The organism is Methylobacillus glycogenes JCM 2850 (assembly GCF_000617925.1).
Classification (GTDB): domain Bacteria; phylum Pseudomonadota; class Gammaproteobacteria; order Burkholderiales; family Methylophilaceae; genus Methylobacillus; species Methylobacillus glycogenes.
Genome location: NZ_BAMT01000008.1, coordinates 1 through 115343 on the forward strand (window position 1 = coordinate 1; position 115343 = coordinate 115343).

Genomic DNA, 115343 nt, shown 5'->3' on the forward strand with positions numbered 1-115343 from the left:
GGCTGCTGTAGAAGCTGCCTGCAATGGAGTGGCAATGGGTTTGGCCTGGTCTCCCTGCGGTTCCGCAGCCCAGGCTGCAGTCACCACCAACATCGGCCACGTGTACTTGAACACGAAGTATTTATGCTTGCTCAACACGCTCAACCTTTACGATTTATTATTATCTTGGATGAAAAAATCGGAATAAATACTGACTTGTCGCTATTTGAAAACGCCAGTACTTGTTCATTCTTATCGTTAAATATATATCGTGCTTGCAGTGTTCCCCGGTAGCCTGGCTAGCAGCATATTTCGAGCCAAAGCCGACATTGCGCGACTCAGTCTAATGACAAGAAATCAAAATGTCATTGTTTCCACTGTCAATTCTTCCTTTTTTAGTCCTATCGGACTAAAACTCAGCAGTAAAACTGTGGGTTTTTTGATAAAAATTGCAGGCAAAACTCAAGCGCGGCCATGCCGAAAAACTGACAAAGCTGTCAATTTCTCGACAAGTTTTACGGTCAGCGTTTAGTCGAAGATCACTGTTTTGTTGGCATAAAGCAGGATGCGGCTTTCTATATGCCAGCGCACCGCACGTGACAGCACCACGCGCTCAAGATCACGGCCCTTCTGGATCAGGTCTTCTACTTGGTCACGGTGCGAGATGCGCGCAATGTCCTGCTCAATGATAGGGCCTTCATCCAGCACTTCAGTGACGTAATGACTGGTTGCGCCTATCAGCTTGACGCCACGCTCGAAGGCGCGGTGGTAAGGACGAGCGCCTATAAAGGCAGGCAGGAAGGAGTGGTGAATATTGATGACACGATGCGGATAACGCTTGACGAACTCCGGCGAGAGAATCTGCATGTAACGCGCCAGCACAATCAGGTCAACCTGGTGCTCTTCAAACAGGGCAAACTGGCGCGCCTCGGCCTCGGCCTTGTTATCCTTGGTCACCGGGATATGGTGGAAAGGAATGCCATGGAAGTTAGCCAGGCTTTCGGTATCTCTGTGATTGCTGATAATCAGCGGAATATCGCATTCCAGCTCACCGCTCTTGTGCCTGTGCAAGAGATCCACCAGACAGTGATCGTACTGTGACACCATGATGGCCATGCGTGGGCGACGCTGCGCACCCTTCAGCTGCCAGTCCATCGCAAACTGCTGGGCAATCGGGCCAAAGTGTTCAGCAAAGTTATCAAGATTGATCTTGGAACCGGTCAAGTCCCACTCCACGCGCATCAGGAAGAGATTATTCTCGGCATCCTGATGTTGATCAGCATGCAGAATATTGGCGTCGTGGCGGTAGAGAAAATCGGCAATTGACGCGACTATGCCCTTGCGATCAGGGCAAGTGACGAGCAGGGTTGCGGTATTTTTCATGGTAGGCCTGGGGCTGGTAAACGCAAAAGCGCCATTATACTGATGATTTGACGCTGCTGAGCTTTAGGCTGCAGCCAGTGACAAAGTACTGTAAAGCCTGGTGCGGTCTGTGGTATCTTTTGGCCGTAACCTTGCAGCCCCGTCATTCTGCCGAATGGCAGCTTAGAATCGTGAAAAAACAACTACCTTATTTCCTGCTGATCTTTCTGATTCCCGTCACCCTGGTACTCTGGTGGTGGGGCCTGTTTTCCTCTGCCGATGTTGCCATAGAAGAGCGTGGCAATTACCGCTACGCCTATCTTGAAGCCGAAGGGCCTTATTCCAAGCTATCGTCCAAGCAGGAAGAAGTGCTGCATGAACTGGTGGAACAAAAGATCAAGCCCGGTGCTGAAATCACACTGATCTTCAGCGACCCGCGCACTACCTCTTATAAAGAATTGCACGCACGCGCTGGCTTCCTGATTGGCCCGGACGACCAGCCCAAAGCGCCTATACAGGTAGACACCGTGCCCAAACGCAAGGTCATGGTCGCCAGCATCAAGGCGCACCCATTACTGGCCTACGGCAAAACCTACTCCAAGATACTTGAATATGTAAAATCCAAGGACACCAGCCTCAACCTGCCCACCGTGGAAATCGTCAAGGATAGTGTACTATCCGTGGAAATGCCGCTGGAAAGCAGCCCGCAACCTGAAAAGAATGCAGGAGTCTTGCCTTGAATTTCATTGCCCTGATCGGTGCCCTAGCACTCACCTATTATCAACCTCACCGCAAACTGGATTGGTTGCAGGAAATTGTCGCCCCCTTCGTGCAGATGCTGGAGCGCAATTTCAATGGGGGCAATCGTTTGCAGGGCATTACCGCTTGGGTACTGACCGTGGTCGTGCCCAGTTTACTGGTGGGCATCGTGTATTACGTGCTGCTGGAAATCAACGCCATACTCGGCATTTTGTTTGGTGTGGCCATACTTTACTTCACCCTGCGCCTGAGCCAGTTTGGCCCGCGTGCCGAACAAATCATTGCTGCCCTGCGCACGCGCAATATTGATGAGGCAAGATTGTTATTGGCGCAATGGGAAAAGGTTGATAGTGATAGCTTCACCACGACGCAGGTAGCACAGTTCAGCATAGAAACCGTACTGTCGCGCTCGCATTTTGGCTTGTTTGCCCTATCTTCTGGTTTGTGATCTTTGGCCCCGCAGGCGCAGTGTTCTATCGCCTGTCGCATATCGTCACCATGGAATGGCAGCCGCAGGAAGTCACACCCTTCAATCAGTTGGCGCGCAAAGTGTTCACCTGGCTGAACTGGCCACCTGCCTTTGTCACCGCAGGCAGCTTTGCCATCGTTGGCGATTTTGAAGATGCCATTTATTGCTGGCGCTCACAGGCGGAATCCTGGTCGGACAAAGCCATGGGCATGATACTGGCGAGCGGTGCAGGCGCGCTGGGTGTACGCATAGGTGAGCCGCTACCCATGAATGGCATACTGGTTTACCGCCCTGAAATCGGGCTGGGAGATGAGGCCGATGCCGACTACCTGCGTAGCGCAGTCGGCCTGGTCTGGCGCGTACTGGTATTATTAATTGGTTTATTGCTGTTGCTGACTTTTGCCCACTGGCTTGGCCATTAGCAAAGCTGGGCCAGCTAGCCCAAGCAACAGCGCATATTGCAGAGAGAGTCATGGATATAGTTTTAGCCAATCCACGTGGTTTTTGTGCCGGCGTGGACCGGGCCATCATCATTGTTGAGCAGGCGCTGGAGAAATTTGGCGCGCCCATCTATGTGCGACATGAAGTCGTGCATAACAAGTTTGTGGTTGATGACCTGAAACGCAAAGGCGCGATTTTTGTTGAAGAGCTTGAGGATGTACCCGCAGGCAATACCGTCATCTTCAGTGCTCATGGCGTTTCCAAGGATGTACGTGCCGAGGCAGAATCGCGCGGCCTGCGTGTATTCGACGCCACCTGCCCGCTGGTAACCAAGGTGCACATAGAAGTGGAAAAGATGCGCGCCGCCGGCAAGGAAATCATCATGATAGGCCACAAAGGCCATCCCGAGGTTGAAGGCACCATGGGGCAGTCCAAGGGCGGCATGTATCTGGTGGAGTCACCCGATGATGTAGCCACCCTGCAAGTGGCCGACCCGGCCCAACTGGCCTATGTGACGCAGACTACGCTCTCGATTGATGATGCAGCTTCCATCGTCACTGCGCTCAAGAACCGCTTTCCCGATATCACACCGCCACGCAGTGATTCCATCTGCTATGCCACCCAAAACCGCCAGGATGCAGTCAAGATCATGGCACGTGATTGCGATTTGGTGATTGTGATGGGTTCACCCAATAGCTCCAACTCCAACCGCCTGCGTGAAGTGGCGCAAAACCAGGGCATAGAATCCTATATGGTAGATAACGCCTCCTATCTGGACCCAGCCTGGGTGGTGGGCAAAAAGCGCATAGGCGTATCCGCAGGTGCTTCCGCCCCCGAAGTGCTGGTACAAGAAGTGATTGCCAAGCTGCATGAACTGGGCGCTGCCGATGTGCAGGAGCTTAGCGGTGTGGTGGAGAACGTGGTATTCAAGATACCGCGCAATCTGGCTGAAGCTTGAGATAGCGCATGCAGCCTATGCCGCTAGGCGAAATATAAACGCTAGGCACAATAAACTAAGCACAATAAAAAAGGGCGGTCATACCGCCCTTTTTGCATACTGCTGCCAGCAACTTACTTCTTGCGCAGGTTATCCAGGCTCCAGGCCGTAGGGGCATGCAGTGCCAGAGTGATATAACCACCTGCCAAGGCAATGTATTGCATAAAGCCCAGCAAGCCGCTGCCTGGGGTAGGGTCAGGCAGCTTGAGGAATACGGCAATAAACACGGAATAAACGGCGAGTACATAAGCCGACAATTTGGTCTTGAAACCCAGCAGCAGGCTCAAGCCAAACAGCAGTTGCACCAAGATCATGAGGGGCGCAAACACACCTGGCAAGCCGAAGTGGCCAAGATAAACCTGATAGTTTTCATAGCCACTTGGACTATTAAAGATGATCGCCAATTGGAACAGGATGGCCACAAGAAAAATCTGCGCCAACAGAACGCGGCCTAGAAAGCTGAGAAACTTCGTCATCGTTTTACCTTCTCTTCAAGGAGCACGGGGTGCTCTGCTTTGTGATTATTGATGATTGCAGGTAGCGCTCTAGCACGCTGGCGCCCGCAACAAAGGCTAGATGATGCCCGTAAGCGCCAGCTGCCGCAATACCGCACGGTCTATAGGCAGCATCAAACACTAGGCAATGAACAAAACTGATCAGCTTCTGGTCTATGCGAAAAGCCGCTCATACACAGCCAGAACTTGTGCTTAAAATTAAGTCCTAGCCCTACACACAAGATATGGCATCCCAGCTTAACTCAGCTTAACCATGCGTAACCGCGCTCAACCATTGCAGAGAACGTCATGAATTATTTCATCAAAGAAGTTGATTGGCCCAGTTATCAGGCGCAGATATCTGCTGTGCGCCAGCAAGTGTTTATTGTGGAACAGCAAGTCCCCGCCGCGCTTGAGTGGGACGGCCTCGATGAAACCGCACAACACTTGTTGGCACTGACCGAGGACGGTAAGGCCATAGGCTGTGCCCGCGTGCTCAGCGATGCCAGCATAGGGCGCATGGCCGTGCTGGCAGACTGGCGCAGCCAGGGCGTAGGCCAGGCCTTGTTGAAATCGGCCATACAGCTGTGCCGCGAGAATGGCTGGCTGGATATCCAGCTTTCGGCGCAGACTCACGCCATTGCCTTCTATGAACGCGCTGGCTTCAAGGTCAGCAGCGATGAATACATGGATGCAGGCATACCTCACAAGGCCATGAAGTTACGTCTGGATAGCAGAACATCCTGAAGCCTGCCTCTCCGCGTTTGCCCCACCCCTGAGGCTTGGGTAAAATACGGCGTTTCGTTCGTTTACCTCTCCTTAAGGAAGCCAGATGTCTAAAATTATTTTCAAGGCTGGTGAAGCCACCATCTTCAGCGAAGGCAAAGATGTCACCGCTGCCATGCCAGAAATCCTGATCGGTGCTGTTGATGGCCCGGTTGGTACCGCTTTTGCCAACATGATGGCGCAAAGCAAGGGCCACACTGCCATGTTCGCAGTGCGTGACATCAACCAACTGGTGCGCCCAGCCACCATGATGGTGCCTAAGGTCACCCTCAAGGATTCCATCAACATCGAACTGTTCGGTGGCGTGGTACAAGCTGCAACTGCTGATGCGATTCTGGACTGTGTGATCGAAGGCATCATCCCCAAGGATCAAGTGAATGATCTGTGCATCGTCAGCCTGGTATGGATTGATCCAGGTTGTGCTGCACTGGCCAAGGAAGGCAAGCTGGACAAGGCCGACATGTACAAGAACAACTACGATGCCACCAAGCTGGCCATCAAGCGCGCTCTGAACGACGAGCCAACCATTGATGAACTGATCGCTAATCGCCACAAGATCAAGCACTGCATGTGGGACGAAAGCTGGGGCGAAATCTAAGCCTGACGCTTAGTCGCACTCACAGAAAAAGCCCGCATCTGCGGGCTTTTTTATGCTCACTCAAAATACGGTTGGCAAATACTCACATAGCCCTGAGCTCAAGCCCTACCAGTAGTAAGTGGCACTGGCAATCACCTGACGCTTGGCCCCCAGCCAGCAATCTCCACGCGCAATGCAAGTGGATACATACTCTTTATCAAACAGATTGCTGGCATTTACCGCATAACGCCATGAGCCATAATCCAGACCTAGCATTGCATCCACCAAGGTCACGCTGGGCGCTTTGATCTGATCAAAGTTATCACCCGAGCTACCGATGTAACGCACGCCCAACCCTGCGCGCCAGCCGTGGATATCACCGATGGCAAAGCGCTGTACCGCCCAGGCTGAGGCCAGGTGTTTAGGAATGGTTTCCACCTGATTGCCCTGCTCTTCCGGGTTGGTGCTCTTGCTGTAGCGCGCATCGGTATAGCTATAGCTGGCAATCAGATTGAGATGACTGGTCAGCGAACTGGTCGCCTCCAGCTCCAGCCCGCGGGTATGCACCTCACCCTTTTGGATGGCGTTCATAGGACTGGCAGGGTCAGCCGTGGTGCGGTTCTGGTCATGGATATCAAAAATCGCTGCTGTTAAACGCGTGCGTGAACCTACAGGCTCGTATTTAATGCCCAATTCCCACTGCTTGCCACGCTGTGGCTTGAACAAGCTACCGCCTGCATCCGTCCCTGCCACGGGCAGAAAAGATTCTGCATAACTGATGTAGGGCGCCAAGCCATTTTCAGCGACATAAGTCAGACCGTAGCGCTCTGTCGTGGCCTGATCGCGCTTGGTATCCTGACCTTCAGCCTCGTTCTTGACTTCATCTCTACGCACCCCGGCCGTGAATATCCACTGCTTGTAACGCACTTGGTCTTGCAGATAAACCCCGGTATTGATGAGGCGTGAGAATGAAGAGTTGAGTTGCAAACCACTGGTATCTACCGGGGTGTACACCGGGTCGTAGACATCAATCGGGTTAAGCGCCCCCAGGTCAGAGCCTGCCAGCTTGGCCTGGCGGAAACGGCCAACATCCAGGCCCAGCAACAAGGTATGCGAAAACTCACCCGTATTGAAATTGGCCTGCAGATGATTGTCGAGATTGACGGTTTTGCTATTGGTCTTGGAGACATCCACATAGCGATCCAGCACGCGCTGGTTGGCGTCTATATAGGGGTTGGCGCTGAAGCTGTTGGGATAGAGGCTGCTGTAGTTATTGGTGCTGCTGGTATAACGCGCGTTCTGGCGGAATTTCAAATGCTCGTTGAATGCATGCTCCAGCGACCAGCCCAGATGGGTGGACTCTGAAACATACTTATCAAAGCTTGGGTCACCAATATAGGTGTTGTAGGGAATCTTGCCATTGGGGTTGGGGCGCAGCACGCCAGACCAGGGCAGAAACTGTGGCGTAGGTCTGCCATCATTGCGCTGGTATTGCGTCAGCAAAGTCAGGCTGGTGCGGTCATTAGGCTTCCAGGTCAAGGAAGGAGCAATCAGCGTGCGCTCGTCATTGGCATATTTAACCTGGCTTTCACTGTCGCGACCCAGTAACACCAGGCGGTAGAACAAGGTATCACTATCAGCCACTGGCCCGGTGAAATCTGCCTGCAATTGCTTGCGCTGGTAATTGCCCAGCATGACGCTCATTTCGCGCTTGGTTTCAGTCTGCGGCCGCTTGGACACCAGATTGACAATACCACCTACCCCACCAGAGCCATAAAGCATGGAGGATGGGCCGCGCAACACCTCAACCCGCTCCATGGCATAAGGGTCTGGGCGTATGGTTTCGGAATAGAAGGTATTAACCTGCCTAAGGCCATTCAGGTACTGCGTGGCATCCATGCCGCGTATGGCGTAGGCATCTGAACGTGAATCCAGGCCGTATTGATCAGCCACCACACCTGCGCTATAGCGCAACACCTCCTGTATCGATTGCGCGCGTTGATCTTCAATCTGGTCAGCGGTAATCACCGAGATGGACTGCGGCGTCTCCAAGATACTGGTATCGGTTTTGGTGGCGGTGGCGCTGCGCTTGGCGGTGTAGCCACGCACGGCACTGGTTGGCGTTTCCTTCTCAGCCTCACCACTCACCTGCACTTCAGGCAATACTGCCTCTGCGGCCAGCACAGCTTGCATGCTGCCCAGACTCAAGAGGCCAGTAAGCGGAAGGTTGATCATCAAATTACGTCTGGCCAGGAACAGCCTGGATATAGGCTTGAGCTTAGAAAAAACGGCTTTATTCAACAATTCGTTCATCACGGGTTGAAGCATCATGAGTATTCAAATCCTGCTGGTGTTTGGCCTGGGCATAGGGCCAGACCTGGAATCATGCACATTTAAACCATATGCACACACGGAATCGCTAGAGCCAATGCGCTAGCGCAACACTGTTTGAAACACCCCTGGATTAGACGCTGGCTTAGCAGCGCCCTGAGTGGCCCGCCGCAGAATAGGACAGACCTGATTATTCTAATAATGATGATAATTATTCCCGATAAGACCAGATCTAGCAAGCGCTACCGCCTGCCTGGTTTCTGCGCCGCGAGTTAATACATGCGCTGGATTTGCCGTTGTATCAGGTAGTTTATGTAACGATGACAAGCTAAATGCATTTCATTCTTGTATCGATCTCGGCTTATAATCGCCATTCACAACACTGCATTCCACCGCCTGACTCTGTCCCGCAATGCGTAAATACCTGGTACTGCTACACCGCTGGTTTGGCCTGTTCGTGGCCGTTTTCCTGTTTATCTCCGGCCTGACTGGCGCCGTGATCTCCTGGGATCACGAGCTGGATGAATGGTTGAACCCACACTTATTCCATGCCAAGACTTCAGGCCAGCCACAAGATAGCCTGGCGCTGGCGCGAGCTTTGGAACAACAGGAACCCAGGCTGATCATCAGCTTTTTGCCCTTGAGCATAGAACCAGGGCATGCACTGGGTGTTGGCGTGGCAGCCAAGCAGGACCCTGCCACCAGCAAGGCTTACCCTCTGGGCTATAACCAGGTTTCGCTAGACCCGGTCAGCGCAGAGATGCAAGGCCATAGGCAATGGGGAGCCATTTCACTCAGTAGTGAAAACCTGCTGCCCTTTCTCTATAAACTGCATTACACCATGCATATTCCGGATGGCTGGGGCATAGAGCTGGGTATGTTATTCATGGGCATAGTGGCCATAGTATGGGTGCTGGATAACCTGATTGCGCTGTGGATTTCCTTCCCCAACCTGGCTTCCTGGCGCAAGTCTTTTGCCTTCCGCTGGTCACAGGGCGGGCATAAGCTTACTTTTGATCTACATCGCTCAGGCGGGGTTTGGGTCTGGCTGCTATTGCTATTACTGGCGGTGACTTCGGTGTCCATGAACCTGAATTTCCAGGTCGTGCGTCCTTTGGTAGAAACCGTTTCTACCTTGAGCCCCAGCCCATTTGCCTCGCGCGTACCGCATGCGGAAGATGACCCCATACTGCCTGGCATAAGCCGCGAGCGCATTCTGGAAATTGCCAGGGCTGATGCCCAGCAACGTGGCTGGAGCAAGCCCGCAGGCGCGGTTTTCTATTCTCCGGCATTCGGGCTTTATGGCGTGGGTTTCTTCGAGCCTGGTCATGACCATGGCGATGGCGGCCTGGGCAACCCCTGCTGTATTACGACGCCAAGGATGGCAAACCCGCCGGGGCTGATATCCCCGGCACTGGCAGCGCGGGCGATATCTTTATGCAGGCGCAGTTTCCGCTGCACTCGGGCCGTATACTGGGATTGCCTGGCCGCATCATGATCTCCATCATGGGCGCTATTGTTGCCATGCTCAGCATCACTGGCATCCTGATCTGGGCGCGCAAGCGCAAGTCACGCGTGCAATCTCGCATGCCCTCTCGCGAACAACAACTGCGCAAAATCGCTCAGTAAGTCAGTACTTGCAGCGGTAACAGCCGCGCTCAGACCAGAGCCAGTTGCCGCTGAGACTGAAGTTGGCTTTGCATCTGCAAGGCCTGCAATATCTTGCGCACAGGCACTGGCAAACCCGCATCGATTGCCGCTGCCAGTTCCCACCATTGCCAGCGTGGCTCGTGCGCCTGTAGCGGCAATGCCTCTACCTGCACGGTGGCCGCAGCAATATGCAACTTGAAGTGAGTAAAGGTATGACTGATATGCACCAGCGGCTTGGGACTTTGCATATCTTGAAGGTCTAGCGTTTTTGCACACCAGGCCAGGGAGTCAGCTTGCAAATCCAGCTCCGGCAAACCCCACAGCCCGCCCCAGATGCCATGATCCGGGCGCTTTTCCAGCAGCACTCTGCCCTGGTGGCATAGCACCAGCATCTGTACGGATTTTTCCGGAATAGCCTTGCGTGGTTTGGATGCAGGCAGCTCCTTGACGCGGCCGCTGATCAGCGCGCCGCAATCCAGCCGCAAGGGGCAGATATCACAGCGCGGACGGCTGCGTGTGCAAAGTGTGGCACCCAAATCCATTAGCCCCTGGGCATAAGGCCCCATCTCGCTGCTGGGCTGCATGGCCTCTGCCAGTTGCCATAGCGATTTTTCCACGCGTGGCAGACCGGGCCAGCCTTCAATCAGGAAATAGCGTGCAAAAACGCGTTTGACGTTGCCATCCAGTATCGGCTGCGCAGAACCAAAGGCAAAAGAGGCAATAGCAGCAGCGGTGGAGCGGCCTATGCCGGGCAAGGCTTGTATGGCCTCGAAATCCTCAGGGAATATGCCGCCATGTTGCTGCACAATGATCTGTGCCGCCTTGTGCAGATTGCGCGCACGTGAGTAATAACCCAGGCCGCTCCAGTGCTGCATCACATCATCTTGGCTGGCCGCGGCCAGGTCGGCAATGCGCGGAAAGCGCTGCATAAACTTCTGGTAATAGCCTATTACCGCCGCCACCTGGGTTTGCTGCAGCATAATCTCAGACACCCAGATGGCATACGGGTCATGCGTGTTTTGCCAGGGCAGGTCATGCCTGCCATGCTGCTTCTGCCAGGCAATTAGGCGCTCGGCAATGGCGGGACGTAATGGCGTGATAGCGGCTTGTTCCTGCACTACTTAAAGCCCCAGCAACTTGTTGAGTTTTTTCTTGGCTTTTTCTTCCGGCGTGGCGGCTGGCGGGGGTGTTGCACCTTGCTCAACAGGCTGGGCAGGTGTGGCCTGCTCTTGCTGCGGTGCAGCCTTGCCATCCTGGCGCTTGTTGAGCAAAGACTTCAGTGCATCTTCACGATTGCCTTCCAGCAGATTCTTCACCGCTTCACCCTTGCTGCCACCCACACCATCAAGCAGTTTCTTTTGCGCAAGTGCTGTGGCTAGGCCAGCAAAGTCTATGGCATAGGCAGGCTTGGCAAAGCTGCCTGTCAGTTTGACCGGAATGGTCAGGCCGTTGAGTTCCTGCAAGTCTGCCCCACCCTGACCCTTGAGAGAAGCCACCACAGTGGGCTTGGCCAGGTAATCCAGGGTTTCGTTGGCAATATCAATATCACCGCTGCCAGTGATGCGGAACAAGGGGGCTTTCATACTGAGGTCGTCGTTATGCGCAACGCCGTTCTTGAGATTAAAGCTGGCCTGCATTTCGCTAAAGTCAGTCTGCTTGCTCTTGTCGCCCGCCACTGCGCTTTTGCCCTTGAGTGCATTGAGCTTGTCCTTGGCACCACGCAGGGTGCCCGCAATGTCTATGCCCTTGACCGCGCCATCCTGTAACTTGAGCGCAGCCTTGCCATTCAGGCCGCGCTTGAGTGCAGCCACGGTGTTGCCGCTGGTGCTGATATCCAGATTGAGATTACCCTTGCCGCTGAGCATATCGTTATTGATGGCATCCACCAGCAAAGGGCCGATATCAATGCCGGACAAGTCCTGGCGCAAGGCAATGCTGGGGGTGCTGCGCGCGTCCACGGTCAGGGCGCCATTCATGGCACCCTGGTAAAGCCTAGCGGAAAAAGGGGATAGTTCGGCCACCCCCGAGTCCGCTTTCAGCTTGATGCGCACCTGAGCGCTCTTGACGTTGGCAACCTTGAGTGCGCCTATGCGCAGTTCGCCATCGGCATTGAGCTGACGTAGTGCACTGAGGTCTATGGGGGCATCAGCGGCTTTAGCCTGTGTAGTGGCTGGCTGAGCAGGTTTTGCAGGCTTGGCTTCTGAATCAGTGATGTAGCGATCCGCATCCAGGGTATCGATATCCACATCAAAGTGATAAATAGGCTGGGCAAAGCGGCTAATGCCAAACTTGCCCTTGATGCTGGTTTCATCAAGCTTGACGTTGAAGGGGTTGATATTCAGCGTGCTGCCATCAGCCTTGATACCCAGCTTGAGGCCGCTCAAACGGTACTTCTCATAGATGATGCTGCCCAGATTGACATTGCCCTGCAGCAGCAAATCCTTGAGCGCGGAAAGGTCAGGGCCTGAGCCAGATTTAGCCGCAGCCTGCTCAGGCTTGGGCGCAGGCTGAGCAGCAGGTTTTTGCTGAGTTGGTTTTGCACCCAGCAATTTGTTCAGGTCCAGCTTGTCGCCATTGAGGTTAAAGCGGATATCTGGCTTGGCAAAGCCAGCCACTTTTACATCACCCTTGAGCTTGGTGTCTTCTACATCCAGGCTGAAATCGCTATCTACCTTTTCCTGCTTCACATCCGCCAGCAGCTTGAAATCAAAACTACCCTGGGCACCGCCTTTGGGCAGGGCAGGGTCTTTGATATCTATCTTGCCCGCCAGCTTGGGCAGCTCGAATATCAGGTCTTGCAGATTGCCCTTGAACGGTGAAGAAAACTTGCTTTCCACACTGCGGCTAGCCTGTTTAAGGCTGACTTCACCATTAATGCCTGAGCTTTGCACAGATTTTTGTGAGCCCTTGATATCCGCCAGCACCAGCTTGGCCTTGAGCGTATCACTGCCCTGCTCCTGACTTAGTGCCAACTCAACTTGCTCACCTGATACTTCGTTTTGCTGCACGGTGAGCTTAGGCGCGATCAAATCCACGGCCAGCTTGGCTTCAGCCAGGCGGCCAGTGGCAGCCAGCTTGAGACTATTCACCAACAGTTCCATCTGCTCGGTCTTGGCATCCACATCGCCGCTGAGGCGTATATCCGCTTGTTGCAACGTGGCTACATCTCCGGTCACGGCAGCATCGAGCTTGCGCACGGCAAAATGTTTGTTGTCGAGATCGGCCATGAAATTGCCCTGCAGCTTGACCTTGGCCTCTATCTTGGGCGTGTTTTCATTGGGTAGCCTGGCGCTCAACTCAAAATCACTGCTGAGATCAAACGGCGTGGCAGGCGCCACACGGCCAGTTTCCAGATTGAAATTCTTTACGCTGTATTGGCTGTTGACGCCTTCATCCGTGAAGTTAAGCGCAGACTTGCTGATATTGATACCGGAAATATCGAATTTCACCGCCTGTGATGGCTCATCGTCATCCGGGCTTAACAGGTCATCAAAATTGGTGCTGCCATCGGCATGGCGCACGATATTAGCGCGGGCACCATCCACATAAACGTTATCCACCACCAGGTCTTTTTTCAGCAAGGGCAGCAGAGCCAGCGAAACCTTAAGGCCATCAACCGCAGCAAATTCCTGGTCGCCATTGTGCTCGGAGAGTGTAACCTTGCCGAGATTGGCACCCAGCTTGGGCCAGAATGCCAGTTTGATATCACCTTCAATATTCAGCGTACGCTGTTTCTTGTCCTTGACCAGCTTCACTATCATGGGCTTGTAGTCATTGGGGTTGAAGGTCGCGGCAAAGATGGCGACGATGATGACAAGTACCAGTACAAAACCAGCCAGGCCAAACAAGGAATACTTAAGGATTTTATTCATTAATCTTTCCTGTTTTGATTGAGCGTAAAGGCTGCGTCAGCAGAATGCCTAGCATTCACATATATTTCGCAGCAGCAGCAAGTATTGAAAGTGTAGCACTGCCGGTGTAGTCCCGGCAGTGCGGCCAGCCAGTCAGGGGCTGGCGGAGGGATGCCATGCGCAGTAATTACCAGAAGTAACTACCAGTAATAAGCCAGGACAATGATACCCAGCACAATACGGTAATAGGCAAAGCCCTTGAAGTCATGGTTGGCCACATAGCGGATCAAGGTTTTGATCGCGATCAATGCAGAGAGGAAGGCGGTAATAAAGCCAATCGCAAACATGGCCAGGTCATCCGCCACAAACAGCTCACGATTTTTGTAAACATCCAGTGTGGTCGCCGCCAACATTACTGGAATGGCGAGGAAGAAGGAAAACTCGGTTGCTGTCTTGCGGTTTAGGCCAAATATCATGCCGCCCAATATGGTGGCACCGGAGCGGGAAACGCCAGGCATGATGGCCAGCGCCTGGGCGCAACCCACCTTCAGCGCCTGCAAGGGGCTGATCTCGTTGAGATTGGCCGCCTTGGCAACAGGTGCCTTGTCATGCGCATAGAGATTCTCCACCAGTAAAATCACAAAACCACCAACTATCAATGCGCAAGCCACGGTAATCGAGGAGAACAAATGCTCCTTGATAAAGCTATGCAACGTCAGCCCGGCAACCGCGGCTGGCAGAAAGGCGATAAACAGGTTGAGGATAAAGCGCTGTGAAACATTGGTATTGAGGGTGGTCGCCACATTGGTCAGGCGGCTGCGATATTCCCAGCACACGGCGAGGATGGCACCTAGCTGGATGACAATCTCGAACACCTTGCCTTTTTCGTCATTGAAATCCAGCAAATCGCCGATGATGATGAGGTGGCCAGTACTGCTGATGGGGAGAAATTCGGTAGCGCCTTCAATAACGCCTAAGATAAATGCCTTGAAGAGTAGTAAGAGATCCATGTCCTGCCATCTTTATTGTTGATATGGGCGACGCTATGCTGCCGCATGCTTGTGAACCTGCTATGAAACGCCCCCCCGCGCTTCATAGCCATGTCCGATTTTAAAAAAGTGCCAAATACTGCCTAGTGCTATTTAAGCAATGAAAATGCCCGCGCCATCAGTTCAGCCTGACTGGAGGGCAATTTGCCATCCGGGCTGAGCCTGTCTATGGCTTTTGGCAGGTATTGCGCCAGCTTGCTGTTGAATTCTTCAGCGCCGAAATCAAACTGCCTGGCCATCTCGGCCAATTCCTGGGCACCAAATACGTGCACCACCTGCTGCACAGTGAGCGGCAGATTGCTGCCACTGCCCAGCCATGATTCCACTTCGGCGTTAAGCCCCTGCTCGCGCATCAGCTTGAGCACACCCTGCGGCCCGCCATAGTGTTTCATGATATCCAGGCCAGCCTGCAGCATGGGGTTAGACCCAGCAGCCAGCTTGCCCATCACAGACCCTGCAATACTATCGAATAATCCATATTGTCCCTGACTGCCAACTGACTAGAAGCGTTCACCAGGGCGCAGATAGCGCCAGCTGCCTACTGGCAACTTGCCCAGGCTGATGCTGCCTATGCGTACCCGCTTGAGCCCCACCACGGTCAGGCCCACCATCTCGCACATACGGCGAATCTGGCGCTTGCGACCTTCACGCAGCACAAAGCGCAGCTGGTCTTCATTCTGCCAGGAAACCCGTGCAGGCTTGAGCTTGACGCCATCCAGGGTCAAGCCGTGGTTCAGCTTGCGCAAGCCATCTTCACTCAACTCGCCTTCTACCCGTACCAGATATTCCTTCTCGACTTCAGAGTCTTCACCTATCAACTGTCTGGCAACACGGCCATCCTGGGTGAGTACCAGCAAACCTGTGGAATCGATATCCAGACGCCCCGCTGGAGCGAGTCCGCGCAGATGGCCACGCTGGAAAATGTTCTGGCTGGGGTCTTCTGTCCATTGATTGTCCGGATGAACCAGGACGATGGCAGGTTGATAGCCATCCTCAGCCTGACCGGAAACATAACCCACGGGCTTGTGTAGCAAAATGGTGACTATGCCGGACTGATGCTTTTGCGCTTCCTTGCTGACCTGAATTTCAGCGGTCAAGGGTACGCGTGAGCCCAGCACATCCACCACTACGCCATCGACCGTGACCCAGCCATTGACTATGAATTCATCGGCTTCACGGCGTGAGCACAAGCCCAGTTCAGCCATGCGCTTGGACAGTCTGGGTAGGCTGTCATCACCAGTGGCGGCAGGCTTGGCTGGAGCAGGTTTGGCAGCAAAATCCTTGCGTGGCGCAGAGCGTGCTGACCTGTCATCGCGGCTATTAGCGTCACGGCTTCTAGTATCACGGCGGTTGTCTTCACGATTACTAGCATCTCGGCTGCGGTTAGCACCCCTGGTTGCGGCAGCATCGCGCGGCGCTGGTCTGCTGCGCTCGCCGTCAGGGCTGCGCGCAGGCCTGTTGTCATCTCGGCTAGCGCGGTTTTCAGTTCTCCGGTTATCGTTGTGCTGACTTGAACGGCTATCTCCGCTGTGGTCTCTCCGGCTGCCGCCTTTGTCGTCTTCCCGGCTGACTCTCGCCCCAGTCCGGCTTGGCCCTGCCTCGCCGCGACGTACAGTACGCTCGCGACCATCAGGCTGAGCGGGTCTGCCACGTGCAGGCCTGTCATCAGTGCGTGCGGCACGGGGTTCACGTGCCGGTTCAGCTTTGGATTGCTCTTTAGGCTTTGCCGGGGATTGCTCTTGCCCTGCAGCCGGATGCGTCTTGAATACTGGCGCCTGACTGCGATCTCGCTTGCTGGGATCGGCACGACGTACAGGCGCTTTATCAGCGCTGGTTTTCTTGACGGTATTGCTTGGTAATTTCAGTGTAGCCATGGCGCAAGTCTAACATACCACCTCATATACCATCCCATTACTGGCTGCGCTGCACCGAGGGAAAACCGCCTGTAGCTGGCGTTCAAGCAGCCATACAGCCAGGCTTGCGGCAATAAAAAATCCGCCCGTGCAGGCACGGAGCGGATTTATATACATCTAGCAATAATGAGGCTTAGACCTTTTGGTAAACCTCGGCACCACGCTTGATGAACTCTATGGATTTCTCCTGCATGCCCTTGGTCAAGGCTGCCTGCTCGTCCACGCCCATTTTGTCGGCATAGTCACGCACATCCTGTGTGATTTTCATAGAGCAGAAGTGCGGGCCACACATGGAGCAGAAATGCGCCTGCTTGGCCCCTTCCTGCGGCAGGGTTTCATCGTGAAATTCCTTGGCTTTTTCCGGGTCCAGACCGAGATTGAACTGGTCTTCCCAGCGGAACTCAAACCTGGCCTTGGACAAGGCATTGTCACGAATCTGCACGCCGGGATGGCCTTTGGCCAGATCGGCCGCGTGTGCCGCAATTTTGTAGGTAACGATACCCACGCGCACATCTTCCTTGTCCGGCAGGCCCAGATGCTCCTTGGGTGTGACGTAACACAGCATGGCGCAACCGTACCAGCTATCATCGCCGCACCTATGCCCGAGGTGATGTGGTCATAGCCGGGGGCGATATCGGTGGTCAATGGGCCCAGGGTATAGAACGGGGCTTCACCACAATGCTCCAGTTGCAGGTCCATGTTTTCCTTGATCATGTGCATGGGCACATGGCCTGGGCCTTCAATCATGCACTGCACATCATGCTTCCAGGCAATCTGCGTCAACTCACCCAAGGTCTTGAGTTCGGCAAACTGCGCGGCATCGTTGGCGTCGTAGATGGAACCAGGACGCAGACCATCGCCCAGGCTGAAGGACACATCGTAGGCCTTCATGATTTCGCAGATATCCTCGAAATGCTCGTAAAGGAAGGATTCCTTGTGGTGGGCCAGACACCACTTGGCCATGATAGAACCACCGCGCGAGACTATGCCTGTCATGCGCTTGGCGGTCATGGGGATATACGCCAGGCGTACACCCGCATGGATAGTGAAGTAATCCACGCCTTGCTCGGCCTGCTCAATCAGCGTGTCGCGGAAAATCTCCCAGGTCAGGTCTTCGGCCTTGCCGTTAACCTTTTCCAGCGCCTGGTAGATAGGCACAGTGCCTATGGGGACTGGGCTGTTGCGTATGATCCACTCGCGGGTTTCATGAATGTTCTTGCCAGTGGACAAGTCCATCACCGTATCACCGCCCCAGCGCGTACCCCAGACCATCTTCTCCACTTCTTCATTAATGCTGGATGAGATCGCCGAGTTACCGATATTGGCGTTGATCTTCACGAGGAAATTACGGCCTATGATCATGGGCTCGATTTCGGGGTGATTAATATTAGCGGGGATAATGGCACGACCACGTGCCACTTCATCGCGCACGAACTCAGGCGTAATCACCTTGGGGATGGAAGCACCAAAATCCTGACCCGCATGCTGGGTTTGCAGCAACTCGCTCATATTCTCGCGGCGCTGGTTTTCGCGGATGGCGATAAATTCCATTTCCGGCGTAATGATGCCCTGGCGTGCATAGTGCATCTGCGAAACATTTTTGCCAGCCTTGGCGCGCAAGGGCTTGCGTGTCAGGTTAAAGCGCATCTCGGCCAGCTTGGGGTCATCCTTGCGTTCCTGACCGTACTTGGAGGTCGGGCCGTCCAGCTGCTCGGTGTCATTACGCTCGGCAATCCAGCCTGCGCGTAGTGCTGGCAAGCCGTTGCGGATATCAATATTGATTGCGGGGTCGGTATAGGGGCCGGAAGTATCATAGACCACCACAGGCGGGTTCTTTTCCGCGCCAAAGGCGGAAGGGGTGTCCGACAGGCTGATCTCGCGGAACGGCACGCGTATATCAGGGCGCGAGCCTGTTACATAAATCTTGCGGGAATTGGCAAACGGTTGGGTGGCACCAGGGTCCACCTCGGCGGTGGCGTTTAGAAATTTCTCATGCAGGTTTTTGTCGGTGGCGTTCATGCTTAGCTCCAAAAAAATGCAGGGAGCGGGAGACAGTCAGCCGGGTAAAAACATGAACGCCAGGAGAGCGCCTAAGAATAGTTACCATGAAAACCAGCACGCGTTCCCTACGGCGGGATGATCCGCGTCAGGTTCAAAGGGTAACTCTCACTGCTCAATGCCTATCAATGAGTGATAAAGACAAGTAAGCAGACCCCCAGCGAAAGGCGAATGTACGTTAAAACCCTGTTGGAATCAAGTTTATGCTGGCGAGAAACATCCGTGCTGCCATGTGATCTTGCTGGAATTTAGGGGCAATTGATGCTGGGCGCGGCAAACTCTATGCTGCCGTCCTCGGCTATCCATGCCACTGCTTTCACGCGCGCATCCAGCACGCAGGCATTGACATAGCCTATGGCTCCTGGTGTTTCGGCGATGTAGCGCAGCATGGCTTCTTGCGAGCGCACCACATAGGGTGGCGAGGTGCCGTGGAAGTAGAGGGCATTCCAGTATTCCAGCTGGTCTTCGGGCAGGCTTTCCAGTACTTGTTGTGAAAAACGACGGCGCAGGCTGTTTTCCGGCCCGAGGTTTACTGGTTGTATGCGCTTGCCATTGCCCCAGTAGAGTTTCTTGCGCCAGAAAATCAGCGCCAGCTCGGGTTTGCTGATGGTGCGCACATGCTCGCCTTTGGGGATGACAATGGCCAGCACTTCACTCTCAGCCATGCCAGCACGTGGCAGGGCCAAAGTCAGCGCGGTTAGCAGGATAAGAACTAAGCGCATCAGAATAGAATGGCAAACGAAGCCATGACGCCTTTGGGCGATTCCAGTCTTTCCTGATCGCCCCCCACGTATTCAAGCTTGAGCACATGCGCAGGCGTGGGACGCCAGGCGGCACCGAGCACCCAGCGCTCACTGGAGCCTTCGGCCGGGCGCTGGAAGTTTTCCAGGCGGCCTATGGCAAACCACTGATTGCCCAGCGGAGCTACCGCCTGCACATAGGCACCGCTGCCGCCATCGCGGCCGTCGGTGTAATAGCGTTGCAGGGATTCGCCGCTGAATTCCCAGCCTTTGTGCTGCACCATGAAATCCACGCCTACCATGCGGTAGCGCCAGCTACCCTCAGGCAAATCTTCTTCGGTATCCAGCAGTGACAAACCCCAGTTAAATTTACCCGTGATCTCAAAGCGCATGCCCTTGGTATCGTTGAAGGGAATGGCGCCGCTGCGGTCACGGTTACGTTCCTGCAAGGCTTCTATAAAGAATTTGTATTCAAACGCCTTATCGGAAAAAGGCGCAGCTCCATAGAACATGACGCCATTGATGGCTTCGGGGAACATACGGCTGGTGACCAATGGGCGCGACCAGGTCCAGACCAGTGGGGCGGCATGCATGACGTTCCAACGTCCGGTGGGCGTGAGAAAGCGCCCGGTGCGTAGATTGAGTTTTTCCGAGATGTTGTAATCGAGATAGAAGCGCTCTACGTCGAGATAAGAGTCTTTGCCAGTAATGCCCTCACCACTGCGCCAGGTGAGTGGTCGCTCAATCTCAATCTCGGAAAAGAAGCGCAAGCGCCCACCCTGATCCCAGGTGATAAATAGGCTAGCCTCGTTCCACCGGGCATCGGTCTTGCCGCCAGGGTGAAAGTTGATGCCAGCGCTGGTGTAGCCGCCCAGCTTGAAACCCTGCACAAAATCATCAAAGCTGCTGTTTTGTTGTGCCGCATCATGCGCGAGTGGCGCCGTGGGCATCGTTGCCTTGTTGCTCAGCGAAAGCGGCATGGCCTCCCCGGCATGGGCAATATTGCAGGCCATTAACACCAAAGCTACACTGGCTGCTTCCAGCAACTGCATAATGCGCATCTCGTTCTCCGGACAAACCATACGTGACCCTGAACAGGCCCCACCCCCAACTGGATCACCAGAGATTCTGTCACTGGATATTCCTTGATAGCGCGCATTCTCGCACTGATTGATATGGCGCGAAAAGCACTGATCTCCAAAGCATCGTTGTCCAAAGCTTGGCCGTTCAAGTCATGGACTATAGGCCAACTCTTGCTGTGCGGCTTTCTGCTGGCCGTCATGCTGCCCACCACCCTGATTACCGGGCTGGCGTTTTACGAGGCACGTAGCGCACTCAAGTCAGAAATTCAGAACGCCATGCAGACTCGGGTGGCTGCCACCAGCATGGAAATTGACCGCATGATGTTTGAGCGCCTGCAAAATCTGGCCTCATGGAGCGCGCTCGATGTAATGCAGGATGCCCGTATTGGCGATATCGACAAGCGTCTTTCCAGCTTTCTCACTGAACTCAAGTTAAGTTACGCAGATATCTACACCGAACTGTATGTGACCAATACGCAGGGCATCATTATTGCCTCCAGCAACCCAGCCAGGCTGGGCAAGCTGGCACCCAGGCAACAGCCCTGGCTGACTCAGTTGCTGAGCCACGGCACGGTGCACCTGGGTCGTTTACAGCATCAGCAACTGCCGCTTTATACCGCAATCAACGATGATTTTCGTGAAGATCGCAGTTTGGGCACCCTGGTGGCGGTGTTTAACTGGCAACAGATAGAACGCATACTCGAAAGCAGCATTTCAGGCCGCAGTGCCGCCGCCCTGTTTACGCGCCAGGGTGAAATGCTGGCGGCCACGCCACGCTGGGAGAAAACCCAGGCCTCGCGCAAACTGATGGCCTCCACCCAGACCCAGGGTTATGAAGGTTATCGAGGTTTTGACTGGCAGGTAAAAACTGCGATTAATCGCTCGCAGGCGCTGACCCCAGTGCGCAAGATGGCGAATATTTTTGCCGTCCTGCTGCTGAGCACCATGCTACTTGCGGCATTGATTGCCATTCCACTCAGCCGCACCATCACCAGACCACTGGCTAGACTGACCAGCTTTGCCAGCCAGTTTTTGCGCAATCCCAGCGCCAGTTTGCCACCAGGTGGCGGCCCCAGGGAAATAGACGCCATGTCGGCCGCATTTACCAAGATGATGCAGGATCTGGATCACTCCAAGCAAAGCCTGACGCGCGCTGCGAAGCTGGCGGTGGCAGGGGAAATGGCGGCCGCCATGAGCCACGAAGTGCGTACACCACTGGGCATTTTGCGGTCTTCAGCGCAGATTTTGCTGCGTGAGCCTGGGCTAAGTGAAGAAGGCCGCGAAATCTGCGGCTATATCATTACCGAAACCGAGCGCCTGAATAAACTGGTCAGCACTCTGGTTGATTCCGCCAAGCCCAGGCTGCCGGAGCTCAATATCTGCGATATTCGTGAAGTGGTGCGGCTGTGCGCGGCCATGTTGCTGAGCCAAGCCAGTAAAAAAGGCATCAAGATTGAAATCGAGCCTGGCCCTGCAGTGTTTTGTCCATGTGATAATGAACAAATGACGCAGGTATTCCTCAACCTGCTGCTTAATGCGCTGCAGATTTTGCCTGAGCAGGGCCGCATTTATATCACGCTGCAAGAGACAGAGAACGCTGCGGTGATTACCGTCGCCGATGATGGCCCAGGGGTGGCCCCTGAACATCTGGAGCAGATTTTTGACCCTTTCTTTTCCCAGCGCCATGGCGGCATAGGGCTGGGACTGGCCGTGGTAAGGCAGATTGTGCTGGCGCATCACGGTACTATCCATGTCCGGCCTAGTCATTTAAACCCTAGCGCCTATAATGGCGCTGAATTTGTTCTGATGCTTCCTCTTAGCGCCTAAGCCTCTAAGTAAACACTAGCCATGAGTAAACGCCAGCCATGAGCAAAACCAACAACATCCTCGCCGTTGATGACGAACCCAGCATGCTGCGCCTGCTGGAAATCAGCCTTAAGCAGGCAGGCTATCAGCCAGTGCTGGCCTCAGATGGCTACCAAGCGCTGGAGTTGCTGCGCAAGGGCGGTATCGATCTGGTCATCAGCGATCTGCATATGCCCATCAAGGATGGCCTGCAACTGCTCGCCGCCATGCAGCAGGAACATCTGGATGTACCCGCCATTATCGTCACTGCCCAGGGCGAAATCAGCACTGCGGTGGAGGCCATGAAGCTGGGGGCTTCAGACTATATCCTGCGCCCCTTCGACCTCAGCACGCTGGAAATTGCCATCACGCGTGCGCTATCACTCAAGCGCCTCAAGCAGGAAAACACCTATCTGCGCGCAGAAGCCAGCCAGACCACGCGCCTGATAGGTAATAGCCCAGCTATGCAGCAACTGGATGCCGCCATACGCCAGGTGGCCCCAGGCAAGGCCACCACCCTGATTACAGGTGAAACGGGTACAGGCAAGGAGCTGGTAGCCCAGGCCATACATCAGCTGTCACCACGCAAGAATGCGCTGTTTGTTGCGGTGAACTGTGCGGCCATTCCCGCCGATATGCTGGAATCAGAATTATTTGGTCATGAGCGCGGCGCGTTTACCGGAGCCATCAAGGAACGTATAGGCAAATTTGAGCTGGCCGATGGTGGCACGCTGTTTCTCGATGAAGTCACGGAGATGCCTATCACCCTGCAGGCCAAGTTATTGCGCGCCTTGCAGCAAGGCAGCATAGAGCGCCTGGGTGGCAATCGGCAGATTCCTGTTGATATCCGCGTACTGGCCGCCAGCAACCGTGACCCCAAACAGGCCATTGCCGAAGGCAAGCTGCGTGACGATCTGTATTACCGCCTCAATGTGTTCCGCCTGGACCTACCACCCCTGCGCGAGCGGCGTGAAGATATTCCACTGCTTGCCGCGCACTTCCTGCAAGCCCATCACCAGCAACTGGATGAACAAGCCAGCATGGCGCTATCGGCCTATGATTGGCCGGGCAATGTGCGCGAGCTGGAAAACATACTGGAACGTGCCACCATCATCAGCAGTGGCGAGCCCATAGACTTGCGCCATCTGCCTGCTGACATCATAGACGCAGTCAATTTATATGCAGTGAATTCAGACCCTGCAAATACAAACGCGGCCAACAATGCTACGCCCGGCTCAAATGAGAGCGGCAATAGCCCCAGGCCAGGTTCACTACCCCTGGCCACCGAGCAGCTGGAAATCTCCATGATCAAGGCCGCCTTGCAGGCCACGGCGGACAACAAGAGCAAGGCGGCACGCCTGCTGGATATCAGCGAACGATCCCTCTGGTACAAGCTCAGTCGTTACAAGTTATAAATGCAGTGACGGCCAGCACTCAGGCTGTGGATATTGCACATTGATAGGAAACTCTGCCTTGCAGGGCTATAATCGCCAAACCCACACTCATGCGATGGAAATGTGATGCATAACGATGTAGAGCAAGCCCGCTTCAACATGATTGAACAACAGATTCGTCCCTGGGAGGTACTGGACGGCACGGTGCTGGACCTTCTGGGCCAGGTGCCACGCGAGGATTTTGTCCCGCCGCAATATCACGGCCTGGCTTTTGCCGATCTCGAAATTCCCCTGGGCTTTGGTCAGACCATGCTTTCGCCCAAGATGGAAGGCCGCATACTGCAATCCCTGGCGCTACAGCCGGGTGACAAAGTACTGGAAATTGGCACTGGCAGTGGCTACCTGACCGCCCTGCTTGCCAAGCTGGCGCATGAAGTACACAGCGTGGAAATCAATAGCGACCTGAGCAAGATAGCGCGTGCGCGTCTGCAACAGCAGCACATCCACAATGTCAGCCTGATTGTGGGCGATGGTGCCCAGGGCTGGCAGGCACAAGCGCCCTATGATGTGATTGTCTACACAGGTGGCTTGAGCCTACCGCCCTTGCAGGCACAACAGCAACTCAGTATTGGTGGCCGCCTATTTGCGGTGATCGGCCATGCCCCGGTCATGGAAGCCACCATGATCAGGCGCATTGATCAAAACAGTTTCCGTCAGGATGTATTGTTTGAAACCTGTTTGCCTGTGCTGGAAAACGCACCAGAAGCCGAGCGCTTCGCCTTCTAACCCAGCATAATCCCCAATCAGAAAAAGCGGCTCATGGCCGCTTTTTTTACGTTTAATTATCAGCCAATTATCTCGTGTTCACTTTTTACTTTACATCGTTAAGTTAACGGTGTTTAATCTTCAAAAATTAGAACTTGTTACTAACTTACAACCCGAATTCGACCAGGCCGCATGCCACCCAAAACCAAAACCCCAGAACAACGCAGCGCCTTGCAGCAATTGATTCTTGATGCTGCGCGTGAGTTGTTTGTGGCGCGTGGCATAGAGGCCGTCTCCATGCGTGAGATTGCCAAACGCGTGGGCTATTCACCCACCACGCTTTATTTGTATTTCCAGGACAAGCAACACCTGCTGCAAACCCTGTGTGATCACGATTTTCTTACCCTGGCGCATGAGCTGCGCGCGCTGGAGCAGGAAGATAACCCGCTAGCGCAGATTAAAGCCCTGTGCCAAAGCTATAGCCGCTACGCCCAGCTCTACCCCAATCAATACCGCCTGATGTTCATGACGCCCAAGTTCAACATCAGCAAGGACACCACCACGCTAAGACATGGCAACCCAGAGCAGGATGCTTATGCCTACCTGCTGGCCATGGTGGAAAGCGCCCACCAGCAGCAGGTATTCCGCCCAGAGGCTGGCGACAGCAATCTGATTGCCCAAACTCTCTGGGCGGGGATACATGGCGTGTGCTCGCTGCAAATCATCTTTGCCGAGGATGACTGGCTGGACTGGCAAGCTTATGAAGCGCGTGTACACCTGATGCAACAAACCCTGCTGGCCGGACTGTTAAAGCCAGCATGACTCTCAACCCCTACTCCATGACTAGAACCATGCAAAAACTCGCCCTGCCTCTGCTCTTGCTTGCCGGCCTCAGCGCCTGTGAAAAACCTGCCCCGGCCAGCCCGCCACCCCGGCCCGCCATGGTGATGCAGCTGGGTGAGCCTGATGGCCTGGCCCATGGCAATTGGCTGACTGGCGAGGTGAAGGCGCGCTATGAATCGGCACAGGGTTTCCGCATTGCGGGCAAGATATTGCAGCGCTATGTAGAAGTCGGTGAGCAGGTCAAACGCGGCCAGCCACTGGCCAGACTGGACGCAGAAGATACGCGTTTATCGGCAGCCTCAGCACAAGCTGACCTGGCGGCGGCAGAAGCTGAACTCAGCCTGGCCGAAACCGACCAGCGCCGCCAGCACAAGCTTTATGAGCAGCAGTTCATCTCCGCTGCCGCGCTGGACAATGTGCAAACCCGGCTTAAATCCACCCAGGCACGCGTGGCCCAGGCCAGGGCCCAGGCAGGCGTGGCGCGTAACCAGACGCAATACACGCTGCTGACAGCCGAACGTGATGGCGTGGTGACCAGCATCAATGCCGAACCCGGTCAGGTGGTCAGTGCCGGAGAAGTGATTGCCAGAGTGGCCGTGCCCAATACCCTGGAAGTGCAGATTGCCATCCCCGAAGCCGTGCGCACCAGCTTGCAGCCTGGAGACGCCACCAGCATCAGGCTGTGGTCGCATAGAGAGCAGGTATATGAAGGCCGCATACGTGAAATTGCGCCCGCCGCCGATACCTTGACCCGCACCTTCCAGGCCAGGGTCACCATCTTGCAGCCGGACAGCCATATGCAGATAGGCATGACCGCAGGCGTCAGGCTGGCGTCGCAGACGCCGGGCTTTATTGTGCCCAGCACCGCAGTGGCCAGACGTGGCGATCAGGCCGAGGTCTGGGTAGTGGATGCTGAAAAACGTGTACACCCCAAGACCGTCAGCATAGGTGAGTTCAGCGAGCAAGGCGTCAATATCCTTGCTGGCCTGGATGGCAATGAAACCCTGGTAGTGGCCGGGGTGCATACCCTGGTGGATGGGCAGCAGGTCAACCCCACGCCCATGGAAAGACAGCCATGAAGCGCTTCAACCTTTCTGACTGGGCGCTACATCACCGCAACCTGGTGCTGTATTTCATGCTGGTGCTGACCATGGCCGGCATGCTGGCTTATACCAAACTGGGGCAATCCGAAGACCCCCCATTTACCTTCAAGGTGATGGTGGTGCGCACCATGTGGCCGGGAGCAAGTGCTCACGAAGTGGAGTTACAGCTCACCGACAAGCTGGAAAAAAAGCTGCAGGAGTTGCCCTACCTCGACATTCTGCGCAGTTACTCGCGCCCGGGTGAATCGCTGATTTTTATTCTGGCCAAGGATGCTACACCTGCGGCAGCGGTGCCTGATGTCTGGTATCAGGCGCGCAAAAAGCTGGGCGATATACGCAACACCTTGCCGGATGGCATACAAGGGCCGTTTTTCAATGACGAGTTTGGCGATGTCTATGGCAATTTGTACGCCTGAGTGGTGAGGACTACGACTATGCCGCGCTCAAGCAGCAGGCCGAGGCCATACGTGCCGAGCTGCTCAAGATCAAGGATGTGGCCAAGGTGGAGTTCTTTGGCGAGCAGCCGCAGCGCATTTATATAGAGCTGGCCAATGCCAAGCTCGCCACGCTGGGCATCAGCACCGCCACCCTGCTCGATACCCTGCAACAGCAAAACCGCGTCAGCAGCGCCGGGGCATTTGATCAGGGGCAGGAGCATATACGCTTTGCCGTCACTGGCCGCTTTGAGGCCGTAGAGCAATTGCGCCAGCTCAAGCTGCGCGCCAATGGCAATGAGTTCCGCCTGGGTGACATTGCGCGCATTTACCGCGGCTATGAAGACCCGCCGACCTCGCGCGTACGCTACATGGGCAAGGAAACCCTGCTGCTGGGGGTTTCCATGCGCGATGGCGGCGATATTATCCAGCTGGGCAAAGCGCTGGATGCGGTCACTGCCAAGATCAAGCAGCAATTACCACTGGCGCTGGAACTGGACACCGTGTCTTCGCAACCGCGTGCGGTAGTGCATTCGGTGAATGATTTTGTGCATTCCTTGATAGAAGCGCTGGTCATCGTGCTCGGTGTCAGCCTGCTGTCGCTGGGGCTGCGCACCGGCATAGTAGTAGCGGTGGTGATTCCTGTGGTGCTGGCCATCACCTTTTTGTTTATGGAGATTTTTGGCGTAGGTTTGCACAAGATCTCACTGGGGGCGCTGATACTGGCGCTGGGCTTGTTGGTAGATGACGCCATCATCGCCGTGGAGATGATGTCCTCCAAGATGGAGCAAGGCTGGGAACGCATGAAAGCCGCCTCCTTCGCGTTTCAATCCACCGCCATCCCTATGTTGACGGGCACGCTGGTGACGGTGGCAGGTTTTCTGCCTATCGCCACCGCGCAATCCACCACGGGTGAATACACACGTTCCATCTTCCAGGTATCGGCGATTGCCTTGCTGGTGTCCTGGGTGGCGGCCGTAGTATTCGTGCCCTATCTCGGTTATTACCTGCTGCCGGATTACCGCAAGCTGCACGAGCAACCACCTTCACGCTTTGAACGCCTGCTGGCGCGAGTGGCCCCCAGGCTGGCCGCTGCACGTGCACGCCAGCGCGAGCATCATCTGGCGCATATGCAGCAGGGCGCAGACGCCAATATCTATGACTCACGCTTTTACCGCGCCCTGCGCAGCACCGTCACCCAAGCCGTGCGCCATCGCTGGATTGTGATTGCCATTACCGTGGGCCTGATGGCTGCCGCCGTGGTGGGCTTTGGCACGGTGCAACAGCAATTTTTCCCAGATTCCACACGCCCGGAATTGATTGTGGATTTACGTCTGGCGGAAGGTTCTTCTTATGCCGCTACTGATAAAGAGGTCAAGGCGCTGGAAGCCTGGCTGGGCAAGCAGACAGGCATAGAAAACTATGTGGCTTATATAGGCAGCGGCAGCCCGCGCTTTTATCTGCCGCTGGATCAGCAGTTAAGTCAACGCAGCTTCGCGCAGCTGGTCATCCTGACCAAGGGCAACCCTGAGCGGGAGGCCTTGCGCAGCAAATTGCTGACGCTGTTTGATACGCAATTCACCAGCTTGCGCGCCTCGGTGCTGCGTCTGGAGAATGGCCCGCCTGTGGGCTTCCCGGTGCAGTTCCGCCTGTCTGGCCCGGATATAGACAAGCTGCGGCAGTACAGCCATCAGGTGGCCGATCTCATGCGCGCCAACGCCAACCTCGCCAATGTGCAACTGGATTGGGAAGAAGCGGGCAAGACCGTGCGCGTGGAGGTGGATCAATCCAAGGCCAGGTTGCTGGGCATCAGCTCCAGTGAAATTGCCAACCTGCTCAACGGGGCCATGCAGGGCCTGTATGTCACTGAATATCGTGAAGGCATAGAGCGCATGGATGTGATGATACGCGGCGATAGCGCCGAGCGTAGCCATCTCTCGCACCTGGGCCAGCTTATGATCCCGACGCCGAATGGCAGCGTGCCGCTGTCGCAGATTGCCACCCTGCATTCCGAGTTTGAGGACTTTGTGATCTGGCGCCGCAACCGCGTGCCTACCATCACCGTGCGCGCCAACCTGGTGGGGCAGATACAAGCTCCCGTAGTCTCGGCCCAGATTGAAGCCAAGCTGACGCAATTACGCGCCGAGCTGCCCTTGGGTTATTTGCTGGAAACTGGCGGTGCGGTGGAAGAATCCGCCAAAGGTGGTGAATCGGTGGCGGCGGGTGTGCCCTTGTTCCTGTTTGCGGTGTTTACGGTGCTGATGCTGCAATTGCAGAGCTTCTCGCGCACCATGCTGGTGGTGCTGACCGCGCCCCTGGGCCTGATAGGCGTGACCGCTGCGCTGCTGATTTTTGACAAGCCGTTTGGCTTTGTGGCCATGCTGGGCACGATTGCGCTCTCAGGCATGATCATGCGCAATTCGGTGATTCTGGTAGACCAGATTGAGCAGGACAAACTGGCAGGAAAACCGGAATGGCAGGCCATTGTTGAGTCCACGGTCAGGCGTTTCCGCCCCATCATGCTGACCGCTGCCGCGGCGATTCTGGCCATGATCCCGCTGACACGCAATACCTTCTTTGGCCCCATGGCGGTTGCCATTATGGGGGGTCTTACTATTGCCACGGTCTTGACCATACTCTCGCTACCAGCACTCTATGCTGCCTGGTATCGGGTTAGAATGCCGAACACAGAAATAAGCAATCCTTAAAACCTTTAGTTATTACAAGTCTTGATTAACAAGTACTGCTTGAGCCACTTAACCTAGCCACATGAATAGTGATCTAGTCGATTCGAGAATATGAACATGAGAATGACGCACCGCCCCATCCTGGGCTTGCTGCTGATCAGCATGAGCAGCCTGGCCCCGCTCACCAGCCAGGCGGCAGATGAACAAAACCTGCTGGATATCTACCAGATAGCCGTCAACAGTGACCCAACCTGGGCCGCAGCCCGCAGCGGCAACCTCGCGGCGCAGGAAAAGATAGAACAGGGCAAGGCTTTATATAGGCCCACGGTCAATGTCACCAGCGATGCCACCCACTCTGAAACCGATATCCGCTACCTCGGAGGCAATGCCGTTTTCCGCAATGCCGGGCATGAATCGTTTGAGGTGTTTGGCTATGGCGTCAACTTCAACCAGCCCATACTGCGCCGTGAAAACTGGGTGCAATACAAGCAGGCACAGACCCAGGTTTCGCAGGCAGACAAGCAGTTGATCCAGTCGCAGCAGGAGCTCATGCTGCGTACCTCGCAAGCCTATTTCGACGTGTTGCTGGCACAGGATCAGATAGACCTGATCAATAGCCAGAAAGCCGCCATCAGCAAACAGCTGGAACAGGCCAAGGCCAATTTTGATGTGGGCAACGCCACCATCACCGATGTCAACGAAGCGCAGGCACGCTATGACCTGCTGACTGCACAGGAAATCACTGCCATCAATGATGCCGAGGTGCGCAAGCGTGCCGTGCAGGCCATCACAGGCCAATTGCCCAGCCGCCTGGCCACCGTGCGCAACGACTTGCAGACCCGCGCGCCCGAGCCATTGAATATGGATAAATGGGTAGACCTGGCGGCGCAGAATAATCTGGCGCTGAGCATACAGCAGGAAGCCCTGACCCTGGCCACGCAGGAGATAGACCGCATGAACGCGGGCCACTGGCCTACGCTGGACATGGTGGGCAGCTATACCGACACCCGCGCTGGCGGCAGCGCCAACGGCTTTGGTAGCGATTTGCAGAACGCCACCATAGGCCTCAAGCTCAATATCCCGCTGTATCAGGGCGGTGCCGTAAATTCCCGCGTGCGTGAAGCTATCGCCAAACAGCAGCAAGCCCGCGATCAGCTTGAAGCCGCCAGACGTAAATCCGAGCTGGATACACGCCAGGCATATTTGGGCCTGACAGGCAGCGTGGCGCAGGTGCAGGCTTATGAACAGGCCTTGAAATCCAGCCAAAGCCAGCTGGACTCTACCAACCTGGGTTACGAGGTGGGTGTGCGCAACAGCGTGGATGTACTCAACGCCCAGCAGCAACTGTTCACCGCCAAGCGCGACCTTTTGCAATCCCGCTATGCCTACCTTATGAACGTGCTCAAGTTGCGCTCAGCCGTGGGCCTGCTCAATGAAAATGACCTGGCAGAAGTCAACCAGCGCCTGGTCAGCGCGCATAGCGTGGTAGCAGAATAAAGCGCAGCGCCAGAGCAACTTTAAAGAGTCATTGCAACGCTCAGGAATAAGGATATGGCCATGCATCACAGCCTGTTAGCCACGCAGCAAGCCAGCCAGCTCGTCATCATTGATGTGCAGGAAAAACTCGCCGCGGCCATGCAGGCAGAGCCGCTGGCGCAGCTGGTGCGTAATTGCGGCATCTTGTTGCAGGCAGCAGCCCTGCTGGAGATTCCACGACTCTATACCGAGCAATATCCCAAAGGCCTGGGGTCTACCGTGGCCGAGCTTACCCCCTGGCTGCAAGCTGCCCCGCGCATAGAAAAAACCGCTTTCTCCTGTGCCGAAGTGCCTGCCTTTCGCAGCCACCTCACCAGTGACAGGCCACAATTGATACTGGCAGGTATGGAGGCGCATATCTGCGTGCTGCAAACCGCGATAGGCCTGCAACAGCTAGGTCATCAAGTCATCGTTGCTGAGGATGCCGTGCTCTCGCGCAAGCCCAAGCACAAGCGCAATGCCCTGGCCCGGTTGCAACATGCGGGCATTATGGTGAGCAATACTGAATCTATTGTCTTTGAATGGCTGGGCCGCGCCGAAGGTGATGCTTTCAAGGCCATTTCGCGGCTGATACGCTAGGTTTGAGTTAGCCCAAACCGCGCCAGTTTATCGGCTGACATACTCTCCCTCAGTCAGCAAATCCACCAGTGGCTGGTTGATGAAGTAAAGATGTTTGCCCTGGCTTTGCTCTTGCACCAAGCCCACCTCCACCAGTTGCCGCAAATAGCGCACGGCTGTCTGCCGGGTGATATTAAGGTCACGTTGCACGTACTCAATTCTGGTATAGGGGTGGCGGAACAGGTTATTGAGCAAATCCTGCGAATACAGTTTGGGCAAGTCAGCGCGCATACGGCGTTTGGTTTCTGCCATTAGCTCACGCATGCCGCTGACTAGCTGCACTGTTTGTTGCGCAGTATCGGCCACGGCTTTCAGCATAAAAATCACCCAGCGCTGCCATGCGAGATAGTTAGGCTTTTCATCGCGCACGGCCTGCAGCAATTGGTAATAGTCATGCTTGTGCTGATTGATATAGCGTGAGAGATAAAGCACTGGCGTATCCAGCAAGCCCTCCTTGACCAGATAAAGCACGCACAGAATGCGGCCTATACGGCCATTGCCATCGCTGAAGGGATGGATGCTTTCAAATTGATGATGCATCAAGGCCATCTTGATCAAGCCGTCGAGATTGCCTGGCTCCTCGTTGTTGACGAACTGCTCCAGCGCTCGCATATGCCGCACTATGCTGGCGCTGTCCTGAGGTGGCACAAACACCGTGTCTCCCGTCTTCTCATTCTTGAGTACCACACCCTCATGCTGGCGAAAGGCCTCACGACTATTTTTCAGCAACTGAAACAGGGCAACCATGGTGCCATTACTCAAAATACCTTGTTGCTGCTGCATACGTTCAAAGCCATATTTCAGGGCTTCGCGATAGCGCGATACCTCTTTGGCGGCGGGTGATATTGCTTCGGCGATATGCAAATCCGCTTGAAACAGCTCATCCTGTGTGGTGATAAAGCTTTCAACTTCAGAGCTGGCTTTGGCTTCTTGCAGCACCAAGGTATTGATGAGGATATCCTGATTGGGAATGCTGGCTGAGCAGCCTTTTAATTCTGCCAAATGTCGATGCGCGGCTACCAGGGCCAGCAGCAGTTCAGGGGTATGCAAATCCACCTGAGGCGGGGGCAGGTCAGGAATAGCGTAAGTGGCAACCAGAGCCATACATGCTCCTGTTAATTAAATGGCATTTTTCGAACATGATGACATTCTCATGTTAAAAAATACACATTTTTTTAACATGACATTCAACTCATGTTAACTTTTTCGCTATTTTATAACTTGAGGTTAGCGCTCGAGCTATGGGGAAGTTCAGGTTTTTTGGCTAAGGTACAGGCTCACCAAATCCGCAATCCGCTGCGTAGCCCCACCCGCGCTAGTGCTGAACTCCAGCGCTTTCCAGCCCATGGACTGACGCAGTTCCGGGTCGCCAAACAGGCGTTGCAGCGCACGGCCAAGATCGGCGGGGTCGCGCACGCGCCAGGCGGCCTTGGCTTCTAATGCCAGTTCGGTGGCGGCAGCAAAGTTGAAGGTGTGCGGGCCTATCAGCACGGGCTTGCCCATGGCACTGGCTTCTATGAGGTTTTGCCCGCCCAACGGTTGCAGGCTGCCGCCGATAAATGCGGCATCGCAGGCAGCGTAATAGGCAAACATCTCGCCCATGCTATCGCCCAGCACCACTTCTACGCTGGCGGGTACGGCTTCAGATAGTTTGGAACGCCGCAGAAAATGCGTACCGCGCCGATTGAGCAGATTGCCGACTTCTTCAAAACGTTGCGGGTGCCTGGGGACAATCACGGTGAGTAACTGTGGAATTGCTGCCGCCTGCACCGCGTCCAGTATCATGGCTTCTTCACCATCGCGCGTGCTGGCCGCCAGAAATACGGGCCGCCTGCGGCCAAAATAAGCCCGCAGGGTTTCGCCCAATTCTGCCGCCGCTGCTGGCGGGGTAACATCAAACTTGAGGTTCCCCATCACGCTGATATTGAGCGGCTGAGCGGCTGACAAGGCTTGCAGGCGCTCGGCATCCTGCGCTGTCTGCGCGGCTATTGCACTGAGTTGGGCCAATCCATTTTTTACCAGGCCATTGCTGGCCAGGCCACCACCCAAGAGCTTATCCAGCTTGGCATAACCCCTGGCTGATTTTTCCGACAGCCTGGCATTCACCAGCAAGATGGGGATGTTCCTCGCCTTGCAGCCCGCAATCAGGTTAAACCAGAGTTCGGTTTCCATCAGCATGCCCAGCACCGGGCGGTAATGCTTGAGAAAGCGCGCTACCGCCCCCGGTGTGTCATAAGGCAGGTAGCAGCGCAGTACTTGATCGCCAAACAATTGCTCACCCGCCTCACGGCCTGTGGGTGTGGCATGGGTGATAAGGATTTGATATTGCGGATACCTTGATTGCAGCTCCTTGATCAGCGGTGCTGCACCACGGGTTTCACCAACCGAGACACAGTGCATCCAGATCACGGGCCGCGTGACACGCTGATTTGAATTTGCCTGGCTGAAAAAGCCCATGCGTTCTGCCCAGTGGCTGAGATATTCACGCTGGCGCAGGCCGCGCCACAACAGGCGCAAGGGGGCAAAAGGCAACAGCAGGTAGATAAGCAGGGAATAGAGTAGGCGTGGCATGCGGCGATTTTCTCATGACTGCAGGGCTATACGCCATCTAAACACCCGCACTCGGATGGCTAGGCGATGATTAGGGGTAAGCTTTTTGACCAAGAATTTTATTTTTTCAACGCAAAAATCCTAGCTCAGCCTTACGGATTCGCGCTACAGCAAGGCTTGCGAACTAGTCACCAAAATTCATGCGCCAAAAATGAGCGTATGCACTAAAAAATACGCTTGACCGCAACTACAAATTGACATAATTTTTCACAAAATCACAACATCTTGTGGTCTGGATTGAATCAAGCCAAAACCTGCGCATCACAACAAAAACGATGCAGCCCCCGCTAAAAACAGGAAGGAACGTCATGCTCAAGGCCGTGAAATCTGCTCAATCATTGCTTCAGGACCCGGAAGTGCAGGAAGTGACCATGCAATCGGTCTCCCTGGATATCTGGGACAAGAAATACCGCCTGAAAACCAAACAGGGCAGTTTCATCGATCAGGACATAGACGATACCTACAAACGCGTGGCACGCGCACTGGCCGATGTAGAGGCTGAGCCAGCACAACGCGATATCTGGTTTGAAAAATTCCTCTGGGCCTTGCGCCGTGGTGCCATCCCCGCAGGCCGCATTACTTCCAATGCCGGGGCGCTGGAACATAAACCCGCCACCAGCACCATTAACTGCACAGTATCTGGCATCGTTGAAGACAGCATGGATGGCATTTTGCAGAAGGTGCATGAGGCTGGCCTGACGCTCAAGGCAGGCTGTGGCATAGGTTACGAGTTTTCCACCCTGCGCCCCAAGGGTGCTTTTGTTGCCGGAGCAGGCGCTTACACCAGCGGCCCGCTGTCGTTTATGGATATCTACGACAAGATGTGTTTCACGGTATCTTCCGCCGGGGGTCGCCGTGGTGCGCAAATGGCTACCTTTGATATTTCCCACCCCGATATCACCGATTTCATCAAGGCCAAGCGCGAGGCTGGCCGTCTACGCCAATTCAACCTCTCCTGCCTGATTACCAAGGAATTCATGGAGGCGGTGAAGGCTGATGCCGACTGGAAACTGGCTTTCCCGGTGACCGCGAAGGAGGCCGAGCTGGATCAGCTGGACCTGGGCAATGACAGCCAAGTGGTATGGCGTGAGTGGCCAGTGGCGGGGAAATATCTGACGCGTGAATCTGATGGCAAAGTGGCTTGCCGCGTTTACCGCACCATACGCGCCCAGCGCCTGTGGGATGTGATCATGTCCTCGACTTACGATTTCGCTGAGCCCGGTTTTATTCTCATAGACCGCGTCAATGAGATGAACAACAACTGGTATTGCGAAAACATCCGCGCCACCAACCCCTGTGGCGAGCAACCCTTGCCGCCTTATGGTGCCTGCCTGCTGGGTTCGGTCAACCTCACCAAGTTTGTACGCCAGCCCTTCACCGATGCTGCGTATTTTGACTGGGATGAATACCGCGAAGTGGTAGCCATCTTCACGCGCATGCTGGATAACGTGGTGGAAATCAACGGCCTGCCGCTGCAAGAGCAACGTGATGAAATTGCGCGCAAGCGCCGTCATGGCATGGGCTATCTGGGCCTGGGCTCTACCCTCACCATGCTGAAAATGCATTATGGCGCGGCAGATTCGCTGACCTTTACTGAAGAAGTCACGCGCATCATGGCGGAAGTAGGTTGGGAAGTGGGCGTAAGCCTGGCCGAAGAAAAAGGCCCGGCGCCGATTATGGAAGAAGAATTTGAAGTTACGGCCGACATGCTGGCCAAGCGCCCGGAAATGCGTAACGACGGCATCAAGCTGGGTGACAAAATCAAGGGCAAGGTATTGATGGGGCTTTACAGCCGCTATATGCAGCAATTCCCCGAAGCCCTGCGCCAGCAAATCGCCCGCAGCGGTGCGCGCTTCAGCCACCACAGTTCAATTGCGCCCACAGGCACTATTTCCCTCAGCCTGGCCAATAACGCCAGCAACGGCATAGAGCCATCATTTGCCCACCACTACAGCCGCAACGTCATCCGCGAAGGCAAAAAATCCAAGGAAAAAGTCGATGTGTTTTCCTATGAACTGCTGGCCTACCGCGAGCTGGTCAACCCCAGAGCCATGCCCTTCTCTGAGCATGCCGAGGAACAACTGCCGGATTACTTCCTCGATTCATCCAGCATACAAGCCAAGGCCCATGTGGACATTCAGGCCGCAGCGCAAAAGTGGATAGATAGCTCCATCTCCAAAACCATCAACGTGCCCACCGATTACGATTACGAAGATTTCAAGAACATCTATCTCTACGCCTATGAGCGCGGCCTCAAGGGCTGCACCACCTTCCGCTTTAACCCGGAAGCCTTCCAGGGCGTGCTGGTAACCGAGAAAGACCTGGAAAACACCACCTATAAATTCACGCTGGAAGACGGCAGCGTGATTGAGGCCAAGGGCAATGAGGAAATTGAGTACGACGGTGAAATTCACACCGCGGCCAACCTCTACGACGCCATGAAAGAAGGCTATTACGGCAAGTTCTAAACTCAGCAGGCGGCAAGGCGGCTGAAGCCCGCCCAACCTCAACGCCGCGCCCGCATTTAAACCCTGGGTGCATCAGGAGAACAACATGGCGATCAAGATAGAAAAAAAGATTACTGGCTACAACGTCATCACCGAAGAAGACCGCCTCAAGGCAGAGCAAGTGGCCGCCGAACAACAGGCCCACGCGCAGAAAATTGCCGAGATAGTGCAATTGGGCGAGCCGCTGAGCCGCCCGGAAATGCTGGTAGGCAACACCTACAAAATCAAAACCCCAGTCACCGAGCACGCGCTCTACATCACCATCAATGATGTGATCATGAACGAAGGCACGCCGCAGGAGCATAGACGCCCGTTTGAGATCTTCATCAACTCCAAAAACATGGAACACTTTCAGTGGATAGTGGCGCTAACCCGCGTGATGTCTGCCACCTTCCGCAAGGGCGGCGACATCACCTTTTTGGTGGAAGAACTCAAAAGCGTGTTTGAACCCAGCGGCGGCTATTTCAAAAAAGGCGGCAAATACATCCCCAGCCTGGTGGCTGAAATTGGTGAAGTGCTGGAGCAGCATCTGTACCAAATCGGCATGCTGAAAAAAACCGAACCCGATGTGCACCAGCAAAAACTCATCAACGAAAAGCGTAATGAGTATCTGGAAAAACAGGCTCAGGCAGGTGCTGCGGGTAATGCGGAAAACAGCGAAGGTTTTCCACCCGGGGCTCAGTTATGCAATAAGTGCAGCACCAAGGCAGCGATTGTGATGGATGGGTGTTTGACTTGTTTGAATTGTGGGGATAGTAAGTGCGGGTAGGGGAAAAAATATAGCACTAAGGATTTATCTGTGGTTTGCACCATAAGTTGCAAGTTTGACACCATAAAGTGCAAGTTTTTACATCATAAGGTGCAATTACAAAGCCCACTTATTATGGGCTTTGTAATTTATAAAATACTTAGACAGATCACTCTGACGATTTTTGCCAGTTTGGAAATTTCATTTTCAACCGCTCTACAGTGTGTCGCCATTTAGGAGTAGTAGGCCTACATACCGTATTTTGGTTTCCAAATAAACCAACTTCATTTAAAGCTTCATCGCTATCTACTGTTTGTAACCATTCAATCCTAACAAAATATTCAGCTTGATCAGGATCAAATACCGACGAATTGCAAAGCTGATCTTTTGCAGCTCATAGTGTCTGGGAAGTTGAAGCCTAGTGGTAGATGCGAATCTGCACCAAAGAATCTTATCTTTGATCGCCTAGAGGCAGAAACAGCTACATCCAATGTATCTGTTGATGGAGATAGATTCATTTCTAGTGCTGCTGCGAACAGCCAATATTATCTAAATCCTCCTACAGCAAAGCTTCTATGCACGTTAGGCAAAGTTGAATATTACAGATGCCGCAATAATCACTGGATTTTAAGAGAGTCTATTGATGCCTTCATGAAAGGCATCGTATCCTGCGCTTGGATAGCTCAGACATGTAAGATTAAATATTCCGCTTTAGAAAATATATGTGAGGAGATGGGTATTCCCCTTCTTAAACTGTCACCAGAGTTACCAATTGAGCAAAGCTTTATCAATACCTCGTATTTAGCAGCCTTAGGCATTGCACACTCTTTCCAAACTTTGCAGGATGATGACTAGGATCATTTGTGGAAACAACAAAGTTTAGTATATGCGGCATTAAAGAGCTTAATCAGCATACTCACACAGGGGCTACACATGTTCTCTCTTTCGTAGACCCAGAGCTGCAAGTCATTGAAGGCCTTGATCAGATTGATTGTATAGAGAAATCAGTATTTCGCTTTCATGACATTATTGAGCCTAAGCAAGGCTATGTACTTCCTACTAAAAGCGATATGGAAAAGATTATTGCGTTAGGAGAAAAGTACATGCATCTTAAAGCGCATGTACTGCTTCATTGCCATCAAGGGGTATCAAGATCAACAGCAGTCCTTATTGCATTATTTGCTCAATCTCAGCCAGAATTGGCAGAAGATGAATTATTTGCAATACTGCGTTCATATCGCAAACAGGCATGGCCAAACTCTTTGATGATTCAGCACTTTGACGATTTACTAGGGAAAAAGGGAAAGTTAGTTAAATCATTATCTCGTCATTATGCTTTTCAAATCGCATCCAGACCCGCGTACCTTCGATTGATGAGAGTTTTAGGCAGACAAAAAGAATTAGAAATGGGATTAGCAGTAGAAAAATAATTATTTATGCATTATAAAAACTCAATCAATCCCTACTCGACTCTTACCAACTAATATCATCCATACAGCTAACGGATATTCATAAGTTATTAATTTCATGAAAAACAATATAAAATTAAATGATATAGAAGCAGCCATTGCTTTGTATAAGAAAAATAAATTTTCATGGAATATTCGACCTGTTGATTGGCACATAAGCACACCCACTGGTGAGTTATATCCACTTAAATATATTTATGCAATTGCGATAGGTAAAAATCCTCCTCAATTCACAACCAATCAGGCTAAAAATGCAATGCTTCATTTAAATCTTCCTTACGTTAGCTTGAGGTTTGTGAAAGAGAATGAAATAGCTTTACACAATGATGTGGATGCATCACTACAAGACAGGGCATCCCGATTGCATCGATTGGAAACAGCCAGTAAAGTCCCAACAAAACGTTTGGTTATAAGAGAGGAATACGACCGCAACTCTGATGTTATTGCTGAGGTTCTAGATAGAGCCAAGGGTTACTGTGAAAGTTGTAATGAAAAAGCACCATTTAACCGTCTAAGGGACAATAGGCCTTATTTAGAGGTCCATCATATTGTTAGGCTAGCAGACGGTGGAGATGATAGCGTACAAAATGCAGAAGCATTGTGTCCAAATTGTCACAGACAAAAACATTTTTGGCTGACAATTTTTAAATTAATCGAAAAATTTCAGTCAATGCAAATTGAACATAATAAATAAATAATATGAATTTAAATACATTCTCTCGCAGTTCTGATGTTATTTCTTTCGTATCATGGTTCAATGAAAATTATCATTCTTTAATTATAAATTTCCGAATAATAAGAACAAGATTTGTTCCTGAAGGAATCTATATATCAGGCACAGGGTTTTCATCGGCACTCAACCACTATCGTTGGTTAGCTACTGGCATGCACACGGGTGATTGGCAAGAAACAAAAGATAAACTATCAAACTTTAGGACTTCGTTACGTAAATTTACAAAAATTAATGACTCTGAATTCGCTCTACAGACTTGCGCAGAAATTCTGAAATGGGGAGGAGATAGAAATTCAAATTTTGGAGCATATCCATTCCTTTATGGTAAATATAAAAACAAAGAACTAACAACCTATCTTGAAAAATCTTCTGAAACCTTAAAGCTCGAAAAATCAAATTTGGAAGAATTGTCTGGTATTGAAAAAATGAATGCAATGCTGACGAAAGTCCATGCAATTTACTCAGATGATGGCCTACCAATTTATGATTCAAGAGTTGCAGCAGCAATTGCTACATTAATTGAAATGTGGAGACGTGCATCTTCAAAAGAAAAAGAAGCGCTTCCACCAGAACTCACATTTCCCTCCACAACGCGGACTCGCAGGGTTATCAATGCTTATCCAGATGCTATCTACCCGCACACCATAAGTTACAACCAATCTGACTCAGCTATTTTATGGGCAAGCGCAAAAGTAAGATTGGGATGCTAATCAAATTAATACTAAAAGATAATCCAGATTTATTTAGCCATGAATCAACAAGTGAGCGCATGCATGCTTTTGAAGCATGCCTTTTCATGATCGGCTACAATGTAGGATGCTTAACAAGCTATGAAAAAAAGATACCTTCTCGAAATATATCTAATGAATCTCCAATAAAATCCTTCAAAAATGAAACCACAACATTAACTGGCGATACCGTCATTCAATACAATATAGATTTAATATCTTATGGAATTACATGCAAATGGGGTAAAACAAGATTTAACTTTGAAAAAGAGTTAATAGATGACATATTATTATTATGTCCTGAAAGCACATCTTTGCCTCTTGGAGCAAATATGACAGGAAATTCCCCTAATTTATCATTAGGATCTTGCTTCAAAATGCCCATGCAATAAATCCCAGGTGGCTTCCTGTCTTGCTGCTGTGTTAGTTAAAGAGAATCTCGCTGAATGGCATAAGCTAGGTTCATCTATAATTCTCACCTTCAAATAAAACTTTATCAACTCCCAAATAGTCATTAGACCGCCACAAAATTAAGTGATGAAAAGACTAGATAAGAAAACAAAAAGACTACTACATTTTTTAGATCAACAAGGCTTTGATTGGTTAATTCATGAGTTAAAAATTTTGAGAAGTCATAATAATGCATTTCGTAATGACTCAATCGATACATTAGGAGTCATACAAGATAGAAGCATCCAGACATACGATGATCATATAAGTTACTTACTCTTCAGGATCAAACAAATAACCCAAATGATAGATGCAACAAATATGATTGCATCTGAATTAAATATTGAAAGCATTAAACTATCACGCACAAATGCGAGCATGGAAGAATCTTCGGTCTCAAGAATAAGTAACATCGAATACAATGAAATTTCAAATAAATTTCATAGACTTATCAACGAAGTCGAGAGACTATCAAACAATGAACGACGATAAACAGGCTCTTTTAACAATAAAAAATATTTTGTCCGAGATAGTGAGCACTATCCCTACACTACAAGAAGCTAAAGGTGCGGGTCGTATTTTTGAGCTTTATGTACTGATGAAGCTTGCAAGAGCACTGAAAACATTAAAATGGGATATTGAAGTACTTTCCCCAAATGGAACACTTACGGGTACTTTCATACAGCGAGCTGGGGCACCATCTGGTTTCACCCCAACAGACATTAATGGACCTACTTCTTTAAAAATAGTTAAAGGTGCTGCTGAATATGAAATTTGGAATGGGATTCAGTTTGAAGGGCGCAGCAAAACAAGACATGAGATAGACATTTCGGTTATTCCTCATGCGATGGCTCAGGCTATGCGTAAAAAACACATTGACTCATTTCCATTTGGTCGACCACGAGTATGTGTCGAATGCAAAGATGTTATGAGTACTGGTAGCTTGGATGAAATGCGAGCATTCGTTGCTCGGTTATACGATCTAACCATTCTTAATATTCATTCAAGTAAACTTTATCCCCCTCTATCGTTTTACGGGCACATCTACGACTCCAATCCGCCGACTTATGCTCATCCTCCTTCCCCTATAACTTTCCGTGATTCAAATAGAGATTCTTTCAGTGCAATAGCTAGAAGCACGGGGTTTTCAAAAGGGACGGATCCTTTGTCTACTTATTATAATATTCACCGTTTTGAAAACATTGTTGAACCCAGCACTTCCGCCGATAAATTTATTGAAAATCTTGCGAAATGGATTGATCAAAAGTTGCACTAAGGCCAACACCCATGTTCGATTGAACTTGCTGAGACCACAATCATCCCAGGCATGAAATCTACTAGTTGCAACTTATGCGTAATTCAATCGCTAAACTTGCAATTTATGGTGATAATTGATTGCAGCTTATGTTAATCATTTAGTGGGTAGTTTATTGAATTACATATTTATTAAGTGGCAGCTTATAGGTTAATGCACATTATCTCTGTGCAACAGACCATGAGTTGCCATGGATTTTATTTAACAGAATCATTAACTTAAATAGAAAACCCGTAGCAATCGCTACGGGTTTTCTATTTATAGGGTGAAAATCTGCCCAAAATCCCTACATTTTTTTTCGCTAATGACGGTTTCATTGAAATGTCTGATAGTCGAAAATCTTATATTCGGGGCATTGGTGATATTGGATTACCAGAGAGTAGCAGACTGACTAACAGTTCAGATATTAGGACTTCAGTCTCTTTGTTAGACAATTTAGGGGTTCCAACTTTCAAACTCTTGACCGTCCATTGGACGGACTCATTGAGCCTACTTCAATTCGACTCTATAACCTGCTAATTTCCAGGCATCGATACCACCTGCCAAAGGCCTAACATTCAGGTAGCCTTTACTAATAAATGCCTTGGCGATCTTGGCGGCAGTAACTTCGTTAGGGCATGAGCAGTAAAGAATTATTTCCGCATTATCCGCGATCTCAAGTTCAAGCTCATGCAACTTCGCCAGGGGCAAGAATTGTGCGCCTGGGATCCAGCCATCCTCCAGCAGATCTGGAGTTCTGGTGTCGATGATGACAGGCCTCTCGCCGCGCTCCATTAGTTCATTCAGGCTTTCCACGCTGATTCTCGCCATGCGTAGCTCTTTCATAAACCTGTACCGCTCCAGCCATTTATACGCAACAAACGTAATTAGACCACCAATCACCAGCATGGCACCCCAACGTCCCATTTCCACTAGCACCAGCAATAACTGATCAATAACTGAACTGAATGTAATGCCTAACCAGAAGGCTGAACCGGCCCAAATTGCAGCTCCCAAGCCATCCATGATCAAAAATGTTAACAGCTTCGTGCCAGATGATCCGGCAAGCGCACTGGAGATTGAGGCAAAACCTGGGACAAACTTACAGACCAGCAAGGCTGGAGGGCCTATGCGCAAGTACAATGCTTCGGTTTGCTTGATACATGAATCCGGTGAAAGCGATAGTTTGCAAAGCTTGCCCAATACTCGCTTGCCATAGCGCCTGCCAGCGAGATACCAAATGGTGTCAGCAATCAATGCGCCGCTGACAGCAAGAAGTAGCAGCGTGGCAATGGCATGCTCGCCTGAAGTATTCAAAGCAGCAGTCACGATCAGAGTGGGATAAGCTGGGATGGGTAATCCCAGTTGCTCCAGCAGCACGTTCAGGAAAACAATCACCAAACCATATTGCTGCAACAGTTCTACAAAGTATTCCAAAGCCTAACCTTACATCAAGACATATTGACCAGGAGTGACGCCAGTCTTGCGTTTGAAGCTTCTGGTCAGATGACTCTGATCAGAAAATCCACACACTGGTGCGATGTCACCCAGCGAGAAACCAGAGGTAATCATTTTTCTTGCGTGAATCACCCTGATCATTTGTAGATAATCATGCGGTGTAAGGCCCATGGCTCGCCTGAACTGCCTCAGCAGCACAAAAGGATTCATCCCTACAAGATCAGCGATATCCTCCAACTTGATATTCAATTGGAAGTTTTCCCTCAAATATTCAACTACCATCCGCAATTGTGGTTTGCAATTAAATCTGTTGCTGACGGTCTTTACAGCACGCTTCTCGTAAATCAAGCCTTGTAGCAATACAGCCAGGTAGCTGGACTTTTCAAGTTCGCAATCACTGCTCTCCAAAGTGGAGTGTGCCCTGAAGAATAGGCCACGTAACTCAGGGTTCTTGACCATATGATCACTGAAATCGATAGCAGCCAGATCAATCTGATAATTTTCACTGAGGTTCAGGAAGGTGGATGGGGAAAAACGTATTTCCCTGCAAATGGCTCCCCAAGGGGCCACGTATTCAGAATCAAGGGAAAAGATTTGACCCGCATCTCTAAAAACCAGTGCGTCCGGGGTCTCAATGAATGTATTGCCATTCTGGTTACATCGCCATGCACAATCCTTGAAACCAATGATGGCTATTTCATCATGGAAAACCTTATCCATGGATATGACTGAAGCCGGATGAATATCGAAGCGGAACAAATTACACTCAGCCACCTTCCAACTTACTATCCTACTTTTGTTCGCTTTATTCATACCTCCACCCTTACAGCCAATTTTAGCAAGGAGTATAGAAGCAATTTTTATACCCCTCTGTGCGGTAGCCGTTTAACTCTGCACAAATGCCAGAAGATCATCGTTCAAACGGTCTTTGCTGGTATCGCCCAGACTGTGTGAACCACCTTCATATATCTTAAGTACTGAATCTTTCACGAGTTTTGCAGCTAGCAGTGCCGAGGTTGCTATTGGCACAATTTGGTCATCGTCACCGTGAATAATCAAGGTAGGGATATCAAACTTTTTCAGGTCTTCTGTGAAATCCGTTTCTGAGAAAGCTTGGATGCAATCGAATGTGTTTTTGTGTCCGGCCATCAAACCCTGCATCCAGAAAGCATCTATCATCCCTTGTGATTTGGGCGCACCTTCCCGATTGAAGCCAAAGAAAGGGCCGCTAGCCAATTCTTGGTAAAGCTGTGATCTGTCCTTGATGGATGCTGCACGGAGTCCATCAAACACTTCTTTGGGCACACCATTGGATTAGCCTCTGTCTTGAGCATCAAGGGTGTTACCGCCCCCATCAACACTGCCTTGGCCACCCTGGCTGTGCCATGGCGCCCTATATAACGCGCCACCTCACCGCCGCCGGTGGAGTGACCGACTAGAATCGCGTTTTGAACACTTAGGTGATTCAGCAACTCAGCCAAGTCATCCGCATATTGATCCATATGATTGCCAGTCCAAGGCTGACTGGATCGTCCATGACCTCGTCTATCGTGAGCAATGCACCTGAAGCCGTGTTCAGCCAAGTGCAGCATTTGTGACTCCCAGGCATCGGAGCTTAATGGCCAGCCATGGCAAAATACCACTGGAATGGCTGCGCCTGATCCCCAATCCTTGTAATAAAGCTCGGTGCGTCCTGCGTCGTGAATTTGGGCATGTGTCGTTCTTTCGAGAAAGGTGTAAAAAAGTAAACTTGGCTTACCAAAGATAGCTGACCCAGGCTGCGGCATAATCAACGTCGGCACCACCTGCGCTCTCGACATAATCACTGGTATACATGTGCACGTATGAGGCTGTCGCTACCAGATGACGGTTGATTTTCCATTGCGCGGCAGCTTCAATGGTTGAACCTACATAACGACTAGAATTGCTGGTTTGCGCTGGCAGGCTAATAGCGCCATTGGTGGCGTAAACTGCATCATTCCTGCTGAACCGCCATATGATGTCGTGACCCAACGTCACTGTTAGATTTTCGAGCGGCTGTGCCTGCCATGAGAAATGTAAGTCCGTGATATTGGCTGGACGCAGCAAACTGGCATCGTTGAAGTAACCTGCCTTGAAAAACAGCGGATTGAAGGTGCCAACCTTATCATCACCTTGATTTCTATCCCCGCTGGCCACATCAAACTTGACACCTAGGCGCGGCTTCCATGGATGCTGCTTGAATGTATATCCCGCGTCAGCAGCCAGCGTCCAAGCCAGAATATCCTTGTCCGCAATCTTGCCCCATTGGAAGACAGGCTCAAGGTCGTAATCCCAGTTGTCCAGCTTGCCGAAAAAACGCCCACCCACGCTATGGCGAATTTCAGTACCAGAGGCATCTACAAACTGTGCCCCTTCATCGCGGTACCCAAGGTAATAGGCATCGATGCTTAAAGATGAATTAACAGGTTTGCTGATATATAGACCACCAAACAGCTGTTCAGGATTGGCACGATCAGGTCGGTAACGTTGCTCTTCGACTGGCCTGGTTAAAAAGCCATAAACTTTGCTGTTGCCACCGGAAGAGGCAATGAACTGTACGCCGTCAAACTTTAATGGAATATTGGTTGCCGCTCGAGTGGCAACCAGACGACTGGAACCATACGCCATGGAGAATCGACCACCTCGCAACGTGAAGCGATCACCATTAGGAGTATTGTCACCCCAGGTATAGTCGGCAAATGCCTGCTGGAGATCCAGCGGGTTTTGATTTACGGGTGCCTTATTGGCACCACCAAACTGCACCCCAGAGATCCCTTGAGCAAATATCCTGAAACTGCTGGTGAGATGCAGATCAGCATGCACCATAATCCGTTGCAGTCCGAAATCATTACTCGCCGGGCCGCGAACGCCAAAGTTTTGATTATGAAAACGCTCATATCGCTCACGCACTTCACCACCAAAACTCAGGTAGCGTTCTGGGTCGTTTTCATCCAAGGATATATATTTAACAGGATCAAAAAAATCCCGGTTTGCGACCGGATTTGCGAGGTAGGAGTAGCGTTCATTGTAACGTAACAGGGTATAAGGCACAGACTTGGGATTAGGTTTGCCTGCGGTAGCATCCTCCGCAAGCGCTGAAGCTGCGGGCGGAACCAATACCTGCCCTGTTGCAGGATTGATAGGCGTGATGCCGTCATTCGCCTGGGCAGTGGTGATATAACCTCCACCGCCCAGCGCCAGGAAACCCAGCACCCCAAATACTGATTTAATGCGTTGCATGGTTCACGTACTTGGAAGCGCTACGGGCGTCTATCGCTGTTTTAGCTTTAAGGATGGCGGCATCAACCTTGGTATTCACTGCATCGTAAAACTTCGGGCCTGCCTCAATTACCCACTCATCTATGCTGAAAGGTTTCGCCAGCCCCTGTGACTGCAGGCGCTTTTCAGTATCGTAGGCAAGGATGAGTTGTTCCACAATCGCAGCATCTCCCTCAGCAACATCAATCTGGCTATTTCCCTGATCACGCAGCATAGGCGCGAATGACACATGCTTTGCCCCAAGACGAGTGGCTTCACGCAAGGCAATCTTGCCCGCCAGCTGCAACTTATCCAAGGAAAGCTCCTTCTCATCGCCAAGCCCAATTAACAACACCTGAGTAGGCGTAATGGAGTTGGCTGGCGGCGTGTAGAGCAAAGTTTCCCCTTGCTCACCAACGAACTCACCACGAGAGCGTATGTTTTTGATGAAATCACCTTGTTTGGCATTGAAATCATCCATAGCCTCAATGTACTTATCACTAGCAGAGTGCTTGAGGAACGTAATGATCTGCAGATCAGTGCTTTGCGTGACCGGGCCGATCTGCTTGACTGTCACCTTAAGGTTATAGGGGGCATTGAATGACTTTTCCGGTGTCGCTGCAAAAGTCTGAAAGCTCATTAGCAAGCCTGCAGCAAGGAGGATAGAGCGGATGATTTTGGATGATTTCATTTTAAATAGTGTCCTGTTGTTGATCTCGCCTATGTACGAGAATGAAGGCTAGAAGGCCAGCCACCACGGCAAGGTTCTTTAAGAACTCCTTACGTAGGCCTATGGCCTCCTGCCCACTCAGATTCCAAAAATCGAAATAGAAAAAATTAAGTACAAAAACATAGCCTGCCAGCATCAATGCGGCCAAAGGCAGCTGGAAACGTGTAAGCAATGCAATGCTGCCCAACACCTCCACTGCGATAGCCATCGCTAATGCCAAGGCAGGGAATGGGATGCCCTGTTGCGTGGTTTCCTGCAGATAGAAATGCCAGTGCAAGCTTTTATCAATGGCACTTTCAATGAACATCACTGCCATCAGCATGCGAATCAGCAACCAAGCCCAGGCCTGTGGGGAAGTCTTTTGCATGGCTATCACTTATTCGCTGGCAACAGTTGCAGGACTTGCATCATTAGTGAACACGTAGTCACCAGCCAGGAAACCCAGCGTCATGCAAACCACCAATAAAGCGCCAACAATATTGGGTGGCGAGGGCAAAGGAATATCAAACCAACGGCAACCAAAGCCTATCGACAGGCCCAATCCAATTCCTAACAACAACATCATCTTGCTTATCTCCTAGTGGCCTTCTGAATGTGGCTTACCGGTAGGGCCGCCACATAAATGTTTGGTCGTACTTTGGTGCTTTGCGATTTTGTCGGCGATCAAGTAACCAATGGTCATCGACAACACCAATAATGCACCTGGTATTACGGGAGGTGACGGCACAGGCACACCTATGCCCTTACATAACAGGCCAATAGCAAAGCCCAGTAAAAGTCCCAGAAAAATCTTAATCATGGTGATGCTCCGGTAATGGTTCGAAAACGGTGTTTGGGTTGGGCGTTACTGCATGCAGCACCTTGGGTGCACTCTCGCCTTGGTGTAATTTGCGTATGAGTTCCTGCAGGGTCTTATGGCTCCCTGACACTCTTAAGTGCTGGCGCATATGCGCGACCCAGGACTCTTCCATAAAGACTTCAGTGAATTTGCCCTTGGCGCTGATATCTTCAAAGATGCCCCAGTTCACCGCGCCATCACGCCTGCGTAATGTACCCAGCTCTTTCACCAATCTTTGGAACTCTTGACGGTCTGCATCCTGGATGACGTACTCGATAGTGACCAATACTGGCCCATCCTCGGTTTCCACATGCCCAGCGGGCACAGGCTCAGCCCAATGTCCTGAAGGCAGGTAATCTTCGTGTTCGCCCAGATTGAGTTTGAACTTCCAGGTCAAGGGAATCAGCACCAGTGCGGCAACTGCTGCAGCCGTCAGGGTCGTGGATAGTCCAAGCACGCCAGCCAGCTTGCCCCAAACCAGGGAGCCCACGGTCATGGCTCCATAGAACATCATTTGGAAGATAGCTAGTCCACGAGCTCTCACCCATTCTGGCAAGGCCAACTGGGCAGAGACATTCAGTGAGGAGATCACCATGATCCAGGAAATCCCTGAAACAAAACCTGCGACTATGCCTGCCACTTCACTGCCTCCATAGGCAAACAGCAGCATGCCCAGCGCACTGCCGACAGTACCCAGCAATACCATCATGTCTGGGCCAAAGTATTTCTTAAGGCTAGACATGAGGAAAGTACCCGAAACCGCACCGGCACCCAGCGCTGTCAGCAAGATACCGAATAAGCTGGGCCCACCGTGCAGCAGCTCTTTGGCCACCAGCGGCAGCAAGGCCCAATAGGCGGAGGCAAAGGTGAAGAAGGCAAGACCTCGCCCCATGGTAGCTAACAGTGGTGTACTGCGCAGGGAAAATGCCATGCCAGCACGCATTGCCCCAACCATTTTTTCTCTAGGCAAGGTATCCGCTTGCTTCTGAGCCGCGTGCCACCATAGCAATGCTGCCACCACAACGATGTAAGAAACCGCATCCAGTACTACGGTAGTGATGGCACCGGCCGCAACCAGAACAAAACCACCTAAAGCAGGCCCGATAGCACGTGCAATATTGACACTCACGCCATTGAGCGCAATTGCGGGTTGCAACGCCTCCTTGGGCACAAGCTTGGGCACGATGGCCTGCCATGCAGGCATGGAGAAAGCAGCACCTGCACCAGTCAAGAAGGTGAAGAGCAACAACGTCCAGGCATTGACCTGTCCTACCCATAGCAGTCCTGCAAACACGAACAACATGGCAGCAGAAAATATCTGCGTGATGATGAGCAACTTGCGTCTGTCAAAAATATCGCCCAGTGCACCTGCCGGAAGGGCAAACAGGAAAATGGGCAATGCTGTAGCTGCCTGCACCAAAGAAACCATGAAGGGGGATGGGGATAGATCTGTCATCACCCAGCCCGAGGTCACGTTAAACATCCAGGTGCCGATGTTGGATATCAGCGTTGCAATCCACAACACTGTAAACACACCAAACTTAAATGGTGTGAATGCAGATGCGGTCTTAGGTATTTGAGGTGTATTTGTCGTCATGATGTCTTAGTAGGCAAAGCAGCCGCAGCCTACGCTCCAGGGGTTATCGAACTTAGGCATCTTGGATGCAATATCCAGGCCCAGCCATGTAGAGAGCTTGCCGTCATGCCCATGCTGATGCGAGGCATGCGAGCAACCTGGTGTTGTGCAGCTATTCTTGGCAAGTGCAGCATATTTGCCTTCCCCATACTGATAGCCACCGAATACGCGCACAGGCGACCAGTCTGGGCTGGCAGGTGGGATAGGCCTATCCAAATCCTGGTAATCATCGGCCGCATAAACCACCTGACCACCAACCACCGTCAGTACTGCACTAATGGACTTGATGTCTTCATCAGGAATGGTCAGGAAGTCTGCAGACAACACAGCTACATCGGCATACATTCCCGGAACCATCGCACCCTTGACGGTCTCTTCATTGGACTTATAGGCACTACCTAGCGTCCAGAGTCTGAGGGCTTCTTCACGCTCCAGAATATTGCTGTCGTCATACAGTCCCAGCCCACCTATGGTTTTACCGGTCACCATCCAATACAGTGATACCCAGGGGTTATAACTGGCGACACGTGTCGCATCTGTACCGCCGCCAACTGGAACACCAAGCTCTAGCATTTTGCGGATTGGAGGTGTTTGTTTAGCTGCATCCTTGCCATAGCGATCCACGAAGTACTCGCCCTGGAAGGCCATACGATGCTGAATTGCAATGCCACCGCCCAATGCCTTGATCCGCTCCATGCTCTTTTCAGAGACAGTTTCGGCATGATCAAAGAACCAACGCAGATTATTGAATTTCGTGTCCTGATTGATGGCCTCGAAAACATTCAAGGCGCGGTCTATGGTTTCGTCGTAGGTGGCATGCAAACGGAAAGGCCAACGCTGCTCCACCAGGAAACGTACAACCTCGCCTAAATCTTTTTCCATGTTGCCCGACATGTCAGGTCGTGGCTGGAGGAAGTCTTCAAAGTCAGCGGCGGAGAATGCAAGCATTTCTCCAGCGCCGTTGTGGCGCAGGAAGTTGTCACCGCTATAGGGGGTGATAATCTTCGACCACTTCTGGAAGTCTTGTAATTCCTGGCCCTTATTCTGGGTGAATAAGTTGTAGGCGATACGCACAGTCATGTCACCCTCGTTATGCAGATGTTCAATGACTTCGTAATCTTCGGGGTAATTCTGGAATCCACCGCCAGCATCAATACAACTGGTCAGACCCAAGCGGTTGAGCTCACGCATGAAGTGACGGGTAGAGTTAATCTGATCTTGCAATGGCAACTTCGGGCCTTTGGCCAAAGTTGAATAAAGAATCATGGCATTGGGTTCTGCAATCAGCATGCCGGTTGGATTGCCATTTTGGTCACGCTCTATGCGCCCACCAACAGGATCCGGGGTGTCTTTTGTAATACCCGCAGCCCTCAAGGCTGCTCCATTAAGTAATGCCCTATCGTAAAGGTGCAAAATGAATACGGGGGTATCTGGTGCGACTGCATTGATTTCCGCCAATGTTGGTAACCGTCGCTCTCTAAACTGAAACTCACTCCACCCGCCCACTACCCGCACCCATTGGGGTGCCGGTGTACGATCTGCCTGGATTTTCAACATTTCAAGGGCATCAGCCACACTGGAGACACCTTCCCAGCGCAACTCCATGTTGTAGTTGAGACCTCCACGAATCAAGTGGATATGACTGTCATTCAAACCTGGAATGACGCGCCTGCCTTTGAGGTCTATCTGTTTAGTGGTGCCATTTACCAGAGCTTTAATCTCTAGATCAGTACCTAGTGCCAGCACCTTGCCATCTTTGAATGCAATGGCAGTCACTTCAGGCTTTTGCGGGTCTAGCGTTGTAATCTTGCCGTTATACAAGATGGTTTCGGGAAATTGCGTGCTCATGGTTTGACACCTCTATCAATGCGTTCAACTTGGGTACTGCAGAAACTCCAAGGGTTTTAATGCCATGAGGGGAAGACTAAGCCTTCCCCTCATCTCACAAATTACTTGCTAACCTTGTGAGGGTGAGTAGTACGCTGTGGGTAGTCGTGCAGCAATGTTGCTGCGTAATCAATGCCCATGCCATAAGCACCAAAGTGCTCACGCGCAATGTCAGTGGTGCCTACATAGGTTTCTTTTCTTGCCCAGTCACGTTGCAGTTCAAGCAGGAGCTGAACGGATGTGATGGACTGTGCACCGTGCATTTCGCAACGGCGGATGGCAGCATCATGTGCCTCTTGGGAAGTACCGCCGGATGCATCGGTATTCATGATGACGTCGTAACCTTCATCCAAGGCACAGATTGTTGGGAATATCAGGCAGGCTTCAGTCCAGAGCGCTGCAATTACAATCTTCTTGCGGCCGGTAGCCTTAAGAGCTTCGATGAACTTAGGATCTTCCCAGCTGTTCATGCTGGTACGTTCGATAGGATCTTGTTGCAACACTTCCATCAGCTCTGGCCAGATGTAACCACTGAAGGATTCGGTTTCAACCGCAGTCAGAATAGTTGGGATGTTGAAATGCTTGGCAGTCTTTGCCATAGCGATGGTGTTATTTTTGAGCAGTTGGCGGTCAATGCTTGTCACGCCAAACGACATTTGTGGTTGATGATCGACAAATACGAAAACGCAATTGTCTGGGGTCAATAATTTTTCTGTTGCTGCGGACATGACTAAACTCCCTAATAAAAAACTCAATGAATGTTTCTACGCATGTCAGGCTTCACCCCAGCCATCACTGGATTTTGACGAGCCCTGTCAGGCTGTAGGACACGTTTACGATTTATAACAAACGCCAAAAAACCTGTATTGCACAATATTGACCGCTAATGGAAAGTGGTCATTGAGACCCCACCCAAAACGACTGGGTGGAGCCCTCATTTAGTACGGCAAGTCGAAGAGCAAGAACTCAACTTCTTTACCCTGAGTAAACTCAAGTCTGTCTTCATGGACGACCTTGAGAGCATCTCCAGTTCTAAGCTGCCGACCGTTCACAACCACTTCACCCCTGACGATATGCACGTAACCTATTCGGCCTGGCTGAAATTGGTACTCAGCCCTTTGGTCGCCATCCAGAATTGAGCTGTAAAGATAGGCATCCTGATGAATGAGGACTGAACCATCACGACCATCCGGAGAGGCGGTCAGCAATAAATTGCCTTCTTTCTGCGTGACATCGAAATGCCGCTCCTCATAGCTAGGTGCTATACCTTCTACATTTGGCTGAATCCAAATTTGCAGGAAATGCACCCGCTCTGTAGTGGAGTGGTTGAATTCACTATGACTGACGCCAGTGCCAGCACTCATTCTTTGCACATCGCCATAACGAATCACCGAGCCAGTGCCCATGCTGTCCTTGTGCTCCAGAGCGCCACTAATCACATAGGAAATGATTTCCATATTGCTATGCGAATGGGTACCGAAGCCCCGGGATGGCTGAACCCGGTCTTCATTGATTACCAGCAATGGCCCAAAGCCCAATTGCTCAGGGTTGTAGTAGTGACCAAACGAGAAAGAGTGATTGGATTGCAACCAACCATGGTCTACAGCACCACGGGCATTGCTTTGATGAACTGTTAACATGATCTCTACCTCTCTAAATGAGAGCACATCCAAAATGCTCGCTATATATGCAATAATTTCGAATTACGCATTTCCGTTAAAACTGCGTATTCGTTGGATGTGTGAAGTATGTAGAAAATGATTCGTGAAGAAAAACGGATAGATTACCAACCTATAATCGAAAATTTCGAATGTTCAGAATAAGCCTTGATGCACTGCTGGTTTTAGATGCTATTGATCGCCTGGGATCCTTTGCCGCTGCTGGCAATGAACTCTTTAAAGTTCCTTCCACCATTTCCTACACCATCAGCAAACTTGAGGATGATTTGGGGGTGAAGATATTTGAGCGGCAAGGGCCAAAGGTGTCATTAACCACACCTGGAGCTGAGCTCTTAAAGGAAGGGCGCTATCTATTAAAAGCTGCCGGTGATCTGGAGCAACGCGTGCGCAGAGTGGCATCCGGCTGGGAGACGGAACTCGCAATTGGCATGGACACCATGTTTTCCCCAGCCGTATTGTCCGATGACATAAAAGACTTTTACACGGTAGCAGGCAAGACCCGCTTGAAAATTAGTCAGGAATCATTGTCTGGCACATGGGAAGCACTGCTGAATGGAAGAGTGGACATTTTGATTGGGGCTGCGGGTGAGCCTCCCTCAGGTGGTGGCTATAGCTGCATAAATTAGGCACCATGGATTTTGTCTTTGCTGTTGCACCTCAGCACCCATTAGCTGCACTAACCCACCCATTGGGCAAAGATGATTTGAGCCCGCATCGCGCCATCGTCGTCTCAGATCAGTACGCCAAATGGCACCCAAAACTATTGGCGTGTTGTTTGGGCAGGACAACCTGGCCGTGCCAAACATGCGCTGCAAGCTTGAATATCAAGTCGCGGGCATAGGATTTGGTTTTTTACCTGACTTTATTGCAAGGCCATATATTGACGCAGGGGTTCTCGTTGAAAAATCTGTAATTGAGCACAGGCAACAAGAAGAGGTCTACTTGGCTTGGCGCAGTGACGCTACTGGAGAAGGCCTGAAGTGGTGGATTGAGCGCATGAAACAAGCCGATCACTTTGAGGCTTTCAAGATTGCACTCCCACGTCAATAAAGGGGTTGGCTGCGCGTTCATTTAATTGGATGGAAATAGACTGTCACATCATGACCAAGACCTGTCGGCCATTTTTCAATTTTGATCTCAGTCCGCCAGCTATCGCCTTTGATGACACCTTTTTTTCCAGCTAAGATCATCTTCTCAACCTTCTTCTTTTCATCTCCGTCCAAGAGTACAGCCAACCTGCCTGCTACCCTGGCAACTTCTGCGTGCCAGCAGCCTTGGCTTTTTCATTGTTTACATTAAGTATCAGTGAAATCCTCATCAACTGGCGGGGATTGTCATAATCACCCATGACATAGAAAGCGAGGTTATTCCTCATGCCATTCCTGCCTGGACCACCAGTTAAATCAACCATATTGCTCGCGCAACTAACGGTTGAGTTGTTATATGGACGGGCTGGGTAACCAATTTCTTTGCCAAGACTACAATAGCTCTGGGGGAGCTCCTTGCTGGACAATGCAGCAACTGCACAGGATGGCGAAAATACGGCAAGAGCCAATAAAAACAAGCTGACACGCCAGGCTAATGCTACCATCGACACAATCCCTACTAATTTCCATTAAAAACAACAAGTTGCAATAATGACATTTTATGCTTGTTTTTCATACATTAATGACATTATATGGTGCCAATTTAATGACAGGTTATGGTGATGATCAATATGTATGTCATTGATTTCTAATATGTAATAAATGAAAACTTATGGTGTGTTGCACAACTGTGCAGGCGATCAATCCATGCGCCAGACTAGCCCATGGATTTTAGTCTATGAATCTCAGGCCATGTATTTCCAGACCATGGATTCTCTTGCAGTCACTCACGCTAGCATGCACTGCCGCAGACTTCGTGGCCCACAACCAGAGCGGTCCAGCCTATTGCAGCAACGCCACCCAGCAGCAATGCGCCAGCGCCAACCACACCGTCAGCCACGACTGTTACTGGTGTCAATAATACTTTCGCTCCCGGGCTGCCGTGATAGGTGACATCAACGACATACTCCTTTTTGAGCTTTTCCGTCACGCCCAGGGGCAAGGCTTTGGCTTTGTAGCGCACGCCCCTGATGTAAGGGGAAACCTTGCAACCGAGATTTTCTGAGCAATGATAGCCAGCGGCGGCTGCGGCTTGCGCAAACTCTGGAGATGCATCCTTGTTCAGAGACAGGTGAATCCTGCCAGTGGTTGTCTGATCATTTGCCACAAAAAAACGATCAATGCTTGCAGTGACCTGGGTACGATAATCAGCTTTGATGGTGGATAAAATCTGCGGATTCACATTGAAAATATAGTGGTAATCCTGGCCAATGATGAGCATTTTTTTGCCATCTTCGGTGACGAGGATAGATGAAATCTTTTCCTTATAGTTGACGTCGCTGTTCAGCAATGCCTGCGTCATACAGCCGCTCAGGCTGAAGACGGCAACACTGAGCATCAAACCGCCCAATAATCGCCCCAAGAATTGCATGCGATGGGATAGAAATTGCATGATCATTCCTATAATTTGGATAGTAAGAGTGTTGATGGCAAGTGGCTTGCTCATAAGCAGACGCCCGTGTTAAATCATGCCTTGCATTGCTGGGCCAGGTCTGTGCTCAGTTGCTCCAGCAATCGTGAAGCAGCAATGTTCAGCGTGGTGGTGTATTCACTATCGGTATTGGCCCAGTTGGATTTGGTGCCAATCACTCGGTATTGCTTGCTGACGACAGCGCCCTGGCGATTCTGCAGCGAGGTATTCACGACCAGCGTGGCATAGATGTTCATGCTGTGAAACCAGACATAAGCCTTGTCCAGCTGCACACTCAGCACATTCTGCTGCGCCAGGTTTTGGCCTTCATCGGCAGCTGCAGTCTTGAACCCTAGTCGTTTTAAATCCAGCAAGGCCTGATTGAGCCACAGTGTGGGTGCCTGCTTGCTTATGATGGCGTTATCGGCATAGGTGATACCTAGAGTTTCCTTGTTAAGACGTACATCCTCGGGCGCTTTGATCACTAATTCACAACCATTGGATTTCACAACTTTTGCATTAGGGGAGATTTCGGCTTCATAGCGCAAATCAAGAAGGGATTCATCCTTTGCCACACTGTGCAAAGACATGAGCGACAAAGTGCAAGCCAGCAGAACGGAAGGGAAGCGCATGGAAGTGGCTCTTTATATCAATTGGATGGGGTTGAATACAGCGCGCCTATGTTGGCACGTATGGTTTGTCTATGATCACTTTTCTCGGTAATGTGCCCCTCGACTGCTGTAGGCATAGGGCTGGGCAAGAGATAGTTGATTTTGGCATGCTGGGCAGCAGCGCTGAACACCGTGGCATTGTCCGGGGCTGCCAGGTCTTGCTTGAGCAGCTTGGCCAGCACGGTGGCGCTATCGGCAAATGCCTGGGCCAGTGCCTCACCATGATTGTGCGCCCACTGGTCCAGGGGCTTGTCGCCACTGACGGCAGCAGAGACATACACCAGCTCATTCTTGTAAACCGGCTCCACTGCCTGATTGTTGATCAGTTGTGCGCTGGCAAAGACCAATAACTGGGTCAGCGATGGTGAAAATTCATACCATATCCGTAGGCCAAAGAATGCAGCGTCAGACTTCAGGCCGGCTTTTTTCTCTGCCAGTATGCTTTTGGAAATACCGGTGGCAGACGCAGCAAACTGTAAGGGCGGCAGGATGTTTTGTTGCTTGATCTCGGCATTGAATGACTTGCTGAATATCTCGCGGAAGTCCACCTGCTGACTGGCATAGAAAGGCGCTGAAAGTGACTCAAGTTCACTTTGCCTGGAGGCATTGATGGAGCCTTCAATTAATGCTGGCAGCAAGCCATAGCCCATGGTTGCAGCAATATTGGACGCCTGGGCGCGTACGATAATCTCATCACCGGGGATGGCAAGCTTGGTGCTGACATTGGCAATGTTTGCGGCGGCTTGGGGCGCCAATGGAGTTCTTGCAATTGGGGTACAGGCTGGCAGTGTGGCGGTGATAAAAAACGCGATAAGCAGGTGATGGATTTTCATGATCAAATCATTGTTATTGTTTAAATGGTGTATGTCTTGCCACAGATTATTGTCATTGTTCAGACCTGATGTACGTTCTGTTGATACGCAATTTATGACTGCAATAAAACGCTTTCAGGTATGAGATTCAATGCGCCGCTGATTATGCATTTAGCCGAATAGTGTGTCTATGGTATTTTGAGGATAAAAGCGCAATATTGTTGATTTTTTCTGCAGAACAAGCGAGCCCTGATCGGCAGCTGTTGCAATCGCAGCAGGGGAATATTCTGCTGTTTATTTTCCATCAGGATTATCCTGTATTAAACATAATCAGGTCACTAGGCTGCAGCATGAATTGCCAGAAATGCATGAGAGAGTGCAGTAGAAATTTCTTCGCCATTTCTACCCTCTAATGACAATTAGAATCGAAAATTTTGCTGAACTCAGCAAGGATTCAGCCCTTAGACTAATTTGCGCTTTATGCGTAACCGTAATTTCTGGAAGACGCAAGTGCTAATGCTGCGAGATCCAATCCTGCCTATTCACGTTGCTCGCTCAACATGACGACATCTCAACTAACGCTGACAGAGTCTGTCATCAGCCAATTGTGAAGCCAAGCATCGGATGCCTACTACTCAGCCTTCTTCCTCGACCTAAACGCCGCAACCTTCATCCGATTCCCGCACACCGCCATGCTGCACCAGCGCCTGCGGTGCGATTTGGTCAAATCATGAAACAGCAAAGTGCAGTCATGGGCTTCGCATTCCTTTACCAAGCCCAACTGGCTATCCGTCAGCAAACTCACCAGGGCTTGCGCCACAGGCTCTAGCAGGCTTGCTGCGTCGTCGTGCCGACGATGTGCCACCAGCTTGAAAGTCTTGCTGGCGCTATCCCACTCCAGCTCGCGCGCACTGCGGCCCGCTTCTAATATTTGGTTCACCACATCAACGTCTACATCTCCTTCCAGCCTGGCGGCCTGTAGCAGTGATTTTGCGCTTGCACGCAGTGCCAGGGCCAGTTTGAGCAGCCCTGGCGGCGCAGGCTCAAAATCTTCAGGCAGTAGCTGTGCGGCTTTTAGCCAGTTCACTACGCTGCTGTCGTCTATCAGGCATTCACAATGCGCTGCCCCCACGCCGTACTGGGTGTTGATGAAGTCTAGGGCGAGGTTATCGCCGACGAATAGGAGTTCTGGCTGGCTGGATGGGTTTTCTGTCATGCCATTAATGTAACCTATAAAAATCTAGTTGACTAGTTACACAAATCCTATGTAACCTTTAATAACACATTTACTGGTTACAAGGAGATGGCAATGAATTCCAAACAGGCATTAGTCGCAGCAGGTCTGGCCACAGCAGTGCTGAGCAGTGGCGCGCAGGCAGCAGATTTACAGGTACAGCACAGGTTTGAGCAGGTGGGAGATGTGAAGGTGTTTTACCGTGAGGCGGGTGATCGCAATGCGCCTACGGTGCTGTTGCTGCACGGCTATGCGGCATCTTCGTTTATGTATCGCAACCTTATCCCCAAGCTTGCAGATAAATACCACGTCATTGCGCCTGATTTGCCGGGCTTTGGCTTTACTGAGGCCCCGGCGCGTGGGCAATACAATTACACTTTTGAGCAGCTTGCACAGACCATGACCCAGTTCACCGAGCAACTCAAGCTGGAACGCTATGCCATGCAGGTGTTTGACTATGGCGCCCCCGTGGGCTGGCGCATGGCTCTGGCCCACCCTGAGCGCGTGACTGCCATTGTTTCGCAAAACGGCAATGCCTATGCCGAGGGTCTGGGCGCAGGCTGGGCACCCATACAGAAATATTGGCAGGCACCAACCCAGGCCAACCGTGAAGCCCTGCACGAGTTCACCACGCCTGCTTCCATCAAGTGGCAGTATCTGGAAGGTGTGCCAGATAAAAGCCTGGTGGCACCAGATGCCATTGCGCTGGAGAGTCTGTTGGTGAGCCGCCCTGGCAATGCCGAGGTGCAGTTGGACCTGCTGTTGGACTATGCCTCCAATGTGGCGAAATACCCTGAGTTTCAGGCTTATTTCCGCCAGCATCAACCGCCATTACTGGCAGTCTGGGGCAAGAACGATCCCTTCTTTTTGCCTGCGGGTGCCGAAGCCTGGAAGCGGGATATCCCCCATGCGCAGGTGCATTTTTATGACACCGGGCATCTGGCGCTTGAAACCCATGGGGAGGAAATCGGCAAGGTTATACGGGCGTTTCTGGATCAACACCTAAAGTGAAACCTCTGCTGGCTGCTCCTTCCATGGGGGTAATGAGCAGCCAGTCTGCTAAGGCAACGTGCTGGGCAATGCGTGGATGTAGCCCTTGCATAGGTCTATACGTTTACGCACGCCCTCACCCCTTTCTCAACATTCAGTCTTGAGGATTTCCATGCTTAGCCACGGGCTATCGCTGCAGGCCAAATGCAGACAGGCATATCCCAACAGCAGAATGACAAGCAACAATAGCCAAAGCGACCAGTAACTTTCCGAAGTTTTGAAAGGACTGTTGCTGGCAGGCATGGCCTTGGTTGCAGGTTTTGCACGATGGCTGCGGGGCTGTTTTTGCTGCGCAGGCGGCAGTGTCATGGCCGCAGCTTCCAGTTCAATTTCAGGCAGATCTGACAGCTCTGGCAAGTCAGCCAGTTCAAACCCACCTTCATCATCCTGGGAAATCACCGTTAGCGCCTGCTCGGCATATTGCTCAGGTACCAGCACCATGAAATTGCCTACATCGCCGGGAATAATCGCATAACCACCGCCCTGCAGTTCGGCTGGAATATCATGTGCGAGCAGCAAGCCATAAATCAACTGCGCCTCGGGCTCTATGAGTTGATGAGCCACACGCACATAAGTAATGGAATTGTCCGGTTCCAAAGTGGTATTGAGATTTTTTCTCGCAGCCACGCCCGCATCAACACCACGGCTTCTCAATTCCCTGTAAGCCACTGACTGCGCCAACTCGGTCAAATTGCCTGTAGCCAGCATGCGCTGCAATTCAGCATCGGCCAGCTCGTGATAAAGATGCTCCAGATCTTCCCTAGTAATATTCATGTTTAACCTGTTGTTATTCTGACCATGCCTCTCAGCCAAGCCGTGGACTTAATCTTTAGTGCTAATAAGCTAATACTGCTGGGCTTGATGGGGGCCAGCAGGCAGGCTAGGATTAAGCAATACGCTGCAAAAACTTGCTGAATCTTAATCGCTCAAGCCCCAAATCCTATGCATATTCTAGACCTGGACCATCTGGTATTAACGGTGAAAAACCTTGATGCAACAATCAGGTTTTACACCACAGTATTGGGCATGGAAGCCGTCACTTTCGGTGACAACCGCCATGCCCTGGTGTTTGGCGATAAAAAGATCAATCTGCACCCGCTCAAATCTGATATTCAGCCGCGCGCGCATGCGCCTAAAGCCGGGTCTGCCGATTTGTGCTTTCGGCTGGCCACACCGATTGAAGAGGTCATTGCCGAGTTGCAGCAACACGGCATTACTATCGAATCAGGCCCGGTGCGCAGAACCGGGGCTTATTCCGCCTTGATTTCGGTATATCTGCGCGACCCTGATCAAAACCTGATTGAGCTTTCCAACGTGATTACTATGTGATTCACATCATGTGATTCAAATCATGTAATTCACATCTTGTAGCGACCAGAATTAGTCCACAGCATAAGCAGGACGATTAACCCTACTTACTCTGCCTCCCCCTTATCCAGCGCTGCAAACTTGGCGGCCATGGTGGGGTTGTTTTTGGTCAGGCGTTTGATGGTCACGTCCTGGGCCTTGTCATTCGCCAATCGCAAGTTTCTGTCTGTGCCCAGCAGCGCTTCCTTGGTTTTCTGCAGATGATCTATAGACTTGTCTATTTCATCAATCGCCGTCTGGAAGCGCCTAGAGGCCAGGTCATAATTGCGCGAGAACGCCGTTTTAAAGGCATCCAGCTCGGTTTCAAAATTGGTGATGTCTACACTTTGTGCTTTCACCAGCGCCAGCTCGTTTTTGTATTGCAGTGAGTTCATGGCGGCGTTGCGCAGCAGGGTGATGATGGGAATAAAGAACTGCGGCCTGACAACATACATTTTTGGGTAGCGATGGAACACATCCACAATGCCTGAATTGTAGAGTTCACTTTCCGGCTCCAGCAGAGACACCAGAATGGCGTACTCGCAGCCCTTTTCTATGCGGTCTTTATCCAGCTCCTTGAGAAAATCTTCATTCTTGTTTTTGCTGGCGGTTTTATCGCTCTCGTTTTTCATTTCAAACATGATAGAGACAATTTCAGTGCCCGCTTCATCCACATCCCTGAAGATAAAATCGCCCTTGCTGCCGCTACGCGCGTCGTTGTCTTTCTCAAAATAAGCGCGGGGGAAGGCGGTTGAGCGTATGCGATTGAATTCAATCTCGCAATGCTGCTCCAGGGTCTCGCCCACCATCTTGGTCGAGAGTTTGGCTTTCAGGTCCTTGAGCCGCTCAATGGCATCATCTCTATCCCTGATCTGGGTTTCATATTTATCCTTGAGCGCTCTTTCAGCAAGCTGCTTTTCTAGCTCGGCGCGGTTGAGGCCGCTCTTGAGCTCGTCGCGCTCCCTGGCCACCGTGGTTACGGCTTCATTGATGGCAAGCTTGCTGGCAACCTCAGCCGATTGCAGCCTGGCCTTGAGCTCCTGAATTTCGGTATCTTTGGCCACTGCGGATTTTTGCAATTCGTTGGCCAGCCTGGCTTCCGCCAGATGCAATGCGGCCTGATTGTCTTTTCTGATCTGGGCAATTTCATTGGCCAGCACATCGCGTTCTTTTTCCACACTACTCAGCGCCTGCGCCAGTGCCAGCTTGCCTTCAACCTCGCTCGCATTCAGTGTGGCCTGCAGTTGCTGAATTTCAGCATCCTTGGCGGCGGCAATTTTTTGCAGCTCGTTGGAGACCCTGGCTTTTTCCAGTTCAACTGCGGTTTTTTTCTCCTGTTCCGCCAAGGCCAGCCTGGCTTCCAGTTGCTCATCAAAATCCTTGTTTCTCACCTGGGTCAGAATATCGGCATAGCCAGACTCGTCGATCTTGAACGCTTTGCCGCAATGCGGGCAACTGATGTCATGCATGTTGATACTCTCTCGAATTAATCTGTGACTGATCTGATAAATTTTACTGAAAATTTATCGTTTAGAAGTTTTTATACTTTTTTTACGCCGCACACCCCACTCCTTACAGCATCTTTATCTGCCCATCATTACGCTGCTCAATCAGGCACCCGCACTGGGTGCAGCTTGAATTGAGGGGTAATCAAATGAACATCTTATATGCAATCAGCGGCCTGATTGCACTTGGCCTGATGGCCTATCTGCTGTTGGCTTTATGCCAGCCGGAGCGCTTCTGATGACGGTCAATGCGCTGCTGCAGTTTGGACTTTTTATCATCGTGCTGTTGTTGCTCACCAAGCCTGTGGGGCACTACATCCACCTTGCCATGCAGGGTAAGCTGCCCTGGCTCAGCACACTAGTGCGCCCGCTTGAAAACCTCATCTACAAACTTGCAGGCATCAACCCGCAGCAAGAAAGCGGCTGGAAGCATTATGCCCTGGGCTTGCTGCTGTTCAACCTGCTAGGCTTGCTGGTGGTCTTTTTGTTACAGCAATGGCAAGCCTGGCTGCCTTTTAATCCGCAGCATTTTGCTGGCATTTCGCTGGATTCCTCTTTCAATACCGCGGTGAGTTTTGTTGCCAATACCAACTGGCAGGGCTATGCCGGTGAGTCCACCATGAGTTATCTCACGCAAATGCTGGCATTGACGGTGCAAAACTTTCTTTCAGCCGCCACAGGCATTGCCGTGGTCATTGCGTTGATTCGTGGCTTTGTGCGCCACTCGGCGCAGACCATAGGCAATTTCTGGGTAGATGTCACGCGCATTACGCTTTATATCCTGCTGCCACTATCGCTGTTGCTGGCCACGGCCTTGATGAGCCAGGGGGTAATACAGAACTTCAGCCCTTATCAATCTGTGCACACGCTAGAGACTAGCCACTACCAGCAGCCTATGCTGGATGAAAGCGGCGCCGTGATCAAGGATGCCAGCGGCAATGCGCTCACCCAGGCGGCCACCAGCATCACACAGCAAATCGCCATGGGCCAGTGGCCTCGCAGGAAGCCATCAAGTTACTCGGCACTAACGGTGGCGGCTTTTTCAATGCCAACTCCGCACACCCTTACGAAAACCCCACGCCATTGAGCAACTTCTTGCAGATGCTGGCGATTTTCCTCATCCCTGCGGCGCTGTGCTACACCTTTGGCCTGATGCTGGGTGACCGCAGGCAAGGCTGGGCGATATTTGCCGCCATGGGTATTTTGTTTGTGCTGATGGCCAGCGTGGTCATCAGCGCCGAGCAGGCGGGCACGCCCTTGCTAGCCAGTGCAGGCCTGGATCAGACTGCCTCGCCACTACAGGCAGGCGGCAATATGGAAGGCAAGGAAACCCGCTTTGGCATCGTCAATTCTGCGCTGTTTGCCACGGTGACTACGGCCGCCTCTTGCGGGGCGGTGAATGCCATGCATGACTCGCTCACGCCTATAGGCGGGCTGGTACCCATGTGGCTGATGCAGCTGGGCGAGGTGGTATTTGGCGGGGTAGGCTCTGGCCTTTACGGCATGCTGGTGTACGCGATTATTGCCGTGTTTGTGGCGGGCTTGATGATAGGCCGCACGCCTGAATACTTGGGCAAAAAAATCGAGATTCTCGAGATGAAAATGTCGGCGCTGATTCTGCTGGTGACCCCCATGCTGGTGTTGCTGGGCACCGCCGTTGCCGTGCTGCTCAGCGCAGGCGTGGCAGGCATTGCCAACCCGGGGGCGCATGGTTATAGCGAAATCCTCTATGCCTTCTCATCCGCCGCCAATAACAACGGCAGCGCCTTTGCCGGGCTATCTGCCAATACGCCGTTTTACAACACCATGCTGGCCGTGGCCATGTGGCTGGGGCGTTTTGCCATCATTATCCCGGTGCTGGCCATTGCAGGCTCACTGGCCGCCAAAAAGCGTATTGCCGCCCATGCAGGCACCCTGCCCACCCACGGCCCGCTGTTTGTCACGCTGCTGATAGGCGCTGTTGTGCTGGTGGGGGCGCTGACCTTTGTGCCTGCATTGGCGCTGGGGCCAGTTGTTGAACATATAACTGCTCAACAAGTTGATACCGAGCACGTAACTGCGCAACAAGTTGATACCAGGCAAGTCGCTGCGCCAGCCCCCTCTACTGCCCAATAAAGCCCACCATGTTCAGGAAACCTTTTATGCAGCCTTCATCCGCATCTTCATCGCTAGGGTCGCGCTTTATCCTGCGTGCCCTGGTGCAGTCTTTGTTAAAACTCTCGCCGCGTGTGCAGTGGCGTAACCCGGTGATGTTTGTGGTGTACATAGGCAGCCTGCTCACCAGCGTGCTGCTGCTGTTGCCGCAGGCAGAGCAGAGCGCCATGCCCATAGGCTTTACCTGGGCCATTACGCTGTGGCTATGGTTTACGCTGCTGTTTGCCAATTTCTCTGAAGCCCTGGCAGAAGGCCGCAGCCAGGCCCAGGCCGCCAGCCTGAAAAACGCTAGAAAGAATATCTCAGCCAAAAAGCTGGCCTCGGCCTCGCGCCACGCTGCGCTGACATTGGTGGATAGTCTCAGCCTGCGCCGGGGTGATCTGGTGCTGGTAGAGGCGGGCGATAGCATCCCCTCCGATGGCGAAGTGATTGAAGGCATTGCCGCCGTCAATGAAGCGGCGATTACCGGGGAATCTGCCCCGGTGATTCGCGAGGCTGGCGGTGACTTCAGTGCTGTTACTGGCGGCACGCAGGTGCTGTCAGACTGGATCATCATGCGCGTCAGTGCCAATGCGGGCGAGACCTTTCTCGATCGCATGATTGCCATGGTAGAAGGTGCCAAGCGGCAAAAAACCCCCAATGAAATGGCACTCACCATTTTATTGGTGGCCCTCACCCTGATCTTTCTGCTGGTCACCGCCAGTCTGCTGCCCTTCTCCATATTCAGCGTGCAGGCTGCGGGCGCGGGCGCCCCTGTCAGCATACTGGTGCTGGTGGCGCTGCTGGTCTGTTTAATCCCCACCACCATTGCAGGCCTGCTGTCTGCCATAGGTGTTGCAGGCATGAACCGCATGATGCAGGCCAATGTGATTGCCACCTCGGGCCGGGCGGTAGAGGCGGCGGGTGATGTGGATGTCTTGCTGCTCGACAAAACTGGCACCATCACCCTGGGCAATCGTCAGGCCTCGGCTTTCTTTGCCGCTGAGGGGGTAGACCTGGCCACGCTGGCCGATGTGGCCCAGCTTTCCTCGCTGGCGGATGAAACGCCTGAGGGCCGCAGCATTGTGGTGTTTGCCAAGAATGAATACGGCTTGCGTGAGCGCAGCATGAAAAAGCTGGGTGCGGTGTTTGTGCCATTTAGCGCGCAAACGCGCATGAGCGGTATAGACATAGGCGAGCGCAAGATCCGCAAGGGTGCGGCCTCGGCCATACGTGCCTGGGTAGAATCGCAGGGCGGTGCATTCAGCGCGCAAATGGCTGCCAGCATAGATGACATTGCCAGGCGCGGCAGTACGCCGCTGGTCGTGGCCGATGATGCCAAGGTCATGGGCGTGATTGAGCTCAAGGATATCGTCAAGGGTGGCATCAAGGAGCGCTTTGCCGCGCTGCGCGAGATGGGCATCAAGACCATCATGATTACCGGGGACAATCGCCTCACCGCCGCCGCGATTGCCGCCGAGGCCGGGGTGGATGATTACCTGGCTGAAGCCACACCCGAGGCCAAGCTGGCATTGATTCGGCAGTATCAGGCCCAGGGCAGGCTGGTCGCCATGACAGGCGATGGCAGCAATGACGCCCCGGCGCTGGCCCAAGCCGATGTGGCGGTGGCCATGAACACAGGCACCCAGGCCGCCAAGGAAGCCAGCAATATGGTCGATCTGGACTCCAACCCCACCAAGCTCATCGAGATCGTCGAGATAGGCAAACAAATGCTGATGACGCGCGGCGCGCTCACCACCTTCAGCATTGCCAACGATATTGCCAAGTTCTTTGCCATTATCCCGGCGGCCTTTGTTAGCACTTACCCCCAGCTAGGCGTGCTCAATGTCATGCAGCTTTCCAGCCCCAATGCCGCCATTCTCTCTGCCGTGATTTTTAACGCCCTAGTGATTGTGGTGCTGATTCCGCTGGCGCTGGATGGCGTGACCTATAGAGCCATGGGCGCTGCTGCACTGCTGCGCCGCAATCTGCTGGTCTACGGCCTGGGCGGCATTATCGCGCCTTTTGTCGGCATCAAGCTGATCGACATGTTCCTGCAATTACTGGGACTGGTGTAAGCCATTTTCACAAGCTCAATTACCCGGAGTATCCATCATGAAAGCCTTAATACGTCCCGCACTCATTGTGTTTGCCGCCCTCACCCTGTTTACCGGGACTTTTTACCCGGCTGTGGTCTATGGCATAGGTCAGGCCTTGTTCTCGCAGCAAGCTGCAGGCTCGCTGCTTAAATCCGGCGATCACACCATAGGCTCCAGCCTGATAGGGCAACACTTCAGCAGCCCGGGCTATTTCTGGGGCAGACCTTCTGCCACCAGCCCCATGCCTTATAACGCCGCCGCCTCATCTGGCTCCAACCTTGGCCCGCTCAACCCGGCACTGGCCGAGGCGATCGCCAGCCGCAAAGCCGCCTTGCTGGCGCTAGACCCAGGCAACACCCTGCCTATCCCGGTAGATCTGGTCACAGCCTCCGCCAGCGGGCTGGACCCGGAAATCAGCCCGGCGGCGGCGCTGTATCAGGTGGATAGAGTGGCGCAAGCCAGGGGCTTGAAAGAAACCCAGCTCTTGGCGCTGATACAAAGCCATACCCAGGGCCGCCAGTGGGGCTTGCTGGGTGAGCCACGCGTCAATGTGCTGGCCTTGAATCTGGCACTGGATCAATTGGCGGCCCAGCCAGCAATGCCCAGCAGAGATGGCATTGAGCAATAGGTCTGGAGAGTTGCCATGAATTCCCCTTTCTTGTGTGCACCCTCCTTGTGTGCACCCCCCCTTGTGTACGCTAGCGTTGACCCAAAGCACACCGATTTTGATGCAGATGGTGATAGAGCAAGCGCATTTGACCATGCTGCGGCAGGCAATCCGACAGCGTTGCAGAATGGAGATTGAGATACTGCTGCTCAAGCCCTGCCTGGCTGGCAGGCTGAAGATAGGCTTTCTGGTCAGCCAGCACTTGATAGATACTGTGATGGATACCATTATGCAAACACTGCCCGCCGCGCAATTTGGGCGTTACCATGAGGTTTCTGACCATGTACCCGCCCATGTACTCACCAAGCTTGAACAAGAACTTGCACAAGAATACTCACAGGCATATTCACCTAATGACCCATCCACCATGCAACATGCGCACACTTGCCCGGTGTGCCAGCGGCTGCATCAGGTAAATGCCGCCATGCATGCGCTCAGCTATGGCAAGCCTTACACCTGTAGCCTAGCCTGCGAATTGAAACGCAGGCAGCACTGGTGGCATTTCAGCCCGGCCCCAGCATGGAATAAGCGCTGAGATGCACACACCACGCCCAGACCCCGACAAGTTGCTGGAGCAAATCCAGCGCGAGGAAAGCCACGGCAAGCTCAAGCTGTTTTTTGGTGCCTGTGCCGGGGTAGGTAAAACCTTTGCCATGCTCAATGCCGCCCAGGCGCAACAACAGCAAGGCAGGCATGTGGTGATAGGAGTGGTGGAAACCCATGGCCGTGCCGAGACCCAGGCACAACTGGGCGATTTGCCACAACTGGCGCTGAGAGAAGTGGATTACAGAAAGCGCAAGCTGCGCGAGTTTGATCTGGATGCCGCGCTGGCGCTGAAGCCAGACCTGATTCTGATTGATGAACTGGCGCATTCCAATGTTGAAGGCTCACGCCACCGCAAGCGCTGGCAGGATGTGGAAGAGCTGCTGCAGGCGGGCATAGATGTTTATTCCACGCTCAATGTGCAGCATCTGGAAAGCCTCAATGATGTGGTGGGGCAGATTACCGGCATACGCGTGGCCGAGCTGGTGCCGGATAAAGTCTTTGATCAGGCGGATGAAGTGATACTGGTAGACCTGCCCGCTGAAGACCTGTTGCAGCGCATGAAAGAAGGCAAGGTTTACCTGGCGCCGCAAGCGGAAAAAGCCAAGGCCAATTTCTTTCGCAAGGGTAATCTGATTGCGCTGCGCGAGCTGGCTTTGCGCAGAACCGCAGACCGCGTGGATGAACAGATGCGCGCCTATCGCTCGGGCGCTGCCATCGCGCAGATCTGGCAGGCCAATGAAAGAATACTGCTGGGTGTAGATGCCCAGGATCAGGACAACGCGCTGATACATGCCGCCGCGCGCTTTGCCAATCTGACCAAGGCAGAATGGACTGCGGTTTATGTAGAAACCCCCAAACTGCAAAAGCGGGGTGCAGCGCATCAAGAAAACATCGCGCAGAAATTCAATCTGGTGCAGTCCTTGGGTGGCGGCAGCATTACCCTGCATGGCGATGATGTCAGCGCGGTGCTGCTGGAATACGCGCAAAGCCGCAATATCTCGCGCATTGTCGTGGGCAGGCGCTCAGGATCAAGTTCAAGCTATAGGCGCTGGCTGCGGCCAGGCGTGTGTGAGCGTCTGCTGCAAAATACGGCCAATATTGATATTCACGTGATTCCACGTGTCACCCAGCCTGTCACTCCCAGCAAACCTGCTGCCATGCGCATGGCGGGTGAAGCCCATTTCTCCAGACTCAAGCGCAAGGGCTATCTGTGGGCGATTGCCATCAGTGGCCTCACCTCGCTGGCGGCGGGGGCGGTGTTCAATTACTTTGAGCTTTCCAACATCATCATGCTCTATCTGCTGGGGGTGATGCTGATTGCCAACCGTTATGGGCGCGGGCCTGGCATTGCCGCCTCACTGCTCAGCGTGGTGTGTTTCGACTTTTTCTTTGTCCAGCCTGCATGGTCATTCTCGGTCTCGGATACGCAATTTCTGCTGACCTTTGCCATCATGCTCAGCGCCGCCCTGGTCATCAGCAACCTCACAGCCAGCCTCAAGCGGCAGGCCATGATTGCCAATCTGCGAGAACGCCGCAGCCAGGCCTTGTACGAAATGGGCAAGGAGCTGGCCGCCGCCATGACCATCACCCATATTGCCGAAGTCAGTATTCACCATCTTTCCGGTTTGTTTGGTGCCAAGATTGCCATTCTGGTGGCAGATATGGACGACAAGCTGCATGGCTCAGATGCTGTGGACTATCAGGTACATGGCAGGCAGATGGAAGGCCAGCTCAAGGCCTTTGATATTGCCATTGCGCAATGGACTTACGACCATCAGGAGCAGGCTGGCCTGGGCACTCAGACCCTGCCCTCCAGCACCGTGCTTTATGTGCCGCTCAAGGCCCCCATGCGTACGCGCGGTGTGCTGGCCATTGCACCTCTGGCATCAGATAGCCGCTTTGATATAGAACAAAGACAATTGCTGGATACCTTTGCCGCGCAGATAGGCCTGGCGCTGGAGCGCAAGCATTATGTAGAAGTGGCCAGGGATGCGCTGATTTCCATGGAATCGGAGCGCCTGCGCAATTCCCTGCTCAGTGCCATTTCGCATGATCTGCGCACGCCGATTGCGGTGCAGCTCAGCATAATCGAGCGCCTGAAACAACAGATGCCCTCCACCCAAGACAACACGCTACTGGAAGACCTGGCCAGCCAGACTTTCCATATGAATCAGCTGGTGATCAACTTGCTGGATATGGCCAGGCTGCAAGCGGGCAATGTCACGCTTAATCGGCAATGGCAATCGCTGGAAGAAGTAGTAGGCAGTGCCTTGCGCGCCATGCAACCCGCCACCCAGCACCACCAGCTCAGCACGCATATTCCGCCTGATTTGCCATTGATACGTTATGACGCCTTGCTGCTGGAGCGTGTGCTCTGCAACCTGCTGGACAATGCCATCAAATACTCCAGGCCTGCTAGCAGGATACATCTGGCGGCCAGCTGCAAGGTGCAGAAATCTGGGTATCGCTGAGCGATCAGGGCCAGGGTATTCCGCTCGAAAACCAGCAGCGCCTGTTTGAGAAATTCAACCGTGGCGATAAGGAATCAGACAAACCCGGCGTAGGGCTGGGATTATCCATCTGCAAGAACATTATTCAGGCCCACCATGGCAAAATCTGGATTGCACAACCTGACGCAGAGATTGGCATAGAGATTGGCCCAGAGATTGACAAACCCAAGCTAGACCGAGCCAAGACAGACCAAGATGACATGAGTCAGGCTGGTTTCAGCACGGTCATCACCTTCTCTCTACCCGTAGATCAGGCTCCCTCAATGAAAGACCTAGCCCCATGAGCAAGCTGGAACCCGCGATCAATATTCTGGTGGTGGAAGATGAAGCGCAAATCCGCAAATTTCTGCTGTTGGCGATAGAGGCCGAGGGCATGCATGCCTTTCCCGCAGAAACCGGGGCGCGTGGCCTGATAGAAGCGGCCACCCGCCAGCCGGATATCATCATCATGGATCTGGGCCTGCCAGATATGGATGGCGTGGAGGTGATACGCCAGATACGCGCCTGGAGTCAGGTGCCCATCATTGTGCTTTCTGCGCGTACGCAAGAGCACGAGAAAATTGCAGCGCTGGATGCAGGCGCAGACGATTACCTGAGCAAGCCGTTTGGTGCCGGGGAATTGATGGCGCGTATCCGCGCCCAGTTGAGACGCCGCGCCACCAGCGCCGCCAGCAGCGATAGCGTGATCAGGTTTGGCAATATCCAGGTTGACCTGGGTAAACGGCTGATACACAAGGCGGAAGCGCAGGTGCAGCTCACCCCTACCGAATACCGCCTGTTGACGGTGCTGCTGCGTGAAGCCAACCGGGTGGTGACGCAGCGCCAGTTATTGAAAGAGGTGTGGGGGCCAAATGCCGTAGAAAGCAGCCATTATCTGCGTATCTATATGGGCCATCTGCGCAACAAACTGGAAGACAACCCCACCATGCCGCAGCACTTTATTACCGAACTGGGTGTGGGGTATCGTCTGCTGATTAATCCAGACTAGGCTGTAGTTGCAGGCAGGTGCTGAATTGATGCAACTGCCTGCAATTGTTTCATCAGAACGTCAGCGACAGCGAGGTCATCACCATCAGATTGCTGTCGGACAGCCCGCTCTGGCCTTGCTCAAATATTTTATCGCGGCTTTGCAACTGCTTGATTTCAGCACGCCAGAGCACAGCCGGGCTGAATCTGTAATCCATATTCAGCGAGTAGCCAGCGGTTCTGAAACCATGCGGTGTAGTGCTGCTGATAATCACGCCATCCTTGTCCTGGTAATACTCCACACGTGCCGCCAGGCTCAGCTCTTCACTCCACTGATAGCGCACAATCGCCGTGGGTGAAAACCACAGGCTGTATTGCTCGCTGCCACGGAATTTTTGCTCAGCGCCTATATCCAGCGCCGTGATCAGCCCCCAGCGTTCATTCAGCTTGAACTGTGCATAGAGGTTATGGAAATAGCGCATCTGCCTGTCGTGGTCAGATTTGTCATTGCCTATAAATGAGCTGCTGTTGATGGTGACCCTGTCATTGGGTTTGTAAGTGAGCTGATGGCCAAAGGCTGGCGTGGTGTTGTTTTCAGGGCGCTGTATGCGCTGCCAGCCGTTCAGCAGCAAGCCGCTCAACATCCATTTGCCATCAGGCGTGGTGTAAGACAGCTTGACCCCGGTTTCAAAATACGGCGAGTTATCCGCCATCATGCTGCGCGTCAACGTCCAGTTTTCACTACCTATCGCGCTTTCATGGCCAATATGCGAGGGCATCACCCCGGCATCCAGCCATAGCTCATGCTGCTCGGATAATTTAATGCCTAGGTTGGCCTCATAGAGGTGCTGCAGGGTATTGGGCTCGGCCGCATAATTGGCCTGCATGTAAGTGCCAGAGGCCAGGGCAAGATTGGCCCTGAACCGCGGCTGCCTGAAGCTGGTTTTGATCAGGGCCAAATTAATCTGTGGGTCACCCGTGCGGTTGTGGCTATAGGTGAAACCCGGCCGCTTGTTGCTGGCAGGGTGATTATCATCGTAGGCAAGATAGCCTTCCAGATAGGCGTTGATGGCCAAGCCTGAATCGCCTATTTCCACAGCCTGGGCAATGTTGGGAGTCAAGGCCAGGGCGGGAGCGACAGTCAAGGTTAATGCAATAAGAGCAGGTGTTTTCATGGTGATGAACGATCAAAGTTGAGAAGGCAGGCTTTCTGGTGACGACTCTGCATACATCCCAGAATGACTGCCCGGCCATGATCGTGTAAGCAAGGTAAATATGGCGTTTAAGTGCGGCAGGATAGTATAAAAATGGCGCAAACGTCTGTAAAAAAGCCCATGCCTGGCAGACATGGGTTTGAGTATCAGCGGCATTGGCGATTACGCCAGCAGCGCTAGATACATGTTGGCAGCTTAAGCGGCGCGTCTATCCAGCCTGAATACACTCACCGCCTGCTTCAGCCCCTGGGCTTGATCCTGCAGTGACTGTGAGGCGGCTGCGGCTTCTTCTACCAGGGCGGCATTTTGTTGCGTGACTTCATCCATCTGCATAATGGCCTGGTTCACCTGCTCTATGCCTGTGCTTTGTTCATGGCTGGCTGCGGCAATATCGCTCACCATATCCTTGACCCGCTCCACACTGTCACGGATTTCGCGCATGGTGTTACCCGCCTTCTGCACCTGATCACTGCCCTGCTGCACCTTGGAGACAGAGTCGGTAATCAGGCCCTTGATTTCCTTGGCCGCACTGGCGGCACGCTGAGCAAGCGTTCTGACCTCGGTGGCCACCACAGCAAAGCCGCGCCCCTGCTCGCCCGCACGTGCGGCTTCCACCGCTGCATTCAGCGCCAGTATATTGGTCTGGAAGGCAATGCCATCAATCACCGCAATAATGTCTGCAATGCGTTTGGAAGCATCATTGATGTCAGACATGGTGCCTATCACATCATCAATCACCCTGGAGCCTGTGCTGGCCACCGCAGAAGCCGACACCGCGAATTGATTGGCTTGGTGGGCATTGTCTGCATTCTGCTTGACGGTAGAGGTCAGCTGTTCCATGGCAGAAGCGGTTTCTTCCAGCGAGCTGGCTTGCTCTTCCGTGCGGCTGGATAAATCCAGATTGCCAGTGGCAATTTCCTGCGAGGCCGTGGCGATGGTCTCTGCGCCATGGCGCACATCGCCGACTATATGGGATAAATTCTGGTTCATCAGCTCCAGCGCTGCGAGTAATTCACCTATTTCATCTGTAGCGCTGGGTTTGACATGAGAAGTCAGATCGCCATTGGCCACGGCCTTGGCCATATCCACCGCCTGGGATAGCGGCTTGGTGATGCTGGATGACAGGCTGAGCGCCATGATAATGCCTGCCACAATAGCAATTGCACCGAGTACCAGCAGAATAATGCTGCTATTGCTGCGTACCTTCTGAATCTGATCGCCCGCCTCATTGATCAACTGGCGCTCAAACTCCGCAATCGCGTTCATGCTGTCAAAATATTCGGCGCGGCTGGGGATAAAATCCTGCTTGATTCTGGCATCAAGCACTGCGGGTTCTACACCCTGGTCACGCAAGGCAAACAATTGATCACGCACTTGCTGATAGGCCTGCTGTTTTTGCTTGGAGGCATCAAACAGTGCTTTAGCGCGGGGATGCTCCAGCATCACATCCAGCTGCCTGACGATATCCTTGTTGGCATTCGAGGTTTCCTTGATCTGCTCCTGATACATCGCCAACATGGCAGCATCCGTGCTTTTCAGCGCGGCAAAGGTTCTGATGCCGTTTTGCTTGCCATTCGATACCCATTCATTGGTCAATCTTTCCTTCACCAATTCCTGTTCTGTCATCACCTGGGCGGTGTTGCCCACATTGGCGAGCTGCAGCAGCCCCACCACAATCATGATGCCCATCAGCCCCAGAATAATGCTGAACCCTGCCAGCAAACGTGTACCGATTTTTATATTGGAGATGTTCATTACTTCCTGTCTTTTTTGTAGGGAAAACTAAGTTTCTGGCGCGGTGCAAGCGCGTGCACAAGCTAGTGCCAAGAGAGTGCATAGGCATAACTCAAACACTGCATTTATAACGTTCAGAAATACCAAAGGGAGCTTATAGCTCCCAAAGTTGTATGCATATTGTACTGGGTTTAACAAAAATGACACTTAGATTACATGTCCATTATTTGCCGATAAATTCACCATGCATTGCTCACGCCTAACCTCAGATATAACTTTTGAGCCTGACCAGGCCTAAACTGAACTGAGCGGAACTGAATGCCAATAAAAACCCGTAGCACTGGCTACGGATTTTTTATTAGTTAAAGACTGCCAGCCTCATGGCTTGATGAAGTCCTCAGCGCTGTGACGTTCCGGCAATTGCTCGGCCTCTGGCCCCCAGTTGCGGTTAACCCTCTGCCCGCGTTTCACCGCAGGTCTGCTGCCTATCTCTTCTGCCCAGCGCAGCACATTGCGATAACTTTGCGCATCAAGAAACTCTGCCGCCTGATAGACGCGGTTATTCACCAGCTCACCATACCAGGGCCAAATGGCCATATCGGCAATAGTGTAAGCCTGCCCTGCGACATAAGGCGTTTTGCCTAGCTGCTGATCCAGCACATCCAGCTGACGCTTGACCTCCATGGTGTAGCGGTTGATGGGGTATTCAAGTTTTTCCGGCGCATAGGCATAGAAATGCCCAAAACCGCCGCCCAGAAAACCCGCGCCCGCCACTTGCCAGAACAGCCAGTTGAGGCACTCGGTACGCTCTGCTGGCGCAGCAGGTATAAAGTGGCCAAACTTCTCTGCCAGATAAAGCAGGATAGAGCCAGACTCAAACACGCGCACTGGTGGTGTAGTGCTGTGATCCAGCAGCGCCGGGATTTTGGAGTTGGGATTAATCGCCACAAAGTCACTGCCAAACTGGTCACCCTCGGTGATTTTGATCAGCCAGGCATCGTATTGGGCTTGCTCCACACCTAGCGCCAGCAGTTCTTCCAGCAGGATGGTGACCTTGACGCCGTTAGGCGTGGCCAGGGAGTAAAGCTGTAGCGGATGTTGGCCTACAGGCAGGGTTTTCTCATGCGTGGCACCCGCCACGGGCCGATTGATATTGGCAAAGGCACCGCCATTGGTTTTTTCCCAAACCCAGACGCGTGGCGGGCTGTAAGGTAAATCGCTCATTACTTCTCCTGTTTGGCGGGCGCATGATATGTGCATGTGACATCTGGCATGTGACATATGTACTGTGTGCATAAAGTGGCCAGATTGCTGCAATCTGGCCACTGAGAGACCATCATCAGGCGTCAAGGTTGCTAGCAGTGCGCTACACCTGAAGTGGGCCGGGTAAAACAGCTAGAAACTAAACACGCTATAACCCTGCTGCGATAGCTGGGCAATGCTGGGCAGGCCAGAGGTGCCAGGCACGCGATTATCCGTGATCAGGCTAAAGCCATTTTTCTCTGCCTCCTCACGTGCGCCAAACACATCGGCACATCCGCAGGAAACACCTGCCACTAGCTCCTCGACAGCTTGATACAGCGGGTGCAAGGGATGATCTGCCTTGCCCACCAGCGCGGCCCAGCGTGTACCAGCTCCCTGGAAATAGATAGATACCTCGGTGCCTTGCTGCTTGAAGTCATAAGCGGCGGCTAGGCCATTGAATGCCCGGCCCAGGGCTTCATCCCCACCGTGGCTGGGATCGGAAAAAATAATGATGGCGGCTTTCATGCTGTGTCCTTTCGTTTGAATGAGCGTGAGTGAAATCAAACATCACGACTGCATTCTAGAAATTCAGCAGCGTAGGAAACATCCCTGCAATAGAAATTGATTATTTCGCCAGATGCAATAAAACCTGCCAGCCCTACTCTATTGCATCAAACCTTGAACTCAATCTGGGCGCGCAAATCGTCAACGATTTCATCTATAAAGCTGCGCACTTTGCTGGAGCCATGCTTGTCTTCACGGTGTACCACATGCACAGGCCAGGGTGCCTGCTCAAACGTCTCTAACAATAATTCCAGATTGCCGCGCTCTACTTCCTGCTTGACCTGATAGGACAACAAACGCGTGATGCCCAGCCCGCCCACGGCCGCACTCAAGGCGGCATCATTGCTGCTCACCATCAGGCGTGGCGTGATGGTGACCCTGGTCAGCGCTTCACCATCGGCAAAGCCCCATTCGGTTTTGGCCGCCGTGGTATTGGGAGAGGTGGCGCTTGAAGACATGGCGTTCGGTGCCAGTGCACTGGATGCAACAATGGCATGTGCATGCAACTCAGCCGGGGTTAAGGGGCGGCCATGCTGTTGCAGATAGGCAGGCGCTGCGCACAGCACTTGCCTGACCTGACCGACCTTGATGGCGCGCAGGCTGGAATCAGGCAAGTGGCCTATGCGTATGGCCACATCGATTTCTTCTTCCACCACATTGGTCAGCCTGTCTACAAAGTGAGCCAGTACTTGCACCTGCGGGTAACGCTGCATGTATTGCATGATGCTGGGCATGACAAACATGCGGCCAAACAGCACCGGGGCGGTAATGGTCAAGCGGCCACTGGGTGCGGCATTGATGCCAGAAGCGGCCTCATTGGCGGCTTGTATCTGCGTCAGTATCTGCTTGCAGTCAGCAAAATACTGGCTGCCTGCATCGGTGAGGCGCAGCTTGCGCGTGGTGCGCTGCATCAGGCTGATGCCCAGTTGCGTTTCCAGCGCCACTATCGCGCGCGTTACCGCAGCAGGAGAGATATCCAGCGCGCGTGATGCCGCAGCAAAACCACCCTCTTTGGCTACGGTGACAAACACCCGCATCAGATGTATATGATCGATGACTCTTGCTCCCGGCGAAATAATCAATTGCAGCCAGCACGGCTGTACCCACTCGCATTATTTCCTAGAATGCAGCCATCAACAATTGTTGAGAGCATAAGGAGATCAGCATGTCCAAAGAGCACACATTCCACGCAGGTGAAATTGCCATGCAGCAAAGAGCGGGTGAAGCCCACCGCGCCCAGCGTAATGTCAGGCTGGTGAGCGATAGCATACTCGCTGGGGCACAGCCTTTTATCGCACAACAAACCATGGTGGTGCTGGCTAGCGAGGATGCACAAGGCCGGGTGTGGTCTTCCCTGCTGTTTGGGCCTGCAGGCTTTGCACATATAGGCGCTTTAGCTATATCTGCGGCTAATGAGCACGCGGCCAATATCGTATCCCTGGAGGTGGCTGAGGCTCTGCGTGATGCCAGTGACCCGGTATGGGCAAACCTGCATCAGCACGCCACGCTGGGCATGCTGTTTATTGAACTGGCTACCCGACGCCGCTATCGCGTCAATGGTCAGGTGCAGCGTCTGGATGCTGCGGGGCTGGAGCTGCTGGTGCAGGAGGCTTACCCCAACTGCCCCAAGTTTATACAGCCACGCGCGCTGCAACAGTCCACTCACGCCGCTGCGCCACAGGCTGTGGCCACGGGCAATAGCATCAGCCCACCGCTACGCCAGATTATTAGCCAGGCCGATACCTTGTTTGTCGCCAGCCTCAATGCAGAAGCCGGGGCAGATGCCTCACATCGCGGCGGCCAGCCCGGCTTTGTACAGATCATGAATGAGCGCGTGCTGCGCATCCCGGATTACGCAGGCAATAGCCTGTTCAACACCCTGGGCAATATTGCCGTCAACCGCGCCAGCGGCATTTGCGTACCGGATTTTAACGGCCAGCAGTTACTGCAAATGACGGGAAACTCCAGGGTGTTGTGGGATCAGGAAGACCCAGAGGGTCTGACAGGAGGCAGCCATCGCTTCTGGGAATTTGAGATTGAGGAGTGGATTTTGCGCCCTATGCCGCAACAGCTAGCCTGGCAGGAGATGGAGGCCTAGCATTCAATACTTGGCGTTGAAGTCCGGGCTAACATGGCTGCAGATACACTCGGGTGATGCAGGCAACATGGAGTCGGTATAATCCTGCCTCACCCGCACATTGCCGCCTGCACCGCAGCTTAAGGACTGGATATGTTGATTGTTTACATGATGGGCATTTATCTGGCGGCCATTCTGGCCTTGTCATTGCTCACCTATTTCACCAGCTTGCGCGTGACCAAGGTCAGGCAGACTTTCAAGCACCTGGCGCTGGCCAATGCCTTTGGCTTGATGGCCAGCGTGGTAGTGGGCTCAGCCTTGAATGTGGCCGAGCAGTATGTGCCCGCATCGTGGCAGTTTGCCGTTTACAAGCCGCTGCTGACCTTGGCGCTTTCCATCCTGATTTATGGCAAGAGTTATTCTAGGCAGTTGCGAGACAGCAAGGGGGAGCTTATTCCGCCCAAACTGGGCTATCTGATTGCCGGGGCCAATTTTTCCATCATCCTGCTCATAGGCCTCACATTGGTGTATACGGTGTCATATTTCAAACTGAGTTAAGTCTAGCCTGCAAAGCGCTTAGCGGGCATTGCGCCATCTACCTCGTCAGGCCAGCCGCTGCGCCAGATACTCCACAAAGGCAGTCAACCTGGGCGGGGGTTGCCGCTCCTTGGCATACACCGCATGCACTGGTCTGGGGGCGGGCTTGAAATCCTGCAACACTTCCTGCAACAAGCCTTGTTGCAAATCCTGCTCCAGCAGGATTTTGGGCATCAGTATCAGGCCCAGGCCTTTGATTGCCGCCACGCGCAGGGCTTGCGCATTATTGGAATCAAAGCGTGAGCCATCCGCCATTTTGCTACTCAGGTGCTGGCCCAGCAGTTTCCAGCCGCCATCATGCTTCCAGTTGGTAAAGCTCAGGCATTGATGGTGTTTGAGATCATCGGGCTTGAGCGGTGTGCCCTGCTGTTGCAGATAGGCAGGTGCTGCGCACACCACCAGCTCAAACAGCGAGAGCGGCTTGGCGATATAGCTGGAATCATCTAGCGCGCCTATGCGTATTGCCACATCCACGCCTTCATCAATCAGGTCAACAAAGCGATCCGTCAATGACAGCGCCACATTGACCTCGGGGTATTCCAGCAAATAATCCGCCACCAAGGGCGCCAAGCGCATGGTGCCAAACCAGATGGGCGCACTGATGGTGAGCAAGCCCTTGGGCTTGCCACGCATGATTTCTGCCCCGGCTTCAGCCTGCGCAATTTGCGACAGTATCTCTTTGCAGTTTTGATAATAACTACGGCCAATCTCTGTGAGGTGCGAGCTGCGGGTGGTGCGCTGCAACAGGGTAGACCCCAGGCGTTTTTCCAGTGCGTTGATATGCTTGCTCACCATGGCAGGCGAGAGCCGCGCCGCCTGGGCTGCGGCAGTGAAGCTGCCCAGCTCCACCACGCTGACAAACACCTGCATGCTTTCGACTCTATCCATACCACCGCCTTAATTAAACACTATTGGTAAATAATGTTTTTAATAATAGGCCATTTATCTCTTTAGGTTAACAAACCACAATGCGCTATCACTTATCGCAGCCCTAGTTGTGGCCGCTGGGACGATAGCGTCTATAAGCGCATAGATGATGGTCAAGCAAGACGCGCAATCTGCGCTAATTACACAGGAGATTTGGATGAAGACATTTTTAAGTATTGGTTCTGGCCCAGGCATAGGCTACGCCACCGCTGAACGCTTTGCGCAAGAAGGCTTTCGCATTGTGCTAAGCGCACGCTCTATAGAAAAAACCCAGGCCCTGGCCGAGAAGCTGATCAAACAAGGCCATAGCGTAGCCGTGCATAAGGTAGATGCGGCTGACCCCGCGAGTGTGGCGGCGCTAGTGGCGAGGTAGAACAGCAGTATGGCTCACTGGATGTGCTGCACTACAACGCCGCGAGCATACGCCAGGCCAGCATCGCCTCGCAACCGCGAGACACTTTCCTCAGTGATCTGGCCGTGAATATAGGCGGTGCCTTGGTCGCCACGCAAGCCGCAGCGCCTGCGCTAGCAAGAAGCGGCACAGGTGCCCTGTTGCTCACTGGTGGCGGTTTTGCCTTGTTCCCGCACCCGGATTATTTATCCATCAGCATAGGCAAGGCGGGCATACGCGCACAGGCGCTGGGCTTGTTTGAAAGCTTCAAGGAACAGAATATCCATGTCGCCACAGTCACCGTGGCCACCTTTGTAAACCCGGATTCCAAGGAAAGTACGGATATCGCGCAAGAGTTCTGGAAGCTGTACACACAGCCCAAGGAAAGCTGGACTGCGGAAGTGACCTACCCAGCCAGCGCTTAAGACCTTTCAACCTGTTACAGCCCCGGCCTGGCACAGAGGAATCTGCGCTGGCCCGGGGCTTTTCTCATGCTCTGCTCCTATGCCCCTCGCCCATGCTCAATCCCCATGCCTGGCGAACCCATACGCTAGCACGCTTGTCCGATAGTGCATGTCTGATGCTCTCCCACCTCAAAACCCCATCCCCGCCACGCTAGCCAACAGTCTGGCAAGGCCGTCTCCACGCGTGCAAATCAACCCTGGTGTGTTTTTCAGCGCGGCAGGCTTGATTGCTGTCATTGTCGGCCTGACGGCGTTTTTCCCCAGCGATGCACAAGCCATTTTTGGCGTGATTCAAACCTGGATTATCAAGAATGCCAGCTGGTTTTATATTCTCACCGTGGCGCTAGTGCTGATTCTGACGGTGTATTGCATGGTCAGCCGTTTTGGCGATATCAAGCTGGGGCTGGATCATAGCGAGCCTGAGTACAGCAACACCACCTGGTTTGCCATGCTGTTCTGCGCAGGCATGGGCATAGGCCTGATGTTCTTTGGCGTGGCCGAACCGCTGATGCACACCCTAGACCCGCCGCAAGGCGATGCCAACACCGTTACCGCTGCGCGTGAGGCCATGCGCATTACCTTCTTCCATTGGGGGCTGCATGCCTGGGCCATTTATGCGCTGGTTGCCCTGATTCTGGCGTTTTTTGCTTTCAGACACGGCCTGCCCCTGACCTTGCGCTCTGCACTTTACCCGCTGATAGGTGAGCGTATTTACGGCCCTATCGGCCATGCTGTTGATACCTTTGCCATTATCGGCACGGTGTTTGGTATTGCCACCTCGCTGGGCTTTGGCGTGCTGCAAATCAATAGCGGCTTGCATCACCTGCTGCCGCAAATCCCCATCGCCACCATGGTGCAGGTGGTGCTGATTCTGATCACCACTGTGCTGGCCACCGCTTCTGCCGCCAGCGGGCTGGATAAGGGCATCAGACGCTTGTCTGAACTGAATATGATCTTGGCCGTGCTGTTTATGGCTTATGTCTTCTGCATGGGGCCGACGGTATTCTTGCTGCAAGCCTATGTGCAAAACACCGGGGCTTATTTGTCGGAGATTGTCAGCAAGACCTTCAATCTCTACGCCTATGAACCCACCGATTGGCTAGGCGGCTGGACCTTGTTTTACTGGGGCTGGTGGCTATCCTGGTCACCTTTTGTCGGCATGTTTATCGCCCGCGTTTCACGCGGCCGCAGCATACGTGAATTCATAGCCGGGGTGATTTTTGTGCCCGCTGGCTTTACCTTTCTCTGGATGACGGTGTTTGGCGATACCGCCATTCATCTCTATCTTTACGACGGCATCAGCGCCTTGGGTGAAACCGTGAAGACCGATAACTCGCTGGCACTGTTTGCCTTGCTGCAGCAATTGCCGCTGGCGCAGGTGACCAGTGCCGTTGCCGTGCTGATGGTCATCATCTTTTTTGTCACCTCGGCAGATTCCGGTGCCCTGGTGATTGATATGCTGGCTTCCGGCGGCAAGGACAATACTCCCGTCTGGCAGCGCATATTCTGGTCGCTGGTGATAGGCATAGTCGCCATCGTATTGCTGCTGGCCGATGGCCTTTCTGCGCTGCAAACCGCCACCATTGCCAGCGCCCTGCCTTTCTCTATTGTGCTGCTGGCGGCCGCCTGGGGCTTGCTGCGCGCATTGAAGATAGACCTGACCAAACGCGGCACGCGCTTTCAGACCTATCTCGCGCCACCGCCGGGCAATGCCCCGGAAAACTGGCGTCAGCGCCTGCGCACCATTATCAACTTCCCCTCGCGTAGCGACGTGCTGAGCTTTATTCAGGGCACGGTTAAACCCGCAGCGGAAGAAGTTGCCACCGAGCTACGCAAACGTCAGTACGAAGTGCAGGTCACCACTGGCGATGATGGCCGGGTAAGGCTGGAAGTCATGCATGGCAGCGAAATTGATTTTATCTACGAGGTCAGGCTGCGCACCTACGCCCAGCCCAGCTTTACCGTGCAGGCAACGCAGGACCATGCAGACGAGGATGCGCACTATTGCCGCGCCGAGGTGCATTTACAGGAAGGTGGGCAGAATTACGATATCGTCGGCTGGAGCAAGAGCGCCGTGATCAGCGATATCCTCGACCAATACGAGCGCCATCTGCACTTTCTGCATCTTGTGCGTTGATACTTACCTGCGCTGATACTTGCCCCTGATTCGGCTCGGGTTAAACCGCAAATGCAGTAAGCAATTATCTAGAACAGCTGACAGCTGGATGCGCTCAATCGTAGCTTTGGAAAAAGAGGAATTTATCCTCGGTGAAATAGCTCGCCAGCATGGCTTCCAGCATCTCACCATGTCCGGTTCTGGGCACTGGCATGGTGGAGAACAAATGCCTGGCTGGCCGCCAAATGCCTCTGCCAGATACCAGACATCAAAGGTAATACGGTCCAGACCTTTGACCACTGCGTGTTCCTCAGCCTGATCACAAAACACCGTAAAGCGGGGATCAGCGAAAATACTTTTGATATGCCGCAGGGAAAGGTCAAATTCAACAGGTGAGGAGATAGGCATGGTCTTCATTACCAGCCCGCCAAACGCCTGAGCGCCTGGGGACAGGGTTTGTCCATCAAATACCGTAATGACCACGCGTGTGCTTTTAACCATAAACGAATTTTATCCGCATTTGCAGACCATGCGCAGCCAGTGCAGAAATTTCTGCGGAAAATAGATCTAGTCACTACTCTGCCACCCTCACCTTAGGGCTATGCATGATGCTGGGCTAGGCTGTGATCCATTGTTCGGGTTTTCGCAAAAGTATTGTCGAGTGCGGCCTCTTTATCTGAGCATGCCGCACTGCATACAATGGCCTGCCTTTCATTCTGCGCATTGCTCAAACACCCCATGTCTCATCCCCAAGCTGCAAGTACCCAGCACCCTGCTGCCCCCTCCACCGTCAACAGCCGCTGGCCCTTGCTGGCGCTGGCTGTTGGCGCATTTGGTATAGGCACCACTGAATTTGGCCCCATGGGCATGTTGCCGACCATCGCCCAAGGCGTCGATGTTTCCATCCCGGCCGCAGGCATGCTGATTTCCGCCTATGCCATAGGCGTCATGATAGGTGCCCCCATCATGTCCCTGCTGCTGGCCAAGTGGCCGCAACGCAAGGCGCTGATGGCCTTGATGGCAATTTTTACCGTCGGCAACCTGCTGTCAGCCATTGCGCCTGATTACCTGACACTGATGCTGGCGCGTATCGTCACCAGCCTCAACCATGGCGCATTCTTTGGCATAGGCTCAGTAGTAGCCGCCAGCCTGGTGCCCAGAGAAAAGCAAGCCAGCGCCATGGCCGCGATGTTCATGGGCCTGACCATTGCCAATATAGGCGGCGTACCTGCCGCCACCTGGCTGGGTGAAACCCTGGGCTGGCGCCTGTCATTTGCCGGCATTGCCATTCTTGGTGTGATTGCCATCACCAGCCTGGCCTTCGCCCTGCCCAAAGGCAAGCCAGGCCAGGCCCCTGATCTGGCAACAGAACTCAAGGTATTAACCCGCCCCGTGGTATTGCAGGCCCTATTCACCACCGTCCTCAGCTCAGGCTCCGTGTTTGCGCTATACACCTACATCAACCCTGCCCTGCGCACCTTCACCCAGGCCTCACCAGGCTTTATCACCGCCATGCTGGTGCTGATAGGCATAGGCTTCAGCATAGGCAACACACTGGAGGAAAACTGGCTGACCGCTCCATCACCCACACCCTGGTGGGTTTTCTGCTGCTGCTCAGTATCAGCGTATTGAGCTTTCCCTGGCTGGCCAGCAGCCAGATCGGCGCTGCTTTCAGCCTGCTGATCTGGGGCATAGCCGCTTTTGCTGTGGTGCCACCTATACAGATGCGTGTGATGCGTGCGGCGGCAGAAGCGCCGGGCTTGGCTTCTTCGGTGAATATTGGCGCGTTTAATCTGGGGAATGCTTTGGGAGCAGCGTTGGGGGCAGCGACACTGGGGGCTGGTTTGGGTTATACGGCGGTGATGGTAGTGGGGGCAGTTCTGGCGTTGATGGCTTTGTTGTTGGTGTTGTGGGCAGCGCTTAGGCATTAGTTATTGAGGGAAGAGGCTGGGGAGGATTGGGTCTCCCGCTGCGTTCGTGATTGCGGGAAGCTGCGTTCAATTCGCTATAGAAGGGGGGTTTAGTTGCATTGACCCCTGCTACCGCTGGCGAGAGGTTTTGTTTCGCCTTGCCGGGCGAGTGCCTTTCTTTTGCTTCGCCAAAAGAAAGATCACCAAAGAAAAGGCGACCCGGATATCCCCGCCCCGGCTTACAGCCGGGTAACCTGCGTTGCTCGGATTTATCGGGGTCACGCTCAAACTCGCTGCGCTCAGACAGTCGCGCGCCCTGATCCGATAAACCCTGCGCTACTCGGCGGGTCTAAACGGGAAGGAAAGTCAAAGACTCCGGATCAAGCTAGAGTAGTGCTTAAGTAAGTGCGCTTAGCTTTGTCTGCACCACAGCCATGCTGCCGATATATCTCTTGTCTCACACTCCATGGCTAGTACTTAACCCCTGGCTTTTGACCTTGCTCCCGTTGAGTGCGCCGAGTAGCGCAGCAGTTTCTGGATTAAGGGCTTGCGACTGTTTGAGCGTAAGCGAGTTTGAGCAAGACCCCAGAAACTGGGAGCAACGCAGGTTGCCCGGCGTAGCCGGGACGCAGGAATCGGGTCGCCTTTTCTTTGCTTACATTTCTTTTCGGCGAAGCAAAAGAAAGTAAGTCGCCCGGCAAGGCGAAACAAGAACTCTCGCCAGCGCTAGCAAGAGTCAAGACCACCCAATCTATCTCTGTCACAGAGGCATCAAGCAAGCCAATGTGTCACCCATTTCCCCGCATACAGAAACACGCCAAGCTCTAGCCCCTAGCGCCTTATCAACATTCATTCCTGCCCCAGCAATTTCAACCTCAGCTTAGGCTCCGTAGTCTTGCTCCCCAGCCAGATATCCAAAAAATGCTGACTAAACTCCGTATCACTAATAACAGTAGTAGCTTGCCATTGCTGTAAAAAGCCAAACTTTGATCCGCGCGCAGGACGGCAGTCAGGCTATCCCCTGCTTTAACATCGGTAAACGCCTGTTGCATCAGCGCTTGCCAGCGCAGGCTGCGCGCTTCATCCACGCCTTGTTTGCGTAGTTGCTTGCCACCCTCTTTCGCCAGTTCTTCCGCACGGAAATCATGACCATAGATCAGTTGCAGCGCATGGGGCTGGTCAGCCTGATAGCGCCCATTGCTCACCCAGAGCTTGGCGTCATAAACGCGTATGCCAAACCAGCGCAAGGTGCCACTGCCCAGCAATTGGCTGCCAGGGCCTAGCTCGGTTTGAATAAAATCAGGGGCAGTTTCAGCGGCCGCAAGCGGCTGCAAGCCCGCAAGTAACACCAAACTGGCCATCAGCAGCTTGGTCAGGAGGGTGCGCATAGCCATGCGACTATGCTCAATGCTTGAGTAACCAGAGTTTGACATCGGTTCTGCCCTCGATAAATCCTGCTTCGCAGTATTTCAGATACATCTCCCACAGGCGTATGAACGCTGCATCAAAGCCCAGGGCCTTGATGTCGTCCAGCTGGCCCATGAAAGCCTGGTGCCAATGTTGCAATGTACGGGCGTAGTCCTGGCCAAATCCATGGCTTTCGCGCACCTGTAAACCTGCCTGCTGCACTTGAGTCTGGATCACGGCAGGGCTGGGCAGCATGCCGCCGGGGAATATGTATTGCTGGATAAAATCGGTACTGCTGCGGTAGTGCGCGTAGAAGTTGTCAGCGATATCTATGGATTGGATGACGATGCGGCCTTCTGGCTTCAGGCATTGCTTGAGGATGCGGAAATAGCTGGGCCAGTGTGATTCGCCCACTGCCTCCAGCATTTCTATTGAGACTATATGGTCGTATCTGGCATAGTTGCCGTCTTGCGCGGTCAGGTCGCGGTAGTCGCGCAGTTCCAGCGTCACCTGGGATGACCAGCCCTGTGTTTTGATGCGTTGCAGGGCAAACTCCAGTTGTGCTGGAGAGATGGTGATGCCGTGTACATGCATGCCCTGGCTGGCGGCATATTCAGCAAATCCGCCCCAGCCACAACCAATTTCCAGTATGCGTTGCCCAGGCTGGGCCTGTAGCAGATCAAGTATGCGCTGATATTTAGCCTGTTGTGCCTGCTGCAAGGTCTGCTCGGGCTGCTGGCCAAACCAGGCGGCTGAATAGGTCATGCTGGCATCAAGCCAGAGACGGTAAAACACATTGCCCAGATCATAATGCGCGCTGATATTGCGCTGGCTGCCGCGTCGGCTATTGTTGTTGAGCCATAGATGGCCAAACCTGCGCAACAGCAATGCCCACCAGCGCCCATGGATGGCAGATTCCAGGGCTTGCTGGTTTTGCAGCGCCAGGCGGAACAGGCTTAACAGGTCTGGGCTGTGAACCCAGTCCAGCCGCAGGCTTTCAGCAAAACCTACATCACCCTGCATCAGGATCAATCTTGCGGCACGCCAATCTTTGATGACTAGGCTGGCACGCAGTGTGGCATGGCTCTGGCCAAATTCATGACATTCACCTGTGGGGGTTTGCAGCTGTAAATGCCCTTGTTGCAATCGGGAAAACAGGCTCAGCAAGCCACGGGCAAACCAAGGCAGATGTTTGCTGCCCGCAGGCTTGCGGCTGATGTCTGGGTTGAGAGCAAGGTTACGCTCAGGCTGGGCGCTGGATGACAAGGTAGGGCTGGTTTTATTTTTCATGACCAGGCTTTCTCTGATTAAAGCTTAAGGAGGCACCTGGGGGGGCTGGTTTTTTGTGATACGGGATATGTTTAAGCCATAGCCGCAGCGCCTGCCAGTGTATGCGCCAGACCACGCCCAGGGTCAGCAGTGGCATTTTAGCCCAGGCCCCCAGCAGATTGCGGCGGCTGGCAGGCTGGGTTTGCACGCGGATTTCTGTGGCAATCAGGGGCTGTTCTGGCAACTTGTCCTCGAAATAATCTACCGCCATGGCATGGGACTGCCCGGCACCCAGGTAGCGGAACACGTAATAGCCTGTGACTTCGCAGAAGGGCGAGACATGGAATGCCTTGCGGCAGACCAGGCGGGTATTGGCATCTATGGGCTGGTCTTCGTCTGCGGTGAGCAGGTATTGGTGATGCTCGCCAAAGGTATTGTTGACCTCGGCCATGATCATGCGCAGGCTGCCATCGCTGGCGTGCAGATACCAGAAGCTTACCGGGTTGAAAACATAGCCCAATACGCGTGGAAACGCCTGCAACCAGATTTCGCCAGCAGGCAATGTTAGCCCGGCTTTGGCCACTTGTTGTTGCAGCCAGCCCAGCAAGTCGCCGCTGCCATCACCATGATCACGGCTGTAAAACGCCAGTGGTCGCCAGCGATTGAGACCAAACAGGCTATGGCTTTTGATCTGCTGCAAGCGACGCACGGCAATGCGCAGGCAAAACACTGGGTAGACAAAGCCGTGGCTGGCCGGGCGCGAGCGCCTGTGCATGACTTCACCTAGCCCAAGCTCAAGCGCGCTGGTTGTTATATGGCCTGTCATGTTTCACTCCAGGCATCAGTCATAAACGGCATCCCAGGGTGGGCTGATGCCCATGGCGCGTGCCATGCGTAAGGCAGATTTGAGGCCGTCCTCATGGAAGCCATACCCTGTCCAGGCACCGCAGAACCAGGTGCGTTGCCTGCCTTGTATCAGGTTCAATTCGCGCTGGGCCATGATGGCCTGGGCATTCATCAAGGGGTGGGCGTACTCGAACTCGGCAATCACGCTGCCCTCACGCAAGCTGACATGCGGATTAAGCGTGACGATCACAGGCTGACGCCAGGGCAAGGGTTGCAATTCATTCAGCAGGTAACTCACTGTCACTGGATATTGCGGCCTATGGCGCACTGGCATAGTGTAGTTCCAGGCGGCCCAGGCTTTGCGGTTGGCAGGCAGTAAAGCGGCATCGGTATGCAGTATTGCCAGGTTGGGCTGGGTGCGGAAGGCCCCGAGTATGCGCTTTTCTTCCGCGCTGCAATCCAGTAACTGGCAAGCCGTGGGCGCATGGCAGGCGAGCACTACCTGATCAAAACTTTCGCTGCCTACATTGCTGTGCACGACCACCCCATGTGCCTGCCGTTCTATATGGTTAACCTGACAATTCAGCCTGGCATCAGGAATAGTCTGCAGCATGGCGTTGACATAGCTGCGAGCGCCTTGCGGCAGGGTTTTCCAGGGCGGGCGCTGGTTGATTTGCAGCAGGCGGTGGTTGAGGCAAAAACGCAGGAAGGTGGCCGCCGGAAAATCCTGGATATCGTTCATGCTGCTGGACCAGATGGCAGCAGCCATGGGCAGCAGATACCACTCGCGCATGGCCTGGCTGTAGCCGTGCTGATCTAGCAGCTGGCGCAGGGTATAGCGCTCATCGCTGATGCTGGCGAGGTAATGCTCGGCCTGGCGGTTAAAGCGCAGGATGTCCTGCAGCATCCAGAGAAAACGTGGCCGCAGCAGATTGCGCCGCTGGCAGAACACGGTATCCAGATTGTTACCCGCCCATTCCAGGCCTTGGGCTTCAATCGCCACCGAAAAACTCATATTGCTGGTGTGGGTGGCAACCCCCAGATGCTTGAACAATGCCACCAGATTGGGGTAGGTGAGGTCGTTATGCACCAGAAATCCGGTATCTACCGGGGCAGTAATGCCATCCAGCGTCACATCAACGGTATTGCTGTGACCGCCAAAATAAGACCCTGCCTCATACAGCACCACCTCATGCTCACGCGCCAGCAGCCAGGCCGAGGCAAGGCCGGAAATGCCTGAGCCTATGACGGCGATGCGTTGCTTACTCATGCGGCGTCCTCCTGCAACAGTGAGCGCCTGAGTTTTGCACTGTGGCAATCAGGGTGAAACCAGATATCAGCCAAGGCCAGACAGAATTCGGCGTCTGCAATCTCGCCCAATAGCTCGGATTGGGCAAACTTCTGACTGAGAAAACGCACACCTTGGCCGGGTGTAAACACTATCCAGAGCAGATCACCACGGCTGGTGTCGGGAATAATCCCGCGCATGGCCAATATCCAGCGTTGGATGTTGGCGTCAGTGTGCAAACCCAAGCGCAGCATTTCACGCTGGCTGGCTTCAATGATGTAGTCGGCGCTGATATTGCGCAGGTATTCAAATTGCAGCGCAAAGCTGGGGTTGCTGATGCCTTGCTCGGACACAGTGAGGCTGCCCACGCTCCAGAGGGTAGCGCGGTAGATGGAGAATACACTCCAGGTCAGGATGCCCGAGCCGCTGGGTGTCCATGCGGTCGCCTCATAAGGGGTATGGCTGGCGAGAAAAACCTGGTTTTCTGGCATGACAGACATTCAGTTAATTACTTGTTGGTATGAAATATAACATAAAAGTTTAAAATGGAAACTAATCAGTTTACAAAGTTACTAGTTGGTTTATACTGGCATCATGGATTTGAGTCCCTACTGGGCGTAATTCCAACTGGGCGCAATTGTTAATGACAAGTTTTAATGAAAAGCACGATACAAAATGAGCAGTAATGGAAACCAGCGCTAAACCCAGCCTCAAAGAGAGGCAATTTGCCCTGCGTGAGAGTGCCATTCTCGATGCAGTGGATAGTTTTCTTGCCCGCAAGGGCTTTGACGTCATGACCATGGATGAGATTGCCCAGGAAGTCGGCATCTCCAAGGCCAGCCTTTACAAGCATTTTGATTCCAAGGAATTGCTGGCGGCCGCCACCATGACCAGGCTGGTACAGCGTTCACTGGATGTGGTGACAGAACGCGCCAAACCGGATGCGCCGCTGGATAACCTCAAGATGCTGGTGGCCTGGAGCGTGCGTGAACATCTGGAAGGGCGTATGCCGAGCTTGCCCTCTACGCGCTCAAGTACGCATGAGTTCATGACCAAGCACCAGCCTATGTTGAGCGGCTGGAAAAGCTCACCGAGATATTGGGCGAATGGATACTGGCGGCGCAGGCCGCAGGTCAGCTCAACCCAGCATTACCAGGTGAAGTGGTGTTGTACACCATCTATGCCCGGCCTTGTGACCCGGTGACGGATTTTCTCAAGATGGGTGGGGCATTGACGGATGATGAAATCGTGGCCGCGATAGTGACCACTTGTTTTAACGGATTGCAGCCAGTCTAAACCTGGGCTGCATCAGAGCGGAGGCAGGGTATGCAGCTGATTAAATACGCTATTGAGTTGAGTGAGCAAGGCCATATGCCGGATGCCCTGATACGGGCTGGTATTCGCCACTTGCTGAAAAATCGTCTGGAAGAAATCCAGGTTGCAGATTGTGAGGCCAGCGCCACGCTGCAACAGGACTTTATTGCTGAAATGCGCACTGCGCCGATTGCGCTGCTGCCCGAGCGCGCCAACGAGCAGCATTATGAGTTGCCCAGCGCTTTCTTCCGCCATAGCCTGGGGCCGCAGCTCAAATATAGTTGTGGCTACTGGGGCACAGACTCCTTACCGCTGAATGACCTGGGCGCTGCTGAAGATGCGGCGCTGGCCTTGACCGCGCTGCATGCCGATCTGCATGACGGCCAGCATATTCTGGAACTGGGCTGTGGCTGGGGCTCGCTCACGCTCTACATGGCCGCGCATTTTCCGCATAGCCGCATTACTGCCGTTTCCAACTCGCACTCCCAGCGCCAGCATCTGGAAGAAGCCGCGGCCTCGCGCGGCTTGCGCAACATCCATGTCATCACCGCCGATATGAATGATTTCCAGCCCGATGGTCAGTATGACCGTGTGGTATCGGTAGAAATGTTCGAGCATATGCGCAACTACCAGCAGTTGTTTGGCCGGGTGGCCGACTGGCTCAGGCCTGATGGCAAATTCTTCATGCATATCTTTGTGCACAGGCAAACGCCTTATGCCTTTGTCAGCCAAAGCCAGGATGACTGGATGAGCGATTTGTTTTTCTCTGGCGGCATGATGCCTAGCGATGCCTTGCCGCTGCATTTCCAGCAGGATTTGCAGTTGCAACAGCAATGGCGCTGGGATGGCAGGCATTACGAAAAAACCGCCAATGCCTGGCTGGAAAACATGGACGCCAATGCCGACATCATCATGGAGCTGATGCAGGAAACCTATGGCGCTGACGCTCAGCGCTGGTTCAATCGCTGGCGTATCTTCTTTATGTCCTGCGCCGAATTGTTTGGCTACCATCAAGGCCAGGAGTGGTGGGTTAGCCATTACCTGTTCAGCAAGCATACTGGCTAAAGGCCGGGCTGAAACAGCATGCCGGAAACCCATCCCCTCAGTCGCCGCCACATCATCTATAACCTGGTGATGTTCCAGCTGAGCTGGTTTTTCTGCGCCTATGGCGCGGCCCAGGACATGCCCTGGCTGGCGTTTCTGGTAGTGCCGCCAGTGCTGATCTGGCATATGAGCCATGCATACCAAAAATGGCAGGAGGCGCGCTTATTACTGGCTTTGCTGGTGTTAGGTCTGGTGCTGGATCAAACCCTGCTGTCGCTGGGATTTGTCGGTTTTCCTTATGTCGGCATGCCGCCTGGCTGGTTGCCACCCTGGATGCTGATGCTGTGGCTATTGTTTGGCACTACTCTCAACGTCACTCTGCGCTGGGCGCGTAGCTCGCTTGGGCTACAAGTGGTCTTTGGTGCCCTGGGCGGGCCGCTGGCTTATTACGCTGGACAGCAGCTAGGTGCCATACGCCTGCCGCAGGAAGCCAGTTTGCTAGCGATAGCTGCGCCTGGGCAGTGGCGTTTCCGCTGGCTATCGCACTGGCCAAACGTTTTGATGGCATGGTTCAAAATGGTATTGGTCAAAATGGTAAAGCTAAAGCCGAGCAGGCGAGGGAGCAAGCATGAACCAGTTTCAGCCTTTGCTCACTGATTGGGCCTACTGGTGGCCCTGGCTGCATGCCTTGCTGCCGCTGGCGATATTCATGATCCTAGGCTGGTTGTGGAGTGTCTATAAACACAATGTGCACGGGGTAGATGTGATGTGGGCGGGCTACATCTTCCTCACCGCTTTCTATGTGGCGCTGCAACAAAGCCTGACTCACCCCAGGCTGTGGCTGGTGCTGCTGTTGGCGGGGCTGTGGGGAGGCCGCTTATCCCTGCATCTGGCCGTACGCAACTGGGGCCAGCCTGAGGATCATAGATACCGCAGCATACGCGCCAACAACTCGCCGCATTTCTGGTTGAAAAGCCTTTACATCATCTTCGGCCTGCAATTGCTGCTGGCTGGGTGATTGCACTGCCGCTGGTGGCTGCGGTGCAGTCGCCAGCAGACATTAATTTCCTCGATTGGCTGGGCGGAGTGCTGGTGCTGGCGGGCATCAGCTTTGAAGCCGTGGCTGATCAGCAGTTGTCGCAGTTCCGCAGCCAGCCAGAAAATAAAGGCCAGGTTTTGGATACCGGACTCTGGGCCTGGTCACGTCACCCCAATTACTTTGGTGAGGCACTTACCTGGTGGGGTTTTTACCTGCTGGCACTGGCGGCTGGCGCCTGGTGGAGCGTGCTGAGTCCGCTGCTGGTAACGCTGTTGCTGCTTAAAGTCAGCGGCGTCAGTCTGACGGAGAAGACCATCCATGAACGGCGGCCTGCCTATGCCGATTATATAAAACGCACCAGTGCCTTTATCCCCTGGCCGCCCAAACCACGCTAAGGCCAGTTCAGTTTTTCCGTTGCCAACCTTGAGCTGCCACGCTCATAAAGGAGCCATCATGAAACATCGTAGCCGTATTGTCGCCCTGCTGGGCAGCCTGAGTTTGGTGGCCTGTGCCAGTCATCCCGTGCTGCCGCTGGCCAAGGATGTGGATTTGCAGCGCTTTATGGGGCGCTGGTATGTGATTGCCCATATCCCCACCTGGGTAGATGGCGACTCCTATAATGCGGTTGAAGCCTACGAGCTGAAGCCAGATGGAACCATCGCCACCACCTTCACCTTCAATGCAGATACCCCGCAAGGCCCGTTGAAAATCTACAGGCCACGCGGCTTTGTGGTGGAAGGTCATGGCAATGCGCTATGGGGCATGCAGTTTATCTGGCCAATCAAGGCGCAATACAAAATCAGTTATCTGGCAGCGGATTATTCCAGCACCATCATCGCCAGAGACAAGCTGGATTACGTCTGGATCATGGCGCGCAAACCGCAGCTGGAAGAAGCTGAATATCAACGCCTGAAAGACCTAGTGCAAGGCTATGGCTATGATGTCACCAAGCTGCGCCGGGTGCCGCAATCACGTGCTCAGACCAAGCCGGAATGATGACTGAGGCTTAATGTTTAATGCTTAATGCCCCCAGTTGATGGGCGGCTGCCCCAGCGCCTTCAAGGCTGATTGGTCTTGCTATAAGGCTGGCTACCGAAAAAGCTCTATGCGCGGATAGCGGCGAGGGATGTACCGCGCTGATGACCACATGTTGCGGCGCTATCAGCGGCTTTACTTTCTGCGCATGACTGCCCCAGAGTATGAACACCAGCGGTTGTTTGCGCTGCCCCAGGTAGCGCATCAGCGCCTGGGTAAATGCCTGCCAAATCCTGGCATGTGCGCCTGCCTCGCCGCCTATGGTGGTCAGCGAGGCATTCAATAACAGCACACCTTGTGCTGCCCATGGCAACAAATTGCCACTGTCCAGTGTCAGTCCAAGGTCGGACTGCAATTCCTTGAGCATATTTCTTAACGATGGCGGTGGCCGTACACCATCCGGCACCGAGAACGACAAGCCATGAGCCTGCTGTATGCCGCGGTCTTCGCTGTGATAAGGGTCTTGCCCCAGCAATACCACGCGCACCTGCTCGGGTGCCATCTGGCGCAAGGCTTCAAACCACAGACCGCGCCTGGGCCTGACATCGTTGACCCCAGCCAGGGAGCTCTGGATATCGTCATACAGTGATTGCAACTCAGGCACTGCGGCCAGCCAGGCTGCAGGCAAGGCTTCAGTGGCAGCGTTATCATCAACAGCGGAGGTAAATAAAGACAAGTTATTCAAGACAAATGCCTGCGGCGGAAAGGCACTCACGGTACTCAATTCAGGGGTGTCCGGCAAGTGCAATGAGCGTAAGATTGACTGACAGTGCGCTAGGCAGACAGCAGATTTGCCAGGCACTTTTACTATGGAGAAAGCCAATATGAACAATACCGACTGCAAGAGCAAAACCCGCTCGTCTCAATGGCTGGGCGTATCCGGCCTGTTGATGGCGCTGATGTTCACCTTGCCAGCCTGTGCTGGCAAAACAGGTGTGCAGCCTGCGCCAGTCCATGACAATCTGGCAGAGGCAGCGCAGGAAGACCAGGCGGATGTGATGAAGACCTGCCAGGTCAATGCCACGGCCATGAATTTGCAAGGCGATACGCGCGAGTATTACCTCAATGGCTGCCTGCTGGCACCACCCCAAACCCACGCTGCGCACAAGCAATGCCAGGTGAATGCAACTGCGATGAACCTTGAGGGTGATACACGTCGGCATTACTTGCTGTCCTGCCTGGCGCGTCACTGACAGCGTGTAATTTCACGCCAGGGGCTTGTAGGCCAGCAGGCAGGCAAGCTCCTGGAAAAGCCTGCGGCGCGGGTGTTGTTTATGCCAGACCAGGGCAATGGTGCGGCTGGGTTGCTGCCTGATGGCGATGTAATGAATATCCCCATCCTCAGGTTGTATCGCAACCGAGGGCATCAGCGTCACGCCCAATCCATTCTTGACCATGAAGCGCAGGGTTTCCAGGCTGGAAGCCCGGAAATCATCTTCGACAAAGCGCGAAGGATGACAGACTTCCAGTGCCTGATCGCGCAGGCAGTGGCCTTCGTCCAGCAATAATAAATTTTCCTGCTTGATCAGCGTCAGATCGACCTCGTGCTCTCCGGCCAGCGGATGGTCAGAGGCCACAGCCAGCGTAAAGGGATCAACAAACAGGCTGCTGCTTTCCAGTTCCGGCGCGGTTACTGGCAGTGCCAGCAGTGCTGCATCCAGCTTCATTTGCAGCATTAGCTCAATCAGTGATTGGGTTTTCTCCTCTATCACCATCATCTTCATTTCGGGGTAGTGCTGCTTGATGCGAAAAACATATTCCGGCAGCACATAACTGGCCACCGAAGGAAAAGCGCCTAAAGACAGCTTGCCGCCTACCGGGGTTTGCGCCTGTGCGGCGATATGGCGTATCTGCTCACTATCGGCAATGATGCGCCGCGCCACTTCAACAATCTCTGCGCCAGTATCGGTAATCAGCACCTGGTTTTTGTGGCGCACAAACAGTGGCACATCCAGATAATCTTCCAGCTTCTTGATCTGCACACTCAAGGTCGGTTGACCTATCGCACACTGGTTGGCCGCCTGGCTGAAATTCCTGCAGTCCGCCACTGCCACCAAATAATTCAAATCTCTCAGATTCATGCTGCTTGCCTCGATTATTGATGCTGGCTGATCACTCAGGCCATGACGCATTTTATCCAGCGTATGCGCCAGCCCATCATTGATATTGCCCATGGCGGCATTGAGTAAATGAATTTCATGCCAGATGGCTAAATGACTCTAATGGAGCTAAGTCCAGCGCCTCTCATTCTAGGCGGCGTCTGAAGCCGGACTGTTAGAGGTAATCATTAATTTAGCCAAGGAGAGCATCATGAAAACTACCACTGCGTTTTGCACAGCGCTGTTACTGACGATGGCAGTCAGTACTGCGCACGCCGATTCCATCCTGCCATTTGCCACCAGTTTGCTAGGCACCTGGAAGCCCCTGCCGCAAGCCACCAGCAATCAAAAGCCCGACGTTGATACTTCATTGAATCTGTTTGCCAGCAGCATTCTCGGCAAGAGCGAGCGTCAAGCCAGTGCTGTCAGCAATGAGCAGCCGGATGTGGATAAATCACTAGCCCTGTTCGCCAGCAGCATCCTGCAATAAATCCCGGTCTTGCCCGGCAACGTAGCGGGCAAGACCACTCCGCATGCACAACAGTAAAACCAATCACGAGGAGAAAGTGACATGAAAGACAACACGGTATTTATTGCAAAAATCCTGGTGCTGGCCCTGGCCGCCGGGGTGCTCGCCAGCCAGGCTCAGGCAGAGTCTGCTACCCCCATGCCGCAAAAAGCGCCCAGCCAGGCTGTGCAGTCGCCAGATTTCTGGTGGCCTAATCAGCTAGACCTCAGACCGCTACGGCAACATGCAGCCGAGTCCAGCCCCATGGCCCCTGGTTTCAATTATCCCGAGGCTTTTAACAAGCTCGATATAGAGGCGGTCAAGCGTGACATAGAGCAGGTCATGAAAACCTCGCAGCCCTGGTGGCCTGCAGATTATGGCCATTACGGCCCCTTCTTTATCCGCATGGCCTGGCACAGCGCCGGGACTTATCGCATGGATGATGGGCGTGGGGGTGCAGGGGGTGGCCAGCAACGTTTCGACCCGCTCAATAGCTGGCCGGATAATGTCAGCCTGGACAAAGCCAGGCGGCTGTTATGGCCTATCAAGCAAAAATACGGCAGCAGCATTTCCTGGGCCGACCTGATGGTGCTGGCAGGCAATGTTGCGCTAGAGTCCATGGGTTTCAAGACCTTTGGCTATGCGGGTGGGCGTACCGATGATTGGGAGCCGGACATGGTGTACTGGGGGCCGGAAAAACAATTTCTCACCGATCAGCGACATGCCCCAGGTCGCAAGCTGCAGAAGCCTCTCGCAGCGGTAGAAATGGGCTTGATCTACGTCAATCCGGAAGGCCCCAACGGCAAGCCTGACCCGCTGGCAGCGGCCAAGGATATTCGGGAGGCCTTTGGTCGTATGGCGATGAATGACGAGGAAACCGTGGCCTTGATTGCAGGTGGGCATACGTTTGGCAAAGCGCATGGTGCCCACAAACCCAAGGATTGTGTGGGGGTTGAGCCTGCCGCCGCAGGGCTGGAGGAACAAGGCCTGGGCTGGCGCAACAAATGTGGCAAGGGCAATGCCGAGGATACCGTTTCCAGTGGCCTGGAAGGTGCCTGGTCCACCAACCCTACGCGCTGGACGCATGAATATCTGACCTGGCTTTATACCTTCGACTGGGTGCAGACCAAAAGTCCGGCAGGCGCCATTCAATGGATACCCAAAGATGGTAAGGGGGCCAGCCTGGTGCCGGATGCCCATTTGTCAGACAAGCGTCACGCTCCCATCATGTTCACCACCGACCTGGCCCTGAAGATGGACCCGCAATATCACAAGATATCCAAGCGCTTCCTCGATGATCCCAAGCAATATGAACTGGCATTTGCCAAGGCATGGTTCAAGCTCACACATCGTGACCTGGGCCCGCGCTCACGTTATCTGGGCAAGGAAGCCCCGGCTGAAATTCTGCTCTGGCAGGACCCTTTGCCTAATGTGACTTACGCCCAGATTGATGCCGCCGATATCAGTGCCTTGAAAGCCAAGATACTAGCCAGTGGCCTGAGTGTGCCGGAGTTGGTGAGGACAGCTTGGGCTGCCGCAGCCTCCTTCCGTGGCACGGATATGCGCGGAGGAGCCAATGGGGGCAGGCTGGCATTGGCCCCACAGAAAGACTGGGCGGTGAACAACCCTGCCGAGTTGGCCAGGGTGCTCAAAACCTTGAAAACCATACAGCAGGACTTTAACCGCCAGTCTGGCAGCAAGCAGGTCTCGCTGGCGGATTTGATCGTGTTAGGTGGTGCAGCGGCGGTGGAGCAGGCAGCAGCAGCGGGTGGTCAAGAGATCAGCGTGGCATTTACCCCAGGCCGTGTTGATGCCAGCCAAGCTGAGACCGATGTTGCGACCTTTGCCGTGCTGGAACCCAAGGCCGATGCCTTCCGTAATTACTACAACAAGGACAACACGGCATCGCCCGCCGAGATGCTGGTGGACAAGGCCAATCTATTGACCTGACCGTGCCTGAAATGACGGTACTCATGGGCGGGCTGCGCAGCCTGAATGCCAATAGTGGGCAAAACACTGCTGGTGTGTTGACCGAGCGCCCCGGGGTATTGAGCAATGATGTATTCGTCAACCTGCTGAGCATGTCCACGCAATGGAAAAAAGCGCCTACAGGGGAATTTTACGAAGGGCGCGACCGCGAAAGCGGCAAGCTGAAATGGACCGCTACCCCGGTAGACCTGGTGTTTGGCTCTAACGCAGAATTGCGCGCAGTGGCCGAGGCCTATGCCACTGACGATGCCAAGCAAAAGTTTGTGCAGGATTTTGTGCAGGCCTGGAACAAGGTGATGATGCTGGATAGGTTTGACCTGCATTAAGACAGGCGGAATTCGCCAGTCCCGAGCTAACACTTAGCAAACCCTGGGCACTCGCCCGGGGTTTTTTATTGCTAGGCTTAAGTAGAAATGCTTGCAGGTAAGCGGTTAGGCATCCGCACCATGCTCAACCTGCTGGCTCACCAGCGGCAGGCTAAGAGTGAAGGTGGAGCCTGCATTGAGGGTGCTTTGTACCGCAATGCTGCCCGCGTGTGCCTCGGCCAGTTGCTGGGCAATATACAGGCCCAGGCCCAGGCCGGATTTGACCTGATTGCCCTGGCCACGCTCAAAGGCCTGGAAGATACGCTCCTGGTCTTCGGGCGAGATGCCGTGCCCCTGGTCGCGTACCGCCACCACAGCGGTATTGCCTTGCTGGTGCAAGGTGAGGGTGATGGGGTTGCCGTTGCCATAGCGCATGGCATTGGTCAGCAGGTTGACGATGATCTGCTCCAGACGGAAGGCATCCCACTTGCCTTCCACGCGGTCAAGAATATCCAGTCTGAGTTGATAGCCTGCGGATTGCGCTTGCGGCGTGAAGTCGTGCACCAGCCGCTCCAGCAATTCGGAAAGATCGGTTTCCACCGGGCGTATCGACAGCTTGTCACTGGAGATGCGCGATAAATCCAGCATGTCGTCTATCAGGCGGATCATGTTTTTGATCTGCCTGCGGTCACGCTCTGTCATCTTGAGCAGTTCTGGCTTGCTGAACGCCGCCAGGTTGTCACGTTCCAGTTGCAGCGTGCGTACCTGCACATCGAGGAACAAGGTATTGAGTGGGGTGCGCAACTCATGGGCCACCATGGACATGAAGTTGTCGCGCATGAGTATGGATTGCTCCAGTTGCTCCTGGGTCTGCTGCAATTGATGCAGCAGGGTTTCCTGCTCCTTGCGGCTTTGCTCCAGGGCCAGTACCTGGCGCTGGGTTTCCAGGCGCTGCTGGTGCAGGGCAACAAAGACATTGACCTTGCTCTTGACCGCATCCACATCCAGCGGCTTGTAGAGAAAATCCACCGCGCCGGATTCATAACCACGGAAATCAAAGCGCTGCTCGCTGGCAGCCGCAGTAACAAAGACAATGGGGATATGCCGGGTGCGCACGGTGCTGCGCATGAGCTTGGCCAGCTCAAAACCATCCATGCCTGGCATTTGTACATCCAGTATGGCCAGGGCAAATTCATGATCCAGCATCAAGGCCAGGGCTTCCTCGCCGGAGCTGGCCTGATACACCACGCGGTTATCGCCGCGAATAATGGCACTCAGGGCCTGCAGGTTTTCTGCCAGATCATCGACGATCAGCAGCTTGCTGGGGCTATTGTAAGTAGGCTTAGTGGACATGATGGTCTCCCAGCGATATCAGCAGGGCATTGATCTCTGCCAGGGTGAGTATCAGGTCTGGCGTTTGCAGCGCCAGGGCGGACTTGGGCATGTAATCAATCTCGGCCTCTGCTGGGTCCTGCACCACACAGATGCCGCCAGCCTGCTTGATTGCCAGCAGCCCGGCTGCGCCATCCTGGTTGGCCCCTGTCATCAGTATGCCCATGAGATTGGCACCGTAGGCATCCACCGCCGACTCCATGAGGATATCGATGGAAGGACGGGAGAAATGCAGCGGCGGTTCACAGCTGAAAGAAAACACGCGCTCGCGCTCTATGGACAGGTGATAGCCCGGTACTGCGAAGTACAGTATGCCTGGGCGTATGCTCTCTTTGTCCTCGGCATCTTTGACGCGCAGGCGCAGGTGGTGCTGGAACAGAGCCGCTAGGCGGCTATCCCGCATGTCCTGCATATGCAGGGTGACGATGATGGGCAGCGGGTAGTTGGTGGGTAAATCCTTGCAGATCTGCATCATGGCATGGATGCCTCCCGCAGAAGCGCCCACCACAATGGCGGCAACATCTTGCAACTGCGTTGGCCTGGTCATGCCTTGCGTACTCATAGCTTGCATATGCAGATCATAATTTGCGGAAAATCCGTTCGCGTTTCTGTAGCGGCTCAAAACGCTGGCTGTAATCAGAAAAGTCTATGCTTTCCTTGCTGCCCAGGCCGAGAAAGCCGCGATGGCACAGGGATTCATGGAACAGCCCCAGCGCTCTGTCCTGCAGGCCGCGATTGAAATAGATCAAGACATTGCGGCAAGTCACCAGATGGGTTTCCGAGAACACGCTGTCGGTGGAGAGGCTGTGATCGGCAAAGGTGACGTTGTCGCACAGGCTGCGGTCAAACAGCGCGGCATTGTAGGCTGCGGTGTAATAGCTGGAGAAATCCAGTTGACCGCCTGCTTCCTGATAGTTCTTGGCGTAAAGGGCAATGCGATCCAGCGGAAACACGCCTTTGCGCGCTTTTTCCAGTGATTGTGGGTTGATGTCGGTGGCGTAAATAATGGTGCGATCCAGCAAGCCTTCCTCGCGCAGCAGAATGGCCAGTGAATAGACTTCTTCGCCTGTGCTACAGCCCGCCACCCAAATCTTGAGTGAAGGGTAGGTCTTGAGCACGGGAATTACCTCTTGCCGCAGGCAGGCATAGTAGCTGGGGTCGCGGAACATTTCGCTGACCGGAATGGTGAGGTATTGCAGCAGTTGCATGAACAAGTCAGGGTCATGCAACACGCGCGCTTGCAGCTCGGATACCGACTTGCAATCAAAGGCACGCACTGCCTGCACCACGCGGCGCTTTTGCGAAGCACCCGCATAATCGCGAAAATCATAGCTGTAGCGCAGGTAAATGGCTTCCATCAGCAGGCGCAATTCAATATCGAGCGTGCTGAGCCTCTGAGGCTCATTCACCCTGGCCTCATTGACTTTGCTTTCATTCAGCCTGTTGGCAATGACTTTAGCGCTTGGCTCCATGCTTATTCCGTACGGTTAATGTCCGCAGGCAACCAGACCCTGAGCAGGGAATACAGGCGTGCCAGCTCTATGGGCTTGGCCAGATAATCATTCATGCCCGCTTTCATGCATTGTTCCTGATCGTCCTTCATGGCCTTGGCGGTAATGGCAATAATGGGCAGGCGTGCAAAGCGGCTATCACTGCGGATGCGCCGCGTGGCTTCCAGGCCGTCCATACCAGGCATCATCACATCCATCAGCACCAGGTCTATATCACTCTCGGCTTGCAGTTTTTCCAGCGCTTCCAGGCCATTGCGGGCAACTTCAACCACCATGCCCTTTTGCTCCAGCGCGCTAGTGAGCGCAAACACATTGCGTACATCATCATCCACCAGCAGGATGCGCCTATGCTCAAAAATGCTCTCACGGCTACGCAGGGTTTGCAGTATGCGCTGCCTGTCGCTGGAAAGTTCGGATTCCACCTTGTGCAGGAATAAAGTGACCTCATCCAGCAGGCGCTCTGGCGAGCGTGCGCCCTTGATGATGATGGAGCGGGAGTACTTGAGCAGCTCGGTTTCTTCCTCGCGGTTGAGGTGACGTCCGGTATACACCACCACAGGCGGGAAGGCCTTGATCTCCTCGCTGGACATGCGTTGCAGCAGCTCGCTGCCCTGCATATCCGGCAGTTTGAGATCTATGATCATGCAGTCATAAACATGATGGCGCAGTAGCTCCAGCGCCTCTGCACCCAGGCCGACCGGGGTGATTTCCACATCGTCATCGGCAATCAGTTCCTTCACGCTTTCACGCTGGCGCTCGTCATCTTCTACCAGCAGCACGCGCTTGATTTTCTGCGTGAGTTTTTCTTCCAGCCTGCCAAACACGCGCTTGAGTTCATCCAGCGTGGTGGGCTTGAGCGCATAGCCTATGGCCCCCAGATGCAAGGCAGCTTCGCTATGATCGGCACCGGAAACCACATGCACGGGAATATGCCGGGTGTTGGCGTGTTGCTTGAGCTCATGCAGCACGCTGAGACCGGATTGATCCGGCAGGCGGATATCCAGCAGTATGGCCTGTGGCTGGTATTGTTCAGCCAGGTGCAAGCCTTCATCGGCGTTATGCGCCACCAGGCAGCGATACCCCATTTCATGCGCCAGATCGAACAGAATCTTGGCAAAAGCCACTTCATCTTCTATCACCAGCACCAGACGCTGGGCGTTATCCGCCTGATCACGATCATCGCTGAAAGCTGGCCCTGTAAAGGCCTTGGCGCTGGCAGGGGCGGGGGCTGAAGTTGAAGCTAATGCCGTGCTTGCCACCTCAGGGTGTGCAGACCCGGCAATGGTGGCGGGATGCAAAGGCCCGGCACTGCTTTCCACCGTGGGCTGGCCTATCAGCGCGGGTGCGGGGTTCCAGTCCTGCGGCAAAATCAGCGTGAAGCGGCTGCCCTGGCCTGGGGTACTTTCTACCTGAATAAATCCGCCCAGGAGTGTGGCCAGATTGCGCGAGATGGAGAGCCCCAGCCCGGTGCCGCCGTAACGACGGCTGGAGGTGCCATCGACCTGACGGAAGGGGGCAAAGATGGCTTCATGGAAATTGGCGGCAATGCCTATGCCGCTGTCTTCCACCACAAAGCGGATCTGCCCATCTTCATGACTGCTAATGGTCAGGGAAGCGCTGCCATGATCGGTGAACTTGATGGCATTGGAGAGCAGGTTCTTGAGAATCTGCTCCAGACGCAAACGGTCAGTGTGCATGGTGGTCGGCGCGTCAGGCTCCAGCGCAATGCGGAACTCAAGTTTTTTCTGCGCCGCCTGCGGCTCAAACACCGAAGCCAGGGTATCGCTGAGCTGGCGCAGATTGAGCATTTGCGGATTAAGCTCCAGCTGCCCGGCTTCCACCTTGGAGATATCGAGAATATCGTTGATCAGGTTAAGCAAGTCATTGCCCGCAGAGTAGATGGTCTGGGCAAACTTGACCTGTTCTTCATTGAGATTGCCCTCGCGGTTTTCTGACAGCAGCTTGGCCAGAATCAGCGAGCTATTCAATGGCGTGCGCAGTTCATGCGACATATTGGCGAGGAACTCGGATTTGTACTCGCTGGCGCGTTCCAGATCTTCGGCTCTTTCCTGCAATTGCGCTTGCACCTGCTGCAGATTGGCGTTGCGCTGATCCAGGGTCAACGCCTGCTCTGCCAGCTTGTCATTGGTCTGTTCCAGCTCGGCCTTCTGGTTTTCCAGCGTTGATTGTGATTCTTCCAGCACGCGCGATTGTTCTTCCAGCTCTTCATTGCTGGTGCGCAATTCTTCCTGCTGCACTTGCAGTTCTTCGTTGAGTTGCTGGGTTTCGGCCAGGGCATCATGCAGGCGCTGGCGCGATAGGGCGGATTCAATGGCAATACCGAGATTGCCAGAGATCAGCGTCAGTAATTCCGTCACACGCGGGTCGGTGGCATGCATAAAGCCCAGCTCAATCACGCCATTGATATGCTTGTCATTGCGTATGGGCACAATCAGCACCTGACGCGGCACGCTATCACCAAGGGCGGAGTTGATCTTGATATAGTCCTGCGGCAAGCCATCCAGGCTGAGCAAACGCCCTTCGGCCACAGATTGGCCCAACAGGCCCTGGTTCTCGCGCAGAATCAGATTGCGCTGCTCCTGATCGGGGCTGAAGCCGTAGCTGGCAAAGCGGCGCAGGCTGCCATCATCCTCACGCACATACAATGCACCCACCTGAATACCGATATAGCGCGCCAGAAAATCCAGCGAAGTGCGGCCTATCTGCGGCAAGGCCAGTTGGCCTATGCCCAACTCTGCCAATGCAGATTGGCCAGTACGCAACCAGGCTTGTTGTTGCAAGGTATCTGAGTGCGCTTGCTGTGCGGTCAGCACATCTTCATAGCCAGAAGAAAGGCGCAGCAGCTCGCGGCGGCCAAAGTAGCCAAGGAAACCCGTCAAGCCCAATACGAAAATCAGATAGGAAATCAGCGAGAACAGAATGGTGGAACGTGCGGCATCGTTACGCTCCTTGAGGTAGCGCTGCTCGACATCGATAAACGCGCCCAGCTCCTTGCGGATTTCGTCAAATTCCATCTTCCGCGCCCGGCACGTACCAGCCCGGCATAATCTTCATGCTTGCGCCGCATCTCTATGGCATTGCTGGCATACACATTCCATTGCTCAGCCTGCGCCTGTATGCGCCTTAACCTGTCTATCTGGGCTGGGTTGTCGCTAATCAGTTGCAGCAGGCTGCTGACTTCAGCCTGTAGCCGGGCTTTGCCGACAACATAGGGGGTGAGAAAGCTTTCTTCGCCACTGATGAGGTAGCCGCGCATGCCGCTCTCAAGATCGACCGCGAGCTTGGAAATTTCCTGTGCCTTGCCGATGACGCGTTCGGTATGTTCAACCCAGTTCATTGACGACAGCAGATTCATCACCAGGATGATGAACATCACTGCGCTGGCAATACCCACCGCCAAGGGCAACACGATGTTGCGCCGCAAGATACGCTTGAAGCTGTTTTGATCTATCGTGGACTGTCCGGACATGGGGGTTCCCGCGTTTTCAAGATGCGCTAGTGTAACCGAAACCTAGCCTAGCTTAAGCGTCTAAAGGTAGTTAAAGTCGTTAAAAACACGGGATTTTTTCGCTAAAAAACCTGAACAGGGGGTTTTGTAGGAGCCGTCTGACAGTGGCGGGTAACGCAGTCCTACAAGGCCTTGATGCCGCAGGGTAAATCCGTGCCTAAAAGTCCAGGCTAGCGCATGTCATTGCGCTGGGTGAGTGATGACATGCGCTGAACTGTAATCTGGGCAAGTGTGGACTAGCCAACCTTGAAGTAAGGCGCTCAAGGGCAGAGGAGGAGTAGGGAGGAGGCTTAAAGATTAAACAAGGAAAGATTCAAACAAGGAAAGATGCAAACACTGCCTGCAGCCCAAGGCTGCAGGACATTACTTCAACAGATCGGCGTGTGCGCCCAGATTCTGCATATATTGCACAATCAACTGGCGCTGCTCCTGGGTAAGTGTGGACATCAGCGCAGCAACACGGGTGTAGTACACAGGCATCACCTCATCCAGCTTTTTGCGCCCGGTGGCGGTGAGCTTGATCTTGAGCTTGCGCCTGTCCTTGCGGTCGGTCAGGCGGCTCACCAGGCCTTCGTTTTCCAGGCCGTCGATAAATCCGGTCATGGTGGCCTTGGTGACCCCGGCTTTTTCTGCCAGTTCTGAGGGTGAGGAGCTGAGATTGTCTTCGCGCAGCAGTAACACCAGCACCCACCAGCGGCCTTGCAGCAGGCCGTGCTGGGCCAGCATCTTGTCTAGGGCGTCCGACATATCGGAGGCGGCGCGCAAAATATTGACGAATTCCCAGATGGCACCAATATCCGCTTCGGGGAAGTGTCCGGCAAATTTCTTCAACGACTCTGAGGTCGGTAATTCTTTAATCAGTAGCATGTTACGGCTTATGATAGTAAGGCTCCAAAATGAGTGTCAATAGCGGCTGACATAATTCCCTATAAAAATTAAGGGAATTAGTCCGGTTGGACTAGCAGACGCTGATTTTTCTTGCGAAATTCACCCTAATTGCACGGTGAAATGCCGGGTATCTACCCGAATTCAGTGACAGAATCCATGCAAAGCAGCGGCGGATTTATTGCGAGTCAACGATGGCATTGCGGCCACGCTGTTTGGCGAGGTAAAGACGCTTGTCCACCTGCTCTACAAAGCTCAAGGCCTGGTCCTGCACACCGGGGATAATGGTGCCTACCCCCATGCTGACCGTGAGGTAATCACCTAACGATGATTGCGCATGGGGAATCTGCGCCTTGAAAATCAGGTTGCGGCAGCGATTGGCGACCACCTGCGCCGCCTGAGCATCGGTTTCTGGCAGCACCAGCACAAACTCCTCACCGCCCAGGCGGGCAAAGAAATCCCGCGCGCGTGCGGCACTGCTGGCCAGCAAGCTTGCCACGCGCTTCAGGCACTCATCGCCCTGAATATGGCCGTAGTGATCGTTGTACTGCTTGAAGAAATCAATATCAAAAATCACCAGTGATAAAGGCTGGCCATTGCGCCTGGCATTGGCCCATTCAATTTCCATGATGGAATCAAACATGCGGCGGTTGGCCACCCCGGTCAAACCATCCTTGAAGGAAAGCTCCTCCAGCTCTTTCTGCATTTTCAGCAGCTGTTCCTCGGTTTTCTTGCGTTCGCTGATATCAAACATAAAGCCGATCAAGGCTTCTACCTCACCCGCTGCATTGCGTGCCACATGCACCACATCGCGTATCCAGACATACTGGCCATCCTTGGTCAGGGCGCGGTAATCGGCCTCATGATCGGTGCCGGATTGCGATTGCGACACACAGAAATCCACCACCCAGGCCCTGTCTTCCGGGTGCATACGTGCAGCCCAATCGTCCACGCTGGCCCAGCTTTCCGGCGTCCAGCCCAGCAAGGCCTCAATCTGCGGCCCAACATAGGCAAATTTCAGCGTCTTCCAGTCGATTTTCCAGGGAATCGCCTTGGTGGATTCCAGCAAGGTTTTGTAAACCTCGGGATCGGTGCTGCCCAGGATGGAAGTTTCAGTCATGGCATTTACTCTATGGTTGCAATCAGGGGTAACTCAGACAATGGTGCCGGGAACATTAAGCGAATTACATGCCAGCAGAAAATGCGGAGATATCTGATAAAAGTGAAATTTTTTAGGGACTTAAATGCAGTAACACGGCTGTGCTGGCGTAGAAATCCCGGCACATATGTCGAGGCGCCGACAGTGTAAAAGTCGGCATTAGATTTGACTAGCCAGCCATGGGACTAGAACCAGACTATGAATCTGGACAGGGAATAAAGAGAGATGGGGCTACCCTAAAAAGAGGGGGGTAGGTATGGTAACAAGCAGGAAAAATACAGGCCTTGCCGCCTGCAATCTCAGGATAGACTTAATCGCAGGGCGTGGCTGGCATGAGGGTCTTTAATACGTTGAAAGCCGTAACGCAGGTAAAACACATCCCCTGCGGTGGTATCGGTCAACACCCGCACTAGGCTGAAGTGTGGGCCTGCATGTGCCAACAGGCGCTGTAACAGGGTTTGTCCAATCTGCCGCCCACGGGCTGTAGGTGTGACGTATAGCCTGCGTATTCTGCCTATGTCGGCCTCATGGGCATAAGGGTCAGGTGTCAGCCCACCCACCGCCACCAGCTTGCCGTCCAGATAAGCTGCCAGCAGACATGCGCCAGGGGCATCAAAGCGCTGCACGCCACTTTGCCATTCGCTGATCAAGCGGCTGATAAACCTGAAACCTTCAGCCTGGGCCGCTTGTTCCAGCGCAAACATGCCTGGGCTTAAGTCTTGCAGCGGCTCAATGTCTATTTTGCTCATAGGTGGCTGATGGTCTCTGCTGATGTCACCAGATGATGTCATCTAATCATTACCTTTGATGACATCGTCCCTGGCCAAAAGATTGGCCAACAATCTGGCAGCCCCGGGAACCCCTGCGGGCAATTGGCGGAAAAACGCCAAGGGCGCATAAATAAACCGCCCTTTACCCAGGGTGGTAGTAATCAGGCCGCCGTCCAGCTCGGCCTCGCCCTGATCATGCATGCCCAGTAAATGCTCGTAGCGCGGGTCGGCCTGGCTGACAAAATACAAGCCGCGCTCCTGCACCCAGCCTGCAAAATCGTCAGTGCCAATGCGATTGGGCGTGTTGAGCAAGCGATGTTCTGGCTGTAACAGGCGCACCGCCGCATTTTCCTCATTCACCCTGGCGCGGGAAAGCTGGAAAGGATAAGGGCCGATAGCGCTGGCAGGGGCTGGGCTGAGGTTGTTGTATTGCGCCAGCAATACCCCACCCTGACTCACATATTCCATCAGTGGCGCATGGGCTGCGGCGAGGTTGGCATCCACGTTGTAGGCGCGCACCCCGGTGATAATGGCGTCAAAGCGCTGGAGGTTTTCCTGGGCCAGTGTCCTGCTATCCAGCTCCGTCACGGTATAACCCAGCTGTTTCAGCGCCGCTGCCACTTTATCGCCCGCGCCGGGGATATAGCCAATATTACGGCCCCCGGTTTTGATATCTAGGCTGACCAGTCTGGCCTCGGCGGGGGCAAACCAGTCCAGCTCGGCAATGTGGGCATAGGCGATGGTTTTTTGCTCCAGCGCAAACTGCTTGCCATCTATCTCCACCTCCAGCTTGAGATCACCCGCACTGGCGCTGCTGGGGGCTTGCACCTCCAGTGTCACCTGGCTGCGTTGGCCGGAGCCTAGCTTAAAGGCCTGCTGCTGTGGCCTCACCTGCCAGCCTGGCGGTGCCTGCACTTTCAGCGTGCCAGTTATGTTCTGACTTGTGTCTTTCTGACTCAAACCTGCTTGATTCAAGCCTGGCTCACGCAAACTTTGCAGACTGAGCTGGATATTGTGCCTGCTAGCCAGCGGAATCAGATAAGCCTGGTTTTCCAGCTTGATGCTCACAGGCGGCGTTACTTGTACGGCTCTGCTGACTTCGCCGCGCAGTGGGTCCAGGCGCTGGTAAAGCACAGGCTGGGTCAAGGTCAGGGTCTGGCCAGCTACAGCCAGGGTGATGCTCTGCTCAGGTGCATCGTCGGCCCAGGCTTGCGCCAGCTGGTTTTGCGCTGCCAGCGCAAACGCACCTTCATCTGGCCGGGCCCGCAGCCAGTATGGCTGGCTGATGCGCTTGGGCTGAAGCTGGGTGTTCACCTGCACCACTTCATCCTGTTGCAGAAGCGTGTGCTGGGCTATTTGATTGATGGCAAGCAATGCCACAGGCACAGGGCCACGCACCACCAGGCTGGTCTTGACCGCTATCTCCTCGCCCAGCGCATAATGTGCCCGCTCGGCGAAGCTGCCTATCCAGACCCCGGCGGCAGCCAGAATCAATTGCTCGGTCTCTTGCAGTTTCTGTGTGCGCCAATAACCCTCAGGCAAGGCGGCAATGCTTTTGCGCACGGCCAGCAGCGCTGGTATGGAGTTGGCGGGTTGGTCTGGGTCATAGCCCTGGCGTAGTTGGGTAATCTGGCGGGCAAGAGCCTGCGCCTGGGCTACCCGGCCCCAGCTGGTATCTATGCCTTCGAGTAGGGTATTTTGCAAAGGCTGGCCAGCCTGCCAGGCAAAGGTTTCCCAGACATGCCCACGCAATGCGCGGCTGCCAAAGCCCTGGCTCTGGTGATGATTACGGCTCAATGCGGCAATTTCGCCATAACTCTTGCCCAGCCTGGGGTTATAGCCGCCAACATCTATGCGCAATTGCTCGGGGCTGCGCGTGCTGCCGCTACCCAAAAAGGATTCCCAGGTATTCCACACCAGGCGCTTGGCCTGCCAGGGGGCGACTTCCTGCAATTGCTCCGGAAAACGTTGCGGGTCTGCCGCAGCAGCAAACGCCAGCCTGGCCAATATGGCCGAGGCCTGGTGCTGACCATGCCCGGCCCTGGCATCTTCCGGGAAGCGCGTGATGATGACATCAGGCTGAAGTTTGCGAATCAACCAGACGATATCGCCGAGTATGCGTTCCTGCTGCCAGATCTCCAGGGTTTCATCCGCGCGTTTGGAAAAACCAAAATCGCGCGCGCGGGTGAAATATTGCTCCGCGCCATCTTCACGCCGTGCCGCCAGCAATTCCTGGCTGCGGATCAGCCCCAGGGGGATACCCTGTTCATCGCCCAGCAGGTTTTGCCCGCCATCGCCACGCGTCAGCGAAAGATAGGCAGTGCGGTAGTGCTTTTGCTGCGCCAGCCAGGCCAGTAGCTGGGTGTTCTCGTCATCGGGGTGAGCGGCGATATACAGCACGCTGCCCAGCACCGCTAGCTTATCCAGGCCCTGGGCAATGCCGCCAGAATCCAGCGGCTTTGCTTCTACTTGGGTTTGTGCCTGCGCGCCAGCACTGACCAGGCATAACAGCCAGGTCAGCGCCAGTGTTTGCCAGAGTTTGAGCCGCATCAGAAGTCGTAGCTCAGGTTGGCATAGTAGAACGCGCCCTGGTGGCCCTCAGGTGACACCGTGGAGTATTTGGCGATGGCATAAGGATTGGTGGTGCTGTTAGCAGAGGGGGGCAGCTTGTCCGGATGGCTATCAAACAGGTTTTGGGCACCGACGGCGACGCGTACGCCTTGGCTAAAGCGATAGCTCAGATCAAGGTCACTGATCCACTGTGCCGAGAAGGTTTGATCGCCGCTGGCCACCGTGCTGCGCGTGGTGTATTCGCCATAGCGCCGCTGGTTGAATACGGCCTGGAAACCGCCCAAGGTATAACGTAGACCGAGGATAAACTTGTTTTCTGGCACGTTATCTTCCAGTGCCCCCAGCGCACCGCGCCCGACGATGCGGCTAGAGGCCAGGGAACCTACGCCACGCGCTTCAATGACCTCGGTACGGGTGCGGGCGAAACCAGCATTGACTTCCAGCGCGCCTACGCTCAAGTTGAAGCGGTAACGGCCTGCCAGTTCTATGCCTTCTGTGCGGGTATCCAGCACATTGGTGAAGAAAACCGCGCTGTTCACCCCGTTGATCCCAGATGCTATGAGTGCGGCCTCCACGTCTCTACCGGTGAGGTTTTCTGATGGCGTGATGCGGTCACGTACCGTGATGTGATAGGCATCCAGCGTGATGCTGGCGTCTTCTAGCGGGCGGAACACCAGACCCAGCGACAGATTTTCTGAGCGTTCGGGCTTGAGGGCCTTGCCACCCAAAGCTGCGGCTTCTGGGCTATCGGCACGTAGCGTACGTTGCAACACAGCGTTATACACACTGCCACTCTGCACGATTTGAATGCCAGAAGACTGGAAGCCCGCCTGTACCAACGAAGGCGCACGATAACCACTGCTGATACTGCCGCGCAGCGCAATCTTGGGCGTGAAGTCATAACGCAGGGTGAATTTGCCGTTGGTGGTACTGCCAAAATCGGAATAGTGTTCAGACCTCAAGGCCACCCCGGATTGCAGTTTCTTGGTGATCTGCGCTTCCAGGCCCAGATAACCGCCAAATACACTACGTGTCAGCGTATCGGCATCTCCGGGTGTAACGCCGGAACTTGCAGGCGGATAGAAACCACCGCCAGGGTGAGGGTACCAGCGATTCTCTGAAGCGGCAGCCTCACCGGACTTGAGCTGGTAACGCTCCCCGCGCCAGGCCACTCCACCGGAAACCGTCAATGGCTTATACAAGGCATCCACGGCCAGATCCTTGGCCCAGTCCAGACTCAGGTTGGCCTGTGAGTTGATACGGGTGCCAGTATGGAAGCGGGTAGGCGAGGTGGGGCCCAGCTGGGATTGAGAGTGTTGTAATAGGTGGAATCCACCTCATTGCGCCCATAGTTGGCGGAAAGATCGAAACGCCCGAGTGCGTCATCTTCATAGCGCAGGCCACCTGTAGCGGCGTAATCCTCTAGGCGGTAACGCGTTACCGGCCAGTAGCCATTGGGATATACCGAGGGAATATTGCGACGGTCAGTGGGTAGCACCACCGCGGCTTCCGCATCGCTGTTCTTGTGCGACCAGGTAGCAAAGGCATAGGCCGTCCACTGATTGTTTAGCGGTAGCTCGCTGTTCAGCAACAGATTGTATTGATCTGCCACCCGGCCCACGCCAAAGCGCCAATCGCGCAGCGGATTGCTGGCGGGGAGACGAGTATCAGGATTGGTATCATTGGCGGGGTCGGCCTCACCGGCATCAAAGCTCAGCGTGAGGAAGCCATCATTGGGCAGGCTGAAACCTTTCCAGCCGCTGAGTTTGCGCGATAAACCATCGCCTTTCTTGTATTCGCCCTGGCGATAGCCTATGCGGCCACCCGCATCGCTGCCCTTGAGCACGATATTGATTACCCCGGCAATCGCGTCAGAGCCATATTGCGCCGAAGCGCCATCGCGCAGAATTTCCACCCGCTCTATGGCATCCAGTGGGAACAGGCTGATATCTACCGGTACGCCACCGCGTGCGGCATAGTTTTGCCGCGTGACAGTAGAGCCAGTATGTCGGCGCTTACCATTGACCAGTACCAAGACCTGATCGGAAGCCAGGCCGCGCAATGAAGCCCCTGTCGGCACTTCCTGCGCAAACGCGCCATTGGTGTTTTGCGGGAAGGTGAAAGAAGGATTGAGCGCAGCCAAGGCCTGGCCCAAGGTAGTGGCACCAGAACTTAATAGCTGTTGCTGGTTGATCACATCAACAGGCGCGGCACTTTCCAGCGCGGTGACATCATTGCGGCGCGTACCCAGCACCACCACGCTGTCCAGGTTTTCTCCCGAGGCCAGTGTCGGCTCTGCCGCTGTGGCAGGCAGGCTTAAAGTGGCAAGGGCTAAGGCAATTCCCCTATGTAAGGTAGTTCTTTGGTAAATCAAAACAGGCTCCCATTATTTTTAGTGTTGGCAGCGCAATTGGGTGGTCCCTTGAAAGCGCGAATGGCAACTAGAGAGCAAAGCCTGTTCCAGAGGGGGAGTCAAAGAGACATCAGGGTGTGCAGAAAATAAAGGTCAGAATATAAATCAATGGTTTATAGGCCGCGCCATGATGGGTGATGGGTACAAAAAGGCAGATGGACGCCAGCAACTCAAGCTGAGCCTTGATGCTCAGGCATCAGCGACTGCTGGATTACTGGCATGGGCTGTTGCTTTTGACGCTACAGGCTCAAAGGCATCAGAGCTGGGCTAGGCAGTGCTTGGGCGGGTAGAAATAGTCAGGCCGCAGAGTATGGCCGCGATGCCTAGCAGGTGATAAAGCTGGAATGATTCAGCGAGGAATGTCATGGCCAGCAGCGTGCCAAACACTGGCATCAAATGAATAAACAAACCCGCCTTGGCCGCCCCGGCGCGCGCCACGCCAGTGATATACAGCGTGTAGGCAATCACCGATGGAAAAATGCCGACATAGGCCAGCGCCCAGGCGGTCTCAGTGTTCCATAGCGGCGCCGGGCCGACTGCGCGTTCCCAGAAATACAGCGGCAGCAACAGCAGGATAGCTATCATGATTTGCACTGCCATCAGCCTATACGGCTCAGCTGTGGCGGCAGTTCACGCAGCCATAGTGTGTAAAAAGCCCAGCACACCATGGCCAGCAGAATGATGAGATCACCGTGAGAAAACTTGAGCTTGAGCACATGTGACCATTCGCCCTGAAAAATAATCGTCAACACGCCACATAGAGACAGCGCCAGCCCCAGCAATTGCCTGGCTTGCAGCGGCAGCTTGTAGAACAGCGCGCCGAACAGCAGGATAAAAATCGGGATGCAGGAATTGAGCAAAGTGCCATTGGTGGCCGTGGTGTCATGCAAGCCTGTATAGACCAGGGTGTTGAATGCGGCAACACCTACTGTGGAAACCGCGAGTAAACGCCAGCGATATTGCCAGTATTGGCGGTAATCACGGCGCAGCGCGGATAAAGCAAACGGCAATATGCACAAGAGGGCAATCAGCCAGCGCCCCAGCGAGAGCGTTACCGGAGGGATTTGCGCATGCACGGCGCGCGCGACGATGAAATTGCCCGCCCAGAACAAGGGTGGCAAGGCCAGGATCAGCAGCAGAATCAAAGCTGCACGGCGCGACGAGGGGGCGGGGGTGTTCATGGGCGACAGTATAAGCCAGTCAATGCAGGCTTAGCCCGGCGCTAGCCCATACCGGATGCAACTTTGGCCTATCCATGTCTCAGGTATGTCTAACCATGTTCAAGCCTGGCCTCTCAAGTTCTATCTACTAAAAACACCCCTTCCTCAAACCAGGGCTTGAGCTGTTGCTGGGCAATTTCTATCAGGGCGCGCAGTTTGGGCGGCATAAAGCGCTGGCGTGGATAAACCAGATGCACAGGGTCAGCCGCGCCTTGCCATTGCGGCAGCACCTGCTGCAAGGCTTCGCCACCCAGTCCGGGCTTGCAGGCAAAGGTGGGCAACAGGGCCACACCCTGATCCCGCAAGGCCATGGCGCGTATCACGCCTATGCTGTTGGCGATGTGTTTACCGCTCAAGGGCAAGGTGATGCTGCTATCGCCTTTATGCAGCGTCCAGCTATCGCGGCCCATGGGGGTGAATTGCAGGCAGCGGTGCTGGTTGAGGTCCTGCGGCTCTTGCAGCCTGGGTGCATGTTCAAGATAGGCCGGGGTGGCAAACAAGGCCCAGCGTATGGTGCCTAGCGACCGCGCCACCAGGCTGGAATCGCGCAAGGCCCCAGTACGGATGGCCGCGTCTACCCCGTCGGCAACCAGGTCTATATAGCGA

110 protein-coding genes and 4 pseudogenes (1 of these 114 running past the window's edge) are annotated in these 115343 nt (G+C 53.7%); 53 read left to right on the forward strand and 61 right to left on the reverse strand.

Features of this window, described 5'->3' with window-relative positions; all coding sequences use genetic code 11:
• Positions 1-507: 507 nt before the first annotated feature.
• Positions 508-1362, reverse strand: a complete 855-nt coding sequence (gene purU / locus JCM2850_RS11150) for a formyltetrahydrofolate deformylase (protein WP_025871886.1) — start codon at positions 1360-1362, stop codon at positions 508-510.
• Positions 1363-1532: 170 nt separating this feature from the next.
• Here purU and JCM2850_RS11155 point away from each other — a divergent pair, with 170 nt between their 5' ends.
• From JCM2850_RS11155 to ispH, 4 genes are read left to right on the forward strand one after another with little or no spacing between them, the layout of a single operon-like run.
• On the forward strand, positions 1533-2081 hold the full coding sequence (locus JCM2850_RS11155) for a GyrI-like domain-containing protein (protein WP_025871888.1): 549 nt from the start codon (positions 1533-1535) through the stop codon (positions 2079-2081).
• On the forward strand, positions 2078-2548 hold the full coding sequence (locus JCM2850_RS23480) for a cobalamin biosynthesis protein (RefSeq protein WP_267879280.1): 471 nt from the start codon (positions 2078-2080) through the stop codon (positions 2546-2548). Before JCM2850_RS11155 ends, JCM2850_RS23480 begins: the two co-directional genes overlap by 4 nt.
• 20 nt (positions 2549-2568) lie before the next feature.
• Complete coding sequence (locus JCM2850_RS23485) at positions 2569-2991, forward strand: CobD/CbiB family protein (RefSeq protein WP_267879281.1); 423 nt, start codon at positions 2569-2571, stop codon at positions 2989-2991.
• 50 nt (positions 2992-3041) lie between these two features.
• Positions 3042-3968 carry a 4-hydroxy-3-methylbut-2-enyl diphosphate reductase gene (ispH, locus tag JCM2850_RS11165; protein WP_025871890.1) on the forward strand — a complete coding sequence of 309 codons (927 nt, stop codon included), beginning with the start codon at positions 3042-3044 and terminating at the stop codon, positions 3966-3968.
• A 113-nt stretch (positions 3969-4081) separates the two neighbouring features.
• Here ispH and JCM2850_RS11170 read toward each other — a convergent pair whose 3' ends face one another.
• Entirely contained in the window at positions 4082-4483 is a 402-nt protein-coding gene (locus tag JCM2850_RS11170; protein ID WP_025871892.1) for a DoxX family membrane protein, read from the reverse strand.
• 327 nt (positions 4484-4810) lie between these two features.
• On the opposite strand from JCM2850_RS11170, the gene JCM2850_RS11180 reads away from it, so the two are divergent.
• The gene (locus JCM2850_RS11180) at positions 4811-5248 is read left to right on the forward strand and encodes a GNAT family N-acetyltransferase (protein ID WP_025871894.1); all 438 of its coding nucleotides are present in this window, start codon (positions 4811-4813) and stop codon (positions 5246-5248) included.
• An 85-nt stretch (positions 5249-5333) separates the two neighbouring features.
• Positions 5334-5885 (forward strand): formaldehyde-activating enzyme, encoded by a 552-nt coding sequence (fae, locus tag JCM2850_RS11185; RefSeq protein WP_025871896.1) that lies wholly within the window; start codon positions 5334-5336, stop codon positions 5883-5885.
• Between the two features lie 105 nt (positions 5886-5990).
• On the opposite strand, the gene JCM2850_RS11190 is transcribed toward fae, so the two are convergent.
• Positions 5991-8195 (reverse strand): TonB-dependent siderophore receptor, encoded by a 2205-nt coding sequence (locus tag JCM2850_RS11190; protein ID WP_081775041.1) that lies wholly within the window; start codon positions 8193-8195, stop codon positions 5991-5993.
• Between the two features lie 412 nt (positions 8196-8607).
• Here JCM2850_RS11190 and JCM2850_RS18795 point away from each other — a divergent pair, with 412 nt between their 5' ends.
• Complete coding sequence (locus JCM2850_RS18795; protein ID WP_234406222.1) at positions 8608-9693, forward strand: PepSY-associated TM helix domain-containing protein; 1086 nt, start codon at positions 8608-8610, stop codon at positions 9691-9693.
• The gene (locus JCM2850_RS22850; RefSeq protein WP_234406223.1) at positions 9633-9824 is read left to right on the forward strand and encodes a PepSY domain-containing protein; all 192 of its coding nucleotides are present in this window, start codon (positions 9633-9635) and stop codon (positions 9822-9824) included. The genes JCM2850_RS18795 and JCM2850_RS22850 overlap by 61 nt, the downstream gene beginning before the upstream one ends.
• Before the next feature lie 29 nt (positions 9825-9853).
• Here JCM2850_RS22850 and mutY read toward each other — a convergent pair whose 3' ends face one another.
• The 8 genes and pseudogenes from mutY to JCM2850_RS11240 form a co-directional block, all read right to left on the reverse strand.
• Entirely contained in the window at positions 9854-10963 is a 1110-nt protein-coding gene (gene mutY, locus JCM2850_RS11200; RefSeq protein WP_025871899.1) for an A/G-specific adenine glycosylase, read from the reverse strand.
• 3 nt (positions 10964-10966) lie between these two features.
• Positions 10967-13717, reverse strand: coding sequence for an AsmA family protein (locus JCM2850_RS11205; RefSeq protein ID WP_025871901.1), 2751 nt, complete (start codon positions 13715-13717; stop codon positions 10967-10969).
• 179 nt (positions 13718-13896) lie between these two features.
• Positions 13897-14706 carry an undecaprenyl-diphosphate phosphatase gene (locus JCM2850_RS11210; protein ID WP_025871903.1) on the reverse strand — a complete coding sequence of 270 codons (810 nt, stop codon included), beginning with the start codon at positions 14704-14706 and terminating at the stop codon, positions 13897-13899.
• Positions 14707-14834: 128 nt separating this feature from the next.
• Positions 14835-15206, reverse strand: coding sequence for a YidB family protein (locus tag JCM2850_RS11215; protein WP_500778288.1), 372 nt, complete (start codon positions 15204-15206; stop codon positions 14835-14837).
• Between the two features lie 39 nt (positions 15207-15245).
• Positions 15246-16619 carry a pseudouridine synthase gene (locus JCM2850_RS11220; RefSeq protein WP_025871906.1) on the reverse strand — a complete coding sequence of 458 codons (1374 nt, stop codon included), beginning with the start codon at positions 16617-16619 and terminating at the stop codon, positions 15246-15248.
• Between the two features lie 172 nt (positions 16620-16791).
• Positions 16792-18677, reverse strand: a pseudogene (gene thiC, locus JCM2850_RS18800) (phosphomethylpyrimidine synthase ThiC).
• A 287-nt stretch (positions 18678-18964) separates the two neighbouring features.
• Positions 18965-19438: a type 2 periplasmic-binding domain-containing protein gene (locus tag JCM2850_RS11235; protein ID WP_025871908.1), complete on the reverse strand. Its 474-nt coding sequence runs from the start codon at positions 19436-19438 to the stop codon at positions 18965-18967.
• Positions 19438-20517: a hypothetical protein gene (locus JCM2850_RS11240; RefSeq protein WP_025871910.1), complete on the reverse strand. Its 1080-nt coding sequence runs from the start codon at positions 20515-20517 to the stop codon at positions 19438-19440. Before JCM2850_RS11240 ends, JCM2850_RS11235 begins: the two co-directional genes overlap by 1 nt.
• Positions 20518-20601: 84 nt before the next feature.
• Between JCM2850_RS11240 and JCM2850_RS11245 the strand changes: the two genes are divergently transcribed.
• The 9 genes from JCM2850_RS11245 to JCM2850_RS11280 all read left to right on the forward strand — a co-directional run bounded on the left by JCM2850_RS11245 (position 20602) and on the right by JCM2850_RS11280 (position 31724).
• Complete coding sequence (locus JCM2850_RS11245) at positions 20602-22365, forward strand: sensor histidine kinase (protein WP_025871911.1); 1764 nt, start codon at positions 20602-20604, stop codon at positions 22363-22365.
• Between the two features lie 38 nt (positions 22366-22403).
• On the forward strand, positions 22404-23798 hold the full coding sequence (locus tag JCM2850_RS18805; protein ID WP_036266050.1) for a sigma-54-dependent transcriptional regulator: 1395 nt from the start codon (positions 22404-22406) through the stop codon (positions 23796-23798).
• Between the two features lie 105 nt (positions 23799-23903).
• Entirely contained in the window at positions 23904-24563 is a 660-nt protein-coding gene (locus tag JCM2850_RS11255; RefSeq protein WP_036266052.1) for a protein-L-isoaspartate O-methyltransferase family protein, read from the forward strand.
• Positions 24564-24734: 171 nt separating this feature from the next.
• Complete coding sequence (locus JCM2850_RS11260) at positions 24735-25364, forward strand: TetR/AcrR family transcriptional regulator (RefSeq protein ID WP_025871915.1); 630 nt, start codon at positions 24735-24737, stop codon at positions 25362-25364.
• 29 nt (positions 25365-25393) lie between these two features.
• Entirely contained in the window at positions 25394-26464 is a 1071-nt protein-coding gene (locus JCM2850_RS11265) for an efflux RND transporter periplasmic adaptor subunit (protein WP_025871917.1), read from the forward strand.
• Complete coding sequence (locus tag JCM2850_RS24305; protein WP_439645862.1) at positions 26461-26904, forward strand: efflux RND transporter permease subunit; 444 nt, start codon at positions 26461-26463, stop codon at positions 26902-26904. Before JCM2850_RS11265 ends, JCM2850_RS24305 begins: the two co-directional genes overlap by 4 nt.
• Positions 26905-26981: 77 nt before the next feature.
• Positions 26982-29630, forward strand: coding sequence for an efflux RND transporter permease subunit (locus tag JCM2850_RS18810; RefSeq protein ID WP_439645863.1), 2649 nt, complete (start codon positions 26982-26984; stop codon positions 29628-29630).
• A gap of 102 nt (positions 29631-29732) precedes the next feature.
• Positions 29733-31106, forward strand: coding sequence for a TolC family outer membrane protein (locus JCM2850_RS11275; protein WP_025871919.1), 1374 nt, complete (start codon positions 29733-29735; stop codon positions 31104-31106).
• Positions 31107-31160: 54 nt separating this feature from the next.
• The gene (locus JCM2850_RS11280) at positions 31161-31724 is read left to right on the forward strand and encodes an isochorismatase family protein (protein ID WP_369384883.1); all 564 of its coding nucleotides are present in this window, start codon (positions 31161-31163) and stop codon (positions 31722-31724) included.
• 27 nt (positions 31725-31751) lie between these two features.
• Here JCM2850_RS11280 and JCM2850_RS11285 read toward each other — a convergent pair whose 3' ends face one another.
• A complete protein-coding gene (locus tag JCM2850_RS11285; protein WP_025871923.1) occupies positions 31752-32867 on the reverse strand; it encodes a Fic family protein in 1116 nt (371 codons plus the stop codon).
• A gap of 147 nt (positions 32868-33014) precedes the next feature.
• A complete protein-coding gene (waaA, locus tag JCM2850_RS11290) occupies positions 33015-34334 on the reverse strand; it encodes a lipid IV(A) 3-deoxy-D-manno-octulosonic acid transferase (RefSeq protein WP_025871925.1) in 1320 nt (439 codons plus the stop codon).
• A 347-nt stretch (positions 34335-34681) separates the two neighbouring features.
• Here waaA and JCM2850_RS11295 point away from each other — a divergent pair, with 347 nt between their 5' ends.
• The 8 genes from JCM2850_RS11295 to JCM2850_RS11320 all read left to right on the forward strand — a co-directional run bounded on the left by JCM2850_RS11295 (position 34682) and on the right by JCM2850_RS11320 (position 42284).
• Positions 34682-36841, forward strand: coding sequence for an adenosylcobalamin-dependent ribonucleoside-diphosphate reductase (locus JCM2850_RS11295; protein ID WP_025871927.1), 2160 nt, complete (start codon positions 34682-34684; stop codon positions 36839-36841).
• An 85-nt stretch (positions 36842-36926) separates the two neighbouring features.
• The gene (locus tag JCM2850_RS11300) at positions 36927-37649 is read left to right on the forward strand and encodes a TSCPD domain-containing protein (RefSeq protein ID WP_025871929.1); all 723 of its coding nucleotides are present in this window, start codon (positions 36927-36929) and stop codon (positions 37647-37649) included.
• Between the two features lie 378 nt (positions 37650-38027).
• Positions 38028-38483: a hypothetical protein gene (locus tag JCM2850_RS11305; protein WP_148301249.1), complete on the forward strand. Its 456-nt coding sequence runs from the start codon at positions 38028-38030 to the stop codon at positions 38481-38483.
• 8 nt (positions 38484-38491) lie between these two features.
• Positions 38492-39058 (forward strand): tyrosine phosphatase family protein, encoded by a 567-nt coding sequence (locus tag JCM2850_RS11310; protein ID WP_025871933.1) that lies wholly within the window; start codon positions 38492-38494, stop codon positions 39056-39058.
• A gap of 97 nt (positions 39059-39155) precedes the next feature.
• On the forward strand, positions 39156-39791 hold the full coding sequence (locus JCM2850_RS20555) for an HNH endonuclease (protein WP_025871935.1): 636 nt from the start codon (positions 39156-39158) through the stop codon (positions 39789-39791).
• Between the two features lie 5 nt (positions 39792-39796).
• A complete protein-coding gene (locus JCM2850_RS21440) occupies positions 39797-40540 on the forward strand; it encodes a hypothetical protein (RefSeq protein ID WP_148301250.1) in 744 nt (247 codons plus the stop codon).
• A complete protein-coding gene (locus tag JCM2850_RS21445) occupies positions 40507-40950 on the forward strand; it encodes a hypothetical protein (RefSeq protein ID WP_148301251.1) in 444 nt (147 codons plus the stop codon). The genes JCM2850_RS21440 and JCM2850_RS21445 overlap by 34 nt, the downstream gene beginning before the upstream one ends.
• Before the next feature lie 536 nt (positions 40951-41486).
• Positions 41487-42284, forward strand: a complete 798-nt coding sequence (locus tag JCM2850_RS11320; protein WP_148301252.1) for a hypothetical protein — start codon at positions 41487-41489, stop codon at positions 42282-42284.
• Positions 42285-42812: 528 nt separating this feature from the next.
• Here the strand turns inward: JCM2850_RS11320 and JCM2850_RS11325 are convergent.
• The 13 genes and pseudogenes from JCM2850_RS11325 to JCM2850_RS11380 form a co-directional block, all read right to left on the reverse strand.
• On the reverse strand, positions 42813-43739 hold the full coding sequence (locus JCM2850_RS11325) for a rhodanese-like domain-containing protein (protein ID WP_025871938.1): 927 nt from the start codon (positions 43737-43739) through the stop codon (positions 42813-42815).
• A 9-nt stretch (positions 43740-43748) separates the two neighbouring features.
• Positions 43749-44573, reverse strand: a complete 825-nt coding sequence (locus JCM2850_RS11330; RefSeq protein ID WP_051525386.1) for a helix-turn-helix transcriptional regulator — start codon at positions 44571-44573, stop codon at positions 43749-43751.
• A 72-nt stretch (positions 44574-44645) separates the two neighbouring features.
• Positions 44646-45065, reverse strand: coding sequence for an alpha/beta fold hydrolase (locus JCM2850_RS22855; protein WP_234406224.1), 420 nt, complete (start codon positions 45063-45065; stop codon positions 44646-44648).
• A gap of 83 nt (positions 45066-45148) precedes the next feature.
• Positions 45149-45580 (reverse strand): annotated as a pseudogene (locus tag JCM2850_RS24015) (alpha/beta fold hydrolase); the annotation flags it as partial.
• The gene (locus JCM2850_RS11340; RefSeq protein WP_025871943.1) at positions 45516-47021 is read right to left on the reverse strand and encodes an alginate export family protein; all 1506 of its coding nucleotides are present in this window, start codon (positions 47019-47021) and stop codon (positions 45516-45518) included. The gene JCM2850_RS11340 and the pseudogene JCM2850_RS24015, both read right to left, overlap by 65 nt.
• Entirely contained in the window at positions 47008-47730 is a 723-nt protein-coding gene (locus JCM2850_RS11345) for a M17 family peptidase N-terminal domain-containing protein (protein WP_025871945.1), read from the reverse strand. Before JCM2850_RS11345 ends, JCM2850_RS11340 begins: the two co-directional genes overlap by 14 nt.
• Before the next feature lies 1 nt (position 47731).
• Positions 47732-48103 carry a DoxX family protein gene (locus JCM2850_RS18825; protein ID WP_234406225.1) on the reverse strand — a complete coding sequence of 124 codons (372 nt, stop codon included), beginning with the start codon at positions 48101-48103 and terminating at the stop codon, positions 47732-47734.
• 42 nt (positions 48104-48145) lie between these two features.
• Positions 48146-48334 (reverse strand): DUF1427 family protein, encoded by a 189-nt coding sequence (locus JCM2850_RS11355; protein WP_025871948.1) that lies wholly within the window; start codon positions 48332-48334, stop codon positions 48146-48148.
• Between the two features lie 12 nt (positions 48335-48346).
• The gene (locus tag JCM2850_RS21080; RefSeq protein ID WP_025871950.1) at positions 48347-48568 is read right to left on the reverse strand and encodes a XapX domain-containing protein; all 222 of its coding nucleotides are present in this window, start codon (positions 48566-48568) and stop codon (positions 48347-48349) included.
• Complete coding sequence (locus JCM2850_RS11365) at positions 48561-50204, reverse strand: MFS transporter (protein WP_025871952.1); 1644 nt, start codon at positions 50202-50204, stop codon at positions 48561-48563. Before JCM2850_RS11365 ends, JCM2850_RS21080 begins: the two co-directional genes overlap by 8 nt.
• 6 nt (positions 50205-50210) lie before the next feature.
• A complete protein-coding gene (locus tag JCM2850_RS11370; RefSeq protein ID WP_025871954.1) occupies positions 50211-52091 on the reverse strand; it encodes an amidohydrolase in 1881 nt (626 codons plus the stop codon).
• Positions 52092-52192: 101 nt separating this feature from the next.
• Complete coding sequence (locus JCM2850_RS11375; protein WP_025871957.1) at positions 52193-52858, reverse strand: hydrolase; 666 nt, start codon at positions 52856-52858, stop codon at positions 52193-52195.
• 210 nt (positions 52859-53068) lie between these two features.
• Positions 53069-53770 carry a pirin family protein gene (locus JCM2850_RS11380; RefSeq protein ID WP_025871958.1) on the reverse strand — a complete coding sequence of 234 codons (702 nt, stop codon included), beginning with the start codon at positions 53768-53770 and terminating at the stop codon, positions 53069-53071.
• A gap of 170 nt (positions 53771-53940) precedes the next feature.
• On the opposite strand from JCM2850_RS11380, the gene JCM2850_RS22865 reads away from it, so the two are divergent.
• Positions 53941-54435: a LysR family transcriptional regulator gene (locus JCM2850_RS22865; protein WP_234406227.1), complete on the forward strand. Its 495-nt coding sequence runs from the start codon at positions 53941-53943 to the stop codon at positions 54433-54435.
• A 121-nt stretch (positions 54436-54556) separates the two neighbouring features.
• Positions 54557-54859 (forward strand): LysR substrate-binding domain-containing protein, encoded by a 303-nt coding sequence (locus JCM2850_RS22870; RefSeq protein WP_234406228.1) that lies wholly within the window; start codon positions 54557-54559, stop codon positions 54857-54859.
• Between the two features lie 17 nt (positions 54860-54876).
• On the opposite strand, the gene JCM2850_RS21655 is transcribed toward JCM2850_RS22870, so the two are convergent.
• The 6 genes from JCM2850_RS21655 to JCM2850_RS11415 all read right to left on the reverse strand — a co-directional run bounded on the left by JCM2850_RS21655 (position 54877) and on the right by JCM2850_RS11415 (position 59064).
• Positions 54877-55032, reverse strand: coding sequence for a hypothetical protein (locus tag JCM2850_RS21655; RefSeq protein WP_159105163.1), 156 nt, complete (start codon positions 55030-55032; stop codon positions 54877-54879).
• Between the two features lie 20 nt (positions 55033-55052).
• On the reverse strand, positions 55053-55400 hold the full coding sequence (locus tag JCM2850_RS21450; protein ID WP_148301254.1) for a hypothetical protein: 348 nt from the start codon (positions 55398-55400) through the stop codon (positions 55053-55055).
• A 287-nt stretch (positions 55401-55687) separates the two neighbouring features.
• Complete coding sequence (locus tag JCM2850_RS11400; RefSeq protein ID WP_025871960.1) at positions 55688-56401, reverse strand: hypothetical protein; 714 nt, start codon at positions 56399-56401, stop codon at positions 55688-55690.
• A gap of 20 nt (positions 56402-56421) precedes the next feature.
• Positions 56422-56997 (reverse strand): hypothetical protein, encoded by a 576-nt coding sequence (locus JCM2850_RS11405; RefSeq protein WP_025871962.1) that lies wholly within the window; start codon positions 56995-56997, stop codon positions 56422-56424.
• Between the two features lie 17 nt (positions 56998-57014).
• Positions 57015-57869, reverse strand: a complete 855-nt coding sequence (locus JCM2850_RS11410) for a hypothetical protein (RefSeq protein ID WP_025871964.1) — start codon at positions 57867-57869, stop codon at positions 57015-57017.
• Between the two features lie 610 nt (positions 57870-58479).
• Positions 58480-59064: a CGNR zinc finger domain-containing protein gene (locus JCM2850_RS11415; RefSeq protein ID WP_025871966.1), complete on the reverse strand. Its 585-nt coding sequence runs from the start codon at positions 59062-59064 to the stop codon at positions 58480-58482.
• 93 nt (positions 59065-59157) lie between these two features.
• Between JCM2850_RS11415 and JCM2850_RS11420 the strand changes: the two genes are divergently transcribed.
• Positions 59158-60093 carry an alpha/beta fold hydrolase gene (locus JCM2850_RS11420; protein ID WP_088177760.1) on the forward strand — a complete coding sequence of 312 codons (936 nt, stop codon included), beginning with the start codon at positions 59158-59160 and terminating at the stop codon, positions 60091-60093.
• Positions 60094-60219: 126 nt separating this feature from the next.
• Here the strand turns inward: JCM2850_RS11420 and JCM2850_RS11425 are convergent, their stop codons facing one another.
• Positions 60220-60906 carry a hypothetical protein gene (locus tag JCM2850_RS11425; protein WP_025871969.1) on the reverse strand — a complete coding sequence of 229 codons (687 nt, stop codon included), beginning with the start codon at positions 60904-60906 and terminating at the stop codon, positions 60220-60222.
• 168 nt (positions 60907-61074) lie between these two features.
• On the opposite strand from JCM2850_RS11425, the gene JCM2850_RS11430 reads away from it, so the two are divergent.
• Complete coding sequence (locus tag JCM2850_RS11430) at positions 61075-61461, forward strand: VOC family protein (RefSeq protein WP_025871970.1); 387 nt, start codon at positions 61075-61077, stop codon at positions 61459-61461.
• Between the two features lie 86 nt (positions 61462-61547).
• On the opposite strand, the gene JCM2850_RS11435 is transcribed toward JCM2850_RS11430, so the two are convergent.
• A complete protein-coding gene (locus JCM2850_RS11435) occupies positions 61548-62948 on the reverse strand; it encodes a DUF2130 domain-containing protein (RefSeq protein WP_025871972.1) in 1401 nt (466 codons plus the stop codon).
• A gap of 185 nt (positions 62949-63133) precedes the next feature.
• On the opposite strand from JCM2850_RS11435, the gene kdpF reads away from it, so the two are divergent.
• From kdpF to kdpE, 8 genes and pseudogenes are all read left to right on the forward strand, one after another.
• Positions 63134-63223 carry a K(+)-transporting ATPase subunit F gene (kdpF, locus tag JCM2850_RS21085; RefSeq protein WP_081775043.1) on the forward strand — a complete coding sequence of 30 codons (90 nt, stop codon included), beginning with the start codon at positions 63134-63136 and terminating at the stop codon, positions 63221-63223.
• Positions 63223-65009 (forward strand): annotated as a pseudogene (gene kdpA / locus JCM2850_RS18835) (potassium-transporting ATPase subunit KdpA); the annotation flags it as partial. The gene kdpF and the pseudogene kdpA, both read left to right, overlap by 1 nt.
• A 116-nt stretch (positions 65010-65125) precedes the next feature.
• Positions 65126-67195 carry a potassium-transporting ATPase subunit KdpB gene (kdpB, locus tag JCM2850_RS11450; protein ID WP_025871974.1) on the forward strand — a complete coding sequence of 690 codons (2070 nt, stop codon included), beginning with the start codon at positions 65126-65128 and terminating at the stop codon, positions 67193-67195.
• A gap of 37 nt (positions 67196-67232) precedes the next feature.
• Positions 67233-67844 carry a potassium-transporting ATPase subunit KdpC gene (kdpC, locus tag JCM2850_RS11455; RefSeq protein WP_025871976.1) on the forward strand — a complete coding sequence of 204 codons (612 nt, stop codon included), beginning with the start codon at positions 67233-67235 and terminating at the stop codon, positions 67842-67844.
• 61 nt (positions 67845-67905) lie between these two features.
• On the forward strand, positions 67906-68418 hold the full coding sequence (locus JCM2850_RS11460) for a hypothetical protein (protein WP_148301255.1): 513 nt from the start codon (positions 67906-67908) through the stop codon (positions 68416-68418).
• Position 68419: 1 nt separating this feature from the next.
• Entirely contained in the window at positions 68420-70900 is a 2481-nt protein-coding gene (locus JCM2850_RS18840; protein WP_051525387.1) for a DUF4118 domain-containing protein, read from the forward strand.
• A 17-nt stretch (positions 70901-70917) separates the two neighbouring features.
• Complete coding sequence (locus JCM2850_RS22875) at positions 70918-71223, forward strand: sensor histidine kinase (protein WP_305079981.1); 306 nt, start codon at positions 70918-70920, stop codon at positions 71221-71223.
• Positions 71220-71927, forward strand: coding sequence for a two-component system response regulator KdpE (gene kdpE / locus JCM2850_RS11470; RefSeq protein WP_025871981.1), 708 nt, complete (start codon positions 71220-71222; stop codon positions 71925-71927). The genes JCM2850_RS22875 and kdpE overlap by 4 nt, the downstream gene beginning before the upstream one ends.
• Positions 71928-71979: 52 nt before the next feature.
• Here the strand turns inward: kdpE and JCM2850_RS11475 are convergent, their stop codons facing one another.
• The 5 genes from JCM2850_RS11475 to JCM2850_RS11495 all read right to left on the reverse strand — a co-directional run bounded on the left by JCM2850_RS11475 (position 71980) and on the right by JCM2850_RS11495 (position 77744).
• A complete protein-coding gene (locus tag JCM2850_RS11475; protein ID WP_234406229.1) occupies positions 71980-73050 on the reverse strand; it encodes a porin in 1071 nt (356 codons plus the stop codon).
• A 264-nt stretch (positions 73051-73314) separates the two neighbouring features.
• On the reverse strand, positions 73315-74874 hold the full coding sequence (locus tag JCM2850_RS23620) for a methyl-accepting chemotaxis protein (RefSeq protein ID WP_081775044.1): 1560 nt from the start codon (positions 74872-74874) through the stop codon (positions 73315-73317).
• Positions 74875-75231: 357 nt separating this feature from the next.
• Entirely contained in the window at positions 75232-76077 is an 846-nt protein-coding gene (yghU, locus tag JCM2850_RS11485; RefSeq protein WP_025871984.1) for a glutathione-dependent disulfide-bond oxidoreductase, read from the reverse strand.
• Positions 76078-76248: 171 nt separating this feature from the next.
• Positions 76249-76623 (reverse strand): DsrE family protein, encoded by a 375-nt coding sequence (locus JCM2850_RS11490; RefSeq protein WP_025871986.1) that lies wholly within the window; start codon positions 76621-76623, stop codon positions 76249-76251.
• A 146-nt stretch (positions 76624-76769) separates the two neighbouring features.
• Complete coding sequence (locus JCM2850_RS11495; protein ID WP_369384884.1) at positions 76770-77744, reverse strand: LysR family transcriptional regulator; 975 nt, start codon at positions 77742-77744, stop codon at positions 76770-76772.
• Positions 77745-77827: 83 nt separating this feature from the next.
• Here JCM2850_RS11495 and JCM2850_RS11500 point away from each other — a divergent pair, with 83 nt between their 5' ends.
• Together JCM2850_RS11500 and JCM2850_RS11505 are read left to right on the forward strand one after the other, a co-directional pair.
• Positions 77828-78760, forward strand: coding sequence for a PNPOx family protein (locus tag JCM2850_RS11500; protein WP_025871990.1), 933 nt, complete (start codon positions 77828-77830; stop codon positions 78758-78760).
• A 132-nt stretch (positions 78761-78892) separates the two neighbouring features.
• On the forward strand, positions 78893-79297 hold the full coding sequence (locus JCM2850_RS11505; RefSeq protein ID WP_025871992.1) for a hypothetical protein: 405 nt from the start codon (positions 78893-78895) through the stop codon (positions 79295-79297).
• Positions 79298-79342: 45 nt separating this feature from the next.
• Here JCM2850_RS11505 and JCM2850_RS11510 read toward each other — a convergent pair whose 3' ends face one another.
• Positions 79343-80224, reverse strand: coding sequence for a LysR family transcriptional regulator (locus JCM2850_RS11510; protein WP_025871994.1), 882 nt, complete (start codon positions 80222-80224; stop codon positions 79343-79345).
• 196 nt (positions 80225-80420) lie between these two features.
• Between JCM2850_RS11510 and JCM2850_RS18850 the strand changes: the two are divergent.
• The 4 genes and pseudogenes from JCM2850_RS18850 to JCM2850_RS21975 all read left to right on the forward strand — a co-directional run bounded on the left by JCM2850_RS18850 (position 80421) and on the right by JCM2850_RS21975 (position 85165).
• Positions 80421-81079 (forward strand): annotated as a pseudogene (locus JCM2850_RS18850) (SDR family NAD(P)-dependent oxidoreductase).
• A 148-nt stretch (positions 81080-81227) separates the two neighbouring features.
• Positions 81228-83255: a BCCT family transporter gene (locus JCM2850_RS11520; protein ID WP_081775045.1), complete on the forward strand. Its 2028-nt coding sequence runs from the start codon at positions 81228-81230 to the stop codon at positions 83253-83255.
• A 717-nt stretch (positions 83256-83972) separates the two neighbouring features.
• Positions 83973-84866, forward strand: coding sequence for an MFS transporter (locus JCM2850_RS18855; protein ID WP_199898329.1), 894 nt, complete (start codon positions 83973-83975; stop codon positions 84864-84866).
• On the forward strand, positions 84863-85165 hold the full coding sequence (locus JCM2850_RS21975; protein WP_199898330.1) for a hypothetical protein: 303 nt from the start codon (positions 84863-84865) through the stop codon (positions 85163-85165). The genes JCM2850_RS18855 and JCM2850_RS21975 overlap by 4 nt, the downstream gene beginning before the upstream one ends.
• A gap of 854 nt (positions 85166-86019) precedes the next feature.
• On the opposite strand, the gene JCM2850_RS18860 is transcribed toward JCM2850_RS21975, so the two are convergent.
• Genes JCM2850_RS18860 through JCM2850_RS11555 form a run of 5 tightly spaced genes read right to left on the reverse strand, consistent with a single transcriptional unit; the run spans position 86020 to position 90445 of the window.
• The gene (locus JCM2850_RS18860) at positions 86020-86538 is read right to left on the reverse strand and encodes a hypothetical protein (protein WP_051525388.1); all 519 of its coding nucleotides are present in this window, start codon (positions 86536-86538) and stop codon (positions 86020-86022) included.
• 10 nt (positions 86539-86548) lie between these two features.
• Positions 86549-87841, reverse strand: a complete 1293-nt coding sequence (locus tag JCM2850_RS11540) for an SAM-dependent methyltransferase (RefSeq protein WP_081775046.1) — start codon at positions 87839-87841, stop codon at positions 86549-86551.
• A complete protein-coding gene (locus JCM2850_RS11545; protein ID WP_025871997.1) occupies positions 87831-88646 on the reverse strand; it encodes a DUF1365 domain-containing protein in 816 nt (271 codons plus the stop codon). Before JCM2850_RS11545 ends, JCM2850_RS11540 begins: the two co-directional genes overlap by 11 nt.
• A gap of 15 nt (positions 88647-88661) precedes the next feature.
• Positions 88662-89936, reverse strand: coding sequence for an NAD(P)/FAD-dependent oxidoreductase (locus JCM2850_RS11550; protein ID WP_025871998.1), 1275 nt, complete (start codon positions 89934-89936; stop codon positions 88662-88664).
• Positions 89933-90445, reverse strand: a complete 513-nt coding sequence (locus JCM2850_RS11555) for a chalcone isomerase family protein (RefSeq protein WP_159105164.1) — start codon at positions 90443-90445, stop codon at positions 89933-89935. The genes JCM2850_RS11550 and JCM2850_RS11555 overlap by 4 nt, the downstream gene beginning before the upstream one ends.
• A gap of 194 nt (positions 90446-90639) precedes the next feature.
• On the opposite strand from JCM2850_RS11555, the gene JCM2850_RS18865 reads away from it, so the two are divergent.
• The 6 genes from JCM2850_RS18865 (at position 90640) to JCM2850_RS11580 (ending at position 94347) form a co-directional block, all read left to right on the forward strand.
• Complete coding sequence (locus tag JCM2850_RS18865; protein WP_199898331.1) at positions 90640-91158, forward strand: TetR/AcrR family transcriptional regulator; 519 nt, start codon at positions 90640-90642, stop codon at positions 91156-91158.
• 122 nt (positions 91159-91280) lie between these two features.
• The gene (locus tag JCM2850_RS11565; protein ID WP_025872000.1) at positions 91281-92333 is read left to right on the forward strand and encodes an SAM-dependent methyltransferase; all 1053 of its coding nucleotides are present in this window, start codon (positions 91281-91283) and stop codon (positions 92331-92333) included.
• 18 nt (positions 92334-92351) lie between these two features.
• Positions 92352-92969: a DUF2878 domain-containing protein gene (locus tag JCM2850_RS18870; protein WP_051525389.1), complete on the forward strand. Its 618-nt coding sequence runs from the start codon at positions 92352-92354 to the stop codon at positions 92967-92969.
• A complete protein-coding gene (locus JCM2850_RS24020; protein WP_369384885.1) occupies positions 92941-93330 on the forward strand; it encodes a DUF1295 domain-containing protein in 390 nt (129 codons plus the stop codon). Before JCM2850_RS18870 ends, JCM2850_RS24020 begins: the two co-directional genes overlap by 29 nt.
• A complete protein-coding gene (locus JCM2850_RS24025; RefSeq protein WP_369384886.1) occupies positions 93327-93746 on the forward strand; it encodes a DUF1295 domain-containing protein in 420 nt (139 codons plus the stop codon). Before JCM2850_RS24020 ends, JCM2850_RS24025 begins: the two co-directional genes overlap by 4 nt.
• A gap of 58 nt (positions 93747-93804) precedes the next feature.
• Complete coding sequence (locus tag JCM2850_RS11580; RefSeq protein ID WP_025872001.1) at positions 93805-94347, forward strand: lipocalin family protein; 543 nt, start codon at positions 93805-93807, stop codon at positions 94345-94347.
• 10 nt (positions 94348-94357) lie between these two features.
• Here the strand turns inward: JCM2850_RS11580 and JCM2850_RS18880 are convergent, their stop codons facing one another.
• Positions 94358-95101 carry a uracil-DNA glycosylase gene (locus JCM2850_RS18880; protein ID WP_234406230.1) on the reverse strand — a complete coding sequence of 248 codons (744 nt, stop codon included), beginning with the start codon at positions 95099-95101 and terminating at the stop codon, positions 94358-94360.
• 109 nt (positions 95102-95210) lie between these two features.
• Between JCM2850_RS18880 and JCM2850_RS18885 the strand changes: the two genes are divergently transcribed.
• Positions 95211-95579, forward strand: a complete 369-nt coding sequence (locus tag JCM2850_RS18885) for a PsiF family protein (RefSeq protein ID WP_148301256.1) — start codon at positions 95211-95213, stop codon at positions 95577-95579.
• 12 nt (positions 95580-95591) lie between these two features.
• Here JCM2850_RS18885 and JCM2850_RS11595 read toward each other — a convergent pair whose 3' ends face one another.
• Complete coding sequence (locus JCM2850_RS11595) at positions 95592-96560, reverse strand: LysR substrate-binding domain-containing protein (RefSeq protein WP_234406231.1); 969 nt, start codon at positions 96558-96560, stop codon at positions 95592-95594.
• 136 nt (positions 96561-96696) lie between these two features.
• On the opposite strand from JCM2850_RS11595, the gene JCM2850_RS11600 reads away from it, so the two are divergent.
• The 3 genes from JCM2850_RS11600 to JCM2850_RS23625 all read left to right on the forward strand — a co-directional run bounded on the left by JCM2850_RS11600 (position 96697) and on the right by JCM2850_RS23625 (position 99308).
• A complete protein-coding gene (locus JCM2850_RS11600; protein ID WP_025872004.1) occupies positions 96697-96975 on the forward strand; it encodes a hypothetical protein in 279 nt (92 codons plus the stop codon).
• Between the two features lie 81 nt (positions 96976-97056).
• On the forward strand, positions 97057-98943 hold the full coding sequence (gene katG, locus JCM2850_RS18890; RefSeq protein WP_305079979.1) for a catalase/peroxidase HPI: 1887 nt from the start codon (positions 97057-97059) through the stop codon (positions 98941-98943).
• A gap of 2 nt (positions 98944-98945) precedes the next feature.
• Positions 98946-99308 carry a hypothetical protein gene (locus JCM2850_RS23625; RefSeq protein WP_369384887.1) on the forward strand — a complete coding sequence of 121 codons (363 nt, stop codon included), beginning with the start codon at positions 98946-98948 and terminating at the stop codon, positions 99306-99308.
• A gap of 105 nt (positions 99309-99413) precedes the next feature.
• Here JCM2850_RS23625 and JCM2850_RS11610 read toward each other — a convergent pair whose 3' ends face one another.
• The 14 genes from JCM2850_RS11610 to JCM2850_RS11665 form a co-directional block, all read right to left on the reverse strand.
• On the reverse strand, positions 99414-100640 hold the full coding sequence (locus JCM2850_RS11610; protein WP_025872005.1) for a hybrid sensor histidine kinase/response regulator: 1227 nt from the start codon (positions 100638-100640) through the stop codon (positions 99414-99416).
• Positions 100630-101241: a chemotaxis protein CheB gene (locus tag JCM2850_RS11615; RefSeq protein ID WP_234406232.1), complete on the reverse strand. Its 612-nt coding sequence runs from the start codon at positions 101239-101241 to the stop codon at positions 100630-100632. Before JCM2850_RS11615 ends, JCM2850_RS11610 begins: the two co-directional genes overlap by 11 nt.
• Before the next feature lie 16 nt (positions 101242-101257).
• Positions 101258-102088 carry a CheR family methyltransferase gene (locus tag JCM2850_RS11620; protein ID WP_025872007.1) on the reverse strand — a complete coding sequence of 277 codons (831 nt, stop codon included), beginning with the start codon at positions 102086-102088 and terminating at the stop codon, positions 101258-101260.
• 65 nt (positions 102089-102153) lie between these two features.
• Entirely contained in the window at positions 102154-105225 is a 3072-nt protein-coding gene (locus JCM2850_RS18895) for a response regulator (protein ID WP_199898332.1), read from the reverse strand.
• A complete protein-coding gene (locus tag JCM2850_RS21980; protein WP_199898333.1) occupies positions 105117-105680 on the reverse strand; it encodes a CHASE3 domain-containing protein in 564 nt (187 codons plus the stop codon). Before JCM2850_RS21980 ends, JCM2850_RS18895 begins: the two co-directional genes overlap by 109 nt.
• Positions 105681-106082: 402 nt before the next feature.
• Positions 106083-106586 (reverse strand): MarR family winged helix-turn-helix transcriptional regulator, encoded by a 504-nt coding sequence (locus JCM2850_RS11630; RefSeq protein ID WP_025872009.1) that lies wholly within the window; start codon positions 106584-106586, stop codon positions 106083-106085.
• A 196-nt stretch (positions 106587-106782) separates the two neighbouring features.
• Positions 106783-107724, reverse strand: coding sequence for a GGDEF domain-containing protein (locus JCM2850_RS11635; protein ID WP_025872011.1), 942 nt, complete (start codon positions 107722-107724; stop codon positions 106783-106785).
• Positions 107725-108062: 338 nt separating this feature from the next.
• A complete protein-coding gene (locus tag JCM2850_RS11640) occupies positions 108063-108512 on the reverse strand; it encodes a GNAT family N-acetyltransferase (RefSeq protein ID WP_025872013.1) in 450 nt (149 codons plus the stop codon).
• Positions 108513-108554: 42 nt separating this feature from the next.
• Positions 108555-111083: a PIG-L family deacetylase gene (locus JCM2850_RS11645; RefSeq protein ID WP_025872015.1), complete on the reverse strand. Its 2529-nt coding sequence runs from the start codon at positions 111081-111083 to the stop codon at positions 108555-108557.
• A complete protein-coding gene (locus JCM2850_RS21985) occupies positions 111083-112315 on the reverse strand; it encodes a TonB-dependent receptor domain-containing protein (protein ID WP_199898334.1) in 1233 nt (410 codons plus the stop codon). Before JCM2850_RS21985 ends, JCM2850_RS11645 begins: the two co-directional genes overlap by 1 nt.
• 26 nt (positions 112316-112341) lie before the next feature.
• Positions 112342-113478, reverse strand: a complete 1137-nt coding sequence (locus JCM2850_RS21990; RefSeq protein WP_199898335.1) for a TonB-dependent receptor plug domain-containing protein — start codon at positions 113476-113478, stop codon at positions 112342-112344.
• Between the two features lie 306 nt (positions 113479-113784).
• Positions 113785-114102 carry an EamA family transporter gene (locus JCM2850_RS22890; RefSeq protein WP_234406233.1) on the reverse strand — a complete coding sequence of 106 codons (318 nt, stop codon included), beginning with the start codon at positions 114100-114102 and terminating at the stop codon, positions 113785-113787.
• Positions 114103-114116: 14 nt separating this feature from the next.
• The gene (locus tag JCM2850_RS22895; RefSeq protein WP_234406234.1) at positions 114117-114698 is read right to left on the reverse strand and encodes a DMT family transporter; all 582 of its coding nucleotides are present in this window, start codon (positions 114696-114698) and stop codon (positions 114117-114119) included.
• Between the two features lie 113 nt (positions 114699-114811).
• Positions 114812-115343 carry the 3' portion of a LysR family transcriptional regulator gene (locus tag JCM2850_RS11665; RefSeq protein ID WP_025872017.1) on the reverse strand. The gene runs 383 nt beyond the window's last position, so only the last 532 of its 915 coding nucleotides appear in the window; its start codon lies off the right edge, out of view; the stop codon is at positions 114812-114814.

Bases quoted from the DNA above. Each gene is read 5' to 3' on its own strand.
- purU (WP_025871886.1), bottom strand. From the start codon at position 1,362: ATGAAAAATACCGCAACCCTGCTCGTCACTTGCCCTGATCGCAAGGGC.
- ispH (WP_025871890.1), top strand. From the start codon at position 3,042: ATGGATATAGTTTTAGCCAATCCACGTGGTTTTTGTGCCGGCGTGGAC.
- JCM2850_RS11170 (WP_025871892.1), bottom strand. From the start codon at position 4,483: ATGACGAAGTTTCTCAGCTTTCTAGGCCGCGTTCTGTTGGCGCAGATT.
- JCM2850_RS11180 (WP_025871894.1), top strand. From the start codon at position 4,811: ATGAATTATTTCATCAAAGAAGTTGATTGGCCCAGTTATCAGGCGCAG.
- fae (WP_025871896.1), top strand. From the start codon at position 5,334: ATGTCTAAAATTATTTTCAAGGCTGGTGAAGCCACCATCTTCAGCGAA.
- JCM2850_RS11190 (WP_081775041.1), bottom strand. From the start codon at position 8,195: ATGATGCTTCAACCCGTGATGAACGAATTGTTGAATAAAGCCGTTTTT.
- JCM2850_RS18795 (WP_234406222.1), top strand. From the start codon at position 8,608: ATGCGTAAATACCTGGTACTGCTACACCGCTGGTTTGGCCTGTTCGTG.
- JCM2850_RS22850 (WP_234406223.1), top strand. From the start codon at position 9,633: ATGCAGGCGCAGTTTCCGCTGCACTCGGGCCGTATACTGGGATTGCCT.
- JCM2850_RS11205 (WP_025871901.1), bottom strand. From the start codon at position 13,717: ATGAATAAAATCCTTAAGTATTCCTTGTTTGGCCTGGCTGGTTTTGTA.
- JCM2850_RS11210 (WP_025871903.1), bottom strand. From the start codon at position 14,706: ATGGATCTCTTACTACTCTTCAAGGCATTTATCTTAGGCGTTATTGAA.
- JCM2850_RS11220 (WP_025871906.1), bottom strand. From the start codon at position 16,619: ATGGCTACACTGAAATTACCAAGCAATACCGTCAAGAAAACCAGCGCT.
- JCM2850_RS11235 (WP_025871908.1), bottom strand. From the start codon at position 19,438: ATGCGCTTAGTTCTTATCCTGCTAACCGCGCTGACTTTGGCCCTGCCA.
- JCM2850_RS11240 (WP_025871910.1), bottom strand. From the start codon at position 20,517: ATGCGCATTATGCAGTTGCTGGAAGCAGCCAGTGTAGCTTTGGTGTTA.
- JCM2850_RS18805 (WP_036266050.1), top strand. From the start codon at position 22,404: ATGAGCAAAACCAACAACATCCTCGCCGTTGATGACGAACCCAGCATG.
- JCM2850_RS11255 (WP_036266052.1), top strand. From the start codon at position 23,904: ATGCATAACGATGTAGAGCAAGCCCGCTTCAACATGATTGAACAACAG.
- JCM2850_RS11260 (WP_025871915.1), top strand. From the start codon at position 24,735: ATGCCACCCAAAACCAAAACCCCAGAACAACGCAGCGCCTTGCAGCAA.
- JCM2850_RS11265 (WP_025871917.1), top strand. From the start codon at position 25,394: ATGCAAAAACTCGCCCTGCCTCTGCTCTTGCTTGCCGGCCTCAGCGCC.
- JCM2850_RS24305 (WP_439645862.1), top strand. From the start codon at position 26,461: ATGAAGCGCTTCAACCTTTCTGACTGGGCGCTACATCACCGCAACCTG.
- JCM2850_RS11275 (WP_025871919.1), top strand. From the start codon at position 29,733: ATGACGCACCGCCCCATCCTGGGCTTGCTGCTGATCAGCATGAGCAGC.
- JCM2850_RS11280 (WP_369384883.1), top strand. From the start codon at position 31,161: ATGGCCATGCATCACAGCCTGTTAGCCACGCAGCAAGCCAGCCAGCTC.
- JCM2850_RS11285 (WP_025871923.1), bottom strand. From the start codon at position 32,867: ATGGCTCTGGTTGCCACTTACGCTATTCCTGACCTGCCCCCGCCTCAG.
- waaA (WP_025871925.1), bottom strand. From the start codon at position 34,334: ATGCCACGCCTACTCTATTCCCTGCTTATCTACCTGCTGTTGCCTTTT.
- JCM2850_RS11295 (WP_025871927.1), top strand. From the start codon at position 34,682: ATGCTCAAGGCCGTGAAATCTGCTCAATCATTGCTTCAGGACCCGGAA.
- JCM2850_RS11300 (WP_025871929.1), top strand. From the start codon at position 36,927: ATGGCGATCAAGATAGAAAAAAAGATTACTGGCTACAACGTCATCACC.
- JCM2850_RS20555 (WP_025871935.1), top strand. From the start codon at position 39,156: ATGAAAAACAATATAAAATTAAATGATATAGAAGCAGCCATTGCTTTG.
- JCM2850_RS21440 (WP_148301250.1), top strand. From the start codon at position 39,797: ATGAATTTAAATACATTCTCTCGCAGTTCTGATGTTATTTCTTTCGTA.
- JCM2850_RS21445 (WP_148301251.1), top strand. From the start codon at position 40,507: ATGGGCAAGCGCAAAAGTAAGATTGGGATGCTAATCAAATTAATACTA.
- JCM2850_RS11320 (WP_148301252.1), top strand. From the start codon at position 41,487: ATGAACGACGATAAACAGGCTCTTTTAACAATAAAAAATATTTTGTCC.
- JCM2850_RS11330 (WP_051525386.1), bottom strand. From the start codon at position 44,573: ATGAATAAAGCGAACAAAAGTAGGATAGTAAGTTGGAAGGTGGCTGAG.
- JCM2850_RS11340 (WP_025871943.1), bottom strand. From the start codon at position 47,021: ATGCAACGCATTAAATCAGTATTTGGGGTGCTGGGTTTCCTGGCGCTG.
- JCM2850_RS11345 (WP_025871945.1), bottom strand. From the start codon at position 47,730: ATGAAATCATCCAAAATCATCCGCTCTATCCTCCTTGCTGCAGGCTTG.
- JCM2850_RS11355 (WP_025871948.1), bottom strand. From the start codon at position 48,334: ATGATGTTGTTGTTAGGAATTGGATTGGGCCTGTCGATAGGCTTTGGT.
- JCM2850_RS21080 (WP_025871950.1), bottom strand. From the start codon at position 48,568: ATGATTAAGATTTTTCTGGGACTTTTACTGGGCTTTGCTATTGGCCTG.
- JCM2850_RS11365 (WP_025871952.1), bottom strand. From the start codon at position 50,204: ATGACGACAAATACACCTCAAATACCTAAGACCGCATCTGCATTCACA.
- JCM2850_RS11370 (WP_025871954.1), bottom strand. From the start codon at position 52,091: ATGAGCACGCAATTTCCCGAAACCATCTTGTATAACGGCAAGATTACA.
- JCM2850_RS11375 (WP_025871957.1), bottom strand. From the start codon at position 52,858: ATGTCCGCAGCAACAGAAAAATTATTGACCCCAGACAATTGCGTTTTC.
- JCM2850_RS11380 (WP_025871958.1), bottom strand. From the start codon at position 53,770: ATGTTAACAGTTCATCAAAGCAATGCCCGTGGTGCTGTAGACCATGGT.
- JCM2850_RS22865 (WP_234406227.1), top strand. From the start codon at position 53,941: ATGTTCAGAATAAGCCTTGATGCACTGCTGGTTTTAGATGCTATTGAT.
- JCM2850_RS22870 (WP_234406228.1), top strand. From the start codon at position 54,557: ATGGCACCCAAAACTATTGGCGTGTTGTTTGGGCAGGACAACCTGGCC.
- JCM2850_RS21450 (WP_148301254.1), bottom strand. From the start codon at position 55,400: ATGGTAGCATTAGCCTGGCGTGTCAGCTTGTTTTTATTGGCTCTTGCC.
- JCM2850_RS11400 (WP_025871960.1), bottom strand. From the start codon at position 56,401: ATGAGCAAGCCACTTGCCATCAACACTCTTACTATCCAAATTATAGGA.
- JCM2850_RS11405 (WP_025871962.1), bottom strand. From the start codon at position 56,997: ATGCGCTTCCCTTCCGTTCTGCTGGCTTGCACTTTGTCGCTCATGTCT.
- JCM2850_RS11410 (WP_025871964.1), bottom strand. From the start codon at position 57,869: ATGAAAATCCATCACCTGCTTATCGCGTTTTTTATCACCGCCACACTG.
- JCM2850_RS11415 (WP_025871966.1), bottom strand. From the start codon at position 59,064: ATGACAGAAAACCCATCCAGCCAGCCAGAACTCCTATTCGTCGGCGAT.
- JCM2850_RS11420 (WP_088177760.1), top strand. From the start codon at position 59,158: ATGAATTCCAAACAGGCATTAGTCGCAGCAGGTCTGGCCACAGCAGTG.
- JCM2850_RS11425 (WP_025871969.1), bottom strand. From the start codon at position 60,906: ATGAATATTACTAGGGAAGATCTGGAGCATCTTTATCACGAGCTGGCC.
- JCM2850_RS11430 (WP_025871970.1), top strand. From the start codon at position 61,075: ATGCATATTCTAGACCTGGACCATCTGGTATTAACGGTGAAAAACCTT.
- JCM2850_RS11435 (WP_025871972.1), bottom strand. From the start codon at position 62,948: ATGCATGACATCAGTTGCCCGCATTGCGGCAAAGCGTTCAAGATCGAC.
- kdpF (WP_081775043.1), top strand. From the start codon at position 63,134: ATGAACATCTTATATGCAATCAGCGGCCTGATTGCACTTGGCCTGATG.
- kdpB (WP_025871974.1), top strand. From the start codon at position 65,126: ATGCAGCCTTCATCCGCATCTTCATCGCTAGGGTCGCGCTTTATCCTG.
- kdpC (WP_025871976.1), top strand. From the start codon at position 67,233: ATGAAAGCCTTAATACGTCCCGCACTCATTGTGTTTGCCGCCCTCACC.
- JCM2850_RS18840 (WP_051525387.1), top strand. From the start codon at position 68,420: ATGCACACACCACGCCCAGACCCCGACAAGTTGCTGGAGCAAATCCAG.
- kdpE (WP_025871981.1), top strand. From the start codon at position 71,220: ATGAGCAAGCTGGAACCCGCGATCAATATTCTGGTGGTGGAAGATGAA.
- JCM2850_RS23620 (WP_081775044.1), bottom strand. From the start codon at position 74,874: ATGAACATCTCCAATATAAAAATCGGTACACGTTTGCTGGCAGGGTTC.
- yghU (WP_025871984.1), bottom strand. From the start codon at position 76,077: ATGAGCGATTTACCTTACAGCCCGCCACGCGTCTGGGTTTGGGAAAAA.
- JCM2850_RS11490 (WP_025871986.1), bottom strand. From the start codon at position 76,623: ATGAAAGCCGCCATCATTATTTTTTCCGATCCCAGCCACGGTGGGGAT.
- JCM2850_RS11500 (WP_025871990.1), top strand. From the start codon at position 77,828: ATGTCCAAAGAGCACACATTCCACGCAGGTGAAATTGCCATGCAGCAA.
- JCM2850_RS11505 (WP_025871992.1), top strand. From the start codon at position 78,893: ATGTTGATTGTTTACATGATGGGCATTTATCTGGCGGCCATTCTGGCC.
- JCM2850_RS11510 (WP_025871994.1), bottom strand. From the start codon at position 80,224: ATGGATAGAGTCGAAAGCATGCAGGTGTTTGTCAGCGTGGTGGAGCTG.
- JCM2850_RS11520 (WP_081775045.1), top strand. From the start codon at position 81,228: ATGTCTGATGCTCTCCCACCTCAAAACCCCATCCCCGCCACGCTAGCC.
- JCM2850_RS18855 (WP_199898329.1), top strand. From the start codon at position 83,973: ATGTCTCATCCCCAAGCTGCAAGTACCCAGCACCCTGCTGCCCCCTCC.
- JCM2850_RS18860 (WP_051525388.1), bottom strand. From the start codon at position 86,538: ATGGCTATGCGCACCCTCCTGACCAAGCTGCTGATGGCCAGTTTGGTG.
- JCM2850_RS11540 (WP_081775046.1), bottom strand. From the start codon at position 87,841: ATGAAAAATAAAACCAGCCCTACCTTGTCATCCAGCGCCCAGCCTGAG.
- JCM2850_RS11545 (WP_025871997.1), bottom strand. From the start codon at position 88,646: ATGACAGGCCATATAACAACCAGCGCGCTTGAGCTTGGGCTAGGTGAA.
- JCM2850_RS11550 (WP_025871998.1), bottom strand. From the start codon at position 89,936: ATGAGTAAGCAACGCATCGCCGTCATAGGCTCAGGCATTTCCGGCCTT.
- JCM2850_RS11555 (WP_159105164.1), bottom strand. From the start codon at position 90,445: ATGCCAGAAAACCAGGTTTTTCTCGCCAGCCATACCCCTTATGAGGCG.
- JCM2850_RS18865 (WP_199898331.1), top strand. From the start codon at position 90,640: ATGGAAACCAGCGCTAAACCCAGCCTCAAAGAGAGGCAATTTGCCCTG.
- JCM2850_RS11565 (WP_025872000.1), top strand. From the start codon at position 91,281: ATGCAGCTGATTAAATACGCTATTGAGTTGAGTGAGCAAGGCCATATG.
- JCM2850_RS18870 (WP_051525389.1), top strand. From the start codon at position 92,352: ATGCCGGAAACCCATCCCCTCAGTCGCCGCCACATCATCTATAACCTG.
- JCM2850_RS24020 (WP_369384885.1), top strand. From the start codon at position 92,941: ATGAACCAGTTTCAGCCTTTGCTCACTGATTGGGCCTACTGGTGGCCC.
- JCM2850_RS11580 (WP_025872001.1), top strand. From the start codon at position 93,805: ATGAAACATCGTAGCCGTATTGTCGCCCTGCTGGGCAGCCTGAGTTTG.
- JCM2850_RS18885 (WP_148301256.1), top strand. From the start codon at position 95,211: ATGAACAATACCGACTGCAAGAGCAAAACCCGCTCGTCTCAATGGCTG.
- JCM2850_RS11595 (WP_234406231.1), bottom strand. From the start codon at position 96,560: ATGGGCAATATCAATGATGGGCTGGCGCATACGCTGGATAAAATGCGT.
- JCM2850_RS11600 (WP_025872004.1), top strand. From the start codon at position 96,697: ATGAAAACTACCACTGCGTTTTGCACAGCGCTGTTACTGACGATGGCA.
- katG (WP_305079979.1), top strand. From the start codon at position 97,057: ATGAAAGACAACACGGTATTTATTGCAAAAATCCTGGTGCTGGCCCTG.
- JCM2850_RS11610 (WP_025872005.1), bottom strand. From the start codon at position 100,640: ATGTCCACTAAGCCTACTTACAATAGCCCCAGCAAGCTGCTGATCGTC.
- JCM2850_RS11615 (WP_234406232.1), bottom strand. From the start codon at position 101,241: ATGAGTACGCAAGGCATGACCAGGCCAACGCAGTTGCAAGATGTTGCC.
- JCM2850_RS18895 (WP_199898332.1), bottom strand. From the start codon at position 105,225: ATGGAATTTGACGAAATCCGCAAGGAGCTGGGCGCGTTTATCGATGTC.
- JCM2850_RS21980 (WP_199898333.1), bottom strand. From the start codon at position 105,680: ATGTCCGGACAGTCCACGATAGATCAAAACAGCTTCAAGCGTATCTTG.
- JCM2850_RS11630 (WP_025872009.1), bottom strand. From the start codon at position 106,586: ATGCTACTGATTAAAGAATTACCGACCTCAGAGTCGTTGAAGAAATTT.
- JCM2850_RS11635 (WP_025872011.1), bottom strand. From the start codon at position 107,724: ATGACTGAAACTTCCATCCTGGGCAGCACCGATCCCGAGGTTTACAAA.
- JCM2850_RS11640 (WP_025872013.1), bottom strand. From the start codon at position 108,512: ATGAGCAAAATAGACATTGAGCCGCTGCAAGACTTAAGCCCAGGCATG.
- JCM2850_RS11645 (WP_025872015.1), bottom strand. From the start codon at position 111,083: ATGCGGCTCAAACTCTGGCAAACACTGGCGCTGACCTGGCTGTTATGC.
- JCM2850_RS22890 (WP_234406233.1), bottom strand. From the start codon at position 114,102: ATGATAGCTATCCTGCTGTTGCTGCCGCTGTATTTCTGGGAACGCGCA.
- JCM2850_RS22895 (WP_234406234.1), bottom strand. From the start codon at position 114,698: ATGAACACCCCCGCCCCCTCGTCGCGCCGTGCAGCTTTGATTCTGCTG.